Raw genomic sequence first — 112425 nt, 5'->3', positions numbered from 1 at the left:
GAAGGCGTCGGCCTCGTCGACGTCTCCGGTCAGTACGAGTGCGTGGGCGTAGAGGTCCTGCCAGGGCCAGAACCCCGGCTGATGGAAGTCGGCGCTCGTCGACAGATCGACCAGTGGCCGGCCGGTGCGGAGGACGGCGGCGTAGTCGGCGCGGGCGGCCGCGCACTGGATCTCCGCCATGGCCGAGGGGATCACCTGGATGGGGTACCCCTCCGGATTGGTCGACAGCTTCCGCAGGTGCGCCTCTGCGGCGACGTGGTTGCCGCGGAGCGTGTGGATCTGGGCTCCGGTCCAGTGCAGGAGCGGTGTGAGCAGGGTGAGGCCGTGCCCTTCGAACCGCAGGGACGCCCGGGCGACGACCTGTAGCGCCTCGTCCCATTCGCCGAGGACGAAATGGGTGCGGGCAAGCCATGCCTCCGCCCACAGGGAGATCCGTGCCGATCCCTCGCCGTCGCGCGTGGGGGATGCGTTCTCAAGGTGACGGCGGGCCGATATGGGGTCGTCCATTACGAGTGAGAGCCAACCGGCCGCCATTTCGAACCGCTGTGCCTGAGTGGGCGACAGCGTCCCGATGTCGGCGAGGAGGCGGTCGCGCGGTCCCGGCTCGGCTCCGTGCAGGATCGACTCACCGAGGGTCCCGATGGCCCGGGCCTCCACCACGGGGGCGCTGCCCGGTTCGCCGACCTCCGCGACCCGGTCGGCCCAGTGCGCCAGGCGACCGGGGTCCCAGGAGACGAGCGAGTGCAGGACGAGTCGCTGTCCGATGGCGGCGTAGCCGGCGGGATCGGATTCGGGATCACAGGTCGACTCGGCGCGTCGCAGGAGTGCCTCGGCCTCCCGGCGACGACCGCGATGGATGGCGAGGTAACCGAGCAGGGCGTCGCGCGCCGGGCTCACACGGACTCCCTCGACCAGCGGCGTGTAGAGCATGGCCGACGGGACGTCGGAGGCGCCGACGAGGGCGTCCACACCGGCGATGAGCAGGTCATCGCGCGTGGCGGGATCACCGGTGAGGTCGGCGGCCGTGAGAAACAGGCGCGCCGCCGTCGGCCAGGCCCCCTGACCTGCGCGTAGTCGACCCCGATCCGCGAGCGCGCGGGAGACGCCCTCGTCCGACCCGAACGACGCCGCTGCTCGCTGTGCCAGTGCGCCGTCGGGGTCCGCGTCGATGAGCGTCTCCGCCGCGCACAGGTGCAGCTCCCGTCGCGTGCCGGGCGGGATGCTCCGGTAGACGGCGGCGCGTGTGAGCGGTGAGGTGAACTCGACCGAGGCCCGCCCGGGCGCGCCGACCACCCGGATCAGGCCGAGGCGGGCGGCCTCGTCCAGGCCGGGGAGGGGGTCCTCACCTCCGAGGGATCCCCGGACGTCCTCGAACCGGACCGGCTCCTCAAGGACCGACACCAGCCGGACGGCGGCGAGCGCCGCCGGGGAGCATCGGGAGAGTTCCTTTCGCGCGGCGGCGACGACGGCGGCCGGCACGGGGAGCATCCGGGATTCGTTCTGCCAGGTCTCGGGCGAGGCTTCCTGGATGACCTGCAGGACCGACGAAGGGGAGCCTCCGGTGTGGGACCGCAGCAGGCGGGCCATGCCCGGGGACAGGTGCACGCCCGAGACCGTCTGTGCGAGGTTGCGGATCTCACTCGCGGTGAGCGCGTTCAAGGACAGGATGTGGTCGACGTGGTGGGCCCGGAAGTCGATGAAGCCGTCACCGGGTTCCACCTGTGCCCCGTCATCCGCGGCGAGGAGCACGAGCAGACGGCCGGCGCGCCCCCGGCGGACGGCCGTCGCCAACGCCCGGAGGGTTTCGATATCGGCCCACTGCGCGTCGTCGACCACCACCACGGTAAGCGTGTCCGGAACGTCCAGTGCGTCGACGAGCAGACGGGGGCCGTCGGACGGGTCGCCATCGGTGGCCCCGCACCCGTCGAGAATGTGGTGTGCGAGTCCGTAGGGCTCCCCGGCCTCCCAGGGCAGTGCCGCGGCCCGGATGGTCGCTGCGCCGCGGCACTGCGTGAGGAACCGGGAGAGGAGGACCGACTTCCCGGAGCCGTGCGACCCCTCGATGAGCGCGAGGAGCGAGTGGTCTTCGCGAACCACGTCGAGGAGTCCTTGGAGTGTCTCAAGGTCCCGCTGGTGGATGCTGGATATCACGATGCGCCTCAATCACGCGCTGCCGAAGGATGGAGGTGGGGGGCGGTGCGCCGCCGTCAGCCGAGATCACCGCCGGCCACGGGAAGCACCGTGCCGGTGATGTAGGAGGCCTCGTCCGAGGCGAGGAAGCAGATGGCGGCGGCCTGCTCGTCAAGGGTGCCGTACCGCTTCATGAGGGAGGAGCCGACCGTCTGCTCCACGATCTGCCGGTACCAGGCCCTCTCCTGGTCGGTGTCGGCGCCGGGGCCGCGGGGGATGCGTCGAGCCGGCGCTTCGGTGCCGCCCGGCGCGGTCGCCACGACACGGACCCCGTGGGGGGCGGCCTCCAGGGCGAGGGATGCGGTGATGGCGTTGACGCCGCCCTTCGAGGCCGCGTAGGGGACGCGGTTGATCCCGCGGGTCGCGACCGAGGAGACGTTGACGATGGTTCCGCCCCGCGCGTCGATCATATGGGGAAGGACCGCCCTGCAGGTCCACAGCGTCGGGAACAGCGACCGCTGCACCTCCGCCCGGATCTGGTCCGGCGTGTAGTGCTCGTAGGGCTTGGCCCAGATCGTGCCGCCGACGGTGTTGACGAGCACGTCGATCCGACCGTGCAGGGCGTGGGCCTCGTCGATCGACCGCTCGGCCCCCTCGAACTGTTCGAGGTCGGCGGTGAGGGCGTGCGCGGCGCCACCGGTGTCCCGGATCTCCTCCGCCACCTCGTGAACGAGGTCGGACCGGTCGATGAGGACCGCCTCGCCGTCCTCTGCGGCGACCCGGTGGGCCACCGTCCGGCCGATCCCCTGGGCGGCGCCGGTCAGGACCACGACTCGGCCGGAGAACCGACCGGGAGAGAGCACCGCGCTCATCGGGAGCCCTCCTTCCTGATGGCCGCGCGCATCGTGTCCTTCGCGTGCTGCGCGTGGTTCACGATGATGTCGTACGGGGCCGGTTCGGCCGCCCTTCCGGCGGCCTCGGCCACCGACTCGCCGGTCACCTCGCTCTCGGGCTCGGGCGGGACGTCCCTCACGCCCTCGGTCGGGGCTGCGGCGAGGTTGAACTTCTCGAAGTAGAAGTTCGCCGGTGTGATTCCCTCGGCGTTGAGGTGCTGACGCACCGCCTCGACCATCCCGGGAGGCCCGCAGAGGTAGACGTCGACGTCGCCGCCGTTGAGGTGCTCGGGGGCCATGAGGCTCATCACGTAGCCCTTGTCGGGCGCCGAGCTCGCCTCGTCGGAGACGCAGTAGGAGTAGGTGAAGCCCGGCAGCTCCGCCGCATACCGGTCCAGGGCCTCCAGCTCGACGAGATCGTCGTCGGTGGACACGCCGTAGATCATGTGGACGGGGTGCTCGGCGGGGGATTCCCTCATCTTCTCCAGGATCGACAGCAGCGGCGCGAGTCCCGTGCCGCCGGCGAGCAGGAGCGCCGGTCGGCTCTGCTCGCGGAGGAAGAAGCTCCCCATCGGCCCGGTGAACTCCAGCCGGTCGCCCTTCTGCGCGCGGTCGCGCAGGTACTCGGACATGAGCCCGCCTTCGGTGATGCGCACCAGGAAGGACACCTGTCGGATCGACGGACCCGAGCTGAAGGAGTAGGACCGGGTCGCGCCGATGCCCGGAACCGTGATGTTGACGTACTGGCCGGGGAGGAAGACCAGCTCGTCCCTGTTGTCGACCTCCATGGTGAAGCCGACCGCCGTGCCGGAATGGCGCCGGATCTCGGTGATCGTGCCCGTGTGGGAGCCGGCGGCGGTCTTGGCGACATCCGATGTGGTGGCGATCTGCAGGACGAGGTCGCTCTCCGGCGTCATCTGGCAGGGCAGGCAGTACCCGTTTTCGGCCTCGTCTTCGGTCAGGGCGTCCTCGATGTAGTCGCCGCCGTCGAAGTCGCCGCGCTCGCAGTACGCCTTGCACGTGCCGCAGGCGCCGTCTCGGCAGTCGAACGGGATGTTGATGCGTGCTCGGTAGGCGGCGTCGGCCACCGTCTCCATCGGGTTGCACTTGATGAAGCGGGTGACGCCGTCCTCGAAGCTCAGTGCTACTTGATGTGACATGGGCTTACTCGATTCGGGGGGCGCGGGGACCGGTCAAAGGAGGTAGATGTCCACCACGTGGTGCACGCAGTCGTTCTTCAGGACGATCTTCTTCTTGCGGATCAGCGGTCGATCCCCGGTGACGTCGAGCGTGACGAACGCCGTACCGAAGTAGGTGTCGGTCGTCTGGTAGCGGTAGTAGAGGGACAGCCAGTTGTAGCGGACGTCGACCTCGCCTTCGCGCCGCTCGAGCACCTCGACGTTGGTGATGTTGTGACCGGTGCGCGGCTCCGGGAGGGAGGTCGCGCTGGAGCGGTCCGTGCGGATGCGGAAGACGCGGTCCTCGATCCCGCCGCGGTTCGGGTAGTAGATGAGCGAGATCTCGCGCTGGGGGTCCTCGGTCAGCTCGTCGTTGTCGTCCCAGGCGGGCATCCAGTACTCGGAGTCCGGGTGGTAGCACTCGAGCCAGTCCTCGAACCGGCGGTCGTCGAGCAGCCGGGCCTCGCGGTAGAGGAACTGCTCGACCTCGTTTCGGGTGATCGCGGTTGCGGTTGCAGCGGTCATCGTGAAGGTCGCCTCCCTCAGCGGTGGTCGGGATCGCCGGCGAGCCCTTGGGCGGCCTCGGCCGCCAGAGCCCTGAGCATCTGGTCGCGCCAGTAGCCGTGCTGGATCGGGTACAGGCCCTCGTCCTCGGTCCTGGACCCGCTGGAGAGGACGTTGTCGAGACCGATGCCGCGCGCGGTCTCGTCCGGCCCGTTGAGCTGGTGAGCGGCGCCGCGGCTCAGGTCGTTCCACGGTGCGGTCGTGGCGTGGTAGGTCTTTTGGCAGGACCGGAACTCCTCCAGGTCGTCCGGTGTCGCCATGCCCGTGGCGTTGAAGAAGTCCTCGTACTGCCGGATGCGGTTCGCGCGCGACTCGGCGTTCTCGCCCTTCGGGGCGATGCAGTAGATCGTGACCTCCGTCTTGTCCACCGAGATCGGGCGGAAATGACGGATCTGGCTGGAGAACTGGTCCATGATGTAGACGTTGGGGTAAAGGCACAGATTGCGCGACGCGCCCACCATGAATTCGGCCTTCTTCTCGCCGAACTCCGCCGCCAGTTCTCTCCTGCGGGGGTAGAGCGGACGGTCCTGAGGGTTGCCCCACCACATCCACAGCAGCAGGTGGCCGTGGTCGAAGGAGTAGTAGCCGCCGCCCTGCTTGCCCCAGGTGCCGGCGTCCATCGCCTTGGTCTCGTTCGTGGACTCGCCGACGGTGCGGCGGGCCGTGGTGGCGGCGTAGTTCCAGTGCGTCGAGGAGACGTGGTAGCCGTCGGCGCCGTTCTCGGCTTGCAGCTTCCAGTTGCCGTCGTAGGTGTAGGTGGATGAGCCGCGCAGTACCTCAAGTCCCTCGGGGGACTGGTCGACGAGCATGTCCAGGATCTCGCGGGTGTCGCCGAGGTGCTCGGCCAGCGGTCCGACGTCCGGATTGAGGCTGCCGAAGAGGAATCCCCGGTAGCTCTCGAAACGGGCGACCCTCGTCAGGTCGTGCGAACCCTCCTTGTTGAACTGCTCCGGGTACCCACCCGTCCGCGCGTCCTTGACCTTGAGGAGTTTGCCGGCGTTGCTGAACGTCCAACCGTGGAAGGGGCACGTGAACGTGGTGCGGTTGTCGGTCTTGCGGCGGCAGAGCATCGCGCCCCGGTGGCTGCACGCGTTGATGAGCGCGTTGAGCCCGCCGTCCTTGCCGCGCGTGATGACGACCGGCTGGCGGCCGATATGGGTGGTGAAGTAGTCGCCGACGTCCGGGATCTGGCTGTCGTGGGCGAGATAGACCCAATTGCCCTCGAAGATGTACTTCATCTCCAGCTCGAAGATCTCCTCGTCGGTGAAGACCGATCGGCGGATCTGGTACCGACCGTTCTCCTCATCCTCGATGAGGGCGTCCGACAGGAGGCTGCGGACGCTGTCCAACGTCTCGGTCATCGGTTCCTCCAGTGCTGCGTGAACTCGCCGTGAACGGGCTGTATCGGCGAGATTGCCCACCACACTGGCAGGTGGTGCCCTGGGTCACACCAGGCAAATGCCTAGGACTGACCAGGACGTCGACAAGCCGGGCGCCGCCGGCGCCGACCGCGGACACACGCGATGGCGGCCCGGCTCCAAGAGCTGAGGGGCGTTTCCCCGGGCGGATCGGGACGGGCGCGATCAGGACCGGGGCACCTCCCGGAAGCCCATGTCGATGCTCAGCCGTCGGGCCGCTCGCGTGAGGAGCGGCTCCACCTCCGTGCGGAATTCGTCGAGCGTCGAGCGGCCCGTGGAGGTGGAGCTCGCCAGCACGCCGACGGCCCCGCCCGTCGCGTCTCGCACCGGAACGGCGAGGGAGATGAGACCTCGTTCGAGCTCTTCGGAGGTGATCGCGTAACCACGCCGGCGGATGTCGGCCAGTTCTGCGCGCAGCTCGTCGGGGTCCGTGACGGTGGCGGGGCCCAGCCGTTCAAACCGGGAGTTCTCGATCACCCAGGACACCCGGTCCTCCGGTGACCAGGCGAGGAGTGCGCGCCCCATGGAGGTGGCGTAGGCGGGCACCCGGGTGCCGACGGACACGTTGATGCTCATGATGCGGCGCACAGGGACGCGGGCGGCGTAGACGACCTCGGTGCCGTCGAGGACTCCGAGTGAGGCCGACTCCCCCGTCTCCTCGGCGATCCGCAGCAGATGAGGCTGAGCGGCCTCGGTCAGTGCGTGAGTGGCCGAGAAGTGCTGTCCGATGCTCAGGACCCGAGGGGTGAGGCTCCAGCGTCCATCGACCCCGTTCACGTATCCGAGTCGCTGCAGCGTCAGGAGGATTCGGCGGACCGCGGGACGAGAGAGGCCGGTCTCAGCGGCGATCTCGGCGAGCGTCGGATTCGGGTTGCGCTCGTCGAACGCGATGAGAACAGCGAACCCTCGCTCGATGCTCTGAATGAAGTCGCGGTCGGTGTTCGGCACGGCCCCTCCGTCGTCGATACGGCCTCTCACGGGCTCACGTTGACAGATCAGGTGGTCCAACGCACACTGGCGGCGTACGCAAAGCGGTCTGCCTGTACGCAGAGCGTACTACGAGAGAGGTGATCTCCGTGCCCGGGGACACCGCACCTCCTCCAGCTCAGCACCTCCCGTCCCGAGGAGAACTCCAATGACCACCGCCGAAGGCCCTACCGCCGCCAAATCGGGCAGCGCCGCCACGGACAAGTTCAAGTCGGAACGCGTCACCGCCGACACCTCGCCCGAGCGCCTCGCCGCCATCGCGAAGGACGCCTTGGACGCCCTCAACGAGGTGATCCTCAAGCACGAGGTCAGCTATCCCGAGTACCGGGTGTTCAAGCAGTGGCTCATCGACGTCGGCGAGGGCGGCGAGTGGCCGTTGTTCCTCGACGTGTTCGTCGAGCACTCCGTGGAGGAGGTGCTCGCCCGGTCGCGCAAGGGCACGAAGGGCAGTATCGAGGGCCCCTACTACGTACCCGGCGCCCCCGAACTCCCGGCGAGGTGCACCATGCCGATGCGCGAAGAGGACGAGAAGGCCACGCCCCTGGTGTTCTCCGGCCAGGTCACCGACCTGGACGGCAACGGCCTGGGCGGCGCCGAGATCGAGCTGTGGCACGCCGACGAGCAGGGCTACTACTCGCAGTTCGCCCCGCACCTGCCCGAATGGAACCTGCGCGGCACCATCATCACCGACGCGGAGGGCCGCTACGAGATCACCACCATCCAACCGGCGCCCTACAAGATCCCCACCGACGGACCGACGGGGCGGTTCATCGAGGCGCAGAACGGCCACCCGTGGCGTCCGGCACACCTGCACCTGCTGGTGTCGCACCCGGGCAAGGCGTCCATCACCACCCAGCTGTACTTCAAGGGCGGTGAATGGGTGGACGACGACGTCGCCTCAGCCACCAAGCCGGATCTGATCCTCGACCCGCACAAGGGTGAGGACGGCAGGAATCGCGTCGTCTACAACTTCGCCCTCGACCCCGAAGACTGACGCCCCAGTCCACCGGTCGGGCCCGTCGACGGCGGGGCCGACCGATCGCGTGCCCCGTCCCCGCCCCAGGAGCCGCCATGACCGACCTCACCGTCCGATCCGTGCACAGCGTGATCCTCGACGTCCCCCTCATCAGGCCGCACAAGTTCGCGACGACCACCGCCGAGGTGCAGCCGATCCTGCTCGTGTCGGTCACCACGGCGGCCGGCGCCGTCGGACACGGCGAAGGTGTCGTTCCCGGAGGGCCCTGGTGGGGTGGCGAGTCCGTCGAGACGATGAAGGTGCTCATCGACCGGTACATGACCCCGCTCGTCATCGGACGACGCGTCGACGAGATCCCCCGCATCATGGCCGACCTGGAACGGGTGGTCGCCAACGCGCGGTTCGCCAAGGCCGCGATCGACGTCGCCCTGCACGATGCCTGGGGGCGGGCGCTCGGCCTACCGGTCCACGACCTGCTCGGCGGGCGGTTCCGCGACGCGGTGGACGTCACCTGGGCACTCGGGGCGGCCCCCTCGGAAGAACTCCTCACCGAGATCGACGAGAAGATCGAGTCCCGCATGCACTTCAGCTTCAAGTTGAAGATGGGAGCCCTTTCCCCGGAAGAGGACACCCGCCGGGTGGTCGACGTGGCGCGGGCTCTGCGGGGACGGGCCGGCGTGCGCATCGACGTCAACGCCCGGTGGGACCGCCTCACCGCGCTGAAGTACCTACCGCGCCTGGTCGAGGGGGGCGTCGAGCTGATCGAGCAGCCGACCCCGGGGGAACAGCTCGAGGTGCTCGCGGAGATCACGCGCCGCGTCGGGGTCCCCGTCATGGCGGACGAGTCCGTGCAGACCCCCCACGACGCCCTTGAGGTCGCCCGGCGGGGCGCAGCCGACGTCATCGCCCTGAAGACCACCAAGGTCGGGGGGCTGCAGAAGAGCAAGGAGATCGCGAGCATCGCCAAGGCGGCGGGCATCGCCTGCCACGCGGCGACGTCGCTCGAAGGGCCGATCGGCACCGCGGCATCCTTGCATTTCGCCTGCTCAGAGCCTGGGATCAACCACGGATCCGAGCTCTTCGCGCCCCTGCTGCTCGCCGAGGAGCTGCTCACCCAGCCGCTGCGCTACGCGGATGGGCGACTACACCTACCCGGCGGGCCGGGCCTCGGTGTCGAACTCGACCCCGATGCCGTCAAACGGTTCACCCGAACGTGAACAGGAGACACACATGGCACTCTTTCACGTGCGAATGGATGTCCATATCCCCCGGGACCTGGAGGAGAAGGTCCGCGTCGACACGGTCGCCCGGGAGAAGGAGTACGCGCAGGAACTCCAGCGCGAGGGAAGATGGCTTCACCTGTGGCGGATCGTCGGGCAGTACTCCAACATCAGCATCTTCGATGTCGAGTCGGCGGACGAACTCCATGAACTGCTGTGGGGGCTTCCGCTCTTCCCCTACATGGACATCACGATCATGCCCTTGACCAGGCACGGCTCCGCAATCACGTAGTTCCGCCCCGACCTGCCGGACGGTTCCCGGGCACCCCGGCCGACATCCGGAGAAGCCGGTGCCCCCGCCAAGGGGGCGGGGGCACCGGCTTCCCGTTTCCGGAGGAAAGCGTCGGCAGAGGCGCCCAGAAGCCCTCGAAGACCACCGTGAGCCCCCGACCGACCGATGCCGTTCGGCGGATCTCGTTCCGATATGCCCAGTTCCTCGGCAGGCGCCCCTGATCGATGACCGCCCGGTGCTCACCGCGGCGGTGTACGTGCCATCGATGCCTGGACCGCCGCGGAGTCCGCCCCGGGCAGGCTCGTGGTGGCGCTCGACGGACTCGACGTCCTTGGACGCGGAGCAGACCGGAGCGGACGCGGAGCGGGGTGGGGTTGGACGCCGACGGCGCTGGGCAACGTCGGCGCGACGTGGCACGATATTGCAGGTGACCAGCAGACCCGCCGCAGCGCAGCACCTGCGCGACCTCGCGCGGCTGCGCCGCGTCCGCGACCGGATCGACCGGGAGTACGCGCAGCCGCTGGACGTCGAGGCGCTCGCCCGCGGCGTGAACATGTCGGCCGGGCACCTCAGCCGCCAGTTCCGGCTCGCCTACGGCGAGTCGCCGTACGGCTACCTGATGACGCGGCGCATCGAGCGCGCGATGGCGCTGCTGCGCCGTGGCGACCTCAGCGTCACCGAGGCCTGCTTCGCGGTCGGCTGCTCGTCGCTGGGCACCTTCAGCAGTCGCTTCACCGAGCTGGTCGGTGTGCCGCCCAGCGTCTATCGGCGCCATGCGGCACGCGCGACGGCGGGGATGCCGCCGTGCGTGGCGAAACAGGTGACCAGACCGATCAGGAATCGAGAAGCGCCGGCCCCCGAGCCGCATCTAGCGTGACTGCCATGGACATCACCATTCACGCGAGCTTCCTCCCGCACAACGACCCGGACGCCTCCCTGGCCTTCTACCGCGACACCCTCGGCTTCGAGGTCCGCGACGACGTCGGATACGGCGGGATGCGCTGGATCACGGTCGGGCCCGCCGGCCAGCCCCACACGTCCATCGTCCTGGAGCCGCCGGCTGTCGACGGCTGCGGCATCACCGACGACGAGCGCCGCACCATCGTCGAGATGATGGCCAAGGGCACCTACGCCGGCATCAACCTGGCCACCGCCGACCTCGACGGCACCTTCGAGCGGCTGCAGGCCGGCGACGCCGAGGTCGTCCAGGAGCCGACCGAGCAGCCGTACGGCGTTCGCGACTGCGCCGTCCGCGATCCCGCGGGCAACCTGATCCGCATCCAGGAGCTGCGCTGAGCCGTCCGGCGATCGCAGCCATGACCTGCACAGACGGCACCGTGAAGGAGTCAGCGCACGATGCCGGTGGCGGCCGCCTGGCGGCCACCGTCACCGCCCCCGATGGCAACGTCCCCGAGCTGCTTCACGACCGGTGAGCGCAGCCCCCCGCTCCCGCGCTCAGCGCCGTCGCGACACCGAGCACCGGCTCACCCACGACAAAGACGTCGGGGCGGCCAGTGCCTCGGCGGACGGCGCGCCGTACCCGGTACCGCTGTCCTTCGACCGGGACGGCGGGGCGCCGACCGGGCGCGCCGCGTGGCCGGGGCCCGGAGGCCCCACGGGCCGAAGCGAAGGAGAACCGGACGTACTGCTCGAAGCCGGTCGGATCGAGCCAGGCAACGCCGACGGAGACCGCGAAGGCGGCCCCGCGTAACAACTTACGGAGACACGATGAGCATGACCACGAGGACGGACACGCGGTCGCCTGCGCCGCACGCCGCCGACAGCCACGATCTGATCCGCCTGCATGGCGCGCGCGTGAACAACCTCAAGGACGTCAGCGTCGAGATCCCGAAGCGCCGGCTGACGGTGTTCACCGGCGTCTCCGGCTCGGGCAAGAGCTCACTGGTGTTCAGCACGATCGCCGCGGAGTCGCAGCGGATGATCAACGAGACATACAGCACCTTCGTGCAGGGCTTCATGCCGACGCTGGCGCGGCCCGAGGTCGACGTACTCGAAGGGCTGACGACCGCGATCATCGTCGACCAGCAGCGGATGGGCGCCGACCCCCGCTCCACGGTCGGCACCGCCACCGACGCCAACGCGATGCTGCGCATCCTCTTCAGCCGGCTCGGGCAGCCGCACATCGGTTCGCCCAGCGCGTTCGCCTTCAACGTCGCCTCGGTCCGGGCGAGCGGTGCGATCACGGTCGAACGCGGTGCCGGCAAGACCAAGGCCGTGAAACAGACTTTCACCCGCACCGGCGGCATGTGTCCGCGCTGCGAAGGCCGGGGCACGGTCTCCGATATCGACCTCACCCAGCTCTACGACGACTCCAAGTCGCTCGCCGAGGGCGCGTTCACCATCCCCGGCTGGAAGTCGGACAGCTTCTGGACGGTGCGGGTCTACGCCGAGTCGGGCTTCGTCGACCCGAACAAGCCGATCCGCAAGTACACCAAGAAGGAGCTCCGCGACTTCCTCTACGGGGAGCCGACCAAGGTGAAGGTCGACGGCGTCAACCTCACCTACGAGGGGCTGATCCCCAAGGTGCAGAAGTCGTTCCTCTCCAAGGATCCCGACGCGCTGCAGCCGCACATCCGGGCGTTCGTGGACCGGGCGGTCACCTTCACCGCCTGTCCCGAATGCGGTGGCACCAGGCTCAGCGAGGCGGCCCGCTCCTCGCGGATCGGCGGGATCAACATCGCCGACGCCTGCGCGATGCAGATCAGCGACCTCGCCGAATGGGTCCGCGGTCTCGGCGAGCCGTCGGTCGCACCGTTGCTCGCCGCACTGCTGCACACCCTCGACTCGTTCGTGGAGATCGGGCTGGGCTACCTCTCGCTCGAACGGCCGTCGGGCACGCTGTCGGGCGGTGAGGCGCAGCGCGTCAAGATGATCCGCCACCTCGGGTCGGCGCTCACCGACGTCACCTACGTCTTCGACGAGCCCACGATCGGGCTGCATCCGCACGACATCCAGCGGATGAACGACCTGCTGCTGCGGCTGCGGGACAAGGGCAACACGGTGCTCGTCGTGGAGCACAAGCCGGAGACGATCGCGATCGCCGACCATGTCGTCGACCTCGGCCCCGGCGCCGGTACGGCGGGCGGCACCGTCTGCTTCGAGGGCACCGTCGAGGGGCTGCGGGCCGGCGGCACCATCACCGGCCGCCATTTCGACGACCGAGCGTCGCTCAAGCCGACGGTGCGCACCCCCACCGGGAAGCTGGAGATCCGCGGCGCCACGTCCCACAACCTGCAGGGCGTCGACGTCGACATCCCGCTCGGTGTGCTCTGCCTGGTCACCGGCGTGGCGGGCTCCGGCAAGAGCTCACTGATCCACGGCTCCGTCCCCGCCTCGGCGGGCGTAGTGTCGATCGACCAGAGCGCGGTCCGCGGCTCGCGACGGAGCAATCCGGCGACGTACACCGGACTGCTCGACCCGATCCGCAAGGCGTTCGCGAAGGCCAACGGCGTGAAGCCGGCGCTGTTCAGCGCCAACTCCGAGGGCGCCTGCCCCGACTGCAACGGCGCCGGCGTCATCTACACCGACCTGGCGATGATGGCCGGCGTCGCCACCACCTGCGAGGAGTGCGAGGGGAAGCGGTTCCAGGCATCGGTGCTGGACCACCACCTCGGCGGCCGCGACATCAGCGAGGTGCTCGCGATGTCGGTGACCGAGGCCGAGGAGTTCTTCGGCGGCGGCGAGGCGCGCACGCCGGCCGCGCACGCCATCCTCGACCGGCTCGCCGACGTCGGGCTCGGCTACCTCAGCCTCGGACAGCCGCTCACTACGCTGTCCGGCGGCGAGCGGCAGCGGCTCAAGCTGGCCACCCACATGGCCGAGAAGGGCGGCGTCTACGTCCTCGACGAGCCGACCACCGGCCTCCACCTCGCCGACGTCGAGCAGCTGCTCGGCCTGCTCGACCGGCTCGTCGACTCCGGCAAGTCGGTCATCGTCATCGAGCACCATCAGGCGGTCATGGCGCACGCCGACTGGATCGTCGACCTCGGCCCCGGCGCCGGCCACGACGGCGGCCGGATCGTCTTCGAGGGCACACCCTCCGACCTCGTCGCCGCCCGCTCCACCCTCACCGGCGAGCACCTCGCGGCCTACGTCGGCACCTGACCGAGGCGATGGCCCTCGGCTGCCTCACCCAGTGCGCAAGGCCACGCAGCGGTGAACGGCCGCCCTGCCCGGCAAGGGCAGGGTCAGACCAGGACGAGGGCCCTCGTGCGCGGGAGGCCCCGCCGCCCCGATCCCCCTCGCGGGGGAGGCGACCGACCGGGCGCGGAGGCGACTGTGGGGCATGAACTCGCACAGCTCTCCGGCCCTGAGGGAAGGCGCTTCGCGCAGCACCGAGGCCGGCCGGTCCACCGCGGCCCGGTGCCCGCCCGAACGCGGTCCGTGCTCTGCCGCTGTGGGCGGCCGGGCCGGGCGACGTGGCCGTCGCGCAGTGGGCCGACGCGGGCCTGGGGCCGGTGATCGTCCTTCCCGCGGTCGCCTGCGCACCGCTCAGATACCGAGGAGGACCGATACGGGCAGCGGGACGTAGAGCACGCGGGTGAAGACGAAGAAGCAGAGCAGTACGAACCCGATCGCGACACCGGTGTCGACGAGGAGGCCGCGGACCGGTGTGAAGCCCCGCTTCACCAGGGCCGCCGTCGCCACGAAGGCGACGACGCCGCTCACCGCGAGGCCGAACAGGCCGAACGCCGCCCCCCAGCCCAGCAGCAGGAGGATCGCGGCGGTGATGACGCGCCGATCGACCGGTGCGTCCTCGCCGCCGTCCGCGCCACCGGAGCCGTCCCCGTGCACGGCCGGGGACGCGTCGGGGCCCACGACCGCGGCCCCGGCGCCCGGCACCCCCTCCGCGTCGGTCCGGGCCGGTGCCGCCGCCTGCGCGGTGCCCTCCCGGCCCCTGCGGCTCCGCAGCAGGGCCGCGGCACCGATGGCCACGCCCAGCACCGCCAGCACAACGAGCACGAACCGCGGCAGCACCGCGTCCACGGGGGTGGTGTAGTCCTGCTGGAACCAGAAGATCACGGCGAGGGCGAGCAGCAGCCCCGCGCACAGCAGATCGCGCCTCATGATTCGCCGCCTTCACCGGTCGATGCGGTCGTGTTCGGTGCCGCGCTGCCGGCTTGGCGGCGGCGCGCCCTCCACCGGGAGAGGAGCGGCCATAGCAGTGCCAGAAGCACCACGACGATGATGCCCGCGCTGATCGGCCGGGTGAAGAACGAAAGCCAGGGCCGGTCGTCCCCGCTGGCCGCCAGCAGGCCCTGCCCGAGCCCGGACTCGATGATCGGGCCGAGCACCACGCCGAGCACGATGGCGGGGGGCGGCAGTCCGAGGTGTCTGAGGCCGTAGCCGAGGACGCCGAGCCCCAGCATCAGCACGACGTCCACCGGGTTGTTGCGGACCGCGTAGGCGCCGATGATCGCAAGCAGGGCGATCGCCGGCACCAGCAGGTGCGTGGGCGTGCGCACCACGGTGCGCTGCAGCCCGCGCCCCGCCACCAGCCCGACCGGGGCCAGCAGCAGCGCCGCGATGGCCAACGCCAGAATGAACGTGAAGGTCAGCGGCCCCTGTTCGGTGAACAGGTCGGCGCCCGGCCGCAGTCCGTGCAGCATCAGGACGCCGAAGATCACCGCGTCGGCGGGGGCGCCGGGGATGCCGAGGGTGAGCAGCGGGATGAGTCCGCCGCCCACGACGGCGTTGTTGGCCGTCTCCGGCGCGACGACCCCGTCGAGCTCGCCCTTGCCGAACCTCTCAGGCGTCTTCGAGGCGCGTTTGGCCTCGTTGTAGGCGATGAGGTTCGCGACGTTGCCGCCGGCCCCGGGCAGCATGCCCACGAAGGCCCCGATGACCGCGGAGCGGAACAGGTTGATCGGTCGGGAGAGCACCCGGCGCACCGTGCGCGCCAGCATGCCGGGCTCGCGCTGCGCGCGCTCCTTGTGCATCGCGGCCGAGCGGTCGGCCGGATCGGCCATCAGGTCGATCATCGCCGGGACGGTGAAGAACCCGATGAGCGCCACGATGAGCGGCACGCCGCCCTGCATCTCGGTGAAGCCGAAGGTGAAGCGGACGTCGCCGCCGACCGGCGCGATGCCGATGGCGCTGATCAGCAGTCCGACGAAGCCGGCCGCGAAACCCTTGATCAGCGATTCCGTGGCGAGGCTCGCGATCATCGTGAGGCCGAAGATGCCGAGCCAGAAGTACTCCTGGGGGCCGAAGGCCAGGACCACGTCGGCCACCAGCGGACCCAGCAGGAGCAGTCCGGCGACCCCGATCAGACCGCCGAAGACCGACGCCGTGGTGACCGCGGTGATCGCCGTCTCGCTGCGGCCCTGCTTGGTCATGGGGTAGCCGTCGAAGGTGGTGGCGATCGACGACGGGGTGCCGGGCGCGTTCACCAGGATCGCGGTGAACGAGCCGCCGAAGATCGCGCCGGAGTAGAACGCTCCCATCAGGACGAGGCCGCTGGTGGGGTCGAGGGTGAACGTGACGGGGAGGAGCAGGGCCAAGCCGACGGTCGCGCTGAGGCCGGGGGTCGCTCCGACGGCCATGCCGCCGACGACGCCGATGAGGCACAGCAGCAGTGTGGGGGGCGACAGGACCTGGGCTAGAGCATCCTCGAATCCTGGGAACATCTGGGCTCCTGGGGGTGATGCCGGTTCGGGTGGGGCCGCCGGGCCGGTGGCGGGCGCGGCGGCGCGGACGGCGGCGGGACGGGCTACTCGTGCACCAGATCGAAGTCTTCGAGGAGCTCGCGGGCCGCCTGTGTGCGCTGCGCGGTGAAGTCGGCGGACTCGTCGGGGCCCATGTCCTCCAGGTGGAAGCCGAGGCGCTTCGACTGCTCGATCACCTCCGGGTCCTGGTTCACCTGGGCGAACGCGTCGGCCAGCGTCTCGACGACGGCGTCGGGGGTGTCCGGCGGGACGGCGATGCCGCGCCAGGCGCCTTCGACGATGTCGAATCCGCTCTCGACCAGGGTGGGAACATCCGGGAACTCGGGCAGCCGCTCCTCGGAGGCGACCGCCAGCACCCGCATCCCGTCGTCTCGCAGCTCCAGTGCCTCGGTGTTGTAGGTCATGAGCGCGTCGACCTGCCCGCCGAGCAGTGCGGGCGAGGCCGCCGCGGTGCCGCTGAACGGCACGTAGGTCAACTGCGCCCCCGCGTCCCGGGCGAGCGCGAGCGTGCCGATGTGGTTGGCGGTGTAGGAACCGCTCCCGCCGAGGGTGAGGGTCCGGTCCTGGGCGGCGTCCAGGAAGTCCTCGAGCGTTCCGTACCCCCTGTCCTCGGAGACCACCAGGGCGTTGGGCGTGCTCTGGAAGATGTAGGCCCAGTGGATGTCCGCGGTCTCGTAGCCCGCTTCACCTCGGGCCAGCGGCTGCAGGATCACGTGCGGGATGTTGGCGCCCATGATCGTGTAGCCGTCGGGCCGGGACTGGTTGGCCAGTTCCGACCAGCCCACCGCGCCGCCGCCTCCCGGACGGTTCGAGACCACGATCGGGGTCCCGAGGACGCGTTCCAGCGGCTTCTGCTGGAGGCGGGCGGTGATGTCGGACTCCCCGCCCGGGTCGAAGGGGAGCACGTACTGGATGGAGTGCGTGGGGTAGTCGGTTCCCCGGCCGCCTCCTGGTACGGCCCGGGTGGTGCAGCCGGACAGCGGCAGCGACAGGGCGGCCGCGCCGCAGGCGGTGAGGAATGCCCTTCGTGATGTGCTCAATTCGCCTCCTCGTCGTGCCGTGCCGGCACGGGGAGATGGAAAGGGGGCTGCACTCCCCGGACGAGGCCGCGGGGTGCGAGGTCCGGGCGGGGCCGGACGAGGGGTACCGCTCGCCCTATTCGGTTGTCTCCGGCCGTTCGGCTTTCGGCCGCGCCGCCGGCCGGTCGCGTACCGCGTACGTTCCCGGCCGGCGGGCACCGCTCACAGGCGCTCGCGCAGCAGGTTGTGCAGTGCCGGCTTGAGCTCGACGCCGATCCCCGGGGCCTCCGGCAGCCGCACGCGGCCGTCCTGCACCGGCGTGGAATCAGCGAACCCGCCGAACGGCTCGAAGACCTGCGGGTAGGATTCGCAGCCGCCCAGGCCGAAGGCGGCCGCCAGCGCCAGGTTGATCTGGTTCCCGCCGTGCGGGCAGAACCGCTCGGCCGACCACCCGCCCGCCTCCAGCTCGTCCAGCATGCCCGCGTACTCCGGGACCCCGTAGCTGAGCGAAGGGTCCATCTGCAGCACGTCGCGGTGCGGGCGCAGGCCGCCGTGGCGGCGCAGGTTGCGCACATCGGGCACGGAGAAGAGGTTCTCGCCCGTGGCGAGGGTGCCCTCGTACTCGTCGGCCAGCACGGCGTGCGTCCGGTAGTCGAGCGGGTCGCACGGCTCCTCGTACCACAGGAGGTGGTAGTCGGTCAGCGCACGTCCGTAGCGCAGCGCCTCCTCGACTCCGAAGCGGCCATTGGCGTCCACCGCCAGCCGGCTGCCCTCCGGGAGCAGCTCCAGCACGGTCTCGATCCGCTGGAGGTCCTCCTCCAGCGGGGCGCCGCCGATCTTGATCTTGACGTCGCGGTATCCGAGGTCGAGGTAGCCGCGGATCTCGTCGCGCAGCCCCTGCAACGGCTTCTCAGGGTGGTAGTAGCCGCCGGCGGCGTACACCCACACCGACGAGGCGGGCTCCGCGGTGCGGCCGAAGCGCTCGTGCAGCAGCCGGTGGAGCGGCAGCCCGGCGGCCTTGGCGGCCAGGTCCCACATCGCCATGTCGAGGGTGCCGACGGCCACGGCCCGGTCGCCGTGGCCGCCGGGCTTCTCGTTCTCCATGGCGACCCGCTGAACCCGGACCGGGTCGACGACGCCGGTCTCGGGGTCGAGCAGCCGCTCGGGCGGGGCCTCCTCGACCCTGGGCAGGATGCGGGTGGCCAGCAGGCCCGACTGCGCGTAGCGCCCATTGGAGTGGAACCCGTAGCCGACCAGGGGCTCACCGTCGACGACCAGGTCGCTGTGCACGGCGACGATCGACACCGTCATCCGGGAGAAGTCGATCACCGCGTTGCTGATCCGCGACGCGATGGGCGCCTCACTGTGGGTGATCTTGGTGATCCGCATTCTCGTGTCCTTTCCATGATGCGCGCGGTCGCCGGGCCGGCTCAGAGGTCGTCGATCACGGCGCGTGTGACGTCCCGCGTCGTCGCGCCGCCGAGGTCCGGTGCGGGGAGGAGACCCCGGCGCCCGGAGGGCCTCCACCGGTCCGGGCCGAGGCTCACAGGGCGTCGACGATGGCCGAGCCGAGGTCTTCGGTGCCCGCCCGGCCGCCGATATCGGGGGTCGAAGGCGCGCCGTCGGAACCGAGGACCGATTCGACGGCGCGCATCACGTGCGCTCCGGCCTCCGCTTCACCGAGGTGGTCGAGCATCATGGCGGCCGACCAGATCTGGCCGATCGGGTTGGCGATGCCCTTGCCGGCGATGTCCGGCGCGGACCCGTGCACGGGCTCGAACATCGACGGGTGGTCGCGCTCGGGGTTGATGTTGGCCGACGGGGCGACACCGATGGTCCCGGTGACTCCGGGGCCCAGGTCGGAGAGGATGTCGCCGAACAGGTTGCTGCCGACCACCACGTCGAAGTTCTGCGGTCGCATGACGAACTTGGCGCAGAGGATGTCGATGTGCTCCTTCTCGGTCTCCACGTCCGGGTACTCCGCGGAGATCTGCGCGAACCGCTCGTCCCAGTAGGGCATCGAGTGGTAGATGCCGTTCGACTTGGTGGCGAGCGTCAACCTGTTCCGGTTCAGCGTCCGCGAGAAGTCGAAGGCGTACCGGAGGATCCTGTCGGTCGCCCGCCGGGTGAAGGAGGACACCTGCAGCACCGTCTCGTGTTCGGTGCCCTCACCCTGCCGCCCGCCCAGCCGCGAGTATTCGCCCTCGGTGTTCTCCCGGACCACCCAGAAGTCGATGTCCCCCGGGGCGTGGCCGCGGACGGGGGGCGTCAGCCCCGGCAGCAGGCGGACCGGCCGCAGACTCACGTACTGGTCGAACTCCCTCCGGATGGGGATCAGCAGCCCCCACAGGGAGATGTGGTCGGGAACGCCGGGGAAGCCGACGGCGCCGAGCAGGATGGAGTCGTGGTCGCGCAGCCGCTCGATGCCGTCCGCGGGCATCATCCGCCCGGTCTTCCGGTAGGTCTCGCAGCTCCAGTCGAAGTGGTCGAAGCGCATCTCGAAGCCGTGCTCGGCGCCGACCCGGTCGAGCACCCGCAGCGCCTGGGGCATCACTTCGCGGCCGATGCCGTCACCGGGAACCACCGCGATCTCGTAACTGCGCACATGAACTCCTGGCTCGTTCCGGCCGCCGCCCGCGTGCGGACTCGGCGGCGCCGTGTCCGACAGGTGAACATCTAATTTCACGGCCGGGAGGGGTGTCCAACACCGATATCCGATCCGGGCGATAGGCAGCGCCTATGGCCGCACGGGTCGGCGGTGGGTGTTGTGCGCCGCAGCCAGGGCCACCCTGCGAAACGCGGCGGCCGCCGGTGTCAGCGGCGCACGGCGGGAGAGCAGCGAGATCCGGATCCACCGGGCGGGGTCGAGTTCGAGCACCTGGGCTCCGCTGCGGCGCGCCGTGCGAGTCCACGCCTCCGTCAGTACCGCCACCCCGGCGCCGTTGACGACGAGCGGGAGAATGGACTCGCGGTGGGCGACCTCCACCGCGATGGAGAGGTCCACGCCGTGCGCCCGGATCTGGTCGACGATGTGCCGCATCCGGCTGCCCTCGGGAGCCGCGACGACCCGGCGGCCGGAGAGCCCGTCCCAGGTGACGCGCCCGGTGTCGCCGATCGCCAGCCCGGGCGGCGCCGCCAGGATGAACCGCTGCTCCTCGATCATCTGCGCCAGTACCCCGGGCGGCCGGAGCTCCTCGCCGGAGCCGACGAGCGCCAGTTCGCAGCTGCCGTCGCGCACCACGTCGATGGATTCCTGGACGGTGAAGACGGCGCGCACCCTGACGACGATGCCGGGGTAGCGCTCGGTGAACCTGGTGATCATGGTGGTGAGGGGTTCGACGGCCTGCGACGGCATCGCCGCGATGTCGACCCTGCCCGACCGTGCCCCCTTGATGGACTCCACGGTCGCCCGTGTCGTCTCCAGGTCGCGCAGGACCTGCCGGGCCGGCTCGATCAGCGCCTCGCCCGCCTCGGTCGGCACGACCCGACGGCCGAGCCGGTGGAACAGGGGGACGCCGAGGTCGCGCTCCAGCGTCTGGATCGCCTGCGACAGCGACGGCTGGGCCACGTGCAGGCGGTCCGCGGCGCGGCTGAACCCGTTGTGGTCCACGATGGCGAGGAAGTACTCGAGCTGGCGGGCGTCCATACGCGATCCTGACCTGGAATGGAATCGACCGGCCCAACCTATCGATCGCGCCGGTCCTCACCGGGGGCGCCGCCTCCCGAACGGCCGGTGCACGCTCGGGAGCGCGGAGCCCGTCATCCGATCGGCGGCACGGCGCCGGACGTCGTGCTCTCGCCCGGTGCGGAGTCCAGCCGGACGCGACCGCCGTCCGGCTCCGCGGCCTCACCCGTTCACAAGCACCCCCTGGGCCTGTGACCCGGTCGGCCGGGCGGTCGGCGCCCGGGTGGCGGCGCGGTGGCGGGACCCCGGTGATGCTCCTCGGCGCTCAGACGGAATCGGTCCACGGGTCGACCGGGACGGTCTCGACGCAGCGTCCCAGGTCGTCGAGGACGCGTCCGTAGATCTTCTCGTATCTGAGGATGACCCGGCGGTCCTCCACCGATACGTCGGGGAACCTCTCCGCGATCCGGGACTGCACCTCCTCCAGTTCCGACAACTGGTGGAGGCCGATCACCAGGATGATGTTGGAGGCGCTGATGGCGTTGGCGCACAACCGGGTCTCGCGCCATCTCCCCAGCTCCGACGCAGCCTGCCCGACCGTCGTATCAGGGGCCTTGAGCTGGAGGTACACCCCGAGGGGGAGGTCGAACAGGGGGCGGGCGACATCGCACCTGAAGATGATCTCCTGGGAGGCGGACAGCTCGTTGAGTCGGCGCCGGACCCTGTGCTGGCTGAGTCCGAGTTCCGCGGCGATCTCCGTGGGCGTCGCCCGGCCCCTGCGGTTGAGGTGGCGGAAGAGGGCGCGGTCCTCGATCCCGAGCGGGCGGACGCGCGGCCGGTTCGGGGACGGGTCCGGTTCCATGATCCTGGACTCGCCGGGGGAGAGGACCCCCTGCCTCCAGTGGACGCCGCCGTAGAGCAGCCGGAAGATGTTGTGCCGTATCCGGACCGCCCCTTTGACCGGGGTGAACTTCCTCGCCAGGGTGCGCATGAGCTCCTGGAGGTCGGTGGCCAGGAGGATCGCGAACACCTGGAAGTCACCGGTCGTCGCCCCGACGGTGATGATGTTCGGGAAGCGGGCGAGGGCCCGTGCGACGTCCTCGGTGTCGCTGGGAGCGCACCTCACCTCGAGGACGGCCCCCATCGACCGCTCCGGCCCGATCGCCGCGTTGACCCACGCGAGCCCCTGCTCCTCCAGGCGGTTCCACCGGCGGGCGGCGGTCACGGCGGAGACCCCCAGCGCGGCGCCGACCTCCGCCCAGGTGGCGCGCGGATTGACCTGGAGGGCGTCGACCAGCTGGAGGTCGGTCTCGTGGACGCGGTATGTCATGGAGCCGCAATCTAGTCCCGAAAAACGTCAGGATCCATCGTTGTGCGAGGCCTGAATGGAATATCGAACACCTGGGCGCTCCGTTCGGTCACGCACCTACAGTGGTGCGCTATCGGTGTCCGGCCCATGACCGAGAGGAGATGCCGTGGTGGAGGCGTCCCGCACCCCGAAGGCCCGGGCGAGCCAGGCCGAAGAGGCGGCGGTCTACCGGAAGGTCGGGCGCCGCCTCCTGCCGTTCCTGCTGCTCTGCTACACCTTCGCCTACCTCGACCGGGTGAACATCGGCTTCGCCAAGCTGCACATGCAGGACGACATCGGGCTGTCCGAGGCGGCCTTCGGTCTCGGCGCGGGACTGTTCTTCCTGGCGTACGCCTTCCTGGAGATCCCGAGCAACCTCCTCATGGAGAAGATCGGGGCGAAGAGGACGATCACCCGCATCATGGTCCTCTGGGGGCTGGCATCGGCGGCCATGGCGTTCGTCCAGGACGAGACGTCGTTCTACGTCCTGCGGGTGCTCCTCGGCGTGTTCGAGGCCGGCTTCGCGCCGGGGATCATCCTGTACCTGACCTACTGGTACTCGGCCAAGCGCATGGCGGCCGCCATGGGCGTCTACATGCTGGCCGGCCCGATCGGCTCCATCCTCGGCTCGGGGTTCTCGGCCCTCATCATCAGCGGTTTCGACGGCATCGCCGGCCTGTCCGGATGGCAGTGGATGTTCCTCGTCGAGGGGATTCCCTGCGTGTTCCTGGGATACCTCTTCTGGAGGACCATGGCGGACCGCCCGCAGGAGGCGGACTGGCTCTCCGCCAGGGAGAAGGAGGTGATCGGCGAGGCGGTCTCCCGCAGCAGGTCGCAGACCACCCACAGTTTCGCGGCGGCCCTGAGGAACGCGCAGATCTACGTCATGTCCGTCGCGTACTTCGGCATGATGTGCGGCATCTACGCGATCAGCTTCTGGCTGCCGACGACCCTCCAGGAGAACGGCGTCGAGGGGACCCTCACCATCGGGTTCCTGACCGCCGTCCCCTACGTGTTCGCGATCGCGGCCATGGTCGTGCTGGGAAGGAGCTCCGACAGGTTCCAGGACCGCAGGTGGCACACCATCGTCCCGACCGTCGTGGCGGGAGCGGCCCTGCTCGTCTCCGCGATGGCCGGCCACGTCCTCGTCCTGTCCTTCGGTGCGATGATCATCGCCGTCGCGGCGGTCTGGGCGGCGTACACGGTGTTCTGGGCGGTCCCCGCCGAGCACTTCGGCGGCACCGCCGCCGCCGGCGGGATCGCCCTCATCAACACGGTCGGCATCCTCGGCGGATTCGCGAGCCCTTATCTCATCGGCCTGGTGAAGGAGGCCACGGGCAGCACGCAGATCGGCCTGCTGGTGATGGTGGGACTGCTGGCCGCGTCCACGGTCGCCCTTCTCCTCATCCGCCGCCCGACCACCGCTGATGCCGCTTAGCAGCCGAGAGGCGACGATGAGAGAGGCCGTGATGGCACCGAGGATCGTGATCGCCGGTTTCCTGCACGAGACGAACACCTTCGCCGCGACCCCCGCCGACTACGAGAACTTCGTCAACGGCGAGGGGTTCCCGCGGATGCGCCGCGGCGGGGACGTTCTGGGGCTGGCGGACGTCAACATCGCGGCCGGCGGGTTCATCAAGGAGGCCCGGGGATGGGAGGCCGACCTCCGGCCGGTGCTCTGGTGCGCGGCCTCGCCCTCGGCCCCGGTGACGGACCGGGCGTTCGAGAGGATCTGCGGGGAGGTCGTCGAGGCGTGCCGGGACCTGCGGCCGGACGCGGTGTACCTGGACCTCCACGGAGCCATGGTGACGCGGTCGCACGACGACGGCGACGGGGAGGTGCTGCGCCGGGTCCGCGAGGCGGTGGGCCCGCGGGTGCCCGTCGTCGTGAGCCTGGACCTGCACGCGAACATGACCCGGCGGATGTTCGACGAGGCGGACGCGATGGTCGCCTACCGGACCTACCCCCACGTGGACATGGCCGAGACGGGGCGGCGGGCGGCGTCGCTGCTGCGCCGCCTCCTGGACGGCGCGGCGCTCACCGGCCACCACCTCAGGATCCCGTTCCTGGTCCCGATCAATTCCGGCAGCACCCTCCTGGAACCCGCCGGGGAGGTCTACGATCACGTCCAGAGCGTCCCCGACGACGATGTGACGCTCACCTTCGCGGCCGGTTTCCCCGCGGCCGACTTCCCCGACTGCGGGCCGTCGGTGTTCGGGTACGGCGAGGACGCCGACGCGGTGGTCCGGGAGGTCGAGCGGCTCCGGGACCTCGTCGAGCGGCGGGAGGACGAGTTCGCCCTCGACGTCATGGACGCGGAGCAGGCCGTTGACACCGCCATCAGGACGGTGGAGTCGGGCGTGTCCCCGGTGGTCGTCGCCGACACCCAGGACAACCCGGGGGCCGGCGGGGACGCGAGGACCACGGGGCTGCTGCGGGTGCTGCTGGAGCGGGACCACCCCGGATCGGTACTGGCGGCGATGTGGGACGCCGACGTCGTCGCGCAGGCGGCCCGCGCCGGTGCGGGCGGGAGGATCGAGGCGGAGTTCCCGGGCTCGGGCGTCGACGGGGACGCCCCCCTCCGCAGGACCTTCGAGGTGGCCGCGCTGACCGACGGCAGGGTCGTCTTCGAGGGCCCGATGATGCGCGGGAACGAGCTCGCAGTGGGGCCGTCGTGCCTGCTGCGGTCGGGCAACGTGTCCGTCGTGGTCAGCTCCCGCAAAGCGCAGATCATGGACCGGAACCAGATCCGGGCGGCCGGGATCGAGCCCGAAGCGCAGAACATCGTCGTGGTGAAGAGCTCCGTCCACTTCCGCGGCGACTTCCAGCCGATGGCCGGCCGCGTCCTGGTCGGGGTGGCCCCCGGGCCGATGGCGGCGGACCCCACCACGCTCCCGTGGACCCGCCTCCGTTCCGGCATGCGCACGGGACCCGACGGTCCCGCCGCCCCCTGACGCCCCCTCGGAAGGCCGACGCCCGCGCCCGAAGCCCTCACGCGCTCTCGTCGCGGGTCCGAGGAACCCCATGAGAAAACGGAGGACGAAATGACGCGCGGATTCGGATTGGGAGTGGCCCAGGTCGGTGGAATCGGCCCCGCGGAGCCGAGGAGCTCGGTGGTCGCACGGCTGGTGGACCTGATGCGGCGGGCCAAGGACAAGGGGGCGTCCTTCGTGGTGTTCCCGGAACTGGCCCTCACCACGTTCTTTCCGCGGTACTGGCAGGAGTCGACCGATGCGATGGACCGGTACTTCGAGAGGTCGATGCCGAGCCGGGAGACCATCGCGCTCTTCGAGTGCGCACGCGATCTCCGCATCGGCTTCTCCCTCGGCTACGCCGAGCTGACGCCTGAGGGACGGCGCCACAACACCTCCGTCATCGTCGACGAAGCGGGGGAGATCCGCGGGAGGTACCGCAAGATCCACCTCCCGGGACACGCCGATCGCTGGGAGGGTGCGCCGTTCCAGCATCTTGAGAAGAGGTACTTCGAGGTCGGGGACCTGGGGCTCGGGGTCTTCCCCGCCGCCGGTACCCGGATCGGCATGTGCCTGTGCAACGACCGGCGGTGGCCGGAGGTGTACCGGGTCCTCGCGCTGCAGAGCGCGGAGCTGGTGGTCCTCGGCTACAACACCCCGACGGAGGTGCCGGGATGGCGGGAGGAGCCGCACGCCAAGATGTTCACCCACCTGCTGTCGCTGCAGGCGGGGGCCTACCAGAACTCCGTCTGGGTCGCCGCGGCGGGCAAGTCGGGGACCGAGGACGGGCAGCACCTCATCGGCGGGTCGGCGATCGTCGCCCCGTCCGGCGAGATCGTCGCCAAGGCCTCGACGGAGGGCGACGAGCTCGTCTACTGCGACATCGACCTGGACATGGCCGCACCGTACCGCAGCGGAGTCTTCGACTTCGAAGCCCACCGGCGGCCCGAGGAGTACACCCTGATCACGGAGCGGAAGGGGCGGGGAGAACCCCTTCCCCGGCCTGAGGGGAGCGCGGGCGGGCCGTAGTGGCTGCGCGCCGGCCCCCGATCGGATGAACCCGGCCCGCATCGGCCTGCGGCTGCTGGAGGACGCGCTGGCGCACCGCGACGCCACCACCGACGACGTCCGCGCCACGCTCGCCGACCACTGCTCCTTCCCGGACGGCATCTGCCGGCACATCGCCCCCGAAGCCGCCGCCGACGACCGGTTCCGCTCGGCGTACTCCATCGTCATGGACATCGACGAGCGGGAGCCGGCGATCGCCGGACACCATGGGCGCCGTGAATGCTCAGGGCTCCGACGACTGGGTCGTCATCGCGTTCTACGAGAACTTGCCCGGCTGCCCCCGTCCCATGGCGGCCGCGTGCGCTTGACCGCGTGACCGCGGCATCGACCGGGTGCCCGCGCCGACCGTTGCCCCGGCCGGCGGCGGAGCGTGATCGAGGACCGCCAGGGCGGAGTCGATCTGTCGGCGGAGGGTGAGAGCCTCGTCCGCGAGCGCGGTGAGCAGTACGGCGGGCCCGGTGAGCGGCATCAGGGCGGCGCCGGAAGCAGCGGCTCCCGAGGCGTCGACGCCGGCGCGAGGCAGCCGGTCCGCGATGGGTGGTGCCCCGTCGGGATCGACGAGGAGCAGGGAGCCCAGTGCCCGCCGGCCACCGGTGACGGCCGGGCCGTCCCAGCCCGGGGCGCGTGGCCCCAGATGGAGCTCCTGGTCATGCAGTGGCCCGTCTCCGACGGTGACCCGCAGCCGCTGGTGGACGGTACCCGGTTGCTCACCGTGCCGGCCGAGCAGCAACTCCTCTCGGAGCAGTAGACGCGCGCCCGGTTCCAGACTTATGCGGGTCGCGGCGCGGTGATCACAGCCGCGGGCGGCGATGACCGGTTCGGGCAGCCAGACCAGGGTCCCGCCGGCCGCGACCCTCGCGGCGACCTCGCTGGATGACGGGCGTCCGTGTGGCCCCGGCAGCAGCAGCGACGCGGCGACGGTGCGCAGGATCAGGGCCGCGCCCGGTCCGACCTCGATGTCGAGGCGCAGGTGGTCTCCGCCGATCGGCCCCGCCGCCCCGGCGGCGAGTGAGACCCGGGTGGTTCCCGGGCCTTGGATGTTCCAACGCTGCATCGGCTCCGGACGCACCGGGTTGGTGGGCCGTAGGATCAACGGCGCGTCCGAACGCAGCCGGCTGATCCGGGTCCGGCCGGTGGGACCGGAACGGCGTTCGACGGCCAGCCGTGCGGAGGCCCGCATCAGCCGGTGGGTACGGCGAGGCGGTCCCGCACCCACATGGCGACGTCCGTCGCGGCGGGATCCCGGGTCAGTGACGTGAACAGCACGGGCAGCCCGCCGCGTTTGGCGTAGGCGTCGCGCCGCATGACGTCGAGATCCGCGTTGACCTGTGACGCGAGGTCGGTCTTGTTGATGACCAGCAGGTCCGCCCCGGTGACGCCGGGACCGCCCTTGCGTGGCACCTTGTCGCCGCCGGCGACGTCGATGACGAAGATCTGGTGGTGGACGAGTCCGCGGCTGAACGTCGCCGTCAGGTTGTCCCCGCCGCTCTCGATGAGGATGAGGTCCAGCGGCGGCAGGCTGTCTTCGAGGTCCTCGACGGCCTCGAGATTGGCGGAGATGTCGTCCCGGATCGCCGTGTGGGGGCAGGCTCCGGTCTCGACCGCCCGCACCCGCTCGGCGGAGAGCACCCCGTTGCGCAGCAGGAAGTCGGCGTCCTCGGTGGTGTAGATGTCATTGGTCACCACGGCCAGTCCGAGCTTCGTGCTGAGGCTGCGGCACAGTGCTGCGACCAGCGCGGTCTTGCCGGATCCGACGGGGCCGCCGATGCCGACCCGCAGGGCGTGGTCGGCCGAACGCGGCAGAGTCCCCGCCGTATCGGCGTGGCTGTGGGACTGCTTGTCGTTGTGGACGTGGTCCATGTGTTCAGGACGCAAAGAGACGTACCTCCCAAGTGGCGTGGTGCTCGGCGGAAACATCGAGGAGCGGCCCGGCGCGGGCCGGCAGGTCCGCCGGTGCGGTTCCGGCGTACCGGGCGCCGTCGGCGGCGACCGCGTGCACCTGCGACCCCAGTCGCGCGAGCACGGCGTGCACGGTGAACGGGTTCAGCGAAAGCAGGCGCACGGCTGCCGTCGCGGGTCCGGTGACGGCGTCGTGGGCGGCTGCCAGCGCGGCGGCATCGGGCTGAAGTCGTGCCGCGGCGGCCACCGCGCCCAACGCGACCGGCTGGTGAGGACCGCGTCCGGGGGAGGACGCCGGCGCGTCGAGAACGGGGTGGGGCCAGGCCGCCCGCCCCGCTCGCAGCAGTTGCCTGCCCAACCGGCGCGAGGTGGTTCGCAGTACCGGCGATGGGCAGCGGGCATCGAACTCGAGGTCCAACTGTTCGATCGTGGTCCTCGTGTCCGCTGGACCGCTCTGCCGGCTGTCCCCGTCGAGGCCGGCGGTGGTGTCGGACCGGGAGACGGCCTCCCGGAACGCGGCGCAGGCCGCCGCGGCGAATGCCGCCGCGACCACGCCGACGGTGTCGAGCCGTCCGCGCAGGAACAGCTCCAGGGCCGCGATGCCGTGCACGCCCTCCATTCCGGCCGCGGCTTCGAGGCCGCCGGAATGGGCGTGGCCGCCGGAGGGGAATCGTCCGTCGGCGAGCAGCAGCAGCGCCGGCGGCGTGGGCTGTCCGCCGTCGATGGGACGGTCGTCGCTGCGGGCGGGATCGGGCGCCATCAGAACAGGAAGTAGCGCTGCGCCATGGGCAGCTCGGTGGCCGGATCGTGCTCGATCAGCTCGCCGTCCACGTGCACGCTGAAGGTGTCCGGGTCGACCTCGATGCGGGGCGTCGCCGTGTTCTCGGGCAGGTCCTCCTTGCCGCGCCCCCGGACGTCGGCCACCGCGACCAGCCTGCGGCGGGTCGCGAGCCGATCGGCCAGGCCGTCCTCGATGGCCGCGGGTGCGACGAAGGCGACGCTGGTGGATGCGGCGGTCGGGCTCGAGGCGTTGAATCCGAGCCGGGGGAACACGGGCTGTGGAGTGGGTATGGCGGCGTTCGGGTCACCGAGGGCGGCGACCGCGGCCATTCCGCCCTTGAACACCGTCATGGGCCGGATCCCGAACAGGCCCGGCTGCCACAGCACCAGGTCGGCCATCTTGCCAGGCTCGACCGAGCCGATCTCGTGCTCCAGGCCGTGGGCGATCGCCGGGCAGATGGTGTACTTCGCGACGTAGCGCCGGGCCCGGTGGTTGTCGGCCGGTCCGTCTCCCGGCAGAGAGCCGCGTACCAGCTTCATCTGGTGGGCGGTCTGCCAGGTCCGGAGCACGACCTCCCCGATCCGGCCCATCGCCTGCGCGTCCGAGGACATGATCGACAGTGCGCCGAGATCCTGCAGCACGTCCTCCGCCGCGATCGTGCCCGCGCGCACCCGGCTCTCCGCGAACGCCAGATCGTTGGGAACCTGCGGATTGAGGTGATGAGCGGTCATCACCATGTCCAGGTGTTCGGCGATCGTGTTGTGGGTGAACGGCCGCGTCGGATTGGTCGAGGCCGGCAGCACGTACCGCTCACCGGCGATCTTGATGATGTCGGGCGCGTGGCCGCCGCCGGCCCCCTCGGTGTGGTAGGCGTGGAAGGTCCGTCCTTTCACCGCCGCGAGCAGGGTCTCCACGAATCCGGCCTCATTGAGGGTGTCGCTGTGGATGGCCACCTGCACGCCGGACTCGTCGGCGACCGTCAGCGAGGCATCGACCACGGCAGGAGTGGCGCCCCAGTCCTCATGGACCTTGAGCCCGCCCGCGCCGCCGCGCAGCTGCTCCCAGAGGGCCTCGTGGGACACGGTGTTGCCGCGCCCCAGGAACAGCACATTGACCGGCCAGGGATCGAAGGACTCCAGCATCTGCCTCATCCACCATGCGCCCGGGGTGGCCAGCGTGGCCTTGGATCCCTCGGTCGGACCGGTGCCACCGCCCACCACAGTGGTCGTCCCCGTGCCGAGAGCGATCTCGAACATGTCCGGACTGACGAAGTGCACGTGGCTGTCGATCGCCCCGGCCGTGAGGATCAGTCCGTTTCCGGCCGCCACCTCCGTGGACGGTCCGATCACCAGATCGGGATGCACTCCGTCCATGGTCTCGGGGTTGCCGGCCTTGCCCAGCGCCGCGATCCGGCCGTCCCGGATCCCGACATCGGCTTTGATCACGCCCCAGTGGTCCAGCACCACGGCACCGGTGATCACCAGGTCCGGTGTGCCCTCCGCGCGGGTCGCGCGCGATTGGCCCATCGACTCGCGCACCGACTTCCCGCCGCCGAAGATCGCCTCGTCCCCACCGCCGCAGAGGTCGTCGGTGACCTGGATGAACAGATTGGTGTCCGCCAACCTGATCCGGTCCCCGGTGGTCGGGCCGAAAGAAGCGGCGTACTCCGCTCGGTTGATCTCAACCATCGAGGTTGCCTCCGCACAGCCCGCGCAATCCGGCCACGATCCGCCGACCGCCGATCGGGATCAGTTCGACCTGCTCGACGGCCCCGGGTTCGAAGCGCATCGACCCACCGGACAGCACGTTCAGCCGTCGGCCCCAAGCGGCGTCCCTGTCGAAGTCCAGGGCGGTGTTGACCTCGGCGAAGTGGAAGTGGGAGCCGATCTGGACCGGCCGGTCGGCCGTATTCTCCACACGCAGGGTGATGGCGTCCTTCCCCGAGTTGATCGCGACCGGATCGTCGCCGTAGAGGATCTCGCCGGGAATCAGCGGCTCCTCGAGGTAAGGCTCGTGACCGGTGTAGTGCCGCCGCTCCGCCTGCCGCTCCCCGGTCCCCGGACGCCGCGGCAGGCTCGGGTTGTTCGATCCACTGGCCGGGTGCTTGTCGAGCTCATGCCGTCGGGACCGCTTGCGACCCGGGTCGTCGCTGGGGTGCTCACTGCGGCGAGTCATGAGATCGGTGCCGTGACGGTGATCAGTTTGGTGCCGTCCGGAAATGTCGCTTCGACTTGGAGCAGCCCCAGCAGTTCCGGAACCCCTTCCATCACATCGTCGCGACCGAGCACGTCGCGACCGGCGTCCATGAGATCGGCGACCGTACGTCCGTCCCGTGCGCCCTCGAGCAGGAACGACGTGATCAGCGCCGTGGCCTCGGGAAGGTTGAGCTTGACACCGCGGTCCCTGCGTTCGGCGGCGAGCTTGGCCGCGGTATAGATCATCAACCGCTCGCGCTCATGCATTGTCAAAAGCATTGGACGCTCCTCACGACGAGGTCCCCACTTTTTGCAGTACACACCCGGCGTCACGCGCGGTCAACGATGGTGACCAGTACGAACCGGGCTCGTTCGCCCTGGTCGGACTGCCCGGAGGGGCTTTCCGCCCGCGCTGCTCCGGCGGATGGACGGGCGTGTCTGGACGGGCGCGGAAAGCCCCTTCTCCGCTGGAGGACGGTCCTTCAGCGGCGGTGAGGATGCGACGGCGCCCCTCGAAGTTCGGCGGGAAGGGGAATATCTCGTGGGGGACGTTGTTGTACCGAACGATCGTAGGTTTCTGTGTATGTGTTTGACGCTCGCGGAAGTCGACGCGGGCGGTTGTCTGGCCAGTGATGGTGGGACGCGCCGCAGTTCGAGTGCGATCGAGGGGCCCGCGACCGCGGGTCCGCACACCGTCAACCTGTCAGGAGACAGATATGGCTCAGGGAACCGTCAAGTGGTTCAACGGGGAGAAGGGCTTCGGCTTCATCAGTCAGGATGAGGGCGGCCCGGACGTCTTCGTGCACTACAGCAACATCGCCGGCTCCGGCTTCCGCAACCTCGACGAGAACCAGCGCGTCGAGTTCGACGTCACGCAGGGCCCCAAGGGTCCGCAGGCCGAGCAGGTCCGGGGACTGTAACCGGGACGCCGCGCGCCACGGCGCGACCGGCGGATCCGTAGCGATGCCGACACCGCCGCCCCCACCCCGCAACGGGGTGGGGGCGGCGCCGTTCTCACGGGGCCCTCTGACCTCTTCGACGCCGGAACCACTCACGGTTCCGGGATGTGAGAAGGCCGGGATCGGCGGAGAAGCGGATGGACCAGGCGGTCAGCGACCGGAGATCATCTGCGCGATTCGCGCGTAGGCCGAGGTCGCGGCCACGTGGTCGTTCTCCCGCCGGTCGGCGGTACGGAACAGGTGGTAGATGAGTTGCACGCCCGTCCAGCGCAGCGGCTCCGGCTCCCAGTTGCGGACCCGGCGGCCGACCCAGGGCAGCCGGGTGAGCTCCGTGTCCTCGCGCAGCACCAGATCGCGCAGCGTCCGCCCGGCCAGGTTCGTCGTGGTGACCCCGCTCCCGACGTAGCCGCCGGCCCAGCCGAGCCCCGACTCGTGGTCCACGTGCGTGGTCGAACACCAGTCGCGGGGAACGCCGAGCACACCGCACCAGGCGTGCTGGACCGGGGCCTGCGCCGCGGCCGGCATCAGGCGCGACAGGACCCGCCACAGGGAGGCGACCGTCTGCGGCTGTGTCCCGCCGCGCCGGTCGGTGGCCGAACCGAACCGGTAGGGCACTCCCCGGCCGCCGATGGCGATGCGGTCGTCGGAGGTGCGCTGCGCGTAAACGTAGGCGTGGGCCTCGTCGCCGAGCAGCTCGCGGCCCTCCCAGCCGATGTGCTTCCACACGTCGGCGCCGAGCGGTTCGGTGACGATCATCGAACTGTTCATCGGAAGCCACTGGCGTCGCTGACCGGCCAGCGACGCGGTGAAGCCCTCGGTCGCCCGGATGACGTAGTCGGCGCGCACGTCGCCCCGGTCGGTGACGGCCGTCGCGGGCCGCCCGCCCGTCCGCGGACGGATTTCGGAGACCGCGGTGCCCTCGAAGATGTCGACCCCGAGGCCGGCCACCGTACGTGCCAACCCGATCGCGAGCTTGGCCGGCTGGATGCGCGCGCAGTGCGGCGTGTAGGTCGCGGCCAGTGCCCCTGCTACGCGGATCCGGCCCTCCCATTCGTCCCGGTCGAGGTTCCGCAGGTCATCGGGGCCGAATCCCCACTGGCGCAGGTCCTCGGTCTCGGCGAGCAGCCGGGCTCGCTGCGCGGGGTTGGTCGCGACGTGGATGAGCCCGCCCTTGACGATGTCGGCGTCGATCCCTTCACGCGCGGCCACGTCGATGACCTCGTCGACACCGGCGAACATGGCCCGCTGCAGGTCCACCATCGCCTGACGGCCGCGGGACCGCGCGTGGCGCCGCCGGGATCCGGCGAACTCCGCCGACAGCCAGCCGCCGTTGCGCCCGGACGCACCGAATCCGGCGAATTCGCGTTCCACGACGGCGATTCGCAGGTCGGGACGCTCCTGCTTGAGGTAGTAGGCGGTCCACAGGCCGGTGTAACCGCCGCCGACGATGCAGACGTCGTAGGCCGCGGAGCCCGCCAGGGGAGCGCGCCGCTCGGGGATCCCCGTCTGCCGGTACCAGAAGGACACCCCGCCGTTGCGGAACTCCTTCGAACGGGGGACGGCACGCAGCTCGGCGGCGCCGGGTAGCAGGTTCACGTGTGCATCTCCTCAGATGTCGAATCGTCGGCGAGGAGCACGGCGTCCCGTGCGCTCCACGTCAGGGTCACCTCGTCACCGATGCCGGCGCCGCTGAGCCGGCCGGCCTGTTCGCGGGCCAGCGCGGACGTGCCGTCGGGCAGGCGCAGTTCGAGTTTGCGGCCGGATCCCAGGTAGATCACTCCGGTGACGGTGGCCGGGAGCGCGCAGTCGTGCGATCCCGTGGGGTCCTGGCCGGCTTCGCGCACCGTGATGCGTTCGGGCCGGATGACCAGTGCGGCGGTACGCGCGCCCTCCGGCAGCGTGCCCTCGCCCCTCAGGCGGCGACCGCAGCAGCCGATGAGGGGTCTGCCGCCGTCGTGCTCGACCGGGCCGCGCAGCACGGTCGACTCCCCGATGAATCGGGCGACGAACAGCGTCCGCGGGCGCTCGTACAGCTCCTCCGCGGTACCGAGCTGCTCGATGTCGCCGCGGTTGAACACGGCGATGCGGTCGGAGAGGACCAGCGCCTCGTCCTGGTCGTGGGTGACGTAGACGAAGGTCGTGCCCAGCTCGGCATGGATGCGCCTGATCTCCAGCTGGAGCCGGTCGCGCAGCTTCTTGTCGAGCGCGCCGAGCGGTTCGTCCATCAGCAGCACGCGGGGCCGGTAGACGATGGAGCGTGCGACCGCCACACGCTGCTGCTGCCCGCCGGAGAGCTCGCGCGGGTAGCGGTGCGCGAAATCGTTGAGCCGCACCGACTCCAGCGCGGCCTGCACCAGCGGAGCGCGTCGCGCTTTGGGGACGCGGCGCTGCTTCAAGGGGTAGGCGATGTTGGCCGCGACCGTCATGTGCGGGAACAGCGCGTAGTGCTGGAACACCATTCCGAGGTCGCGCTTGTGCGTGGGCAGCGATCCGATGACGGTCCCGTCGATCAGCAGCCGTCCGGCGTCGGCCTCGGTGAAGCCCGCGATGACGTTGAGCGTGGTCGTCTTGCCCGAGCCGCTGGGCCCCAGCAGCGTGATGAACTCGCCGGGACGGACATCCAGGGAGACGCCGTCGATGGCGGTGAAGTCCCCGAACCGCTTGGTGATGTTCTCCAGGCGGACACCGGCGCCCCGGCCGCTGAGGTCCACGGCCGCGCCGGTGTCCGCAGGGACGGTGGCGGAGGTGGCGAGGCGAAGGTCAGCTGGCACGGTTCCTCCTGGTCAGGATCAGAGCGGCGAGCACGGCGAGCACGGTCGTGGTGAGGATGATCAGGGTCGCGGCGGCGGCGATGGTGGGGTCGGTGTCCCGGGTGACGCTGCTGTACATCTGGACCGGCAGCGTCCGCAGGTAGGGGCTCTGGATGAACAGTGAGACGACGACCTCGTCGAAACTGATGACGAAGGCGAAGAGGGCCCCGGAGGCGATCCCCGGCGCGATGAGCGGCAGTGTCACCGTGCGGAAGGCGGTCAGCCGCCCCGCTCCGAGAACGGAGGCGGCCTGCTCGTAGCGGCGGTCGAACCCTCGCAGGCTCGCCGCCACGGGGATCACCACGAACGGCAGCGCCAGAATGGTGTGCGCCATGAGGAAGCCGAAGAACGTGCCGATGAGCCGGAGTTCGAGGAAGACCCCGTACAGGCCGATGGCGACCACGACACCGGGGACGATGATCGGTGTCAGCAGCGCCCCGTTGGCCAGGGAAAGCCCGCGCACACGGGCCCGGGTGAGGCCCAGGGCGGCCAGCGTCCCCAGGACGGTGGCCAGGACGGTGACCGCCGCGGCCACCTGGAGGGAGTCGAGCAGGGACCGGACCCACTGGGGGTCGGTGAAGAAGTTGGCGTACCAGCGCATGGACCAGCCGGTGGGAGGAAACGCCAGCGACGCCTTGTCGGTCAGCGAGAGCGGGACGACGATCAGCGCCGGGGCCACCAGCCACACGCCGATCAGGGCGCAGAACAGCCACAGGGGGAGAAGGCGCATACGTGTTCTCATCGGCCCCTCCGCCTTCCGCCGAATCGCAGTGTCAGTGCCCCCATCGCCAGCAGGGCGAGTGTCATGCCGAGCAGCACGACACCCATCGCGCCGCCTCTTCCCCACTCCAGCAGGCCGTTGACCTGGGTGAATATCTCCTGGGAGAGCAGCGAGTCCTGGGGTGACCCCAGGAGCGCCGGGGTCACGTAGAATCCCAGCGCGTTGATGAAGACGGTCAGCGCACCTGCTGCGACGCCCGGCAGCGACAGCGGCACGTACACCTGCCAGAAGGCCGTGATCGGGCGGGCGCCGAGGCTGCGCGCCGCCAGCAGGTGGCGGCGGTCGATACCGCTCATGACGGCGTACAGCGGCAGCACCATGAACGGCATGAGCATCTGGACCATCGCCACGACGACTCCGGACTGGGTCCGGATGAGGTGCAGCGGCCCGAGCCCCATGGCGCCCAGTGCCTGGTTGATCAGTCCGGTGTCCTGCATCAGGATCACCCAGGCGAAGGTCCGCACCATGAGGCTGGTCCAGAACGGGACGAGCACGAGCAGGGTCAGCACGGTCAGTCCCCGCCGCCCCGCCAGTGTCATGGCGTAGGCGTAGGGGTAGCCCAGCAGCAGGGCGAACAGGGTGACCCACGCGGCGGTGGAGAAGGTGCGTCCGAGCGCGTCCAGGTTGGCGGGGGTCTCGAAGAACCAGGCGAAATTCGCCAGGCCCGGCTGCGGGTCGGTGAAGGCGCGCCAGACGGTGCCGAACAGCGGGACGCCGAAGAACACCAGGAGGAGCAGCAGGGCGGGCAGGAGCAGGAGCGCGGGGCGCCGTTCTCCCGCGCCGGCGCGTGCCGGCGCCGTATCGGGGGTGCGGCCGGAGCCCGCGGTGCCCGGGGCGGAGTCGAGGAGTGTCATCGGGTCACCGCCCGGCCAGCCAGGTGGACCAGCCTTGGATCAGTTCCTCCTGGTGCTCGGCCCACCATTCGATGTCGACGGGGGCGGCCTTCTCCTTGACACCGGGCTGGGTGGTGAGGAAGGACCGCGCGGTCGGGTCGAGATCGGGTTCGGCCTCGGTGTTGATCGGGGAGTAGGACGTGAGTTCGGTGAGGTCCTCCTGCTGCCGCGCGCCGAGGTAGTAGTTGATGAGCGCCATGGACGAGCGGGGATTCCGGCTCCCCTTGACCACGCCCAGGGAGTCCATGACCGGCAGCCACTGGTCCCAGGTGACGGCGAAGGGAGCCCCGTTCCGCACCGCGGCGTAGCCGCGGCCGCTCCACACCATCGCCATGTCCACCTCTTCGGATTCCAGCAGTTGCTGCTGTTCGGCTCCGGTCTCCCAGAACACGAGATCGTCGCGGACGGTGTCGAGCCGCTCGTGCGCCCGGTCGACGTCGAGCGGATAGAGATCGTCCGGGCTGACGCCGTCGGCCAGGAGGGCGGCCTCGTATGGGCCGGGTGCCGCGTCGTTGGGGATGCCGGATATGGCGCGCCGTCCGGGGAAGGCCTCGGTGTCGAAGAAGTCCGCCCAGGAACCGGGGGGCCTTCCCCGGTATTTCTCGGTGTTGTAGACCAGCACCATGCCGTACTGCATGGCCGGAACCGTGCATTCGCCGGCGAGGCCCTCGGGGATCCTGCTCTTGTCGATGATCGAGTAGTCCAGGGGCATCAGCAGGTCGCCGCAGTGTGCACTGCCCCAGATCGCGTCGGTGTCGACGACGTCCCAGGTCACGACGCCCGCCTCGACCTGGGAGGCGATCTTGGCGTAGTCGGTGGGGCCGTCGGTGACCACCCGCGCTCCCGATTCCTCGGCGAACGGGTCGACCGCCGCCTCCTCCTGCCCCTTCTGGTAGGTGCCGCCATAGGAGACGAATGTCATGGCGGTGCCCTCCAGCGCGCCGGGACGCACGGTCCCCGCTTCGGGCGGGCCGGAGCCCAGGTCCAGGTCGGCCGGCTCGGCGGGCAAGGAGCAGGCGGTGGCCGACAGGGTCAGCAGGATCGCCGCGCGGCTCAGCAGGGGTCGCTGCGGCTGACATCGGGACGATTGCATTCGTCGCTCCATTCGGTTCGCCCACCGGGGTCCGGGCGATGTCCGGCCGCGGCCGGAGGGATCGCCGTTCACTCAATCGGGGGTGGGCGGGCTGATGATCCACAGCACCTCTGCGGCGCCCTCGCCGGCGTTGGCCGCGAGGTGCGGGGTCGAGCTGGGGTATTCGATGCTGTCGCCGGCGTGGAGGTCATGCTCCTGCTGGGCGCCCTCTGGGCCGAGCCAGAGCCGTACCCGTCCGTGCAGGACCATGAAGATCTCCTGGGCGTCCCCGTGGGAGTAGGGGGCGTCGCCGGTCCGCGCCGCCGGATCCAGCTCGGCCGAGTAGACCTCGACGTGGCGCAGGGGGCGCTGGGATATCAGCGATTTGTGGACGCCTTTGGCCCCTTCCAGCCGGGGTCGCCGGGCACGCCGCGTCACTCGGGGGCCCGCCGACCCCGAATCGTCGAACAGGTCCGCCATCGTGATCCCCAACGCCGTGGTGATCCGGCGCAGGGTGCCGATGCTGGCGTTGGTGCGGCCGCGCTCCAGCTGGCTGATGAAACTCGGGCTCGCCTGCGCCGCCTGGGCCAGGGATCGCACCGTCATCCTGCGCATCGTCCGGTACTCCCGGATCCGCGCACCCGGCCCCGCGCCGTTCTCTCCCATACCACCTACTGCATTGATCGTTCACTCTCACTGAACAGTTTGTTCAGCCTCATGGCAGTAGATATTCAGTGCCCGACGTCACATCTGGCAAGGGGCACCCGTATTAAGAATGGGTAACGCGGCGTGATGGACCGGATTCGGCCGGTGGAAGCACCGGGCCGGTGACCACCCGGCCGATCAGGTCTGCGACTCCGGCGCCGGGCAGGAGGCCGCTGCACGCAGCCTGGTGCGCAGGGCCGCCGCCAGAAGAATGAGTCCGCCCACGGCCAGCAGCGGCTGGAGTGGCGCGAACCACGTGAGCGCTCCCGACGTTCCCACGGCGAGGAGGACGAGCTTGTTGCACACGGGGCACCCGATGGCGAGCCAGGCCAGGATCCCGCCGCCGAGCCCTCTCGGCCCGGTCGGGTCCTTTCGGCGCGTCGGCGGCGTCGGCCCGGCGTAGGTGGCGAGCAGGAGGCCGCACAGGAGGGCGGTGGCCGCCCAGACGGGATAGGACCACCAGGTCGGTTCGATCTCCCTGGAGAACAGGCCGTTGGGGATCAGGACCGCGGGGATTCCCAGGAGCACCAGAGAGGCGGCCGTGCCCACGCCGGCGACGCCCCATTGCCTCATCGTCCACATTCGCATCGTTGGCCGGCGCTCCCTGCTGGTCGGGGGTTTCGCGGAAGAGGGGGCGGTGGACTCCCGCCACGCGTCCCTTCCGCTCTCTATGTTGCATAGAATCGCCTCTATCGTACATAGAAGAAGTGTGATCGGCTCGACAGGACGGTGTTCCATGTCCACTCGCCCAACAACAACGCGTGCCTCCTGGTGGCCTCTGGTCCTGGGAGGCGTGCTGTCCCTGGTCCTGGCCGGTGGCCTGGTCGTCGGCCTGGGCGACGGAGATGATGCGGCGCCGAACGAGTCCGGCACGCCTCAGACGGGCGGAGTCAGCGACGAGATGCGCGAGCTGGGCGCCTCCCTGGCGCGCCGCGACTCCGGCGACCCGATGGCCGTCGGGGACGCGGACGCGCCGGTGGTGCTGATCGCCTATTCGGACTACCAGTGCCCGTACTGCCAGAAGTGGGTGCAGGAGACCCAGCCCGAACTCGTCGAACGCTACGTCGAGGAGGGTGAGATGCGCATCGAGTGGCGTGAGTTCCCCTACATGGGCGAGGCGTCGCGGACCCTGGCCGTCGGGGCGCGGGCCGCCGCTGAGCAGGACATGTTCTGGGAGTACCACGGGACCGTGTACGAGGCGATGGAAGAGCTGAAGGGAGCCGGGCCCCAGCTGGAGGAGCGGGTGGCGGAGCTCGCCGCCGAGGCCGGCTTGGACCGCGACCGGTTCGCCGAGGATCTGGACCGCGAGGACCTGGCCGCAGAGGTGGACGCGGATTTCAGTGAAGGGCAGCAGATCGGGGTGAACGGCACGCCGGCTTTCCTGATCAACGGCGATCCGGTCATGGGCGCCCAGCCCCTGCCGACGTTCACCTCCAGTATCGACGACGCGCTCGCCGCGGCCGAGGAGGGCTGAGAGATGGACATCGGCTACCTGGCCGCCATCGCCGGCGGTCTACTCGCTCTGCTCAGTCCGTGCAGCGCCCTGCTGCTGCCGTCCTTCTTCGCCTACGCCTTCCGCGATCCGGCGCGCCTGCTGATGCGCACGGGCGTCTTCTACGCGGGCCTGTGCCTGACGCTGGTACCGCTGGGGGCGGGATCGGCGCTGGTGAGCAGCGTCTTCTACGGCCACAGGGAAACGCTGATCATTATCGCGGGATGGACCATCATCGCCCTGGGGGTGGCCCAACTGCTCGGCGTCGGCTTCACGTGGGGGCTTCCCACACGGCTGCAGGGCCGCTTCTCCGGCCGCAGGGGCGCCCTCCCGGTGTTCGGGCTCGGCGCGGTCTACGGTCTGGCGGGCTTCTGCTCCGGACCGATCCTGGGGGCGGTGCTGACCGTGGCCGCCACCGGCACGCCGGTGCGCGGAGCCCTCCTGCTCGCCTGCTACGCGCTGGGCATGGCGCTGCCGCTGTTCGTCCTGGCCCTGCTGTGGGACCGCTTCGACCTCGGACGCAGGACCTGGCTGCGCGGACGCGTCCTCACCATCGGCCGGCTGCGCCTGCACACCAACAGCACCGTCTCGGGGCTGCTGTTCATCGGCATCGGCGTGCTCTTCCTCGTCTACGACGGTACGGCGTCGATGACCGCGCTTCCCGGAATGGGGTGGCTGGAGGACGTCGCCTACCGCGTCCAGGAGCCGCTCTCCCAATTGGGGGTGCGCGCCGATCTGGTCTTCCTCGTGCTCCTTGCCCTGGTCCTGCTCGGCGTCGCGGGTCACCGCGCCCGGCGCTCCCGCTCCTCCCGCGGGCGGGACGCCATCGACGCATCGAAGGACGGGCATGGCTGACGCCCTCCGGCGGGCGCGGCCGCGCCTGGTCGTCGCCGCAGTGGCGGCCATCGTCCTCCTGGCCGCCTCCTGCGGCCGGCCGGAGATCAGGGAGCCGACCGACGCCGAACCCCGCAACGACCCGGCGGCCGCCCCGCCCGCCGTACCCGCTTCCTCGATCCCGCCCACCCTCGGCCCCCGGGCACTGTGGACGGCCCCGTTCTCCTCACTCCCCAAGGCGACGAACAGCGCATTCGTCGGCCCCGTCATCCCCGAGGAAGGCGGCGACCTGCTGTTCCTCGGAGTCGACGGCGAGGGTGTCACCCGCTGGTCCGCGCCCCGCAATCCCAGTTGCACGGCGTTCGCGGTGACGCGAGGGGAGGACGGGCGCGAGCTCGTGGTGCTGCTCGACAGCGATGCCGCCGCCGACCGCGGACTGGCGGCCACGCGCATCACCGCCGCCGCCTACGACCCCGTCGACGGCGCCAAGGTGTGGGGGCCGGTGGAGGTCCCCGGAACCATGGTCGGCCCCGGTCTGGTCTTCGCCGCCATCCCGCACACCGTCATGAGCGGCGAGAGCGGGCCCAAGGTCGCGCTGAGCGCCGCCACCGGTGAGGTCGTCGCCGATGAGAACGCCGGAGACGCCGTACTGCACGAGCACCATGGAACGCTGCTGGTGCGGCGCGAGGGGAAGCTGCGGGCCGTGGACACGGCCACGGACACGGAGCTGTGGAACAGCGACGCGTTGGCGGTGCCGGACGGTCCGGCATCCGGGTCGGCGGCACCGGTGGTCGGCTACGGGCCCCGGCCGGTCAGTGACTCCAGCGGCGTCATCGCCCTGGAATGGAGCACGGCCGGCGGGGACGAGAGCGTCTACACGATCAACGACCTGCGCACGGGAACGCGGTTGGCGGAGCTTCCGGGTGAACAGGAGCCCCGCATCGTGGGCGGCTCCGGCGGCGAGGCGTCCGTCAGCGCGGTGGCGGTCGGCGACGGGTCGGACGGCGGGCGGGGGAGCGTCATGGGGTTGACGACGCGGGAACCCCGGTTGCTGTGGAGCCGCCCGCAGGGTGACACCACCGCACGACCCGAACGCATCGTCGCCGGCGTGCTCTACGCCTCGGACGGCGAGACCGCCCACGCCCTCGACATGAGCACGGGAGAACCGGTGGGGGAGGGCCCGTGGCCGGCGCCGGTCGCGGCCACCGAGAGCGGACCCGCGCTCCTTCCGGTGGAGGGCGGGGAGGGTGAGGAGGTGTTCGCTGCCGTGCCGACCGAGGACTGAGCCGTACCGCGCAGGGTGGGCAATCTTCTATGCTGCTTAGAAATAGACGTGCGGAGCCGATGAGCGATGGATGAGGCGAGATCGGGGCTGGGCCCCTTGGAGACGACGGTGCTGGACGCTCTGTGGGCCTCCGGCACCCCGATGAGCGTGCGCGAGGTCATCCGGTCGCTGGGAGAGAGGAGGCCCGCCTACACGACGATCTCCACGGTGCTGGAGAACCTGCGCCGCAAAGGCTGGGTCGACCGTGAACAGATCGGCCGCCTGTGGTTCTACCGGCCGATCCGCGACCGCGCCTCCCATGCGGCCCAGCGCATGCACGGCGCCCTGACCGACAGCGGCAATCCGCACGCCACCCTGCTGCGGTTCGTCGACGACATGGCGCCCGAGGACGTCGACGTCCTGCGCGGCCTGCTCGCCGACGTCCCGAGGGACGGCGAGTCGTGACCCTGCTCGTCCTCGCCCTGAGCACGGCGGTCCTGCTCAGCGTCGGCGGGCCGGCGCTGCTGCGCGGCCTCGGCCGCGCGTGCCGCCCGAGCACGCGCAGCACGCTGGCGCTGTGGGTCCTGTCTCCCCTCATGTGGCTGCTCACCTGGGGCGCACTGGTTCTCATGCTGGTGGCGCAGGTGATGGGACCGGGGGTCAAAGGGGTCATCGCCGCCTGCCTCACCCTTATCCAGGCGCTGCACCGCAACGGCGCCGAAGCCGGGGTCTCCCTCGCTCTGGTCGCGAGCATGGTCGCCCTCGCCAGACTGCTGTGGGTCGCACTGCGCCAGAGCCGTGCGGCCATCCGCTGGCGTCGCGACCACCAACGCGACCTGGCCGCCTGCGCGACGAGCCGGGTCATCCACCGGCGGCGCGTCTGGCTCGTGGAAAGCGGGGAGCCCAGCGTCTACTGCGTTCCGGGCGGACGGTTCGGCATCGTCATCACCCGCGGCGCCGTCGACGCGCTCACCCCGCGCGAAATGCGCGCGGTCATGGCGCACGAGCACGCGCACCTGCGCGGACGCCATCACCTCCTGGTCGCCTGGGTGCGCCTGCTCGACGCCGCGTTCCCCCGCGTCCCCCTGTTGCGCGCGGCCGCGCAGGAGGTTCCGGTACTGGTGGAGTGGGCGGCCGACGACCGAGCGGCCCGCTTGGTCGGTGTCCCGCCGCTGGTGCACGCCTTGGGCGCCATGGCCACCTCACGTTCCGCGGACGGCGCCGCGGCGCTGGCGATCTCGGGCGCGTGCACGGTCCAGCGTGTCCGCCGCCTGCTGAACCCCTCCTCCGCCTGTGCGGGAGTGCGGAGTTTCCTGCTCATCGGCGCGGCGCTGGCCGCACTCGCCGCTCCACCGGCGCTGACGGTGGCCTCGACCGTGGTCAGCGTGGCGGCCTCGCACTGCGCGTGCACCGTATGAGCATGAGAGGACCGGGACGTGTCCGAGCGCCCGGTGTGGCCGAAGAAGGAGCCGAAGGTATGGACGCGAGCGACTGGGATCGCCGTTACCGATCCGCGGACCTGGTGTGGGGCGCGGCACCGAACCGCTTCGTGGCGGAGGAGACGGCCGGGCTGCCGGCCGGTCGGGCCTTGGACGTCGCCGCCGGTGAGGGGCGCAACGCCATATGGCTCGCCGAGCACGGATGGGACGTCACCGCCACCGAGTTCTCGACCGTGGCCATCGACCGGGGCAGGCGCATCGCCGCCGAACGCGGGACCGAACTCCACTGGGTGCACGCCGACGCCCGCGAGCACGTCCCCGATCCGAGCGGCTTCGACCTGGTGGTCCTGGCCTACCTGCACCTGCCCGCCGAGGAGTGGCGGGGCGTGCTCGGGCGGGCGGTGCGGGCGCTGGCGCCCGGAGGCCGGCTGGTGAGCATCGGCCACGACCGCGGCAACCTCGTCCACGGTGTGGGCGGACCGCAGGACGCCGATGTCCTGCACGACGCGGACGAGATCACCGCGGCCGTGGCCGCGGCGGCCGAGACCGCCGATATCCGGCTGTCGGTGCGGCGGGCGGGCACCGTGGAGCGCGCGGTGGAGGTCGAGGGCCGTGAACGGACGGCCGTCGACACCCTCGTCGTCGCCGACCGCGCCGGGGAGCCGGCATGACCGCCGGCGACCCGGGGCAGGACGGCGGGGGCCGTGGACATCGGGTGCCGCGCCCCGGGCGCGGCACCGCCATCGTGGCCGCGGCGCTGCTGCTGATCGCGGTCGCGGCCCTGGTGCGCGTCCAGACCGCGCCCGAGCCCGCCCCTGCGCCCCGCTCCGACGCCTCCACGACCCCGTCGCCGTCCTCCTCGCCGTCCCCACCGGTGGTGGCGGGACCGCGGCCGCCCGCCGTCGCCCCGGCGCTGATGCGCGGTTCGCGGGACGCGCCGGTGACCATGGTCGTCTTCGGCGACTACCGGTGCCCCTACTGCGCGGCCTTCGCCCGCGATCAGCAGCCGGAACTGGTGCGGGAATACGTCGAGACGGGGCGGCTCCGGCTGGCCTGGCGCGACTACCCCTACCGCGGCGAAGTCTCCGAGCAGGCGGCCGTCGCGGCACGGGCCGCCGCCCGCCAGGACGCGTTCTGGGAGTACGGCGACGCCCTGTACGCCGATCCCGATGCGTGGACGAGCGGAACGGGGGAGGAGTTCACCCGGATCGCCGCAGATCTCGGGCTCGACACCGACCGGTTCCGCGAAGACGTCGACGACCCGGAACTGCGCAGCGCGGTGGAGGACGACATGGACTTCGCTCTCGGGCTCGGTGTGCCGGGCACTCCGGCCTTCCTCATCAATGGCGAGGCGTTCTTCGGCGCCCAGCCGATCGAAGAGTTCGAGGAGCGGATCGAGGCGGCGGAAACCGGCTGATCCTCCCCGCTCGTCGCCCTGTGACCAAGGCGACGTTCTCGCTCCCGCCCCCGCGAGACCGGACGTGCTACGGTGGGTACCGGTTGCAGTTGTGGTTCCCATAGACCTTTGTGTGCGTCTGCCGGTTCTGAGCCTTCAGACGCACTTTTTGTTTCCGGTGTCCTCTTCCGGTCAGGTGATCATCTCGGTGACACGGAGTCCGCAGCGTGCGGGTCTCCGGTACGGCCCCGTGGGAGACCGACATGAGTACCGGCACCGTGAAGCGGTTCGACAGCACCAGGGGGTTCGGCGCCACCGCGCAGGATGACGGTGCCGACCTCTTCGCCCGCCATCCCGACACCGGGCCACGGGCCTTCCGTGAACCGGCCGAGGGCCGGGAGACGGGGTCCGACGGCCTGCAGAGCCCGCAGGGCGAGAGAGCCGCACTTGTCCGTCCCCGGTGACGCGGACCACGCCGCACGGCTCGGGCCCCCTCGGGCCCCGGCGACGGCGGGTTCCGAACCGCCGCCCGTCCGCGGCGGCGCACATCCACGGTTCGGCTTCTCGACCGCCGTCACCGGCAGGCGCCGAACGTTTCGAAGCCCACCGCACGGCCAACCCGTCCACGCTTCGTGTCCATTTTTCTTCGGTTCGTTCTTGTGGTTCTCTGCGCGGCACACCGCCGCCGGACCTCCTCGACACGTGCCGTCGCGAGGAAGGTTCCAGATGAATCGCACCCCCCGCTCCAACGAGCGCTTCTCCCGGCAGGGCCAAGGCCGCGGCGGCCGTCGTCCCCACGGCCAGACCCCGAACCGCCGCGGGTCGACCGCCGCCCCGCAGGGCGAGTTCGCGCTGCCGACCGGCACCACCCCCGCGCTCGCGCCGGCCGAGTCGTTCGCCGAGCTGGGCATGCCCGCTCCTCTGCTGTCCGCACTCAGCCGCAACGGCGTGACCGCCCCGTTCCCGATCCAGGCGGCCACGCTGCCGAACTCCCTGGCCGGCCGCGACGTCCTGGGCCGCGGCCGCACCGGCTCCGGCAAGACCCTCGCCTTCGGCCTGGCCCTGCTCACCCGCACCACTGGACGGCGCGCTGAGCCGCACCAGCCGCTGGCGCTGGTGCTCGTGCCCACTCGTGAGCTGGCCCAGCAGGTCACCGACGCCCTCGTCCCCTACGCCCAGGCGGTGCGCCTGCGACTGGCCACCGTGGTCGGCGGCATGTCCATCTCGCGGCAGGCCAACGCACTGCGCAACGGCGCCGAGGTGGTCGTGGCCACTCCCGGACGGCTCAAGGACCTGATCGCCCGCGGTGACTGCCGTCTCGACCGGGTTCGCACCACCGTGCTGGACGAGGCCGACCAGATGACCGACATGGGCTTCATGCCGCAGGTGACCGCCCTGCTCCAGCAGGTGCGGCCGGACGGCCAGCGGATGCTGTTCTCCGCCACCCTGGACCGCAACGTCGACAAGTTGGTGCGCCGGTTCCTGTCCGACCCGGTGGTCCACTCGGTCGACCCGTCGGCCGGGGCCGTGACGACGATGGAGCACCACGTGCTGCACGTCTCGGACGCGGACAAGCGCACCGCCGCCACGCACATCGCGGCCCGTGACGGCCGGGTGCTCATGTTCATGGACACCAAGCACGCCGTCGACAAGATGGCCCGGCATCTGCTGTCCAGCGGGGTACGAGCCTCCGCGCTGCACGGGGGCAAATCGCAACCGCAGCGCAACCGCACCCTGGAGCAGTTCAAGAACGGGCACGTCACCGTCCTGGTCGCCACCAACGTGGCCGCCCGAGGCATCCACGTCGACGGCCTGGACCTGGTCGTCAACATCGATCCGCCCAGCGACCACAAGGACTACCTGCACCGCGGCGGACGCACCGCCCGTGCGGGCGAGTCCGGCAGCGTCGTCACCCTCGTACTGCCGAACCAGCGGCGCGAGGTCGACCGCCTGATGGCCACCGCCGGCATCACGGCCCGAACCGTCCAGGTGCGGTCCGGCGACGCCGAACTCGTACGCATCACCGGCGCCCGGACGCCCTCAGGCGTACCGGTCACCATCACCGCGCCTGCTCCCGCGCATCCCCGGCGCAGCGACCCCTCGACCCGCGGCCGTCGCGGCCGCTCCGCTCAGCCGCGCCGCGGCTCCGCCGCGCGGGCCGCCCTCTCGGAGAGGCCGGACCCCCGCAGAAGGGCCGCGTAGCCGGGTCTGCCGAGTCGATGGACGCACGTCCGCGTGTTCCGAGCCAGTGGGCTGTAGACGAGATTTCCGAACGCGGGTGCGCCCGCGGAGTCCGAAGAACCGGACGCCTCATTCCTTCCGGGTGGTCCTGAAGCAACGGAGAATAAGTAGACCCGGACCGCGCAGCCGCGCGGTCCGCGCATCACCCGCCATCGCGTAGGAGACAGCCAGATGCCTGAAGGAACCGTGAAGTGGTTCGACCCGAGCAAGGGCGCCGGCTTCATCACCCCCGATGACGGGACGGTCGATGTCTTCGTCCACCACTCGGCGAGCGGGCCCGGCGTCACCGGCCCCCTCCAGAAGGGCCAGAGGGTGCTGTACAGCGTCGGCCGGGGCTCCAATGGGCCGCAGGCCGACGAGGTCCGCGCTCTGCGAGCGGACGCCGTGACCGCAGGAGCCGCGGGCCGAGGCGAGAAGTCCCGCCGCGCGGATCCGCCGGCCGCCCGCAGGGGCAGCGACTACGCCGTGTTGTCCCGCGAAGTGCGGCGCGCCGGGCTGCTGAACCGGCGGCCGACCTACTACGCGGTCAGGATCGGCGTGAACCTGCTCCTGCTGGCCGCCGGATGGGCCGCGTTCGCGCTGATCGGCCCGTCATGGTGGCAGATGCTGATCGCCGCGTTCCTCGCGGTGATGTTCACCCAGACCGCCTTCATCGGGCACGACGCCGGCCATCAGCAGATATCCGATTCCAAACGCGTCAACAACCTGGTCGGACGCCTGCACGGCAACCTGCTGGTCGGGCTCAGCTACGACTGGTGGATCTCCAAGCACAACCGGCACCACGCCCACCCCAACCAGGTCGACCGCGACCCCGATATCGGCGGCAACGCGATCGCCTTCACCGAAGACCAAGCCCGCGCCCGCAGCGGAATGGGCGTCCGGTTGGCCCGCCACCAGGCGTGGCTGTTCTTCCCCATGCTGCTCCTGGAAGGGTTCCACCTGCACGTCGCCGGCGTACGGGCCCTGTTCGGCCGCACCACCCCGCGCGCGACCAGGTTCGCCGATGCGGGTCTGCTGCTGGCCCACTTCGGCGGCTACCTCGCCGCCGTCTTCCTCGTGCTTCCCCCGCTGCAGGCCGTGTGCTTCATCGCCGTCCAGCAGGGCCTGTTCGGCCTGTACATGGGATGCTCCTTCGCGCCCAACCACAAGGGCATGCCGGTCTTCGCCAAGGACGACAAGGTCGACTACCTGCGCCGCCAGGTCCTGACCTCGCGCAACATCCGCGGCGGCCGCCTCACCGACCTGGCCCTGGGCGGGCTGAACTACCAGGTCGAGCACCACCTGTTCCCCTCCATGCCCCGCCCCAACCTGCGCCGGGTCCAAACGCTCGTGCGCGCCTTCTGCGCCCAGCACGGCATCGCCTACTGCGAGACCGGCCTGCTGACCTCCTACGCCCAGGTGCTGCGGCACCTCCACGCCGTCGGCGGGCCCCTGCGCCCCGAACTCGAATACTGACACCCCGCCCCGCGGACACGCCGCTGACGCCGCAGGGGTCGGCAAGAGGGAGCAGGGGAGGACCTCCCGGAGAAGGATGTGGTCGCGCGGCTCCCGATCACCGACCTGAGGGCGGCGGACCCATTCCCCACCCGGTGCCGTCGCGTGACGCCGGGTCGGGCGTGTTCAGTGCCCGCTGTCCGGTGGCGTGTCGCTTGCGGTCCCTGGCGGTCCGCCGGGTGCGGGCGTCGGCGGGCCCGGTGGTGTCGGCGCCTCGTCCAGGATCGCCAGGGACGGCTCCTCGGTGATCTGGTGCAGGCTCAGGCGTTCGACGTCGGCGATGTGGCTCACCATGGCCTCGTAGGCGGCCCGGCCGTCGCCCCTTTCGATGGCGGTGAGGATGCGGCGATGCCCTTCGAAGGAGCGCCGCGGCCCGTTGGGAGCGCGCAAGGAGCGCTCCCTGCTCTCGCGCAGCAGTTCATGGATCCCCTCGACCATCTTGACGATGAGGGGGTTCTGCGTGGCCTGGGCGATCGCGAGGTGGAAGGTGCTGTCCTCGTCGACGAAGGATTCTCCGGTGCTGACCTTGGATTCCTGCCGAGCGATGGATTGCCGCAGGTAGTCGAAGTCCATTCCGTGCGCGTGTTCGGCGGCTTCGCGGGCGACCTGGGGTTCGATGAGGCGGCGCAGGCCGAGCTGGTCCCCGAGTGTTCCCGGCACCATCCGGAACGCCTCGACCAGGGCCGTCACGCCCGTGCCGACCGCGTCGCGGCGGACGAACGTGCCGTCACCGACGCGGCTCTCGATCAGTCCGGCGCTGTTCAGCGCTGAAAGAGCCTGCCGCAGGGTCGCGCGGCTCACCCCGAACCGCTCGGCCATCTCGCGCTCGGGCGGGAGGCGGCTGCCTGGACGGATGACCCCGTTCGCCAGTTGGTCGCGCAGTTGGCGAACGACCTCTTCATGGGCCCGTGCGCGGGGAATCCGGCGGATTCCCAGCTCGGGGGTTCGGTCTGACCGGTCGGGCACGTTCCCAGTGTACGTGCCCCCTGTATCGCGGTCCCTGTCGGCGGTCCGGTTGGGCAGAAACCGTTGACGGATCTATTGACGTGACCTTGGCCACTTGTTAAATACAGTATACCGGACAGACCGGTATAGAGGTCAGACCAATAGGGGATCGTGTATGGAACACACGACTCGTCCAGTCGCGCTGGCTCGGCGCGGCATGGTCGCATCGCCGCACTACCTGGCATCACTCTCCGGACTACGCACACTCCAACAAGGCGGAACGGCCGTCGACGCGGCGATCGCCGTGAACGCCACCCTCGGTGTCGTCTACCCCCACATGACCGGTCCCGGCGGGGACGCGTTCTGGCTGATCCACGACGCCGCCACAGGCCAGGTCCACGCCTTGAACGGGAGCGGGTGTTCGGGGGAGCGCGTGACACGGGAGGCCTTCCACGGCCACGCCGCCATCCCGGCCCGCGGCCCGCTGGCCGCGGTCACCGTCCCCGGCGCGGTCGACAGCTGGTGCGCCGCACACCGGCGATTCGGCGGGCTGCCGCTGTCGGAGATCCTGGAGCCCGCCATCGGCTATGCCCGCGACGGCTTCGCGGTGTGCGCGAGCCACGCCGCCTGCGTCCATGAAATCGCCGAAACGCTCAGCGAGCACCCGCACACCCGCGACACGCACCTGCCGCTGGGACGACCTCCTCTCATGGGCGAGGTCATCGCGCTGCCCAGGCTGGCCGACACCCTGGAGACGGTGGCGGAGAAGGGGCGCGCCGGATTCTACGAAGGACCGGTGGCCGCGGAGATCGTCGCATCACTGCAGCGCGCCGGCGGGCTGCTCACCACATCGGACTTCGCGGCGCACCACGCCACCTGGGAGGCCCCCGTATCCACGACCTACCGCGGATTCGAGTGCTATCAGCACCCGCCGAACTCCCAGGGGTTCGCCCACCTGATGATCCTGAACATCATCGAGGCGTTCGACGTGGGGGCGATGCGCGACGGCAGCGCGGAATACCTGCACATGGTGGTGGAAGCGACCAAGCTGGCCTTCGCCGACCGCGACCGCTACCTCACCGACCCGAACTTCGCCGACATCCCGCTCGACCACCTGCTGTCCAAGGACTACGCCGCCGAACTGCGGACCCGCATCGATATGCGGGCCGCCCGGAGCACACCGGCGGCCCGGCCCGCCGGCAGCGACACCACGTGCAGCGTCGTGGTGGACGGCCAAGGCAACGCCGTCTCCGTGATTCAGAGCCTCTACCACGAGTTCGGCTCCGGCTTCGTGGCCGGCGACACCGGCGTCCTGCTGCAGAACCGCGGTTCGTTCTTCTCCCTCGACCCCGACCACCCCAACCGGCTGGAACCGGGCAAGCGGACGTTCCACACCCTCATGCCCGGCATGCTGCTGCGCGAAGGGCGCCCCCATCTGGTCTACGGCACCATGGGCGGCGAGGGCCAACCGCAGACCTCCACCGCCCTGGTCAACCGGGTGGTCGACTTCGGCTATGACGTGCAGACCGCCATTGACGCCCCTCGCTGGCTGCACGGCCGCAGGTGGGGCGATGCCCGCCAGGACCTGCGCGTGGAGGGCCGGTTCCCGGCCGGGGTCCGGGACGGGCTGCGGGCGCTCGGCCATCCGCTCCGCGCCGTCCGCGACTACGACGACACCATGGGCCACGCCCAGGCGATCCAGGTCACCGACGAACTGCTGATGGGCGGAGCAGACCCGCGTGGCGAAGGGCTGGCACTGGGATGGTGAGACGCCTCGTGCCGAATCCCGGCGGAAGGTGCGCGACATGACTCTCGACCTGTGGTCGTGGCTGCTGGCGCTGTCGCCCCTGGCGCTGCTACTGGTCCTGATGATCGTCCGGAACTGGGGCGCCGCCGAAGCCGGTGCGCTGTCATGGCTGGCCACGGCCTCCATAGCGGCCCTCGCCTTCGGCATGTCCCTGCGCGACATCGGCATGCAGAGCGTCAAGGGAGCCATGGACGCGCTGACCATCGTCTACATCATCTGGCCCGCCATCCTCATCTACGAGATCACCCGCGAAGCGGACGCCTTCCGGCCGCTCCAGCGCGGCATCACCCGGCTCCTGCCCCATCCGCTCCTCCAGGTGATGGCGTTCGGCTGGGTGTTCGCGTCCTTCCTCCAGGGGATCACCGGGTTCGGAGTGCCGATCGCCGTCTGCGCTCCGCTGCTGGTGAGCATCGGAGTGCGTCCCGTCCACGCGGTGTTCATCGCGCTGATCGGGCACGCCTGGAACAACACCTTCGGCACCCTCGCGGCGGCATGGGTGGGGCTGAAGCAGGTCACCGACCTGTCCCCCGGGGAGGAGGCCTTGACCGCCCTGCAGGCATCGGTTCTGCTCTGGATCGTCAACATCGCGGCCGGTCTGGTCATCTGCTGGATGTACGGGCGCGCTCGGGGCGTATCGGAAGGGCTGACGGCGGTCGCCCTCATCTCGCTGGCCCACGGCGGTCTCGGCCTGGTCCTGTCCCAGTGGGACGACACGCTGAACGGCTTCCTCGCGGCTCTGGCCGGGTTCGTCCTCATCTTCGGCCTGGGGCGGCTGCCGATGTACCGCCGGAGTTCGGCCGTGCGCGCGAGCCCGATGTTCGCCGGTTCCGCACCGTCCTCCGGCAGAGCCGGCGGCACCGGTAGCGGCGAGGACGCGGCGACGGGGACCCCGTCGTCCGGTGGCCGGCGGGCCGCCCCGGCCACCGGCGTCGGCCTCACCGGCGGGAGGGAGGCCGAGGCCTCGACCACCGCCAGGGAGATGCCGTTGGGAACCGCCTTCCTCCCCTACACCGCGTTGCTCGGCATCACGCTGGTCATCCTGCTCATTCCACCGATCGAGAGGACATTGGGCGGCATATCGGTGGGACTCGGCTTCCCGCCGTTCACCACCGGCCTGGGATACGCCACTCCGGCCGAGACCTCGGAGATGGCGGTCTTCACCCATGCCGGCACCTTCCTGCTGGCGGCGGCCGTCGTCACCTATCTCTGCTACGCGAGGATGCGCTATCTGGCGAAGGGCGCCTGGAAACGGGCACTGGCCCGTACGGCGGACAAGGCCATCGGCGCCACCATCGCCGTGCTCGCCCTGGTGTCGATGGCGGCGGTCATGCAGGGGTCCGGACAGGCCAGCACCCTCGCCCAAGGCGTGGCCGACTGGACGGGAGGGGTCTACATCCTCCTCGCACCCTTCATCGGGCTGTTCGGCACCTTCATCACCGGATCGAACCTCTCGGGAAACCTGCTTTTCGGTCCGTTGCAGCAGACCACGGCGACGGCGGCCGGGCTGAGCGGCCCGGCCGTGCTCAGCGGCCAGACGGCCGGGGGCGCTCTCGGCGCGATCATCTCACCGAGCAAGGTCCTGCTCGGCACCACGACCGCGGGAGTGAGCGGGCGCGAAGGCGAGGTGCTGCGCATGGCGCTTCCCGTGACACTGCTGCTCACCGCGGTCATCGGCGCGGTCGTCTTCTTTTTCGCGTGAGTACCCCCGGCTGCCTTGGAGGCCACCGTGAACCCCACCAACCGAATCCAGGCCGTGGCCACGCTGGTGACCGTCGCCGCACTGCCGTTCCTCTACATCGGCGGACGCACCGACACGGCCGCCCTCACCGCGATCGGAATGGCCGTCTTCGCCCTCGGCATGCTCGTCTGCCCCGTTCTCCAGCACCCGCCGCGCATCCTGCGGCGCCGCCCGCACCGCACAGCCGCGGCGCCGTCGCAGCACCCCGCCCGCAACCGATAAGCCGACAGCGCCGATCCCGGCGATGAAGCGGTGAACGGACCGGCCTCGGTTCCACCGGAGCCGGCCCGTTCATCCGGAGAGACCGCCCGGTTCTGCCGGTTGGCGGTGTCAGCGGCCTTTCCACATCGGGCGCCGCTTCTCGGCGAACGCGCTGGCGCCCTCCCGCGCGTCGTCGGATGCGAAGACGGGGTCGATGACCTCCTTCTGCCGGTCCCAGCCCTCGGCCCGGGTCCAGTCCGCGCCGGAGCGGACGATCCGCTTGGTGGCGGCGACCGCGAGAGGGCCGTTCTCCGCGATTTTCGCGGCCAGCTCCAGGGCCGCCGCGAGCGCTTCCCCCTCCGGCGCCAGGCGGTTGACGAGGCCCACCTCGGCGGCGCGGTCGGCGGTGATCGGCTCCCCGGTGATCAGCATCTCCATCGCGATCGCCTGGGGAATGCGCCGAGGAAGCAGCAGGGCTCCGCCGGCAGCGGCCACAAGGGACCGGCGCACCTCGGGAACCCCGAACTTCGCGGTCTTTGCGGCGACCACGAGGTCGCAGGCCAGGAGCAGTTCGAAGCCGCCGGCGAGGGCCCAGCCCTCGACCGCTCCGATCAGCGGCTTCGCCGGCGGAGTGACCGTGATCCCCGCCAGACCCCGGCCGGGGATGTCCGGGCTCTCACCGCGGAGAAAGGCCTTGAGGTCCATGCCGGCCGAGAACGTCCCGCCCGCACCGGTGAGCACCCCGACTCTCAGGTCCTCCGAGGCGTCCAACTCGTCCACCGCGTCGGCGACCGCGCGGGCCGCCGTCGCGTTCAGGGCGTTCTTCGCTTCGGGCCGGTTGATCGTGATCACCTGGACGCCGTCGCGGCGCTCCACGAGCACGTCGTCGGTGGCGTTGCGCTCTTTCGCGTCGTGCATGGTCTCCGCCTCGTGATTCTTGTCGCGTGGAAGAACTGATTTACTGAATCTGATGTTAGTATCAGTTCAGGGTGCGTCGGTACCCTTGGCGCCCTCCGGCCCGGTCCGCGTGCGAGCAGAAAGACGCAGGGCACCTCAGTCGGCGACCGAGTACACCGCGGGAGGAAGACGAGATGGACGGATGCTGTGGACCGCGGCGGGTCGAGGTGCTGTCCTCGGGGGGTGACGCCTCGAAGACATCGCCGAACGAGCCGACCGGCGGGACGGACGCGATCGGGACCGAGGGGATGGTCCGGCTTCCCTGCGGGACCTTCCGGATGGGCGACGGTACGGGCAGGGGCTTCACCGCTGACGGCGAGGGACCGGTACGTGAGGTCACCCTCGACGCCTTCCTGATTGACGCGACCGTTGTCACCAACGCCGCGTTCGCGGCATTCGTCGACGCCACCGGCCATGTCACCGAGGCGGAGCGGTTCGGTTGGTCGTTCGTCTTCGCTGCGTTCGTCACCGGCGAGGCCGCCCGTCACGTGATGGCGGGATCCGTGCCCGGAGCGCCGTGGTGGCGGGGTGTCCGGGGCGCCACGTGGACGGCGCCCACCGGCCCCGGGTCATCGGTCGAGGGAATCGAGGACCACCCCGTCGTGCACGTCTCGTGGAACGACGCCCTGTCCTACGCCCGGTGGGCGGGCAAGAGGCTGCCCACCGAGGCCGAGTGGGAGCACGCCGCCCGCGGCGGACTGGACCAGGCGATCTTTCCGTGGGGCGACGAACTCGAACCGGGCGGTGAACACCGCTGCAACATCTGGCAGGGCGACTTCCCCACGCGGAACCTGGGAACCGACGGCTATGTGGGGACGGCCCCGGCCGACGCCTTCGCGCCCAACGGCCACGGCCTGTACAACACCGCGGGCAACGTGTGGGAGTGGTGCGCGGATTGGTGGAGTCCGGATCGGCACATCGAGGAGCGCGCCGAGACCCGGGTGAACCCGAGCGGGCCGCCCACCGGTGCGGCACGGGTGGTCCGGGGAGGCTCCTACCTGTGCCACCGGTCCTACTGCACCCGCTACCGGGTCGCGGCGCGGACATCGAATACCGCGGACAGCACGACCGGGCACATGGGTTTCCGCTGCGCCGCGGACATCCCCGCCCGGCACGGCTGATCCGCTGCCGCAGGAGTGCCGGGCGCAGCCGCGGAATCGACGTCGCCCCCTGCCGCACCGGCGTTCGCAGCGCGACCGCCGCGCACGAACACACCCGAATCACCGAGTCTCGTCGCCCGACACACCGAGCGAAGGAAGCAGCATGGGCCGCAAGATCCTTTTCATCACCACGGACCAGCAACGGTACGACGCGTACGGATGCAACGGCGGACGGGTCGCCCGTACGCCCGTCGCCGACGGGCTCGCCGAGGAGGGAGTCCGGTTCGAACGGGCGTACTGCCAGAACGTCGTCTGCAGCCCGGCGCGGTCGAGCATGTTGACCGGGCAGTACCCCAGCACACACGGTGTCATCGCCAACGGGGTGCCCCTGCCGCCCGACGCCCCCAGTGTCGCGGAGGTCCTGCGCGACGCCGGATACCGGACCGCCCTGATCGGGAAGGTCCACTTCGAGCCCATCGCGGACCCCACCGGCCACTGGGAGCAGAACAGGCTCGCCCTCACCGGTGAGCACGGTCCCTACCGGGGTTTCGACCACGTCGAGTTCGCCGGGCACGGTCCCCTGGGCGCCTCGCATTACGCGAACTGGCTGCGCGAGAACCACCCGGACGAGGCCGAGGGGTTCCTGCGGATCTTCTCGGCCGCCCCCGGCGGTGACACCGGTGCGCCGGGGGCGATGGACAACCCGGTGGCACGCGGGCACTACCACACCGACTGGGTCGCCGACCGGGTCATCGAGTGGCTCGACAGCCTCGACGGGGACGAGGACTGGTTCTGCTGGATGAGTTTCCCCGACCCGCACCACCCGTGGGACCCGCCGGTCTCCGAGCGCCATCGGGTGGACTGGCGCGAACTGGACCTGCCCGATGGGCATCCCGGCTCGGACGAGCGCATTCGGGAGATCCTCGCCCAGCGCCCCGCCCACTGGCTCGCGTGGTACGACGGATCGGTGCCCAACATCGACGGCGCACCGGCCGACTTCGTCCCCGCTGAGCTGACGCACGACCAGATCCGCGAGATCAACGCCCTGGTGCACATCAAGAACGAACTGCTCGACGAAGCGTTCGGCCGCGTCCTGGCCAAGGTCGAAGAGCGCGGATGGGGCGATGACACCGACGTCGTCCTGACGACCGACCACGGTGAGTTCCAGGGCGACCTCGGCCTTCTCTTCAAGGGCCCCTACCATGTCGACGCACTGATGCGCCTGCCGATGGTGTGGCGCCCGGCCCGATCGGCCGAGACGGCCCCGGCGGTCGTCCCGGAGCCGGTCGGCCAGATCGATCTCGCTCCGACGTTCTGCAGGATCGCGGATGTGCCGGTGCCGGACTGGATGCAGGGGGAGCCGCTGCCCTGCGCACCCGGCTCGGGGCGCGAGCGGGCGATCATCGAGTGGGACAGCCAACTCGACACCGGCTACCGGCTCCGCACCATCGTTCGCGACGGCTGGATCTGCACCGTGTACGAACCGACCGACCGGGAGTACGGCATGCCCAAGGCCGAGCGCTACGCCAGCTTCGGGCTCGAACCGCCTGCCACGGAAATCGTCTACGACGGAACCGAGGGCGAGCTCTACCACCTGGCGGAGGACCCGCATCAGTGGGTGAACCGGTGGGACGACCCGGCCGTCGCCAGTGTGCGGGAGAAGCTCGTCAAGGACCTCTACGACCACCTTCCGCCGGCCCGCGAGCCCCGGCTCAGGCCGGCGGCCATGGGCTGAGACGCTCCCACTCAGCCGTTGGCCGCCGACAGCATGGGGACCGCGGACAGCAGGCGGCGCGTGTACTCGTGCGTGGCGCCTTCGGCGGTCAGGTCCTCGGCGGGGCACTCTTCGACGACCTGCCCCCGGCGCATCACCAGCACCCGGCTGCAGACCACCCGGATCACGCTGATGTCGTGGCTGATGAGGAGGTAGGTGAGGCCGGTGTCGCGTTTGAGCTCCAGCAGCAGTTCGAGGATCTGCGCCTGAACCGAGACGTCCAACGCGGACACGGACTCGTCCAGCACGATCACTTCGGGGGAGACCGCGAGCGCTCGTGCGATGGACGCCCGCTGGCGCTGCCCCCCGGACAGGCCGCCCGCCCGGCGGCGGGCGGCCGTCGCGGAGAGGCCGACCCGGTCAAGGATCTCCCCCGCACGCCGACGCGCCACCGGCGCCGCCACGCCATGCCACAGCCGCAGGGGCTCGGCGACGATCTCCTCGATGGTCATGGACGGGTTCAACGAGGTGTAGGGGTCTTGGAACACCATCTGGACACTCCGCCACACGGTCCGGTCGAATCGGCGCCCGGCATGGATCTCCCGGCCCTTCACCCGGACCCGTCCGGAATCCGGCTTCGTCAGGCCGCAGATCACGCCGGCCAGCGTCGACTTGCCCGAGCCGGATTCCCCCACGATGCCCAGCGACTCGCCGGCGACCACCTGGAAGGACACGTCGTCGACGGCGACGGTGGGCTCCCCGCGGCGGGGCCAACTCCCCGTCGGGAACGCCTTGCGGACCGACTCCACCTCGACGAGTGGTTCAGACATCTCTGCCTCCTGCCATCACGACTCGATCACCGGCGCGGACGCAGCGCACGCCGCGGCCCGGCCGTACCTCTTCAAGCGGCGGGTGCGCCGACACGCAGGCGTCGACCCGCAGCCCGCACCGGGGGGCGAACCGGCAGCCGGCCGGCATGTCGCCGGGGGCGGGCACCCCGCCCGGCAGTGAGCGGAGTTCCCCCAGTCGCAGGGCGACTTCGGGGATGCACCGCATCAGGCCGTCGACATACGGGTGGAGCGGCCGGTCCAGAACGGTCCTGGCGTCCCCGGACTCCACGATCTCCCCGGCGTACATCACGAGCAGGCGGTCGCACCGCTCGCTGACCACGGCCAGGTCGTGCGAGATGAGGAGGACCGCCAGCCCCAGTTCGGCGCGCAGCCGGTCGATCAGGTCCATCACGCCCTGCTGGACCGTGACGTCCAGGGCCGTGGTGGGCTCGTCGGCGATGAGGACCTTGGGGTTGGTGGCGATGGCGATCGCGATCATGACGCGCTGGCGCATGCCGCCGGAGAACTCGAAGGGGTACTGGCGCATCCGCTCCTCGGCGCGGGGAATCTCGACCCGCTCCAGGACGGCCAGCGCCTCCTTCCCGGCCTCGCGCTTCGGGATCTTCGGCCGGTTGAGTCTGACCGCCTCCATGACCTGGTCGCCGATCCGGACCGAAGGGTTGAGGCTGGTCATCGGGTTCTGGAAGACCATCGCGAGGTCGCTGCGGGAGCGGCGGGGCACCCCCTCGCCTTCGGCGAGCCCGCCCGCGAGTTCGATCTCCCCGCTGAGGCGCCGGACCCCCCTGGGCAGGAGCCCGGCGACGGCGGAACCGGTGAGGGTCTTGCCCGAACCGGACTCGCCCACGAGCCCGAGCATCTCGCCGGGGCGGACCTCGAACGACACGTTCGACACCAGGGGGAGAGGGGCGCGGTCGCGGGAGGTCCCCAGGGTCAGCCCGCTCACTCGGACGGCGGCCTCACGGTGTCCCGTCTCACTCATATTCGGACTCCTTTGTCGCGGCGTCGCCGAGGAGGTTCAGGCTCAGGATCAGCGCGGTCAGCACGGCGGCGGGGATGAGGACCACCCGGGGCTCGCTTGAGAGCATCGCCGCCGCGCCGGTCAGGAGCGTGCCGAGGCTGGCGTCGGGGGGACGCACCCCGATCCCCAGGAAGCTGATCCCCGCCTCGATCACGAGGGAGAGGCCGAGCAGGTAGCTCACCTGGACCATCGCCTGGGCCCGGACGCCGGGCAGCAGATAGCGCCAGACGATGCGCAGGTGGGAGCAGCCGGACATGCGTCCGGCGACCATGAACGGCTGGTGCGCCAATCCGACCGTCTCGGCCCGCACGATCCGGTGGACCCGGGGGGCGAGGATGACGCCCAGGGTCACCATTTGGCCCTGGATCCCGGTCTGCAGCGCGGTCTGCACCATGAGCAGCAGGATCAGGGCGGGGACGGTCAGGAACATGTCGGCGACGCGTCCGGTGACGGCGTCGACCCAGCCCCGGAAGTAGCCCGCGACCAGTCCCAGGGGGACGCCGATGGCCGCGGCGACCGCCACCGCGGTGAACGCCGCGAGCATCGACGTCCGCGTCCCCCAGAGCAGGCGGCTGAGGAGGTCGCGTCCCAGCTGGTCGGTTCCGAGCCGGTTCTCGGCCGAAGGGGGAACCAGCGCGCGGCCGATGTCCTGAGCGTTGGGGTCGGCCAGTGGCAGGGAGGGGACCAGCACGGACGTCACCGCGCAGATCCCCACGAACCCCAGAGCGAGCAGGCCGCCCAGGCCCGGTGAGAACGAGCGGCGGAGCCGCCGCACCTTCTCGGCCGCTTGTGTACGGGGGGTGTCGTTCATCGTGGTATCACTCATGCTTTCGCCCTCGCCGCCGGGTCGAGCCAGAGGACGACCAGGTCGGCCACGAGGTTCGCCGCCATCACCACGGCCGCGAACAGCGCGACGAGCCCCTGGACGACCGGGAAGTCCTGGCCGCGGACGGACTCCAGTGTCAGCGTGCCGATTCCGGGGATCGCGAAGACCGCCTCCACCAGCAGGGCGCCGGTGATCAGGACCCCGATCTCAAGGCCGATCACCGTGACCAGCGGCCCCGAAGCGTTCCGGCTCACGTGTCCGAAGAAGACGCTCCGCTCGGACGCGCCCTTCATCCGCGCGGTCCGGACGTAGTCGGCCCGGTACTCCCTGACCAGCGAGGCGCGGAAGGTCCGCATCTGCTGGCACATCAGCGAGATCCCCAGAGCGATCGCCGGGAGCACCAGGTAGGACAGCATCGGCCCGACCCCGACCTCCGCCGGCGTGCGGTAGCCGCCGGCCGGGAACCACGGGAGCCAGATCGCGAAGGCCAGGACCAGTAGCAGGCCCACGAGGAAGTTCGGCACCGCGATCCCCAGGAGGGAGAGGCCGCGGAGGCCGCGGTCCACGAGGCCGTCGGGACGCATCCCCACGGCGGTGCCCATCGCGACCGCTGACACCGTGGCCAGGAGCAGCGCCAGGAGGGAGAGCAGCAGCGTCGGAGGCATGTGCTGGGCCAGGAGGGCGGTGACCGCCCCCTTGTGGTGCAGCGACTCCCCGAGGTTCCCTTGCAGCACGTTGCCCAGCCAGGCGAGGTACTGCAGGACGATCGGCCGGTCGAGGCCGAGCCGCTGCCGGACCTCCTCCACCTGTTCGGGCGTGGCGCCCTCTCCGGCGACCACCGACGCAGGGTCCCCGATCGCGAAGAGCATCACGTACGTGCCGAACGTGACGGCGAGCAGGATCGGGATCGCCGAGAGGGCGCGGAGCCCGATCTTTCTCAGAATCAAGGGACCCATTGGTGCGCCTTTCCGGTCAGTCGCTCACGCCGCGGAAGGAGGGGAAGGAGGGAGCCCACGGGGCCTCCCAGCCCTCCACCCCGGGTGCGATGACGTAGCTGCTCTCGGGGGTCAGGACCGGGACGACGAGCATCGATTCGGCGTACATCCCCGAGATCTCCCGGTAGATCCGCGAGCGCTCCTCCTGGTCGGTCTCCAGAAGCGCCTCCTTCGCCAGCTCCTCGACCTCGGGATCCTCCAGGCCACCGGGGTTGTAGAGGCCGCCGACGAGTCCGTAGCGCTGCAGGGTGACCGACGGGTCGAAGGCGTTGCCCGTCGCGCCGAAGGCCATCGCCACGTTCTTCTCCGCGGTGAAGCGGCTGACGACCTGGGGAGGCGCGACCGGCGACACCGCCGCGTCGAGTCCGATCTCGGTGAGCTGGGCCTGGACGATGGTGGCGAGCTGCTCGAACACCTGGTTCCCCGCCACGGTCACGATCTCGACCTCGGCGCCCTGGGCTCCGGCCTCCTTGACGAGCTTCTTCGCCTTCTCCAGGTCGAAGGGGAACCGCTCCAGGCCGAGGTCGGGGTCGTAGGCGTTGGTGCCCGCGCCGAAGAACTGCCCCGTCGGCTCACACTCGCCTTCGAGCAGGCTGTCGCAGACGGCCTGCTGGTCGAGGGCGAGGCTCACTGCCTCGCGGACGCGGACGTCGTCGAAGGGCTCCATCTCGGTGTTGAAGGAGAACGTGTAGTTCTCGGCCCCGAGGCTGCGCTCGATCTCGTAGCCGGAGTCCTCGGCGGTCTGGACCATCTGCTGCGGCAGGAGTGCGATGTCGAGGTCGCCCGAGCGGATCGCGTTCAGCTTGGCGTCGTCGGCCAGGTAGTGGATTTCGAGGGTTTCCGCCGCGGCGGCGCCCTCGTCCCGGTAGCCGTCGTTCGCCTTGTAGACGACCCGGTTCGGCTGGACGGTGTCGAGGGTGAAGGAGCCGATGCCGGCCGACTGCTCCGTCAGGTCCGTGCCGGTCTCGATGGCCTCGTCCGAGATCATCATGCCGGCGGGGCCGGCCAGGATCCGGGGGAGCGCGCCCACGCCCTGCTCGCTGCGGAAGCGGACCCGGTGGGTGTCGGTCGCCTCGACGGTGACGCCGGTGAAGTCGACGGCGTTGGTGCTGCCCTCCAGTTCCTGGGAGCGATCTATGTTGGCGATCACGGTCTCGGAGGTGAAGGGCGTCCCGTCGGGGAAGGACAGCCCGTCCCGCAGGGTCATGTCCAGGTACGGGCCGTCGCCGTCCTCGCCGGACTCCCATTCGGTGGCCAGCAGCGGCTCGACGCTCTCGTCCGGGGAGAGCAGGGTCAGCGTGTCGTACAGCGGGGTGAGGTAGGGGGACATCTGGGCGACCGGCAGCAGGTCCGGGTCCAGGGTGCTGTGCGCGAGTACCGCCCCGAACTTCAGTAAGCCGTCGCCGGTCCTGACATCGGAGGAGCCTCCTCCGCAGGCGGCCGTCAGTCCGAGAGTCAGTGCGGCAGTGGCCGCACCAATCTTCTTCATACGGAAAACCCCCGGTCTCGTCCTTGCGTGGGGATGATGTGGCAGAGGCCACATAAGAAACTGAAGCTGATGTTAGTCTCAGTTTTACTGTGAAGGCAAGAGTGGAAATGTGACCATCGGCCACGGCCGCTCTTTTCGTCACAGCGAGGTGATCTGCGGGAACAGTGCACCGCAGAGGATGCCGCGCTGGGCACCCACCCGGGTACGGGCCAGGCGCCCGAAAACGGCCCCGAGCCGCTCACATCGGGACGGGGAACCCCCCGGCGTGCCGGACCAGGGCGGGGAGCGGCCGCCCCAGCACGCCCTCCAGCCATCCGCCGGCGTCGAGCAGCTCCGGCAGGCTGAGCCCCGTCCCGACGCCGCTGCGGTCGAGCGCGTACACCAGATCCTCGGTGGCCACGTTGCCGGTGGCCCCGGGCGCGAAGGGACAGCCCCCGATCCCGCCGAGGCTGCTGTCCAGGATGGCGACTCCGGCCTCGACCGCGGCCAGGGCGTTCGCCGTCCCGGTGCTCCTGGTGTTGTGGAAGTGGGCGCGCGGCACCACCCCCTCCGGCAGCAACGGGGAGACCGCTGCGAACCGGGCGCGCACGTCGGCGGGGACCGCGACGCCGATGGTGTCGGCCAGGGACAGAGTCTCCGGTGGGGAGGCCAGGACCGCCTCGGCGATCTCGGCCACCCGTTCCACGGGGACCTCGCCCTCGAAGGGGCAGCCGAAGGCCACCGCCAGGGTCGCACTCGCGCGCACTCCCGCCGCGCGGGCCCCGGCGGCCGCCTCGTGCCAGATCCCGATACCGTCGGCGACGTCCACCCCCTGGTTGCGCAGGCTGAACGCGTCGGTGCAATGGACGACGACGTTGACCTCGCCGATCCCCGCGTCGACCGCCCTTCGCAGTCCTCTCATGTTGAGGACGAGGGCGCTGTAGGACACCCCGTCGTCGCGGGGCAGACCCGCGGCGACGGCCTCGGCGTCGGCCATGGCCGGGACCTTCCCCGGATGCACGAAACCGGTGACCTCGACGTTGCGGGCGCCGCAGCGCACGGCGCGCGCGATCAACTCCAGCTTCTGCCCGGTGGTGAAGTCGACGGCCTCGTTCTGCAGTCCGTCCCTCGGCGCGACCTCGACGATCGTCACGGGACCGGTGGTACTGGCCACGGTGCTTCCTCGTTCCTGCTGATCCGTCGGGGAAGGACTACTTCGGAGGCAGGCGCACGCCGGCGTCCACGCGCACGACCTCGCCGTTGACGTAGTCGTTGGTCAGCAGCTCCAGTGCCATGGAGGCGAACTCGTCCGGCAGCCCGAGACGGCGCGGGAACACCACGTCCTTGGCGAGGTTCGCCTTGAACTCCTCGGCCTCGGGGCCGCTGCCGTAGATGGGGGTCTCGATGAGGCCGGGAGCGATGGTGTTGACCCGGACGCCGACGACCGCGAGGTCGCGGGCCAGCGGCAGGGTCACGCCGACGATCCCGCCCTTGGAGGCGCTGTAGGCGACCTGGCCGACCTGGCCCTCGAAGGCGGCGACCGACGTGGTGTTGAGGATCGCGCCGCGGGAGCCGTTCGCGTCGGGCTCGTTCGTGGACATGGCGGTGGCGGCCAGGCGCACCACGTTGAACGAGCCGATCAGGTTGACCTCCACGACCTTGCGGAACGCGTCGAGGTCGTGCGCGGACTCGTAAGCGCCGTCGCGGCCGATCGTGCGCGACAGGCTCGGGATGCCCGCACAGTTGACGACCGCGCGCAGCGGAGCAGCGGCGGTCGACGCCTCGACCGCCTCGATCACCGCGGCGGGGTCGGCGACGTCGGCCTTGACGAACCGGCCGCCCAGTTCCCCGGCGACGCGCTTGCCGCCCTCCTCGTTCAGGTCGACGACCGTCACCGAGACGCCGCGTCCGGCCAGCGCCCCGGCGGTGGCCTCGCCCAGACCGGAACCGCCTCCGGTCACGATGGCGCTACTGCCCTGAAGTTCCATGTCCCTGGTTCCCGCTCTTTCTCTCTGAAGGTGCTCTGCTGTCGCTAGGCGCCGGACACGGCTGCGCGGTGCCCGAGCCGAAGGAGGTGATGCCCTCGCGGGCGGCGTCGGTGGCGATGACCCGGACCTGGTTCTCGGTCTCGGCGCGCAGCGCTGCGGCGAGGCTGTTCTCCCAGGACCGGTTGAGCATCCGCTTGGTCCCGGCCAGCGCGGGGGAGGAGAAGCCCGCCAGCGTGCGGGCCAGCTCCTCGACCCGGGTGTCCAGCCGCTGGGAGTCCACCAGTTCGGTGAGCATGCCCATCGCCATGGCATCGGCGGCCTCCACGGTCGAACCGAGAAGGCACAGATGTCGGGCGCGGCGTTCCCCCACCAGCCTCGGCAGCAGCCAGCTCGCCCCGCTGTCCAGGGACAGACCCCGGTGGATGAACAGTTGGGCGAAGCGCGCCCGCGCGCCGGCGATCACGAAATCGCAAGCCAGGGCGAGGTTGGCGCCGGACCCGGCGGCCACGCCGTCGACCTTGGCGATCGTGGGGATCGCCAGCTCCCGCATGGCCAGGACGCAGCGGTTGGACACGTCGATTCGGCTCGGCAGCGACTCGAGATCGTCCAGTAGCCCACCGACGTCGGAGCCGCCGCAGAACGCGCCGCCCGCCCCGGTCACGACCAGGACGCGGTCGCGGCCGCCCGGTTCGATCTCGCTGAGGATCTCGTCGAGTCGGGACCACATCGCGTCGGTCATCGCGTTGCGCTTGGCGGGGCGGTCGAGGGTGATCTCGACGATCCCGTTCCGCCGCGCCACGTCGACGGTCACCGGGAACCCTCCCCGTAGGCGGCCTCAAGGCCGCGCCCGATGATCTCGCGCATGATCTCGTTGGTGCCGCCGAAGATGGTCTGGATGCGCGCGTCGAGGTAGGCGCGGGCGATGGGGAACTCCCGGATGAACCCGTAGCCGCCGTGCAGTTGCAGCCCTTCGTTGACGGCCTGCTGCTGCAGTTCGGTGGTGTACAGCTTTGCTTTCGCGGCGTCTTCGGAAGTCAGCTCTCCGCGTCCGTGCGCCTCGATGAGCCGGTCCACGAACACCTGGCCGATCTCGATCCGCGTGGCCAGGTCGGCGAGCGTGAAGCGGGTGTTCTGCATGTCCAGCACCCGCCGGCCGAACGCGGTCCGCTGCGCGCAATAGCGGACCGTCCAGGTCAGGGCGGCGCGTGCCGCCGAGATCGCCGACACGGTCAGCCCCAGGCGCTCCTGGGCGAGGTTGCGCATGAGGATGTGGAATCCCCGCCCCTCCTCGCCGATCAGGTTGGCGGCCGGAACCCGTACCTCGTCGAAGAACAGTTCGGCGGTGTCCTGGCTGTGCAGGCCGATCTTGTCGAGGTGGCGCCCCCGGCCGAAGCCGGGGGTGCCGTCCTCGACCGCGATCAGGCTGATGCCCCGGTGGCGTTCGCCGGGGCCGGTGCGCACCGCTACCACGTATAGATCGGCGTTGAGGCCGTTGGTGACGAAGGTCTTGGCGCCGTTGACCACGTAGGCGTCGCCCTCCCGGCGTGCCGTGGTGCGCAGGGCCGCCAGGTCGGATCCGGTCTCGGGCTCGGTCATGGCGATCGCGCCCATGATGTCGCCGCTCACCACACCGGGCAGCCAGCGGCGGCGCTGCTCCTCGGTGGTGAAGTCCAACAGGTAGGGCAGGACGACGTCGTTGTGCAGCGTGATGCACATGCCGGAGCCGATGACGCCGGCGCGCTGCAGCTCCTCGCCGATGATGGCGTTGAAGCGGAAGTCGTCCTGGCCCAGCCCGCCGTACTCCTCGGGGACGGCCGTCGCCAGGTAGCCCGCCTCGCCGGCGGCCTTGAACATGGTGTGGTCGACGCGTCCCTGTCGCTCCCACTCGTCGTGGTGGGGGAGGATCTCGGCTTCGACGAACGCCCGGAAGCCGGCCCGGAAGTCGTCGTGCACCTCGGTGAACAGGGTTCTCTTCATTGGGTCTTCTCTCCCGGGGTCAACGGGCGGTCCAGCCGCCGTCGACGGCGATGGTCTGGCCGGTGATGAAGCCGCTCGCGTCGTCGACGAGCAGCAGCAGCGCGCCGTCGAGCTCCTCCAGGCGCCCCACCCGGCGCATCGGGGTGTTGCGGCGGAGCCAGCGGATGGAGTCCTCCCGGGCGAGCATCTCCTCGGTCTGCTCGCTGGGGAACCAGCCGGGGGCGATGGCGTTGACCCGGACGTCCTTTTCGGCCCACTCCGCGCCGAGCTGCCGGGTGAGGTTGACGACGCCGCCCTTGGCCGCGCAGTAGGCGGCCTGGGTGACCGGCCAGGAGCCGACCAGGCCCAGGATCGAGGCGATGTTGACGATGGAGCCGCCTCGCCCGTCCATCGCACGGGCGGCCAGGACGCTCATTTCGAAGGTGGCGGTCAGGTCCACGTCCAGGGTGCGCCGGAACTCCTCGACCGGGTGCTCCAGAGCGGGAACGGCGTCGCCGAAGCCGGCCGCGTTGACCAGGATGTGCGGTCCGCCCAGCTCCGCGGCGCGGTCGACGACCCGCTCGCAGTCGTCGGTCACCGTCACGTCGCACGTCTCGGGGATGATCCGACCGTCGGGGCGCCGCAGTCCGGCCAGCCGCTCGGTGCGGCGGGCGGCGGCCACGACGGTCGCCCCGGAGTCGGCCAGCAGGCCGCAGAAGTGCCGGCCTATGCCGCTGGACGCCCCCGTGACAACGGCGACTCTGCCGGTGAGGTCCGCACTGAGGGCCATCACAGCCTCTCGATGATGGTCGCGTTGGCCATGCCGCCGCCTTCGCACATGGTCTGCAGGCCGTAGCGGCCGCCGGTGCGCTCCAGCTCGTGCAGGAGGGTGACCGTCAACTTGGCGCCCGAGGCGCCCAGCGGGTGGCCCAGGGAGATGCCGCCGCCGTTGACGTTGACCCGCTCCCCGTCGGCGCCGAGCTCGTGCTGCCAGGCCACCACGACCGGTGCGAACGCCTCGTTGACCTCGAACAGGTCGATGTCGTCGACGGTCATCTCCGCCCGCTTCAGGACAGTGCGGGTGGCGGGGACGGGCGCGGACAGCATCAGCACGGGGTCGTCGCCGACCACGGTCATGTGGCGGACCGCGGCGCGCGGGCGCAGGCCCAGGCGCTCGGCGACGTGGTCGGCCATGAGGAGCACGGCGGCGGACCCGTCGACGATCTGCGAGGAGTTGCCGGCGGTGACGCGGCCCTCGGGGACGAAGGACGGCTTGAGCCCGGCCAGCGCCTCCGCGGAGGTGGTGTCGCGGATGGACTCGTCGTGGACGAGGGACTCGTCCACGACGGTGACCTCACCGGTCTCGCGGTCGCGGATCCTCTTGGCCACCGGGATGATCTCGCGCTCGAAGCGGCCCTCGTCGCGGGCTGCGGCGGCGCGGCGCTGGCTGCGCAGCGCGTAGGCGTCGATGTCCTCGCGGGTCAGGCCCCAGCGGTCGACGATCATCTCCGCGGAGACGCCCTGCGGGACGAGCCCGGGCAGGCCGTAGTTCTCCTGGTCGGCGAAGCGGCCCTGGAGGTCTTCGCCGTAGACGGCGCGGATGTCGCCGCCGGGGGCGTTGGAGAACATGGGGACGGTACTCATGCACTCAACGCCCGCGGCGATGACGACGTCCATGGCGCCCGAGGCGATGGCCTGGGCGGCGAAGTGGATCGCCTGCTGGGAGGAGCCGCACTGGCGGTCGACGGTGGTGCCGGGGACGGTGGTGGGCAGTCCCGCGGCCAGGGCGGCGTTGCGGCCGATGTTGGTGCTCTGCGGACCGACCTGGCTGACGCAGCCCATGATGACGTCGTCGATCAGCTCGGGGGCGATGCCGGAGCGCTTCACCAGGTTCTTCAGGGTCTCGGCTGCCAGCTCGACGGGGTGCCAGCCGGAGAGGGAGCCGCCCCGCTTGCCGGCCGGTGTGCGCACGGCCTCGATGATGACGGGAACAGTCATAGGACGTCCCTTTCTTGTGATCATTCGATAATGGGATGTTGAGAGAGGGAGTGGCGCGGGACCGCGTCCCGCGCCACTCCGTCAGGTCGTCGCGGGCCGGATCAGGTTCAGGCAGCCGTCCTCGACGGCCTGGTGCCGCAGCCGGGCCGACGTGCCGCCGAGCACGGCGGTGGAACGCGCCTTCCTGAAGAACAGGTGCGCGTCGTGTTCCCAGGTGAAGCCGATGCCGCCGCACACCTGGACGAGACCGTCGGCCGCCTCCTGGAACACGTCCGAGGCCTCGGCCTTGGCCAGAAGCCCCAACATGCGCGCGGAATCCTCGTCGTCGTCGACGGCGCGCGCCGCCGCCGACACCAAGGCCTTGGCGGAGGCCACCGCGACGGCCGTCCGCGCGCAGCGGTGCTGGACCGCCTGGTAGCCGCCGATGAGCCGCCCGAACTGGGTGCGCACCAGGGCGTAGGAGACGCTCTCGCGCAGGCAGCCCTCGGCACCGCCGACCTGTTCCGCGGCCAGCAGGATCCGGGCCGCGGTGTCGAACCGAGCCACGGCGGCCGTGTCACCGGGCTCGGTGAGCGCGGTGGCGGGCACCCCGCCCAACTCCAGCTCGCCGGTGACCCCGGCGAAGTCGACACCCCGGCTCAAGGCGCGCCGCACGCCGCCGGCGCCCAGGTCGGCGACGACCACACGGGGACCGTCCGGGGCCCCGGCGACGGCCAGCAGCAGGTCTGCGGCGGTGGCGTGGGTGACCCCGCGGACCCGGCCGCGGAGCAGGCCGTCGGCGGACAGCTCCAGGCTGTCGCGTCCGGCCCCCTCGAACTGGGCGAAGGCGGGGACGGCGGCCCCCTCCACGAGGCGGGTGACCGCCTCGCCGAGACGGTCGCTCCGGTCGGCGGTCAGCCCCGAAGACCATGCCAGGAGCGCGGCGGCGCGGGCGGGTCCCGGGTACAGGGTCGTCCCGCACTCCTCGAGGGCGGCGACGAGGTGCTCCAGCCCCAGACCGAGGCCGTCGGCCTCGGCCGGGGCGCCCATAGCGGCCAGGCCGACCTCGCCGGCCAGGTCGCTCCACCGGGCGCGGTCGAAGCCCGCCTCCGCCACGGCGTGGTCGCCGTCGCGCAGGCGGCGGGTCTCCGCCAGGCCCGGATGGTCTGAGAAGTAGTCGCGCAGGGCGGCGCGCACCTCGTCGGGCGCCAGGACGTCGGTGCTCACCCGGCCGCCTCCTCCGCGGTCTCCGCGATCAGCCGCTTGCGGATGAGCTTGCCGTTGGCGGTGCGAGGCAGCTCCGGCACCATGCGCACGAGTTTGGGCACCTTGTAGCCGGCCAGCACCGTGCGGCAGTGCTCGATCACGGCCTCCTCGGTGAGGTCGGGACCGCGGGGCACCACCGCAGCGCACACCTTCCTCCCCCACCGCTCGTCGAGCACCCCGTACACGGCGCACTCGGCCACCTGCGGCAGTTGCGCGATGGCGTTCTCGATCTCACCGGGATGCACGTTCTCGCCGCCGGAGACGATCATGTCGTCGGAGCGGCCCTCCACGTAGACGAAGCCGTCCTCGTCGAGGTGGCCGACATCGCGGGTGTTGAGCCAGCCGTCGACGAACACCGCCCGGGTCTCCCTCTCCCTGCCGATGTAGCCCTGGGCCATGAACGGCGAGCGCACCCACAGTCCGCCGGAGGCCCCCGTGGGCAGCACCTCGCCGGTGGCCAGGTCGCGGACCTGGAGCTGCACGGTGGGGGCCGGGCGTCCGGCCGACGTGAGGCGGGCCGGCTTCCCCTCGTTCAGGTGCTCCTCGTTGCGCAGGAAGCTCGCCGTGCCGCCGATCTCGGTCATCCCGAACACCTGGCAGAACTCGCAGTCGAGGAACTCCAGCGCCTCGCGGATCAGGGACTGGGTGATGGGGGCCGCGCCGTAGGCGAGGTGGCGGAACGACGGGAGCGCCACGGGTTCGGCCCGCAACTGGTCGACGACGGCGCGGATCAGGGTCGGAACGAACACCGCGTGGGTGATCTCGTACCGGTTGAGGGCGTCGACGATGCCCTTGGGCGACGCGTCGGCGATGTACACCTGGGTCGTCCCGTAGAGCAGGCCGTACTGCGCCCACATCGCGCCGGCGAGGTGGAACACCGGCGGGACGATGAGCTGGCGCGTTCCCGCGTGGATGCCGTGGCCGTTGGGGTTGGCCACGGTCAGCTCGTTGGCGCGGCGCGTCAGCGGCACCGACTTGGGCGTTCCGGTGGACCCGGAGGTGAAGAAGACCATGGCGGTGTCGCCGGGCTCCGGTTCCAGGACCGTTTCGGGCTCGGGCTCGATGTCGGGCCACAGCGGCGCACTCTGGTCGACGACGGTCAGCCCGCACAGGCCCTCGGCGATCCGCTCGGCCCGGTCGGTGAGGTCCGCGCCGGAGACCAGATGGGTCAGTGAGATCTCCTGGGCCAGGGAGCGCTGGTCGTGGTCGGGCAGCCGCCAGTTCACCCCGACCAGTCCGGCGCGGCGCCGCCAGGTCGCCAGCAGCACCACCGGGTAGCCGACGTCGTTGGCCCCGAACCAGCCCACGAGGGACCCGGGGCCCACACCGTTCTCGGCGAGGACGCGGGCGGCGCGGTCCGCGGCCTCGTCGAGCTGCCGCCAGGTCAGCGGCTGGTGGAGGCCGATGACGGCGATGTCGTCGGGCCGGTTGCGGGCGCGCTCGCGCACCGTCGAGTCGATGGTGCGCGTCGGCATCCGCCGCTCATCCGGCGCGGTCACAGGGATCCCGCCCATCCTCGCTCTCCCATCCACTCGGTGACGACGGAGACGGCTTCGGCCAACTTAAGCTTCTGACCTGGGCCGGAGTAGTAGTGGGTGGCCCCCTCGACGACATGCAGGGTCTTGTCGGGGTGGCCGACCGCCTCATAAAGGCGGTCGGTGTGGCTGGGGGTGCAGGCGTTGTCGGCGGAGTTGCCGATGACGAGCGTGGGCACCTCCAGTTCGGCGGCGCAGCGCGGGCCGTCTCCGTTGGCGTCGTCGTAGCTCCACTGCGAGAGCCAGCTGCGCAGGGTGCTGAACCGGGCCAGGGCGACGGGACCGTTGTTGACGACACGGGGGTCGCCCAGGTAGCAGCCGGGAGCCCGGTCGTTGGAGTCCAGGGACAGGTCGAGCCAGCGAGGGTCGGCCATGGTGCCGTGGGTGACGAACCCGCGCTCCTCCAGGGGGCGGCCCTGGGAGCGCAGGTCCTCCAGGGTCTCCTTCACCCAGGCGGTGATCCGGCGGTTGCGTGCGATCTGCGCTTCCCGGTACCGGGCCACGAACTCCTCGGTGTAGGGCGGCTGGTCGGGGTTGTCGGGGTCGTACAGGTCGAGTCCGGGGTCCCGCTTGGACGGGTCGCTCTCGTCGAGGATGGAGGCGTCCATCCACTCGGTGAGCGTGCCGTGCCGGGAGACGTGCGCGGCGAGCAGCATGACGCCGTTCGCGGGCTGCAGCCCCAGCGCGGTCAGGTCGAACGGGTCCCCGGCCGGGGTGTGGGTGACGGTGGGGTGCTGCGCCTGCTGCTGGTAGTACAGCGACAGGGAGCCGCCGCCGCTCCAGCCGGCGAGGACGATGTTGGTGTAGCCCCAGCGTTCGCGGGCGTCGCGTACGCACGCGCCCAGGTCCTGGACGACCTTCTCCATGATCAGCGCGCTGTCGACGCCCCGGTAGCGGCTGTTGCAGTAGATGACGTGGTGGCCCGCGCGCGGCAGCGCGTTGCTCATCGGCAGGTAGGCGCCGCCGCCGATGGGGTGCATGAAGACGACGGCGGTGTCGGAGGGCACGTTCTTGGGGCGCAGCAGGAAGCTCTCCAGCGCCACGTTCTCGCTGACGCCGCCGTAGGTGTCGCGGTAGGCCGAGTCGTCCTCGAAGAGGATGAGGTAGGGGATGCGGTCGTACTCGAACCGCGTGAGTTCCTTGGCCATGGTCACACCTGCACCTCTTCGGGGACCTCGACCTGGACGGCGGCCAGCATCTCGGGGCTGGGGGTGAGGCGGTGGCGGGTGTCGACGGCGATCACCTTCCACTCGACCTGTTCGTCGACGTCGAAGCGGCGCCGGGCACGCTCGCGGGCGCGCTCGGGGATGCCGTGATGCACGCCCTGCGGGGCGTGGGAGATGAGCGCCGGGGGCATGGGCACTCCGAAGACGTTCCCGCCGTGGTAGAAGGCGATCTCGTCGAAGTCGACGTTGCGGTGGTACCACGGGATCCGCTCCGCCCCGGGGGCGCCCTCGACGGGGCGGGGCAGGAAGTTCATCACGTATACGCCGGTGGCCTGCATGAACAGGTGGACCGTCGGGGGGAGGTGGACCGTGTCGGAGACGATCACGTCGTAGTCGTCGATGTTGAAGGTGAAGGCGAAGTTGTCGCCCTTCCAGCCCTCCACGTCGAGCGGGTTGAACCCGTAGAACAGGGAGGTGTGCTCGCCGCTGTGGCGTAGCCGGACCTCGTACTCCTCGCGCCCGTCCTCGGCGAACACCTCGGCCTCGGGGACGGTCACCAGGGACGGGTCGTAGGGGAAGAAACGGCCCAGTGCACCGGCCTCGGGGACGCGGAACTCCTCGGTGGCCTCGATGAGGAGAATGTGGGAGCGCTCCGCGGGCACCTGGCGGTAGGTGGTGGACTTGGGGATGTAGACGTAGTCGCCGGGCCGGTAGGGCAGGCGGCCGAACTCGGTCTCGAATTCGCCGGTGCCCTCGTGCACGAAGAGCAGTTCGTCGCCGTCGACGTTGCGGGTGTGGAACGGCGCGGCCTCGGCGCGGCGGCTCAGCGAGATCCGGCAGTCGGCGTTGCTGAACAACAGCATCGGCTCGCCCGCGGGGTCGCCGTGGTCGGTGGGGCGCAGGTCCGAGGTCTGCACGTCGACCCCTGAGAGCGGACCCTCGGCGCGGAAGGCGGTGGGGTCGTTGCGCCGGTACAGGTGGGCGGTGCGACCGGTGAACCCGTAGCGGCCCATCTCGTCGTCCTTGAGCCCGTTGAGATCGCGGTGGATCCTGCGGGGCGTGGTGCCCTTGCGTAGCTGGATGAAAGACTCCATTGTCCGTCCTTCTGGTGGTGGATTCCGGCTGGCCGGATGTCAGGTGTTCTTGGGCGGTCGGGGAAGGCCGAGTCCGCGCTGGGCGATGACGTTGAGCTGGATCTCGTCGGTGCCCCCCGCGATGTGCAGGGCCGGGGCCCCGAGGACGAACTCGGACCAGGCGTAGGTGTCCCATTCGCCGGAGTCGAAGTAGATCCGTTCGCCCAGGACGCTCTGAGCGAGGCGGCCGATCTCATCGACGGCGCGGACCATGAGCATCTTCAGCACCGACCCCGAGATCGGGGCCAGCGTGTGCGACCACGACTTCTCGGTCAGCTCCTCGGCGGCCCGCAGCGCGGCAACCGCGGTGACGGTACGGGCGACCTGTTCGTGGTGCACCGGCCCGGCCTCCGCGGCCAGTCGGCCGGTGAGGCCGTGCAGGCGGTCCAGCACGTGCGGGGTGACCGGCCCGGTGCTGCCGCTCATGGAGCTGCGCTCGCTGCCGAGGCTGGTGGCGGCCACCCGCCAGCCCTCGCCGGCCCCCCCGATGCGGTTGGCGTCGGGGACCCGGACCTCGTCGAGGAACACCTCGTTGAATGCGGCGCCGCCGGTGATCTGGCGGATGGGGCGCACTGTCACTCCGGGGGAGTCCATGTCGATGATGAACATGGTCAGTCCGGCGTGCTTGGGCGCGTCCGGATCGGTGCGCACGAGCGCCTCGCCGAGGTCGGCGAGGTGGGCCATGGAGGTCCATACCTTCTGCCCGGTGATGATCCAGTCGTTCCCGTCGCGCACCGCCCGGGCGGACACGCCCGCGAGGTCGGATCCCGCTCCCGGCTCGGAGAACAGCTGACAGCCGATCGCGTCACCCCGGTAGAGGGCGGGCAGCACACGGGCGCGCAGCTCGTCGCCGCCGTGGTGACGGACGGCGGGGGCCACGATGTTCAATCCGACGAACAGCGCTTCGCGGGAGGGGAAGCCCATCTCGTTCATGAGACGCTCCACCTCCAGGTCGTGTTCGGCGGACAGGCCGCGGCCGCCGTGGTCGGTGGGTCCGCTGGGCCACGCGTAGCCCGCGTCGTACAGCGCGGCCTGGAGCCGGCGCACCAGGCGGACCCGGTCCTCGTGCCCCTCACGGAGCTCCTCGACGGAGGCGATCCGGTCGCAGCCCTGGTGCTCGTCGCTCAGCCGCGCACCGGCGCCGAAGTCGTCGGCGATCCTCCTCAGGAAGGCCCGGAGCCCGTCGCGGAAGTCGGTCAGGTCGGTCTGCCGTTCTTGCGTGATGGTCATATCGGCGGGCTCAGCCCTTCGGGCCGTTCACGACCTCCAGCGCGAGCGCCTTGGCCTTGTCCATGTCGTAGTGCTTGCGCGAGACGAGCCGCTGGGCGTAGAGGCCGCCGCCCGACTGGATCATGGTGACCAGCTGCCAGCCGCCGAAGGCGTCCGCGGTGTAGTCGCGGATCGCGTGGAACAGTCGGGTCCGGTACTCCCCGTCCACGCCGTCCACCGTGTGCATGTACTTCTTGATCTGCTCGCCGACCTCTTCGTTCTCCAGGTCCGCGATGGAGGGCGCGGTCACGATGGAGCCGCCCCCAATGTCGTGCAGGTGCCGGACCATGTGACTGAACTCGGCGGCGCCGAAATGCTTGGCGGCGTTGGTGAACAGCTCGCTGGGGAAGTACCAGCCCTCCGGGCTGGGCTCGGCGTTGGCGATCGCCGCCTCCAGGCCCGCGCGGACCAGGGTCGCGTAGATGACCATCTCGGCGATCTTCTCCCGGATGTGGGAGATGCGCTGGGTCCCGTTGGACTCGGCGATCAGTTGCGCCAGGCCGACCAGGGTGTCGCCGATCTCGACCAGGTGCGCGGTTCCGCCCAGGCGCTCCCACAGGCCGAGGGAGTGGGCGAACGTGGCGGAGTGGTCCGTCTCCCCGGCCAGGAAGACGCGCTCGTTCGGCACGAAGACGTCGTCGAGCAGGACGAAGCCCTCCGGCATGTTGTGGCGGGAGCTGTGCGGAAAGTCCTCATGTCGGTCGCGCGGCGCGTAGTTGGTGTTGACGATCCGGACGCCGGGCGCGTTGACGGGGATGGCGCAGGCGACGGCCCAGTCCTCCTCGCCGGGCTTCATCTTCTTCGTCGGCATGACGACCAGTTCATGGCTGATCGAGGCCGAGGAGATGTGCAGTTTGGCGCCGCGCACCACGATGCCGTCGGAACGGCGCTCGACGATGCGGGTGTAGACGTCCGGGTCCTCCTGCTTGCCCGGCGCCACCGTGCGGTCGCCCTTGGCGTCGGTGATCGCCTGCACGCAGCGCAGGTCGTTGTCCTTGCAGTGGTCGAAGTAGTCCTCGATGCGCTTGGCGTACTCGGGGTGGGCCGACCGCATCCGGGCGGCCGCGGTGAGCAGCGCGAGCAGGCCCTGCGAAGTGGTCACGGTCACCATGTCCCAACCGAGCAGCGTTTCGAGGAGCTCCTTCAGCTCCTCCCGGCTGTGCGGAATCGAGAAGTACGGTCCGCACGCGCCGCGGCCCGGTCGGTGATGCCTGTCGTATCCGTCGCCGACGAGCTCCAGAGAGGTGGCGAACTGCGGGTGGGTGGTGAGGTCCTTGATCTCCTCCCCGTCGGCGAAGATCCGTCGGCCGTCGTTGAGCGAGGCCAGGTACTCGGCCTTCGTCATCATCACCATGAAGGCGTCTCCTCGGGGGGCTGGTGGGATCGGGTGCTTTGCCGCGCCATATTTCTGATGCTAAGTTCAGTTTCAGGAAATGACAAGCGTCGATGGGAGACGACATGCGGCGGCGGCGACACTCGCTGTATTTAGACTCGGACGACGATATGCGGCGCGCTCTGGAAGGCGCGCTTGAGGAATCGGGGGTTGGACACGGTGGCGGCCACACCGAAAGGGCAGCGAACCGAAGCCGCGTTCCTGGGAGCGGCGCGGCAGGTGTTCGCGGAGAAGGGGTATTTCAACGCGAAGATCTCAGACATCGCGGAAGTGGCCGGGCGCTCGCCGGGCTCCTTCTACAACTACTACGAGAACAAGGAGGAGATCCTCGAAGCCCTGCTGGACCAGTTCTCGACCGAGGTGCTCGAAGCCTCCCTGAAGAGCAGGACCGGCGATCCGCTCGAAGGCATCAGAGGGGCGGTCCGTGCTTACTGGCTCACGTACCGCAAGTACCTGCCGGAGATGATCGGCGTGTTCCAGATGTCCATGACCGATCCGGAGTTCGCCGCCCGCTGGCAGGCGAACCGTGCCGCCGGGATCCGCGGCGTGCTCGCCGGGATCAGGAGCGCGGAGCGGACCGGCCATCGGGTCGACCTGGACCATGGCACCCTCGCCTCGGCCCTGGTGTCGATGCTGGAGTCGTTCTGCTGGACATGGATGGCGATGGGCGGTGATCCGGATGTGGACGTACCCGACGACGAAACCGCGATCGACACGCTCAGCGCCCTTTGGTACCGCACCGTCTTCCATCCCGTCCCCGGATGTGCGTGCGGGTGCAACCGGACGTAGGAGCCGCTGCTTCACCCGGGCAGACGCAGGAGGTGGCCGATGACGAACGGGCCCTTGGACGGAATCACCGTCGTTGAGATCGGAGGCTTCATCGCCGGACCGTTCGCCGGCCAGCTCCTGGGTGACTACGGGGCACGGGTGATCAAGATCGAACCCCCCGATGGCGACCCCATACGGAGCTGGGGCGTCCTCGAGAACGGCCAGAGCCTGTGGTGGCCCTCGCTGGCCCGCAACAAGGAGTCGATCGTGCTCGACCTCAGGCAGGAGGGGGACCGTGCGCTCGCCGCTGACCTCTTCCGGCAGGTCGACGTCGTCATCGAGAACTTCGCGCCGGGACGGCTCGCCTCCTGGGGGCTGGACTACGAATCCGTGGCCGAGGACAATCCGCGCCTCGTCATGGTCCACGTCTCGGGCTTCGGGCAGACCGGGCCGCGCGCCGCCGACCGGGGGTTCGGGAGCGTCGCGGAGGCCATGAGCGGGCTCCGCGCACTCGCCGGCTATCCGGACAGGCCCCCGGTCCGGGCCGGAGTCAGCCTCGGCGACGAACTCGCCGGCCTCTTCGCGGTCAACGGCACGCTCGCCGCCCTGTACGAGCGCGACCGCAGCGGACACGGCCAGGAAGTCGACGTAGCCCTGTACGAGAGCGCCTTCGCGCTCACCGAATCACTCATATCCGACTGGGAACTCGGCGGTGTCACCCGAACACGGACCGGCAGCACCCTGCCTGGTGTCGCGCCGTCGAACGTCTACACCAGCGCGGACGGACACGAGGTGCTCATCGCGGCTAACAGCGACGGCCTCTACCGTCGCCTCTGCGAGGCCATGGAGCGCGAGGAGCTGAAGTCGGACGACCGCTTCAGCACCCATCAGGCGCGCGGCAGGAACGCCGCGGAACTCGACGAGATCATTCAGCGGTGGGCGAGCGCGCTGGCAGTCGAGCGTCTCGAAGCGCGGCTCGACGAGTACAGGATCCCGCGCGGCCGGATCTACACCCCGGAGGACATCGTCGGCGATGAGCAGTACGCCGCACGCGACATGATCGTCCGGATGCCCGTGCCCGGCTACACCGAACCCGTCCCCATGCCGAACGTGGTGCCCAAGTTCAGCAGGAGTCCCGGCGCCGTCCGCAGCCCGGGCGTGGAACTCGGCCGCCACACCGAGGCGGTCCGCCGGGAGTTCGCGAGGGAGTTCCGGCAAGCCGATTGAGAACGGGCACTCCGGACGGTGGAGGGCAGAGCGCCCCATTCGCGGTGCCCGGCCGGGGTGCGCAGGCCGCCGCCGAGGTCGTTGCCGGTGCCGAGTCGCCCGAGCCCGGCGGCCGGCGCCGCGGCCGAGCCGCCGACGCTGCCGCGAGCGGGAAGCCCGGAAGCGATAGCGGGCCAGGACGCGGTGCACGGTGGAGGCGGCCATGTCGAGCCGGTCGGCGATGGGGGGCGGCCCCACCGGCGGGCGCAGGCGCAGATCAAGGGCCGCACCCGCCGAAGAGGCAGGAGGATCAGGATCGCAGTACGAACGGATCACCCGTGGGTTCCTCGCTCGTGTTGACCCACACGCTCTTGATGCGGGTGTACTCCTTCACCACCTCGGTCCCGTGCTCGACCCCGAGACCGCTGCTTCCGAAGCCCTCGCGCGGCGACATCGGCGACATGGAACGGTAGGTGTTGATCCACACCGTTCCCGCCTCGAGGTTGGCGGCCATACGGTGGGCGCGGTTGAGGTCCCGCGTCCACACGCCTGCGGCCAGACCGTACTCGGTGGCGTTCGCCAAGGCCGTGACCTCCTCTTCGGAGTCGAAGGGCATGATCACGACGACGGGGCCGAAGATCTCCTCCCGGCAGATCCGGGCGTCGTTGGCGGTGTCGACGAAGATCGTCGGCTCGAAGTAGAACCCGTCCCCTTGGACTTGCGGCCGCTTGCCGCCGTAAAGGAGCGTCGCACCTTCCTCGACGCCGATGCGCACGTATTCCTCGACCTTGTCGCGCTGGTCCGCCGTCGCGAGCGGGCCGAGTTCGGTGGCGGCGTCAAGGGGGTCGCCGACGCGGATCGCCGCCGCCCGATCGCGCACCTTGGAGACGACCTCGTCGTAGACCTCGCGCTGCACGAAGACACGGCTGCCGGCGACGCAGGTCTGTCCGGCCGCCGCGAAGATGCCGGCGACGATTCCCATGGCGGCACTGGCGAGGTCGGCATCGGCGAAGACGATGTTGGGCGACTTGCCGCCCAGTTCGAGAGTCGCCCGAACCAGCCGGCTCCCGCAGGTCTGAGCGATCGCGGCGCCGGTGGCGCTGCTTCCGGTGAAGCTCACCTTCGCCACGTCGGGGTGTTCGACCAGGGCGGCGCCCGCCTTTGCCCCGTCGCCGGTCACGACGTTGACGACCCCCGGAGGAAACCCGGCCTGCTCGAACAGGGGAGCCAGCGTCAGGAGGGAGGCGGAGGTGTGCTCGGAGGGCTTGACGACGATGGTGTTGCCCGCGGCCAGCGCGGGAGCGAGCTTCGTGGCGGTGAGAAGGAGCGGCGAGTTCCAGGGCGTGATCGCCCCGACCACACCGACCGGCTCGCGGACCGTGTAGTTGAGCAGGCTGGGCTGCGCCGCCGGGATCACCTGGCCGTGGATCTTGTCGGCCAATCCGGCGTAATAGTAGAAGTACTCCGGCAGCCCGGCGAGCTGGGCGCGCATCTCCCGCAGAAGCTTGCCGTTGTCACGGCTCTCCTCCAACGCGAGGCGTTCGGCGTTCTCGCCGATCAGATCACCCATGCGTCGCAGCAGCGCGCCGCGGCGGGTCTGGCTCAAGTCACGCCATGCGGGGTCCCTGAACGCCGCCTGCGCCGCCGCGACGGCCCGCTCGACATCGGTCTTCGTTCCTTCGGCCGCCTCGTAGTGCACCGCTCCGGAAGAGGGGTCGATGCTGGGGAAGTACCCTCCTTCGGCGGGCGGAGTCCAGCATCCGCCGATGTAGTGCTCATGCCGTGTCGGTACCGGTGTCGAGGTGCTCACGGTCGACGCTCCCTACGTGGTCGAGAATCAAGCGGACAAGGTCATCGGGACGTTCCAACGGCAGGAGGTGGCGCGTCTCGGGCACCACGGCGCTGCGGGCGCCGGGGATGGCGGCGGCCAGGTCGCGGGCCATTCGCGGCGTGGATCCCGGATCCTGTGCGCCGGTGACCGCGAGCGTGGGTGCGGTGATCGCACCCAACCGGGGCCACAAGGACGCGTCCGCCGTGGCGAAGACGCGGTAGCAGCGCAGATACTGCTCGCGGTCGTTGGCCAGCAGGGTCGACCGCGTCCGCTGGGCGAGCGCCGGCTCCCTTCGCCGCCACGACTCGTCGAACCACCGCAGTACCGCCGCCTCCACGGTCGCCTCGAAATCGGTCGCAGCGAGTTCGAGGCGACCGAGGACATCGCCGCGTTCCTTTTGCGTGCGCGCGGCGACCGAGCTGACGAGAGTGAGCGAGCGGACCAGGCTCGGAGCGCGCAGGGCGAGCTCCTGAGCGATCAGCGCGCCCAGCGAGAACCCGACGAGGTGCACCGGTTCCGGCAGCTCCTGCTGCACGGCGTCTGCGATGTCACCGGCGGTGACCCCCTCAGGAACCTCCCCGGAGCGCCCGTGCCCGGGGAGGTCGAGCGCGCGGACGCGGTGCAGCTCGGCCAGGTCGGGCAGGCAGCGGTCCCACATGCTGCGGTCCAGCCCGACACCGTGCAGGAGCACCAGATCACTGCCCTCGCCGGTGATCTGTGCGCTGATCAACGGTCGGCGGACAGCGGCGCGAGACGAGCGTGCGGCCGTCCCTGCGCGGCTGCGGCAAGGCCGATGACGATCTCGTCGGGGCGGGGCGCATCGGGAACGCGCGCCTCCACCGTCTGGTGGTGGGACCGGGTGGTGGCGTCGGTGATGTGCTTGAGCGGAATGTCGAAGACCGTGCCCGCAGGGGCGCGCTTCTCCACTGCGGGCAGCAGCGTGGTCGCCTTGGCGGCGTTGCGGAAGTGGTCGCCGAACTTCAGGGTGTGGATCAGGCCGGAGCCGTGCTCGATCTCTCCGTCGAGTCCGACGATGGCGGCTTTGCCGTAGGCTTCGGCGGGCTTGCCGAGCGCCTCGAGCACGCGCGGCGCGAGCAGGGCGCCCAGGCGGGGGGCGACCTCTTCGATTCGGGGTCCGAGGTCCTCGACGAATCCCTGTCCGGCCCAGGGGTTGTCGATGACGGCGAGGACCACGGCCACCTCGGCATGCGGTGTGACCTCGCGCCCTCCCTCGATGAGCAGTTCCTCGACGGTCGTCGTGATCCTGCGGACGTTCACAGTGCGTGCTCCATGTCTTTCAGGCCGATGCGCGCATCGGTGGTGCGGTCTCCGATCCGCGGGTGCGGCCGAGGGCCGGCCGCTCCCGCGGCGATGATGATCAGTTCGTCCGGGCGCGGTGCGTCAGCGATCTTCACCTGCACCGTCTGGTAGTGCGATCGGGTGGCGGCCTCGGTCTTGTGCCACATGGGCACGGTCAGCGGGGCGCCCGGGGCGGATCGTTCGTCGGCGAAGGCGATGATCGACGTCCCCTGCACCAGTTCGCGGAACAGGTTCCCGAAATAGGGGGTGTGGATGAGAGCGGCCCCGTGCTCGATCTCTCCGTCGACTCCGACGACGGCGCCTTTGCCGAAAGCCTGGAGACCGGTCGGGCCTCCGAGGGGGGCGAGGAGCCGTTCCGTGAGGCACACCGCCAGCCGGGCCGCCGCCTCGGCGGAGTCCGTTCCCAGATCGGCCCCGACGGGCAGTCCGGCCCACGGGTTGGTGAGAACGGCCGCCGCCGCGACTCTACGCGTGGGCGTGATCGACGGCCCACCCGGTTCACTCAGCAGCTCATCGGTGAGGGTGACGATCTTGCGGATCCGGGGCACCTTCACCCCTCCCCGCCGTTGGCGAAGCGGGGCATGACCTTCTCGGTGAACAGCTCCAGGCTGCGCATCGCCTTGGCGTGTTCCAGGCCGGGGTGGGTGGTCCACAGCAGGAGATGCTCGAGATTCAGTTCGGTGCGCAGCTCGTGGATCTTCTCGGCGACGTATTCGGGGGTTCCCACCAGCAGGTTGCGCGGGTGCAGGAAGTCGAAGGACAGCCGGTGGTCGGGGGTCGGTTCCTCCCCCTCCTCCATCAGGTTGCTCAGCCCTCGCCAGTGAGTCACCCACTTGTAGGTGGTCAGCAGCGATTCCTCGAAATCGCGGCGTGCCTGCTCCATGGTGTCGGCGACGTAGACGTCGCGGACCAGGCCGATGCCCTCACCCAGCGCGAACTCTCGGCCCGCGGCCTCGCTCGCCCGGTCGCGGTACAGCTCGAACCGGCTCTTGAGGGCCGAGACCGGCGGCAGCCAGAAGAGTCCCTGGATGCCGCTTTCGGCCGCTGAGGCGATCGACCGGGGACTGTCGATGACCTGCCACAGCGGCGGGTGGGGGCGCTGCAGGGTGCGGGGGACCACGGCGAGGCGGCTGATCTCGCCATCGGCCATGAACTCCTCGCTCGGAGGAGACAGGGGGTGCTCCCACTTCACGCCCGGCGCGGGAAACTCATAGAACCGACCCTTGTGGTCGAAGAAGTCGCCCTTCCACGCCTTGGTCATGATCTCCAGGCCCTCGTCGAACAGAGCCCGGTTCTGCTCCTGGTCGCGCGGGTCGGCGGCGCTGTTCAGGTTCAGCGCCTCGCGCCCGTACAGGCCCCGGCCGACGCCGACCTCGACGCGGCCCCCGGAGAGCTGGTCCAGTAGTGCGATGTCCTCGGCCAGCCGCAACGGGTGCCAGAAGGTGGAGATCGCGGCGGCCTGCCCGATGCGGATGTTCCGGGTGCGCGCGGCGATGTCGGCGCCCATGAGCACGGGGTTGGGGGTGATCTCGTACCCCTCGTGGCCGAAGTGGTGCTCGGTGTACCACACCGACCAGTAGCCGGCCGCATCCGCGGCGCAGGCGAACTCCCGGGCCTCGTCCATGACCGCGGCGTACTCGCCCAGCCGGCCGGGGGCGCCCAGTGCGTGGAAGATGGAGAATCGCATCAAGTGTCCTTTCTTTCGTCGTCCTCGCCGGGCCCGCCCGGCGCCGGGTCGGCCATGACCCCGCGCTCGCTGGCCCGGACGTGGTCGCGCATGGCCAGCTCGGCGCCGAAACCGTCCTTCTCCGCGATCCGCTCGACCACGGTCCGGTGCTCACCGAGGGAGGCGCCGGGGCGCCCGGGGCGCCGCAGCGAGCTGATGACGAGCCGGTGGTAGGCGAGCTGGTTCATCAGCTGCCGGTAGTGCGCCAGCAGCCTGGTGTTGTCGGCGCCCTGCAGGATGAGGTCGTGGAACTCGTGCACCAGGTGTGCGTAGCGGTCGGCGTCGCCCGAAGCCACCGCGGCCTCGGATGCGGCGATGTTGTGCCGGAGCAGATCGAGCTCGGGAACACTCCCGCGGCGCGCGAGCAGGCGGGCCCCCAGTCCTTCGAGCATCTCCTTGATCTGGAACAGCTCCACGACCTCGCGCCGGGAGGGCTGCCGCACGAAGGTGCCGACCCGGGCGCGGATCTCGACGAGCCCTTCGACCTGGAGCTGCTTCAGCGCCTCGCGGACGGGGGTGCGGCTCGCACCGTAGGCCTCGGCCAGCGCGCCCTCCGAGAGCGGGGTGCCCGGCGGGTGCGCGCCGCTGATGATCGCGTTGCGCAGGTCCTCCAGGACACGAGCCCGCGTTCCTGAGGGCCGGTCGGCCGGAGCGGACGTCGACCTGTCCGAAATCTCTTGCATGGCACAGAAGCTAGGCGAGAGATGTGGAGGTCGTCAAGGCGGTGACGGAACTACGGATCTACCTCCGAAAATCGAGTTAGATGGAAAATTAACCTGCCCTCTTGACGGAGCGACACGCAGAATTTAGCGTCATGTGCCATGCAACGTACTGTGCCGTCCATCACTGAGCCCCCTGACCCCTGTCGCGCTCAAGGGGGATCGAGATGAGGAGCGCGCCGCCGCAACGACACGGACTCGGCGCGGTGTTCTGGGTGTCGATCGGGGTGTCCGCGCTGTTCGTGGCGTGGGGAGTCCTCGCGCCGGACAACCAGAACGCGCTGATGAGCGCCGCGCTCGACCGGATCACGGGCGGATTCGGGTGGGTCTATCTCACCCTTCCGCTTCTGCTCCTGATCGGCCTGGTCGCACTGGCGTGCAGCCGCTACGGCCGCATCCGCCTCGGACGGGACGAGGACCGGCCCGAGTTCAAGACCTACACGTGGATCGCCATGATCCTGTGTGCCGTCATGGGGATCGGACTGGTCTCCTACGGGGTCGCCGAACCGATCTCCCACTTCAGCGAACCGCCCCACGGCCTCGCCGAGCCCCAGACCCCGCAGGCGGCCGTGCTCGCCCTGCAGTACTCGTTCTACGACTGGGGCCTGCACGCATGGGCGATCTTTGCGACCTTCGGCTTGGCCCTCGGCTACTCGATGTACCGAAAGCAGCGTCCAGGGCTGGTCAGCGCCATGTTCACCCCGCTGTTGGGCCGCCGGGCGTCCGGCCCGCTCGGCTCGGCGATCGACGTCTTCGCGGTCTTCGCGACCCTGTTCGGCACCACGACGTCGCTGGGGCTGGGCGCCATGCAGATCGACAACGGCCTCAACCGGCTCATCGGCACCCCGACCGGAACGCTCACCCAGATCATCGTCATCATCGTGGTGACGGCGCTGTTCAGCCTGTCCGCCGCCTCCGGGGTACAGCGGGGTATCCGCTTCACCAGTGAAGCCAACCTCTCCTTGGCCTCGCTCCTGCTGCTGTTCGTCCTGGCCCTGGGCCCCACGGCCTTCCTGATCAGCCTGTTCTTCGAGTCGCTCGGCCGGTACGTGAACGACTTCGTCCTGATGAGCCTGCGCGGGCCGGCCTTCGGAGACGTCGGCTGGATGCAGAGCTGGACCTTCTTCATGATGGCGTGGTGGATCTCCTGGGGCGCCTTCGTCGGCGTGTTCCTGGCGCGCATCTCCCGCGGCAGGACGATCCGCCAGTTCGTCGGCGTCGTGCTGGGAGCGCCCAGCCTGGCCTTCTTCGCTTGGTTCTCGGTCTTCGGAGGCTCGGCCATCGAACTCGACCTCAACCACGCCACGGACATCGCCGGCAAGACCGCCCAGGACATCAACAACGCCTTCTTCGCGACTCTCGCCGAATTCCCGCTGCCCGCCCTCACCGCCGGCATCGTGGTCCTGCTCGCCCTGCTTTTCTTCATCTCCGGGGCGGACGCCAACACCTATGTACTGGGCATGCTCACCACCAAGGGCTCGGTGCAGCCCCGAATCCCGGTTCTGCTGCTCTGGGGCGCCATGACCGGCGCGCTGGCGACCATCCTGCTGCTCTCCGGCGGCCTGCAGGCGCTGCAGCAGACGGTGATCGTCTCCTCGGCCCCCTTCATCGTCGTCATCGTCGGCGTGGCGGTCGCGTTCTGGAGAGACCTGCGGACCGACCCGCTGATCACCACGGAAACCCCGCCCGCCGCTCTTCCGGCGGAGGAAAGGAGTGAAAGAGCATGACCACCGGCCTCCTGACGGCGGACGAGGTCCGAGACGCCTGGCACGCCGCATGGAACACCGGCCAGGTCGACGCCCTCGATGCGATCCTGGCGCCGCAGTACCTGCGGTACACGGCGAGCAACCGCGAAGGCCAGGGCCTTGCAGCCTTCAAAGAGTCCATCGCGCTCTGTCGGGCCGCCTTCCCCGACCTGTCGACAGCCATCGTTGATCTGGTGAGAGAGGGCGACCGGATCGCCATTCGCTGGGAGAGCGCGGGAACGCACAGCGGCTCCATGCTCGGCGTCCCGCCGACGGGTCGTTCCGTGGCCGTCTCGGGAGCCACGTTCGCCCACCTCGACTCCGGATTGATCCATGCCGAACACGTCACCTGGGACCCTCGGGCCCTGCTCACCGCTCTCGGCATCATCAGCCTCGAGTCCGGTGCCTGATCAATCGACCACTGCGAATGGAGGAACCATGCCCCTCACGTCTGAGGCCGTCGACATCGAGACACTCAAGCAGGTCCATCGGTCCTTCGTCTCCGGCGTCACCATCGTCACCACCAACGTCGAGGGCCGTCCCCGGGGCCTGGCGGTCAACGCGTTCTCCAGCGTATCCCTCGACCCTCCGCTGGTCCTGGTCTGCGTGCAGAAGACGTCTTCGACCTATCCCTCGCTCTTCGCCTCCACACACTTCGGCGTGAACATCCTCGCGGCCGACCAGGCCGACATCGTCGCGCGCTTCGCATCCAAGTCCGGTGACAAGTTCTCCGGAGTCGCCTGGCGGCCGGCGACGGCCGAGACCCCGATCATCGAAGGCACCTCCGCGAGCCTGGTCGCGCGGATCGGCGAGCGGCTGCAGACGAACACGCACACCGTCTTCATGGGACGCGTGGTCGAGGCCGAGTACAGTTCGGCGCCGCCCATGGTCTACAGCGGCGGTCGGTTCTACGACGGTGGCCGGCTCATCCCGGCCCCGGAGGCCGACCGGTAGCCGCCCAAGCGGACGGCGTCGTGACCCTCGTCGAGTTCCTGCAGGCCCGGTTGGACGAGGACGAGCGGGTGGCGCGTCAAGCCGCTGCGGAGCGATGGCGGGCAGCGGATACGCGGCTGGAGAACGGCGGACACGCCGCGACCGTCGCCGACAGCACCGAGTCGGGGACGGTGAACACCCTGTTCCCGGCGATCGTCGCCCAGCTCCGGCCCGACAACGGCCATCTCGGCGCCTCTTGACCGCGCGGGCGGGCCGGTCGGCGCCCCCGACCGGCCCGCCCGCGCGGTCACATGTGCAGGATGGTGCGCAGGCCGCGGCCGTTGCGCAGGTCGTCCAGGGCGTCGTCGGCCTCCTCCAGCCGGGCGCTGCGGCCGATCATCCGGTCCAGTGGCAGCCGCCCCGACAGATACATCCGGGCCAGCCGGGGGGAGTCGACCGAGGGAACGCTGGAGCCGTAGTTGCAGCCCAGGACGGCGCCGCTCCCCGGACCGATCACATCAGGCCCTCCCCGGCGCGCCGCTTCCCGTTCGGCCGGACCCCGTCCTACGCTGCGATGCAGTGCGGGGGGAACCGCTGACCGGCGGTGCGGCCGCTTTCGCGCGGCGCCGTCGCGCCGGGTGCGCCTTCCACGCACGCACGGCGGCGCGGGGCCCATCCGCCCGCCGCGTTCGCGGCATCCCGTCACGAGGCGGCGCCGGGACGACCGCGCGGGGCTTTTCGGGGGTGAGGGAACGGATGGAGATCGGTTACAAGCTGGCGTCGGAGGCCTTCGGGCCGGACGAACTGGTCCGGCAGGCGGTACTGGCCGAACAGGCCGGGTTCGACTTCGTGGAGATGAGCGACCACTTCCACCCGTGGCTGGACGTCCAGGGGCACTCGTCGTTCAGCTGGACGGTGTTCGGCGCCATCACGGCGCGGACCGAGCGTATCGGGCTGGTGAGCGGCGTGACCTGTCCGACCGTGCGCTACCATCCGGCGATCATCGCCCAGGCCGCCGCGACGCTCGCCCTGCTCTCCGGCGGCCGGTTCGTCCTCGGCGTCGGATCGGGGGAGCGGCTCAACGAGCACGTCGTGGGCCGCGGGTTCCCCGACTCGGTCCGGGTGCGCCACGAGATGCTGCGCGAGGCGCTGGAGATCATCCGGCTGCTGTGGCGCGGCGGGTACCGTTCCTACGAGGGCCGGCACCTGCGGCTGGAGGACGCCCGGGTGTTCGATCTTCCCGAGGAGCCGCCGCTGATCGCGGTGGCGGCCAGCGGGGAGGCCGCGGCGCGGATCGCCGCCGAGCTCGGAGACGGACTGTTCGCGAACGAGGCGAAGCCGGAGATCGTCCGGTACTACCACGACGCCGGCGGCACCGGTCCCGGCTACGCCGAGGTACCCGTGGCCTGGGCCGCCGACGAGCACACCGCGGCGCGGGCCGTCCTGGACACCTCGCGGTGGGCCCTGACCGGGTGGAAGGTGATGAGCGAGCTGCCCAACCCGGTCAACTTCGCCGCGGCGACCACCACCGTCCGCGAGGAGGACGTCCGGACGCTGTTCGCCTGCGGACCGGATCCGGACCGCCACATCGAGACCGCCCGGCAGTTCGTCGACGCCGGCTTCGACCGGCTGGTCATGCAGAACGCCGGCCCCGACTCCGACGGGTTCATCGACTTCTACCGGCGCGAGCTGAACGAACCGATCCGCCGGCTCACCCCGCGCCGGACGCGGTAGCCGGACCGGGCCCGGATCCGAGGGCACCCCGTCCAGGCCTCCGACCGCGGTGCCGGCCGTTCCCCTGGACGTCCAGGGGAACGGCCGGCACCGCGGTGGCGCATTCTCGAGCAGCGCGAGGACGTCTCAGCCGATGGTGTGGTCACAGGTTCCGCGAAACGCCGCGCAACGCGTCCGCCAGACCGCCTGGCGGACCGTCCTGGCGGCCGCGACCGCGGCACTGGCCTGGTGGCTCGCCCAACTCGTCCTCGGCGAACCCACCCCGATCTTCGCTCCGATCGCCGCGATGGTCAGCCTGCTCGACGCGCCGGGGACGCGGGGCCGACGCGCGTTCCGCGTCATCGGCGGCGTCGTGGTGGGGGTCGTCGTCGGCGAGGTCCTGGTGCGCCATCTGGGAACGGGGGCCTGGGAGATCGGGGCGGCCGCGGGGATCGCCGTCCTCCTGGCGTCGATGTTCAGCACGAACCCGCTGACCGTCATACAGGCCGGTATCGCGGCGTTGCTGGTGGTCGCCATGCACACTCCGGAAGCCGGATCCGACCGCCTGCTCAGCGCGCTGATCGGCGGGCTCCTGGCGCTCGTGGTCAGCCAGGTGCTGGCGACCCCCGGTCCACCGGCCATGCTCGGGCGCGCCGCGCGTGCGGCGTTGACCCCGGCGGTCCAGGGTCTGCGCGGCGTCGGCCGGGCTCTCACCGGCTCCGATCCCGCGGCGGCGCACGACGCCCTGGAGACCCTTCGCGCCGGATACCGGGAACTGGTCGCGCTGCACGCGGCCCGGGAGACCGGCCGCGAGATCGTCCGCTGGACGCTGCGCGGGCGCGGACAACGGCGCAGCGTGCGCGAACTCGACGACCGCCTCGCTCGCCTGGACTCCCTCTACACCGATGCCCTCCTCGTCGCGCACGCCGCCCACGAGCTCGTCGACCGACGGTGCGCGGTCCCCGAGCGGGTGGTCCGCGCGGTCGGCGACCTCGCCCGGGCGGTGGAGGTGCTCGCCGAAGACATCCGCTCCGCGGAACGCCGCCGTCACGCCCGCGAGCTGGCCGAGCCGCTGACCCGGCTCGCCGCCGCCGACGACGCGCCCCATTCCCTCGCCACGCTCGTCGCCGAGGTGCGCCTGGCCGCCCTCGACCTCACCGACCTCGCACGGTGAACCCCGGGAGCTCGCCGGAGGCATGAGACCGCTCGCCCGCGAGAGCGGTGTGCTCGACGTTAAATTCGGTTTTTGCACAGGCGGCCCGGTCTCTTTCCGTCATTGCCGCACACGGACCGTAGCCTTGTTGGGGACTTCGTCCACGGGAGGCCGCCATGCCCCAGCCGCAGCAGCAGTCCCCGCCCGGCCGCACCGACGCCATGGACCCGAGGCCCGACCACGGCGAGGCGTCGTATCGGGGGTCGGGGCGGCTCGCCGGCAAGGCGACCGTCATCACCGGTGCCGACAGCGGCATCGGGCGGGCGGTGGCCATCGCGTTCGCCCGCGAGGGCGCCGACGTGCTCGTCGGCTACCTGGACGAGCATGACGACGCCCATGAGACCGCGAGGTGGGTGGAGGAGGCCGGCCGCACGGCCGCGCTCGTGCCGGGCGACCTCGCCGACCCGGCGCACTGCCGGGCGGTGGCCGCCAAGGCGGTGGAGGAGTTCGGCCGGATCGACGTGCTGGTCAGCAACGCGGCGTTCCAGATGACCCGCGCGTCGCTGGAGGAGATCCCCGACGAGGAGTGGGACCACACGCTCGCGACCAACCTCAGTGCGTTCTTCCACCTGGCCAAGGCCGCGGTCCCGCACATGCGGCCGGGCTCGTCCATCATCGCCTCGACGTCGGTCAACTCCGACATGCCGCCGCCGACGCTGCTGCCCTACAACGTCACCAAGGCCGGCATCGCCAACATGGCGGGGACCCTGTCGCAGCTGCTGGGAGAGAAGGGCATCCGGGTCAACAGCGTGGCGCCCGGCCCGATCTGGACGCCGCTGATCCCGGCGACGATGCCGCCGGAGCAGGTCGAGAGCTTCGGCTCCCAGGTTCCGCTGAAGCGTCCCGGTCAGCCCGCCGAAGTGGCGCCCGTGTACGTCATGCTCGCCTCCGACGAGGCCGGGTACGTCTCCGGCGCCCGCATCGCGGTCACCGGCGGCCAGCCGATCCTGTGAGCCGGAAGGGTCCCGTGGACCGGTATCCACTGAGGTTGACGGCGCCGACCAGGCCGGTGGTCTTCGGCGGGCGGGCCATCGCCCGCCGGTTGGGCCGGAAGGGCCTGCCGGACTGGCCCATCGGGGAGGCGTGGGAGGTCAGCGACGTCGAGGGAGCAGGTGCCGAGGTGATGGACGGCCCCCTCGCCGGCCGTTCCCTGCGCTCGCTGGTGGAGGATCACCCCGAGGAGCTGATGGGCCGCGGGTGGAGGGGCGCGCACTTCCCGGTGCTCACGAAGTTCATCGACGCCAGCGGCATGCTGCCCGTGCACCTGCACGCCGACGACGAGACCGCCCGGCGCCTGGAGGGCGCGGCGAACGGCAAGACCGAGGCCTGGCACGTCCTGCACGCCGCGCCGGGAGCCACCGCCCTGTGCGGCGTGCGGGAGGGGGTCGACCGCGAACGGCTCCACCGGGCGCTGCTGGCGCAGGACTTCGACTCGGTGATGCGCCGCCTGCCGGTGCGCCCCGGTGAGACGATCTACGTGCCGGGCGGAACGCTGCACAGCTTCGGCCCCGACACGCTGATCTATGAGATCGAGCAGACCTCGGACGTGCAGCAGCACGCGATGCGCTGGCGGATGGAGGACGGCTCCCCGATCGACGACGAGCAGTGGCACGCCAACCTGGAGGCGCTGCTGGAGGAGTGGAGACCCGGGGCCAGGCCCGACTTCGGCCCGGGGCTGCGGATCGGCGTCGACGACGGCGTCGAGCGTGTGTTCCTGTGCGCCGGGCCCCACTTCGCCCTCGAACGGTGGCGGGCGGGGACCGCTGCGCCCATGCGGCACGCCTTCTCGACGGCGGTGGTCCTCAGCAACGTCGGGACTCCGGTCACCGTGGTGTGCGGCGAGGTGACGCAGGAACTCGGGCGGGCCGAGTCCCTGCTCCTGCCGGCCGCCGTCGGCCGGATGGAGATCGCTGGTCCGGCGGACGTGCTGCTCGGCTACCTGCCCGACCTCGACCGGGACGTTCGGGAGCCGTTGACGGCTGCCGGATACGGCCCCGAGTCGATCGCCCAACTGGGCGAGGTCTGACGGGACGTTCGGGAGCCGTTGACGGCTGCCGGATACGGCCCCGAGTCGATCGCCCAACTGGGCGAGGTCTGACCGGCCGGCGGCCGCACACGGTGGAAGGAGGCGGGGGGAGGGGGTTCCCGCCGCCCCGGCCGGTGAGCGATGCCGGCGGCTGAGCGGAGAGCGCGGTAGACGCCGGCCGTTCAGGGCAGAGGACCGCCCCAGAACCGGTGTCGGAAGAGCGAGGAGCGTGGACACCATGTCGAGCGATCGGCCCATTCGGGGCGACCACCGCTATGAGCAGCACGTCGACTCCCCGGATCAGCACGAGGAGCGCGCGGGGAAGAGCCTGATCACCACCGACCACGACGTGATCCGGCAGTGGGCCGAAGAACGCGGAGCGAGCCCCGCCACCGTGCCCGGAAGCGAGTACGACGGCCGCCCCGGCCGCCTGCTGTTCGACTTCCCGGGCTACGGCGGTGAAGAGCTCGTACACATCACCTGGGAGGAGTGGTTCGACGCCTTCGACGAACGCCGACTGAACTTCATCTACCAGGAACACAAGAAGGACGGGCAGACCAGCAACTTCTTCCAGCTCGAAAACCCCGGACGCGATTCCTGACGGCCCGGCGGCGGGGCGGGCGCCCGCCGTGGCCGCGGCGCTCCGCCCGCCTCCGGCCGGGGAAGCGCCGAGCGGCGCTTCCCCGGCCGCGGCCGGTCAGCTCTCCCTGTTCTCGCCGAGCTCCTCCTCGATGGGGGAGGGCGGCGTGTCCGTCATGTGCTCGGCCAGGCCGGGCCTGGTCCTGGTGCGCTCACGGCTCTGGCGCGCCCGCTCGGCCCTCGTCCGCTCCTCCGGGGCGGCCGGATCGACGGGGAGCGACCGCAGGACCTCGGCCTCGTTGGCGTAGTCGCCGAGAGGAAGCGTCCGCAGGGCGCGCAGCGCCTCCTCCGAAGCGGCGTTGCGTTCGGCGCACGCCACGACCCGCTCCTTGTCGGCCGGGTAGTCCAGATCGGACAGCGCCCTCTTGACCTCGTTGACGTCGTGCAGGACCGCCATTGCTCCTCCTCAAGGGATCGGGTTGGCTGATCTCGGTCGCGGGCACGGGCTCATCCGCCCGATCCGACCTCCGCGACCGCCTGGTCGATGCGTTCGGCGAGCTCGATGTCGAGGGTGGTCACCGCCCCCACCGACACGGTCCGCACCGTGAACGCGATCCCGTCGTCGGTGATCTCATGGTGCGCGGAGTGGTCCAGATCGCGGCCGATCCGGTCGACGCGGGCCAGCAGCGGCGGAATCCGGTCGCTCGGCAGCAGCACCGATCTGGTCAGTCCGCGGGTGTCGCCCTCCCAGTCGGGCAGCCGCGTCTGAGCGGCGCGCAGGGTCTCCTCGTCGATGCGGCCCGGTGCGCCGGAGGCCCCCGTGTCGGATCGTCCGGCCGCCCCGATCGGATCACGCGTCCACTGCGCGAGCTCCTCCGGCAGTGAACCGGCCAGGCCATCGGTCAGGTCGGGCTCGGACAGGGCGACCTCCGACAGCACCGTCCGGACCAGGTGCAGACCGCGCTCGGGCGGACAGTCGAGCTCCCGGCCGACGTTCCGGGCCAGGTCGCCGGAGTCCGCCGCCGGATCGGTGCGCGCGCCGCCGGTGTCGCTCCACAGCGACGCCGGCATCCGCTGCCGCAGTGCGTCCCGTGCTTCGGGGCCGAGCTGCCGGGCCAGTGCGGCCACGACGGCCCGGATCGCGCGGCGGGCCTCCTCCGCGTCGGCGACGCCGTCGTGCGCGGCCACGCGGTCCACGAGTTCCTGGTGGGCGACCATCGGCCTTCCTCCTCCTGACGACTCCGGGGATCGGTTCGCGGCGGGGCGGGCCGGGGACGCGATGCCGGTGCTCGCCGTCGGCGGGGTGAGCGGTCCGGGTTCGTCCGCGTCCGGCCCGTCGGCCGCGGTCAGCCCGTGCTGCCCGCGGCGGTCAGTTGGCGCAGGTCATCGGGCAGGCTCTGGCGGATCCTGTCCATGATGCCGCCGGTGGTCGCCTCGTCCATGACCTCGAACAGCACCCGGATCAGGTACGCGGACTTCGGGTCGTCGGTGTGCGCCCGCTCGGTCACCCGGGAGATGAACTCGTCCTGGCCGAACCGCTGCGCCGGGATGACGTCCGCGGCGGAGGTGACCCGGCGCAGGTGCTCCCCGATCTCCACGGGAAGCTGCGCGGCGAGATCGTCGGCGAGGTCCGGGTTGATCCGCTCCGCCAGCGTCTCCAGGGTCGCCCGGGTGGCCGCCTCGGCGGCTCCGCGGCTGTCCAGGTGCGCACGCGCCTGGACCTGCCCGATGAATTCGTCGTGCTTCATCTTCTTCTTCCCCTGCTCCGTATCGGCGGAGGAGCGCGGCTCCTCCGCCCTTCCGAGGTACGGGCGCCCCTGTTGACGCGGACGGTCCGTGCCGGGACTGGAAATCTCCACGGGCGGCGGAGTGGGCGCCGCCCCACTCCAGCGGTGCCGCGGCGCCCGCTCCCGCGAGGCGCATCCACGTGCCCGTGCGGTCGGCCCCTACCAAAAGACCAGGTGATTATGCTCAGGCGGCGAGCGGTGATGGAGGACGCACCTCGTGCGGACGCGGTCGGGGACCGCTGTCCCACCGCCGGGCGGCGGCGGGCGAGGTCCGGCGGGGCGACGCAGCCGCACACGGGCGAGGACCGTCCGTGCGGGCCGGGGAGTCGGGTTCCGCTGCCCGGAGAAGGCCTGAGGACTCCGGGGAGTGGGGGGCGCGTCAGCCGGTGTAGGCCTCGACCAGGGCGCGCAGCATCGGGGAGCAGCCCGCCTCGACGGTGAGCGTCGCGATCCCGTCGGCCCGGGTCGCGCCCCGGTTGAGGATCGCCACCGGCTTGCCCTGGTCGGCGGCGCGCTTGACGAACCGCCGCCCCGACAGCACGGTCAGCGAGGAGCCCGCCACCAGCAGGGCGGCCGCCTCGTCGACGAGCCGGTACCCGTCCAGCACGCGGTCCTTGGGCACGTTCTCACCGAAGTACACGATGTCGGGTTTGAGTATCCCGCCACAGGTCTCGCAGTCGGCCACCCGGAACCCCCGGGTCGAGGCCAGGACCGCATCGGCGTCGGGGGCGATCTCCACGTCGGCGACCCCGCCGGTGAAGCCCGGGTTCAGCGCCGTGAGGCGTTCGGCCAGGCGCGACCGGGAGACCGCCCGCGAGCAGGAGAGGCAGACGACCCGGTCGTAGCGGCCGTGCAGGTCGATGACCCGCCTGCTGCCCGCTATCTCGTGCAGGGTGTCCACGTTCTGGGTGATGATGCCGGAGAGGACGCCGAGCGCCTCCAGCCCGGCCAGCGCGCGGTGGCCGTCGTTGGGCCGTGTCCGGTGGACGTGGCGCCAACCGACGTGGTTGCGGGCCCAGTAGTGGCGCCGGAACGCGGCGTCGCCGACGAACTGCTGGTACGTCATCGGCTTCCGCGGAGGCGAGTCCGGTCCCCGGTAGTCCGGGATCCCCGAGTCGGTGGAGACGCCCGCCCCGGTCAGCGCGAGGACCGGCCCCCGCCCGAGGACCTCGCGTATCCGGGCGGCCCCGGCCTTCAGGTCGTCGACGTCGAGCGCGTTGGTCACGGTACGAGGGTAAGCGCCGCCGCGCACACCCCGGCTCCGGCCGTGCGCCGTTGCCCTTGGGGCCGGAACGGGTGCCGGTGGGCGAAGAGCCACGGGCGCTGCGGCCTCCCGCGGCCGCAGCCCCTCGGGGAGCGGATGGACCGGGTCCGCCTCGACGCGCCGTCCTCGACCGGGAGGGGGTTCGACGCCACCGGATATCGGGGGTCGGGCGACCTGGCGCGGAAAGGGCTCGCGCTGCTGGAGAACGCGCCGACCGAGCGCAGGGCCCTATCGTGTGGGCCCTGCGCGAGGGCACGCACCGAGCGTGGTGTTCCCGATTCCAAGGCGCCGGAGCGTTCGTGGCAGGAGGCCCGTCACCATCACCGCCGCTCCACCGCCCGGACGAGGTCGTTGGTGGCCGCCGCGATGATTCCCGGATGGTCTTCGGGGGTGAAGTGCCGCCCTCCGGGGATGCGCAGCAGCGGCGCTTCCAAATCGGCGGCGAGCCGCTCGCCGTAGTGGAGTTTCTGGAACCGGTCAGCGGTTCCCCACACCACGCGGGCGGGCACCCGCAAACGGGCCAGGTCGCCGCACACGGCCAGGGTGTCGCCCACGTCGAGGGCGCGGACCTGGCGGGCCAGCGCCGCGGCCCCGTCGTGGGCCGCGTACTGGCGCCGGTGCACCCGGTAGGAGCGTCGCGCCGCAGCCAGGTCATCGTGGCCGCGCAGGATGAGGGAGGCGAGCAGTGGCCGCAGGGCGGCCGGCGGCAGACGTTCCAGGAGCCCCGCCGATCCCTGGAGCGCCTTCACCGACGGGATCGGCCAGGAGTCGTAACCGATGGCGTTGGTGAGCAGCAGGCCCGCACAGCTCTCCGGGCGCCGTACCGCCGCGATCTGCGCCACTCCGCCCCCCAGGTCGTGGCCGACGAACACGGCGCGTTCAACGCCGATCGCCTCCAGCCATCCCAGGAGGTAGTCGGCCTGGCGGGCCACGGAGATGTCACGGCCTCGACCGGCGGGGACGCTCTCACCGTAGCCAACCATCTCGAAGGCGAGGCAGCGTGCCGCCTTGACGTGCGAAAGCACATCGCGCCACAGGCCGGGCGAGGTGGGGATGCCGTGGATGAACACCACCGCAGTCGCGGTACCGGGTCCCGTCTCCTCCCAGCGCACGGGTACACCGTCCACTGAAACCGTGTGTGATTCCACCATCACGGGCCTCTGCCCGTACTCCTCCGCCTTAACCCGGTGGAACCGGCCTCCGCGGTTCCAGCCGGACACGGCCGGGGCGACTGTGTCGTGTCGCTGACGAAGTCTCCTCCCCGGGTCGGCGCATGTGCTGCGGTGGGTGGTGAGTCCGCTGCGGCATACGGTGCCGCAGCGGTTGCCCCGGCCGTCCTCGCGGATCTGCGGGCACGGCCGGCAGCACTCGACGACTTCGAGTAAGACGGAAACGGGCCGGAAAGGCGCGGCTTCCGCGCTCCGAGGGACCGATGCGGAAGGGGATTCTCATGGCACGCATCCCGGTGCACACCATCGACGACGCGCCCGAAGCGGCTCGCGAGACCCTGGAGGCGCTGCGGCGCAAGCAGGGCAAGCTGCTCAACATCCATGCCGAGATGGCGCACGCTCCCGTGGTGCTGGCCGCCTACCACGGCATGCAGCAGGCCATCGCCGAGCACGGAAGCTTCGACGCCAGGACCCGCGAAGCCATCGCGCTCGCCGTGGGAGCCGTGGACGGATGCGACTACTGCCAGTCCGCGCACACCCTGGGGGCCAAGGCAGCGGGCATGACACTCGACCAGACCGTCGAAGTCCGCTCCGGCGAGGTCGCCTTCGACCCCGAGCTCGCCGCGCTCGTCACGCTCGCCCGCCAGATCACCGCCGACCGGGGCGACGTCGATGACTCCGCGTGGAAGGCCGCCCGGCAGGCCGGATGGAGCGATACCGAACTCACCGAGCTCTTCGCGCACGTCGCTGTGAACCTCTACACCAACTTCTTCAACCACTACGCCGAAACAGAGCTCGACGTCCCACCCGCCCCCGGCCTGCGGCACTGACTCCCCGGCCGCCGCGACGGAGTGCGGCGTCCCCGGGTATGCGTGCAGAGGCGACGCGGCCGGGCACCGTGGGTAGGGCCGGGTCCGGTCGGCCCCGTCAGAGAACCGGAGAGAGTGATCACCGATGATCCGCGCCGTGTGGAACGACACCGTGCCGACCGAGGCCGAATACAGCGCCGTGGTCGGGGAGACCACTGCTTTCCGCCGGCTGACGCCGTGGTCGGGAACGTTCGCGTGAGCCATGATCTGCTGGTGATCGGCGGCGGCGCGGCCGGGCTCGCCGCCGTCCGGACCGCGGTCGCCCGAGGCGCGCGCCCGCTGCTGGTCACCGATGGCCCGCCCGGGGGCGACTGCACGTTCACCGGCTGCGTCCCCTCCAAGACGCTGATCGAGGCGGCCGAGCGCGGGGAGGGCTTCGACTCCGCCGTGCGGCGGATGCGCGATGCGGTGGCGCGGATCGCGGCAGGCGAGGACGAGGCGGCGCTCGCCGCTGAGGGCGTCGACGTGCTGCGCGGACGCGCGGTGTTCCGGTCCCCGGGGGAGGTTGAAGTGGAGGGGCGCGTGGTCTCGGCCGAGCGGGTCGTGATCGCGACCGGCAGCGAGCCGCTGATCCCGCCGGTGCCCGGACTGGACGGCCTCGACCACCTCACCAACGAGACCGTGTTCGATCTGGCCGAACCGCCCCGCAGCCTGGTGGTTCTCGGCGGCGGCCCGATCGGCTGCGAACTCGCCCAGGCGTTCGCCCGCTTCGGCGCCGACGTCACCGTGGTCGAGGCCGGGGAGCGGCTGCTGTCCCACGAGGACCCCGAGGCCTCGCGGGTGGTCGCCGACCGGTTCACGGCGGAGGGCGTCGCCGTGCGCACCGGTGCGGCGGTGGCGCGGGCGCGGCCGGTGCCGGGAGGGAGCCGGCTGGAGTTCGACACCGGAGCGTCGGTGGTCGCGGACCGGGTGCTGGTCGCGGTCGGGCGCAGTCCGGTCACGGCCGGGCTGGGACTGGACGCGGCCGGAGTCGCGACCGACGAGCACGGCGCGATCCGCACCGACCCCCGCATGGCCACGACGTCCCGGCGGGGCAGCTATGCCGCGGGCGACGTGACCGGGCGGCCGGCGTTCACCCACGCCGCCGACGCCATGGGCCGGATCGCCGCCGCGAACGCGCTGCGCCGGGGCCGGGGCCGGGCGCGCTTCGACGACGCGGAGGTGCCCCGCGTCACCTTCACGTCTCCGGAGGTGGCGCAGGTCGGACTCACCGAGGCCGAGGCCGCGCGGACCCATTCCGACGCGCGGGTGGCCTACCTGCCGATGTCGGAGGTCGACCGCGCGGTCACCGCTGGGAGGACGGACGGGTTCGTGAAGATCATCGCGGTTCGGCGGACCTGGACGGGGAACCTCGGGGGCGGCCGGGTGCTGGGCGCGACCATCGTCGGCGAGCGCGCAGGGGAGCTGGTCCACGAGATCGCGCTCGCCCTGCGGATCGGGATGTTCACCGGCCGCCTCGCACAGACGATGCACGCCTACCCCACGCACGCGATCGCGGTGCAGCAAGCCGCGGCCCAGTTCTTCGGCGGCTACGGCGGACGCCGCGCGCGCACGGTCCGGGCACCGGGCGACCCGGACACCGGAACGGATCGGTGAGAGGCACCGCACGAGGCGCGGACAGCAGGACGTATCCGTTGGAGCGGCCCTCGCTGTCGTTGCCTTTCCGGCCAGGGCCGTCCGTCACTCCTTCGGCTCCTCGCCGCGGAGGCGGGTGCCGACGTCGAGCGTCGCCCGCTCCTCGGCCAGCAGGCGCAGCGCCTCGTCGCCGGAGATGCGCCGCCTGGGGGTGAGCAGGCTGACCAGCACCCCCGCCGCGAGGGCCGTCAGCAGGGACGGGATGACCGGATTTCCCCAGAAACCGGACCAGGACGCGATGTTCTCGACGGCCAGCGCCATCGCCGAGCCGCCGATCATGGCGGCGAGGCCGCCCTGCCACGTGGCGCGCGGCCAGAACTTGCCGAGCACGGAGGCGACCAGCAGTCCGGTGAGTACGGTCGAGATCATCAGCGTGATGTAGTCGATGATGGTGTCGGCCGTCAGCGCTCCGGCCAGCGCCAGCCCGAGCACGCCGACCAGCGCGAACCGGGAGTTGCGGACCATGTGCTCGGCCCGCGGGAGCCTTCCGGTGACGAGCTGGACGACGTCGCGCAGCAGGATCGTGACCCCGGCCACCGCGTCGGAGTCGCCCGAGGACATGGTGGCCGACAGGCCGGCGATGAGCAGGAAGGCCCCCAGCCACACCGGGAACAGCGTGGTGGCCAGGTACGGGAAGGCCAGGTCGGGGTTGTCCAGACCGGGCTCCAGCGTGCGGGCCGCGAGGCCCGCGACGGCCGGCAGCACCGCGAACACGGCGAACAGCAGTCCGACCCAGGCGAAGCTGCGCCGCACGGTCCGCACGTTCGCCGCGGAGTAGATCCGCTGCCGGTAGGACGGCGTGGCCAGAACGCCCACGGCGATGACCAGGGCCAGCGACACCGCCGGCAGCACCCCCAGCGCCTCCACGCCCAGCATCGAGGTGGCCGCGGAGGGCGCGCCCTCCGCGATGCCGTCGAGTCCGCCGATCCGCACCAGGGCGACGACCGCGAGGACGGAGAAGCCGACGAACAGGATCGTGCCCTGCACCGCGTCGGTGATCACGACCGCGAGGTAGCCGCCGACGACCGTGTACAGCCCGAAGCCGAAGGCGACGACGATCTTGGCCGCGGCCGGGTCCATGCCGGTGAGGTAGGACAGGTAGAGCGCGCCGCCGAGGATGTGCGCGCCCAGCCACCCCACCGAGGCGAGCAGCAGGATGACGGAGACGACCCCTTTGATCAGGCGGCTGGCCCCGTAGTAGTAGCTCATCTCCTCGGAGAAGGTCATGAACCCGTGCCGGCGCACGTCGGAGAACAGCCAGAGCAGGGCGAAGACGCCGAAGGCCCCGCCGATGCCGTACAGCGTGCCGGCCCAGCCGTTCTCGTAGGCGAAGCCCACGGCGCCGAGGCTGGAGCCGGTGCCCACCAGGGTGGCCAGCGTGGTCCCCATGAGCAGGGGAGTGTTCAGCCTGCGCCCGGCCATCAGGAAGTCCTCCCCGCTGCCGGTGCGCCGGGCGACCCACACGCCGATGCCGAGCATCACCGCGAGTGCGCCCAGGAAGGCCAGGAGGTAGACCAGGTTGTCATCGATCATGAGAGCCTCTCCAGTGACCGGAGGTCCGGCCCGATGGGCGTCGGAGGGGGAGGGGACGCGTCGGCCCCGGCGCGGCGCGGGGGCGGACCGCTAGCCGGTCGGCCGGTACAGCACCGCGTCGATCTCGATGGCGAAGCCGGGCAGGTCGGCCTGCAGGGTGGTGCGGGCGGGCGGCTCCGCGCCGAAGTACTCCCCGAACAACTCGTTCATCTCCGCGAAGTCGCCGAGGTCGCGCAGGTAGACGCCGACCCGGACCGCGTCGGCCAGGCTCGCCCCCGCGGCCTCGGCGACCGCCGCGAGGTTGTCGAAGGTGGCTCGGGCCTGCTCGGCGAACGTCCCCTCGACGAGGGAGCGGTCCGTGCGGTGCGGGGTCGCTCCGGCGAGGTGGACGAAGTCGCCGGCGACGACCGCCTGCGAGTACGGACCTCCGGGCGGTGCGGCGTTGGACGTGCGGATCACTCGTTTGGCCATGGAAATGCTCCTCTCATGAGCGGTGGTGCGGGGAGGCCGGTGCGCGGAGCGCTTTCAGAAGAGGGTGCGGACGGCGTCCACGACCCTGTCCTGCGCGTCCAGCACCGGGATCAGCGGCCACTTGTCGAACACGGTGCACGGATGGGACAGCCCCAGCTCCACGACGTCGCCGACCTCGGGTACCGCGATGCCGGAGAGGTCGCCGACGTCGAGGAAGCCGTGGTGGTCGTTGAGTTCGGTGACGCGGGCCCGGCCCTCCAGCGGCGTGCGCAGCCCGCCGCGCAGGACGGCGCGCGGGACGGGCAGGTCGATGTCGAAGGAGACGTCGCGCTTGCCGACGCCGAGCAGCGCCCGGCCCGGTTCCGGGCGCGACAGCACCCGTGCGTAGCAGGACAGCGCCGGCCGCAGAGGGCTGTCGTCGGCCCCGCTGCGCAGCGGCGAGGCGCGCTCCATGAACAGGTCGTCGTGGGTCAGGTAGCACCCGGAACGGATGACCCGCCGCGTCGGGCGGGACAGCTCCGGTGTCGCGGCGAGCGCGTCGGCGGCCAGGTCGGGATAGCTGCTGCCGCCCGCGGTCACGATCACCTCGGCCGCGTCGGCGAACAGCCCTTCGGCGTCGGCGCGCCGCGCGAGCCCGGCGATGCCGTCGAGCCATGCGCGGGCGCGGGCGGGGGCGTCGCCGTCGCGGCGCTGCGGGAACACCCCCTCGAAGCCCTCGACGCCGACCAGCGTGAGGCGGGGGCTGCGGGCCACGCGCCGCGCGAGGGCGAGCGCCTCATCGGGATCGCGCACGCCGGTGCGCCGCCCGGGCACGCCCAGCTCCACCAGCACCGGCAGCGCGCGCGGCGCCGCGGCGAGCCCCTGCTCCATCAGCTCCACCCCGGCCGAGGAGTCGACCAGGCACAGCGGCTCGAAACCGTCGTCGGCGAGGGCGCCGGCCAGCCAGGCGAGCTGCCCGGATTCGACCACCTCGTTGGCGATCAGCACCCGGCGCGCGCCGAACCGCCGCAGCACGCGGGCCTGGGCCACCGTGGCGGCGGTGAGTCCCCAGGCGCCGCGGTCCAGTTGGGCCGACCAGAGGTGGGGCGACATCGTCGTCTTGGCGTGCGGCGCCAGGTCCGCACCGCGCTCGGCGCACCAGCGGGCGAAGCGGTCGAGGTTGTGCCGCAGCGCGTCGTCGCGCAGCACCACCGCGGGCAGCCACAGGTCGCTCAGCCGCAATCCGGCGGCCCGGACCTCGGCCGGGGCCGCGGGGCTGTCCGGCAGGCAGCGGGCCTCGACCGGATCGGCGTCGAGCCCGGCCAGGGCGGCGGCGGGCAGCCCGGCTCCGGCGATCGGGGACGGGGGCGTGGGCGGGGATGCTTCGGTCATGATGGCGCCTCGGGACGGGGAAAGGGTTCGTCGAAGTCCTCGGGCCGGGTCAGCCGCTGCACGGCCGACCGGGTCCGCTCGTGCCGGACGTCCTCGGCGCGCCGCTGGGCGGGGCTGAGCGGCACCCATACCGGGGGCGGCTCGGCCGCGCACGGCGGAAGCGGCCGGCCGGCGAGGTAGGTGGCGGTGTTGGTCAGCCGCATCGATGCCTCGCGCGCTCCGCCGTGCACGTCGAGGACCGGGAAGGCGCCCCGCTCCATGCGGAACACGGCGATGTCGGCCGGTGCGCCGCGCGCCAGGGTCCCCGCGTCGAGGCCGAGCGCACGCGCCGGGCGGACGGTGGCGGCCTCGACGGCCTCCGGCAGCTCCATGCCGACGGCGAGCATCTTGGTCAGCACGGTCGGCAGGTCGAAGGCGGGGCCGTGCACCGAACGGGCGTGCAGGTCGGAGGAGACGACCGGGCGGACGCCGGCGGCCAGCTCGGTCTCCAGCACGTCGAAGGCGAGGGCGCCGGACCCGTGGCCGAGGTCGAAGACCACACCGGTGTCCAGGGCCCGCTTGGTCGCGTCGGTGAGGCGGCCGTCGCGGACCAGGTCGGCGGGGCAGCCCGAGGCGCAGTGGGTGAGGATGTCGCCCTCGGTGAGGAACGGCACGATCTCGGCGATGGTGGGCGGTCCGTAGCCGACGTGCACCATCAGCGGGCGCTCCAGCCGCCGCGCCAGCGCGGCCGCGCGGCGCAGCGGCTCCAGCCCGTGCCGGCCGACGGTGCGGGCGTCGATGCGCGCCTTCACGCCCCGTACCAGTTCACCGTGGCGCGCGGCCACCGCGGCGGCGGTGTCGACGTCGAGGTTGTCGAGCACGTGGTGCTCCCCGGTCTCCGCGACCAGCCCGAGACCGGACACGTTGATCAGGGCGTGAACGCGGACGCGCGCCGGCCCGGCGACGAAGCGGTGCAGGCCGTCCATGCCGTAGGCGCCGGCGGAGCCGGCGTCCACCCAGGTGGTCACCCCCGTGCGCCAGGCGATCGGATCGGGGTCCAGCCCCCAGTAGGTGGCGCCGTGCCACAGGTGGGTGTGCATGTCGACGAGCCCCGGTGTCACCAGGGCGCCGCGGACGTCGACGACCTCGGCGGCGGTGTCGGCGGCGCCGGTCGGCGGCGCGGGCCGCACCTCGGCGATCCTGCCGTTGTGCACGGCGATGTCGGCGGTCCCGTCCTGTCCCGAGGCGGGATCGACGACCCGGCCGCCGCGCAGCAGCAGATCCCACATGCCGGATACCCCCGATCGGATACTGACCGAATGCTGCGTCATGCGCAGCACTGTTGCGTATTCTTCAGCAAAGTGAATAGCATCCGTCCGTGATGGAGGTCAACACCCCATGTGTCCGGGGTCACCGCCGGGGAGGTCGCGGGTGAGCAGCGAGCACGGGCGCGCCGCCGCTTCCGCCTCCGCTTCCGCCGTCGACGCGGCGTGCGTCGGCGAGACGATGGCGCTGCTGCTGCCCGACCCCGCGGACCTCCGCGGTCCCGCGGCCCTCGGCGGGGCGACACTGCGCCTCGACATCGGCGGCGCCGAGTCCAACGTCGCCGTGTACCTGGCACGGACCGGGCACCGGGTGGCGTGGCACAGCGCCGTGGGCGACGACGCGTTCGGGCGCCATGTGGTCGGACGGCTCACCGCCGAGGGCGTGCACTGCGTGGTCCGCACGGATCCCGAGCGCCCCACGGGGCTCTACGCCAAGGAGTCCGGCCCCGAGGGCACCCGCGTGCGCTACTACCGCCGAGGCTCCGCCGCCTCGGCGCTGAACCGGCGCGACGCCGCACGGATCTGGGCCGACCGCCCCCGGCTGGTGCACACCACCGGGATCACCGCCGCGATCTCCGACACCGGCCGTGGCCTGGTGGAGGAGCTGCTGACCGGCGCGCCCCCCGGCACGCTGCGCAGCTTCGACGTCAACCACCGCCCGGCCCTGCACGGCGCCTCCGATGCGGAGGTCCTGCTCTCCGCGGCCCGCCGGGCCGATGTCGTCTTCTGCGGCCTCGACGAGGCCCGGGCGCTGTGGGGCGCGACGACCGTCGAGGAGGCCCGCGCGTTGCTGTCGGGCCCCGAACTGGTCGTCATCAAGCAGGGGCCGCAGGGCGCCACCGCCTTCCGCGGCGACCGGCGGTGGTACCGGCCCGCGCCGGAGGTCGACGTGGTGGAGCCCGTGGGCGCCGGCGACGCGTTCGCCGCCGGGGTGCTGCGCGGGCTGCTCTCGAAGGCCCCGATCGGGAACTGCCTGACCGAGGGCGCCCGGCTGGCCGGTACCGTGCTGCGGGTGCGCGGCGACATCCCCCCGCGGGCCGGGACCGAGCCGGAGCGGCCCGGGGCCGCCCCGGGCCGGGAGCGGTGCGAGACCACCGGTGTGCGCTCGGCACACCCGGACGACTGAGGGAGGGAACCGGTGCCCAGCAGCCTCGAACGCGCGCTTCGCATCCTGGTCGAACTGGCCTCGGGCCCCGCGACCATCAGCGAGCTGGGCCGGCGCCTCGGCGTGCACCGCACCACCTCGCTGCGCCTGCTGCGGACGCTGGAGGAGGAGCGGTTCGTGCGTCGCACGGAGGACGGCCGCTACCGGATCGGCCCGCGCATGGCCACGCTCGCACACGCCGCGCTGGAGGGCGTCGATCTCCGTGCGGCGGCGACCGGCCACCTGCGCGCGCTCGGCGCGGCGTGCGGCCACACCGTGCACCTCGCGGCGCTCGAAGGCGACAGCGTGGTCTACCTCGACAAGGTGGAGTCGCGCCACGCCGTACGGATGTACTCCCGCATCGGCGCGTCGGCCCCGCTGCACGCGACCGGGGTCGGCAAGGCGATCCTCGCGCACCTGTCCGAGGAAGAGCGCGACGAGCTGCTCGGCCCGCCCCCCTTCGGCCGCTGCACTCCCAACACCCGCACGACCCGGACGGAGCTCGACGAGGACCTCGCGGCCGTCGCCGAGCGGGGGTGGGCGCTCGACGACTTCGAGCACGAGGAGTTCATCCAGTGCGTGGCCGCGCCGATCCGCGACGCCTCCGGGCGCGTCTCCGCGGCGGTGTCGGTCTCCGCCCCCGGCATGGTCCTGGACCGCGCGGGACTGCTCGCGCTGGCCCCCGACCTCACCGCGACCGCCGGCGCCATCAGCGAGGAGATCGGATGGAGCGCCCGCGCCTGACCGGGCGGCTCCCTCGCCGATCTTGATCTTGGGTTTCAACCTCGACCACAGGGGGTTTTGAAGGCCCGCCCCAGGAGGGAGGGCGTGCGGGTGGGCGATTCTCTCGCGTGGCCGAAGGCCCGTGGACGCAAAATCGCCCTCCCGCGCGCGAAGCGCACGCCGGCGCCGTGGGCGCGGGACGGCACCGCGGTTTCGGCCTGGTGGCCGGGGCGGGTGAGGGTGGTGGCCCGTTTCTTCACTGCGCGCCGAAACCGCGGTCGCGTCCTGGCAGGCACGGTGGCGGCGTGGGTGGCGCGGCGCCGGGGCGATCCCTGTGGGGGCCTTCGGCCACGCGAGAGGATCGCCCGGTCACCGCGGATCCCTCCTGGGGCTGAGGTCAAAGACCCCCAGTGGCCAAGGTTAAAACTCAAGTTGATGTTGTGGGGTTATCGCAACGTTTTCAGGCCCCACAAGGTCAGGATCGGCGAGAAGGGGGCCGGACGCGTGCTGCATCGGCGCCCGGCCGTTGTGCATTACACAATCTTGCCCGCATCCTCTTCAGCCGGTCGGCGCTCCCTGCCTAAGTTCGGTGACCATCAAGCGGTCCAATCCGGTCTAGACCGGAACAAGCCCCGCTTTCCCGTCATCTCCGATCCGGCGAAGGAAATCAGATGCGAATCCCCCGCCCGGCCCGTGCCGGTGCCCTTCTCGGGCTCGCGGCGCTGCTGGCCGCCTGCGCCCCCGCCCAGACCGACACCCCCGGTTCCGGTGCCGACGAGATGGAGGGCACCCTCCGCGTGTGGCTGTTCTCCGAAGTCGACCAGGAGCCCAAGGAGCAGGTGGTCGACGAAGCCGTCGCGGAGTTCGAGGCCGACCACGAGGGCGTCACCGTGGACGTCCAGTACATCCCGATCGACACCCGCGCCGAGCGCTTCCAGGGAGCCTTCAACGACCCCTCCTCGGCCCCCGACGTCGCCGAGTACGGAAACACCGACCTCGCCGGCTACGTCGAGGCCGGCGGCTTCGCCGACATCGGCGCGGAACTCGCCGAGTGGGAGGACCACGGCGACATCTCCGACGACGTCGCCGCCACCGCCCAGGTCGACGGCGGCACCTACGGCGTGCCCTGGTTCCTGGGGGTGCGCGCCCTCTACTACCGCACCGACGTCTTCGACGACCTGGGCATCGACATCCCCGAGACCCTGGAGGAGGTGGTCGAGGCGGGCCGCGCGGTGCGCGAGGACGACCCCGACATGCTCGGGATCTCCACCGGCGGCGCCTACACCTACGGCTTCCTGCCCTTCGTCTGGGCCAACGGCGGCGACATCGCCGAGGCCGACGGCGAATCCCACACCGCCGCCATCGACTCCGAGGACGCCAAGGCCGGCCTCGAGCTCTACGCCGAGATCCTCTCCGAGGACGTCTGCCCGCCGCAGACGTGCGCCCAGATGACCGGCAACGAGAGCGTGCAGAACTTCATCGCCGGCGAGGCCGCCATGACCATCGGCGGCAACTTCAACCTCAACGCCGTGCAGGACAGCGACGTCGCCGAGGACACAGCGGTCGTCCCGCTGCCCGGCGCCGAACCCGACTCGATCGCCCCCGCCTTCGCCGGAGGCAACAACCTGGGAGTGCTGGCCGGAACCGACCACCGCACCCTGTCGGTGGAGTTCGTGAAGCTGCTGTCCGGCAAGAAGTACCAGCAGCAGATGTACGAGGCCATGGGCAACCTGCCCACCCTCAGCAGCGTGCAGAGCGACGTCGCCGCCACCGACGAGGAGGTGGCGCCGTTCATCGAGACGCTGGACGCCGGAACCCGGTTCGTCCCCGTCACCGGCGCCTGGGCCGGCATCGACGCCGAGGGCGTGCTCCCCACCATGGTGCAGCGCGTCGCCACCGGGGACGCCTCGGTCGACCAGGCGGCCCAGGAGGCCGCGGCCTCCCTCGACGACGCCTTCACCGGGGAGTGACCGGCGCGCATGGGCATGTCCGCACCATCGCTCCGGCTCCCCGGGGGCGCCACCTCCCGGCGGCGCCGGAGCGGCCGCATCGAACCGTGGATGTACCTGCTGCCCGCCCTGGTGGTGCTGGGCGTGATGCTGGCCTATCCGCTCTACCAACTGGCCCTGGTCTCCTTCTACGACTACCGGCAGCCGCAGGTCACCGGCGCCGAGCCGCTGCGGTTCACCGGCCTGGAGAACTACCGGGCCCTGCTGGGCGACCCCCAGTTCTGGGAGGTGCTGCTCAACACCGTCGTCTTCGCGGGCGCCTGCGTCCTCGGCACGCTCGCGGTCGGCGGGTGCCTGGCGGTGCTGGCCACCCGGCTGGCGCCCTGGGTGCGCATCCTGCTGTTCCTGGCCGCGCTGGGCGCTTGGGCCACCCCGGCGGTCACCGGCAGCGCGGTGTGGCTGTTCCTGTTCGACCCCTCCCTGGGACCGGTCAACCAGGCACTGGCCGGCCTGGGGCTGACCGAGTTCGAGGGGCACTCCTGGACCTACACCAAGTGGTCGGCCTTCGGGCTGGTGCTGAGCCAGGTGGTGTGGTGCTCGTTCCCGTTCGTCATGGTCACGCTGTACGCGGGCATCCGCGCGATCCCGCACGAGGTGATCGAGGCGGCGCGGCTGGACGGCGCCTCGACCGGCCGGATCGCGTGGAGCGTCATGCTGCCGATGCTGCGCCCGGTGATGACGATCGTGACGATCCAGTCCATCATCTGGGACTTCAAGATCTTCACGCAGATCTACATCATGACCGGCGGCGGCGGGATCGCCGGGCAGAACCTGGTGCTCAACGTCTACGCCTACCAGCAGGCGTTCGCCTCCGGCCAGTACGGGCTCGGTTCGGCGATCGGGGTGATCACCACCCTGCTGCTGCTCGTGATCTCCCTCGTCTACCTGCGTGCGCTGCGTCGCCAAGGGGAGGTGCTGTGATGCTCCGCGGACTGCGCGTCAACACGGTCGGTCTGCTGATCGCCCTGGCCGTGGCGTTCCCGCTGTACTGGATGGTGCTGTCGGCGCTCAAGCCCCGCACCGCGCTGGAGGCGGGCGATCCCACCCCCTTCACGCTCTCGCCCACCCTGGACTCGTTCCGCAGGGTGCTGCTGGTCGAGGACTTCGGGCGGTACCTGCTCAACAGCGCCACGGTGGCGGCCGCGGTGGTGGTGTTCTCGACGCTGTGCGCGTTCCTGGCCGCGGTGGCTCTGACCCGCTACCGCTTCCGGTCGCGCGTTACGCTGCTGGTCATGGTGCTCATCGCGCAGATGGTGCCGGTGGAGGCCCTGACGATTCCGCTGTTCTTCCTGATGCGCGGCATCGGGCAGACGGTTCCGCAGCTCGGGCTCAACCACCTGGGGTCGCTCATGCTGGTGCATACGGCGTTCGCGATCCCGCTGGCGATCTGGATGCTGCGCGGGTTCGTCGCGGCGGTCCCCCGGGAGCTGGAGGAGGCCGCCCGGCTGGACGGGGCCGGCAGCCTCACCTTCGTCTGGCGGGTGCTGTTCCCGCTGGTCGCTCCAGGGGTGGTCGCGACGAGCATCTTCTCGTTCATCATGACCTGGAACGACTTTCTGTTCGCGACGACCTTCATCATCTCCGCCCAGGAGAAGCAGACGCTGCCCGTCGTGCTGCTGTCCTTCTTCCGCCCCGACCAGAACGACTGGGGCGCCATCATGGCCGGGTCGGTGCTGATGACCGTTCCGGTGCTGGTGTTCTTCCTGTTCGTGCAGCGCCGACTGGCCTCGGGCCTGGGAGGTGCGGTCAAGGGATGAACGCCGACACCGCGCCGCGGCGCAACGCCTCGGTGTCACTGCGCCGGGCGCTGGCCATCCTGGAGTTCGTGCGCTGCCGACCGCCCGGCAGCGGCGGTGCGACCCTCACCGAACTCGCCGATGCGGTGGGGATCAACAAGAGTTCGGTGCTGCGGCTGACGGCCCCGCTCGTGGAAGCACGGCTGCTCGACCGCGACAGCGGGGCCGGCCGGTTCCGGCTGGGACCGGCGGCCCTGTCGCTGTGGCAGGCCTACCTGGACCAGATGGACCTGCGGTCGGTCGCCTCCGACCACTTGCGCGGGCTGATGCGCCGCACCGGCCACACCTGCCATCTCGTGCTGCCCGACGGCCACGACGTCGTCTACGCGGACAAGGTCGAGAACACCACGATCGTCCGGATGGCCTCGCGCATCGGCGCGCGGATGCCCGCCTACCGGACCGCCGTGGGCAAGGCGATCCTCGCCTTCAGCCCGCCCGACCTGGTGGCCGATGTGCTGGCCGACGGGCTGCCGTCCGTGACCGAGCACACCATCACCGACCCCGCGGTGTTCCACGAGGAACTGCGGCGGGTGCGCGTGCGCGGCTACGCCATCGACGACCGGGAGAACGAGCCGGAGGTGCGCTGCGTGGCGGCCCCGGTGTTCGACCACGGCCGCGACCCCATCGCGGCCATCAGCGTCTCGTCGCTGGTCAGTCGGCTCCCTGTGGCGCGGGTGCGGGAGATGGGGCCGCAGGTGGCCGAGGTCGCCGCCCGGATCTCCGCCGAACTGGGCGCCCCGCCCTCCGGCGAGGAGTCGGGGCGCCCCGGTCCGTAGGGCGCCCTTCCCCCGGGCGGTCTCCCGTCAACGCTCTAGCGCGCGAGCGGTCCGCTCGTTCCCCGGTCCGCCAGCACCCCGCGCAGCACCTCGGCGAACTCCTCGGGTTGGCCGATGAAACCGCCGTGGTCGCCGGGGAACTCGGTCGGCGGCGTGCCGAGCAGCTTGGCCAGCGCCGTGGAGGTCCGGTGGGTGACCAGGCCGCCCGAGTCGGCGCCGATGCCGACGACGACGCGGGTCGGGCCGGTGCTCAACGCGGCGGCGTCGGGCACGTAGCGCGTGGTGCCCCGCAGTTCGTGGCCGAAGAAGCGGGCGCTGTCGGCGATGTCCTGCTCCGAGGGCTCCCCGGGCGGAGCAGCGGGGGCGCCGTCGCCGTCGCCGTCGTCGAATCCGGCGTCGGCCATGAACTTCTTCCACGCCGCCTCCAGGCCCTCCCGGTGGAAGGTCGCGATCATGTCCTCGACTCCGGCGCGCCGCTCGGCGGCGTCGGGCAGCAGCTCCAGCAGGGGAGGCTCGTGCGCGACGAGCGTGCGCACCCGCCCGGGGTGCCGCTCGGCCAGTGCGAGTCCGGTCACCGCGCCGCCGCTGCTGCCGAACACGTCGGCGGACTCGGCTCCGAGGGCGTCCAGGAGGGCGGCGGCGTCGTCGGCCCGCAGTTCGGGGGTGGAGTCCTGCTCGGGGTCGTCGAGGAGGCTGCCCGAGATGCCCCGCGGGTCGTGGGTGACGACGGTGCGGTCGCCCGCGAGCGCCTCGGCCAGCGGCGCGAAGGCCGCCGCGGCCATCGGCGATCCCATGACCAGAAACAGCGGTCCCGCGCCGCGGACCTCGTAGTGCAGGCGCGCGCCCGGGACGTCAAGGGTGTGGGTGGTGGACATGGCGAGTCGTCCTTTCTCAGTGGTCGTCCGCGATCGCGGTGACACGGATAGGACTCCGGTCGGCGGGGAAAATCGTCGCCGCCTGAGTGATTTCCCGACCATCGCACCGGCCCGGCGCCTCGTCGGCCGACTCTCCCGCCGGCGGGATCCGCGACGCGGGGACGCCCTGGTCGAGCAGGCTCCGGTAGACGGCCACCACGTCCTCGACGGCCGCGGCGTCACGCCGGCCCGGTGCCGAGCGCGTTCAGCAGCGGCACGAGCTGCTCCTCCTCGTAGTCGAGGTGGGCCTCCAGTTCCGCCGTGAGCCGTTCCACCTCGCCCAGCGCCGACACGGTGTCCGCGCCGTCGGAGACGTGCTTCTGCAGCTCCTTCAGCAACCGCTCGACCTTCTCGTGCTCGCCGCTGAGGCGGTCCACGACCGGCGCCAGCTCGGGGTGCCCGGCCCTCAGGGCGGGGAAGAGCCCGCCGTCCTCGGCGGTGTGGTGGTGGTGCACCCCCTGGCACATGGTCAGGCAGTTGATCCGCAGTTGCGCGCCCAGGGCCCCGGGACCGGCGGCGGTGATCTCGGCCCGGATCAGTCCCAGTTCGCGGCGGATGCCGTCGTGGACGGCCTTGAGGGCGTCTCCCGGAGGCAGGTCCGGCGGCCCGCCGTCGATCGGCTCCAGCGCGATGACGGGCAGCGTCCGGGCGGTCTTGGCCTGGTACTCGCCCCAGCCGGGGTCGGACTCGACGGCGCGGGCGAAGAGCCGGTCGCGCTCCTCGCCTTCGGTGACGACCGCGTTGGCGCTGTAGGTGAAGACGCCGTCCTCGACGGTGACCCGCGGATCGGCGAGGATGTTGTGGTACCAGGCCGGATGCGCGGGCGCCCCCGCGGCCGAGGCGATGACGAGCCTGCGGCCGGCCTCGTCGTCGGGCAGGTAGCCGACCGGGGTGGTGCGGGGCAGGCCCGTCCTGGCGCCGGTGGTGGTCAGCAGCAGGAGCCGCCCTCCTTCGAACATGCCCCCGACGCGGCCCCGGTTGGCGCGGAACTCGTCGATGACCTGCTGATTGAAATCAATGGCGATGGCGTTTTCTCGCTTTCTCGTAGACGTGCGGATATGCGGGCGCACGCCAATGGGGAAATGGCGGTGAAAGCACTGCGGCATCGGTCGGCCGAATGGCGCACGGATGCGTTTTCGGGCATGACGAAACGGCGTGGATGCAAAGAGCCGCAGAGAGGTGACGGTCGCTGAGCGGACCGTGAAGAGCATGCGGGGTCAGGCGGAACGGCGGTGCCGGGCACGCTGCCGGACGCGGAGGCCGCGCGGGCGCGAAGGCGCTAGACGATTCCCATGAGGTGCGTCATGACGGCATCATCTCCTTGGGGTCGGGTGCCGCCCACTCGCCACCGGTCTCCCTGGTGACGCCACGCGGCACGGGAAAATTCAAACCGCTTTCCACTGCGTTGTCAAGCCGGTATTTCGCCGGGCTGTTTCAGTGGGCCTTTTCGCCCTGAAGATGCCGGCCGCGGCCCGGTTCCGGTCCGGTGGCGGGCCTTTGCGCACGGGGACCTCCGGTGGACGGGGCGTCGGCTGAGAGCGACGCGCCCACCGGAGTCCGCACGTGCCGCCCTGCAGCCCGAGGTCCCGGCCGACGGCTACCCGACGACGCGCAGCCAGATGCTCGTCGCCCCAGGCGCCTGGGTCAGGCTGAGGCGTTCGAGTCTGATGTTGGTCCCGCCCGGCCGGTCGAACAGCCGGACGCCGTCGCCGAGCAGGACGGGCACGATGAACACGAGGATCTCGTCGAGCACGCCCGCGTCGAGGCACTGCCGAGCGATGCTCGCGCCGAGGACGTTGACGTACTTGTCCCCTGCGGCGGCCTTGGCCGCGGCGACCGCGCTGTCGAGGTCGCCGACGAAGGTGACCCCCGGCACCGGGGTCTCCGGGGCGTGGTGGGTGAGCACGAACTGGGGTCCGCTCCATCCGCCGCCGAACGGCTCGC

At 71.0% G+C, this 112425-nt stretch carries 109 protein-coding genes (2 of these 109 only partly in view); 45 read left to right on the top strand and 64 right to left on the bottom strand.

Translation table 11 applies throughout. The features are described 5' to 3' along the window. The 6 genes from HDA32_RS31815 to HDA32_RS14980 form a co-directional block, all read right to left on the bottom strand. A protein-coding gene (locus tag HDA32_RS31815; RefSeq protein WP_344731596.1) for a helix-turn-helix transcriptional regulator crosses the window boundary here: on the bottom strand, positions 1–2151 show its 5' portion. The gene continues 534 nt to the left of window position 1, outside the view; 2151 of the gene's 2685 nt are visible here — the first part of the coding sequence; it begins with the start codon at positions 2149–2151; its stop codon lies beyond the left edge, outside the window. A gap of 56 nt (positions 2152–2207) precedes the next feature. Then, positions 2208–3002 carry a 1,6-dihydroxycyclohexa-2,4-diene-1-carboxylate dehydrogenase gene (locus HDA32_RS15000; RefSeq protein ID WP_179643782.1) on the bottom strand — a complete coding sequence of 265 codons (795 nt, stop codon included), beginning with the start codon at positions 3000–3002 and terminating at the stop codon, positions 2208–2210. Next, the gene (benC, locus tag HDA32_RS14995) at positions 2999–4183 is read right to left on the bottom strand and encodes a benzoate 1,2-dioxygenase electron transfer component BenC (RefSeq protein ID WP_179643781.1); all 1185 of its coding nucleotides are present in this window, start codon (positions 4181–4183) and stop codon (positions 2999–3001) included. The genes HDA32_RS15000 and benC overlap by 4 nt, the downstream gene beginning before the upstream one ends. A gap of 33 nt (positions 4184–4216) precedes the next feature. Next, the gene (gene benB, locus HDA32_RS14990; RefSeq protein ID WP_179643780.1) at positions 4217–4726 is read right to left on the bottom strand and encodes a benzoate 1,2-dioxygenase small subunit; all 510 of its coding nucleotides are present in this window, start codon (positions 4724–4726) and stop codon (positions 4217–4219) included. 17 nt (positions 4727–4743) lie between these two features. Beyond that, positions 4744–6126: a benzoate 1,2-dioxygenase large subunit gene (benA, locus tag HDA32_RS14985; RefSeq protein WP_179643779.1), complete on the bottom strand. Its 1383-nt coding sequence runs from the start codon at positions 6124–6126 to the stop codon at positions 4744–4746. A 222-nt stretch (positions 6127–6348) separates the two neighbouring features. After that, positions 6349–7131, bottom strand: a complete 783-nt coding sequence (locus HDA32_RS14980) for an IclR family transcriptional regulator domain-containing protein (RefSeq protein ID WP_179643778.1) — start codon at positions 7129–7131, stop codon at positions 6349–6351. 187 nt (positions 7132–7318) lie between these two features. Here HDA32_RS14980 and catA point away from each other — a divergent pair, with 187 nt between their 5' ends. The 6 genes from catA to HDA32_RS14945 all read left to right on the top strand — a co-directional run bounded on the left by catA (position 7319) and on the right by HDA32_RS14945 (position 13783). After that, positions 7319–8164: a catechol 1,2-dioxygenase gene (gene catA, locus HDA32_RS14975; RefSeq protein WP_179643777.1), complete on the top strand. Its 846-nt coding sequence runs from the start codon at positions 7319–7321 to the stop codon at positions 8162–8164. Positions 8165–8241: 77 nt separating this feature from the next. Continuing rightward, entirely contained in the window at positions 8242–9363 is a 1122-nt protein-coding gene (locus tag HDA32_RS14970) for a muconate/chloromuconate family cycloisomerase (RefSeq protein WP_179643776.1), read from the top strand. After that, the gene (gene catC / locus HDA32_RS14965; RefSeq protein WP_312863196.1) at positions 9335–9658 is read left to right on the top strand and encodes a muconolactone Delta-isomerase; all 324 of its coding nucleotides are present in this window, start codon (positions 9335–9337) and stop codon (positions 9656–9658) included. Before HDA32_RS14970 ends, catC begins: the two co-directional genes overlap by 29 nt. A gap of 427 nt (positions 9659–10085) precedes the next feature. After that, complete coding sequence (locus HDA32_RS14960; RefSeq protein WP_179643774.1) at positions 10086–10535, top strand: helix-turn-helix transcriptional regulator; 450 nt, start codon at positions 10086–10088, stop codon at positions 10533–10535. A 5-nt stretch (positions 10536–10540) separates the two neighbouring features. Next, positions 10541–10954 carry a VOC family protein gene (locus tag HDA32_RS14955; protein ID WP_179643773.1) on the top strand — a complete coding sequence of 138 codons (414 nt, stop codon included), beginning with the start codon at positions 10541–10543 and terminating at the stop codon, positions 10952–10954. Positions 10955–11386: 432 nt separating this feature from the next. Next, positions 11387–13783: an ATP-binding cassette domain-containing protein gene (locus HDA32_RS14945; RefSeq protein WP_179643772.1), complete on the top strand. Its 2397-nt coding sequence runs from the start codon at positions 11387–11389 to the stop codon at positions 13781–13783. Positions 13784–14170: 387 nt separating this feature from the next. On the opposite strand, the gene HDA32_RS14940 is transcribed toward HDA32_RS14945, so the two are convergent. From HDA32_RS14940 to HDA32_RS14910, 7 genes are all read right to left on the bottom strand, one after another. Then, the gene (locus HDA32_RS14940; protein ID WP_179643771.1) at positions 14171–14746 is read right to left on the bottom strand and encodes a tripartite tricarboxylate transporter TctB family protein; all 576 of its coding nucleotides are present in this window, start codon (positions 14744–14746) and stop codon (positions 14171–14173) included. Beyond that, on the bottom strand, positions 14743–16308 hold the full coding sequence (locus HDA32_RS14935; RefSeq protein WP_179643770.1) for a tripartite tricarboxylate transporter permease: 1566 nt from the start codon (positions 16306–16308) through the stop codon (positions 14743–14745). Before HDA32_RS14935 ends, HDA32_RS14940 begins: the two co-directional genes overlap by 4 nt. An 83-nt stretch (positions 16309–16391) precedes the next feature. After that, positions 16392–17387 (bottom strand): Bug family tripartite tricarboxylate transporter substrate binding protein, encoded by a 996-nt coding sequence (locus HDA32_RS14930; RefSeq protein ID WP_179643769.1) that lies wholly within the window; start codon positions 17385–17387, stop codon positions 16392–16394. Between the two features lie 201 nt (positions 17388–17588). Next, entirely contained in the window at positions 17589–18755 is a 1167-nt protein-coding gene (locus HDA32_RS14925) for an enolase C-terminal domain-like protein (protein ID WP_179643768.1), read from the bottom strand. A 154-nt stretch (positions 18756–18909) separates the two neighbouring features. Further along, positions 18910–19971 carry a tartrate dehydrogenase gene (locus HDA32_RS14920; protein ID WP_179643767.1) on the bottom strand — a complete coding sequence of 354 codons (1062 nt, stop codon included), beginning with the start codon at positions 19969–19971 and terminating at the stop codon, positions 18910–18912. 132 nt (positions 19972–20103) lie between these two features. Then, positions 20104–21012, bottom strand: a complete 909-nt coding sequence (locus HDA32_RS14915; RefSeq protein ID WP_179643766.1) for a LysR family transcriptional regulator — start codon at positions 21010–21012, stop codon at positions 20104–20106. Positions 21013–21316: 304 nt separating this feature from the next. Beyond that, a complete protein-coding gene (locus tag HDA32_RS14910) occupies positions 21317–22321 on the bottom strand; it encodes an Lrp/AsnC family transcriptional regulator (RefSeq protein WP_179643765.1) in 1005 nt (334 codons plus the stop codon). A 145-nt stretch (positions 22322–22466) separates the two neighbouring features. Between HDA32_RS14910 and HDA32_RS14905 the strand changes: the two genes are divergently transcribed. From HDA32_RS14905 to HDA32_RS14890, 4 genes are all read left to right on the top strand, one after another. Further along, positions 22467–23777, top strand: a complete 1311-nt coding sequence (locus HDA32_RS14905; RefSeq protein ID WP_179643764.1) for an MFS transporter — start codon at positions 22467–22469, stop codon at positions 23775–23777. 31 nt (positions 23778–23808) lie between these two features. Further along, entirely contained in the window at positions 23809–25293 is a 1485-nt protein-coding gene (locus HDA32_RS14900) for a M81 family metallopeptidase (RefSeq protein WP_179643763.1), read from the top strand. Between the two features lie 90 nt (positions 25294–25383). After that, the gene (locus HDA32_RS14895) at positions 25384–26340 is read left to right on the top strand and encodes an N-carbamoyl-D-amino-acid hydrolase (RefSeq protein WP_179643762.1); all 957 of its coding nucleotides are present in this window, start codon (positions 25384–25386) and stop codon (positions 26338–26340) included. 25 nt (positions 26341–26365) lie between these two features. Further along, complete coding sequence (locus HDA32_RS14890) at positions 26366–26695, top strand: hypothetical protein (protein WP_179643761.1); 330 nt, start codon at positions 26366–26368, stop codon at positions 26693–26695. Here HDA32_RS14890 and HDA32_RS14885 read toward each other — a convergent pair. From HDA32_RS14885 to HDA32_RS14860, 6 genes are read right to left on the bottom strand one after another with little or no spacing between them, the layout of a single operon-like run. Continuing rightward, positions 26636–27559: an urease accessory protein UreD gene (locus HDA32_RS14885; protein ID WP_179643760.1), complete on the bottom strand. Its 924-nt coding sequence runs from the start codon at positions 27557–27559 to the stop codon at positions 26636–26638. The two genes, HDA32_RS14890 and HDA32_RS14885, sit on opposite strands and share 60 nt — an antisense overlap. Next, positions 27559–28239 carry an urease accessory protein UreG gene (gene ureG, locus HDA32_RS14880; protein WP_179643759.1) on the bottom strand — a complete coding sequence of 227 codons (681 nt, stop codon included), beginning with the start codon at positions 28237–28239 and terminating at the stop codon, positions 27559–27561. The genes HDA32_RS14885 and ureG overlap by 1 nt, the downstream gene beginning before the upstream one ends. A gap of 4 nt (positions 28240–28243) precedes the next feature. Next, positions 28244–29038 carry an urease accessory protein UreF gene (locus tag HDA32_RS14875; RefSeq protein WP_179643758.1) on the bottom strand — a complete coding sequence of 265 codons (795 nt, stop codon included), beginning with the start codon at positions 29036–29038 and terminating at the stop codon, positions 28244–28246. Then, positions 29038–30747, bottom strand: coding sequence for an urease subunit alpha (locus HDA32_RS14870; RefSeq protein WP_179643757.1), 1710 nt, complete (start codon positions 30745–30747; stop codon positions 29038–29040). Before HDA32_RS14870 ends, HDA32_RS14875 begins: the two co-directional genes overlap by 1 nt. Further along, a complete protein-coding gene (locus HDA32_RS30720; RefSeq protein ID WP_179643756.1) occupies positions 30740–31234 on the bottom strand; it encodes an urease subunit beta in 495 nt (164 codons plus the stop codon). The genes HDA32_RS14870 and HDA32_RS30720 overlap by 8 nt, the downstream gene beginning before the upstream one ends. Continuing rightward, positions 31231–31533 (bottom strand): urease subunit gamma, encoded by a 303-nt coding sequence (locus HDA32_RS14860; protein ID WP_179643755.1) that lies wholly within the window; start codon positions 31531–31533, stop codon positions 31231–31233. Before HDA32_RS14860 ends, HDA32_RS30720 begins: the two co-directional genes overlap by 4 nt. A 437-nt stretch (positions 31534–31970) precedes the next feature. Between HDA32_RS14860 and HDA32_RS14855 the strand changes: the two genes are divergently transcribed. Next, positions 31971–32174 (top strand): cold-shock protein, encoded by a 204-nt coding sequence (locus HDA32_RS14855; RefSeq protein ID WP_179643754.1) that lies wholly within the window; start codon positions 31971–31973, stop codon positions 32172–32174. A 189-nt stretch (positions 32175–32363) separates the two neighbouring features. Here HDA32_RS14855 and HDA32_RS14850 read toward each other — a convergent pair whose 3' ends face one another. From HDA32_RS14850 to HDA32_RS14820, 7 genes are all read right to left on the bottom strand, one after another. Beyond that, entirely contained in the window at positions 32364–33809 is a 1446-nt protein-coding gene (locus HDA32_RS14850) for an NAD(P)/FAD-dependent oxidoreductase (protein WP_312863195.1), read from the bottom strand. Continuing rightward, positions 33806–34984 (bottom strand): ABC transporter ATP-binding protein, encoded by a 1179-nt coding sequence (locus tag HDA32_RS14845; protein WP_218882463.1) that lies wholly within the window; start codon positions 34982–34984, stop codon positions 33806–33808. The genes HDA32_RS14850 and HDA32_RS14845 overlap by 4 nt, the downstream gene beginning before the upstream one ends. Next, complete coding sequence (locus tag HDA32_RS14840) at positions 34974–35753, bottom strand: ABC transporter permease (RefSeq protein WP_218882462.1); 780 nt, start codon at positions 35751–35753, stop codon at positions 34974–34976. Before HDA32_RS14840 ends, HDA32_RS14845 begins: the two co-directional genes overlap by 11 nt. Positions 35754–35761: 8 nt before the next feature. Continuing rightward, on the bottom strand, positions 35762–36658 hold the full coding sequence (locus HDA32_RS14835; RefSeq protein WP_179643752.1) for an ABC transporter permease: 897 nt from the start codon (positions 36656–36658) through the stop codon (positions 35762–35764). A gap of 4 nt (positions 36659–36662) precedes the next feature. After that, on the bottom strand, positions 36663–37790 hold the full coding sequence (locus tag HDA32_RS14830) for an ABC transporter substrate-binding protein (RefSeq protein ID WP_179643751.1): 1128 nt from the start codon (positions 37788–37790) through the stop codon (positions 36663–36665). Positions 37791–37862: 72 nt separating this feature from the next. Next, positions 37863–38435 (bottom strand): helix-turn-helix domain-containing protein, encoded by a 573-nt coding sequence (locus HDA32_RS14825; protein ID WP_179643750.1) that lies wholly within the window; start codon positions 38433–38435, stop codon positions 37863–37865. A 177-nt stretch (positions 38436–38612) separates the two neighbouring features. Beyond that, on the bottom strand, positions 38613–39062 hold the full coding sequence (locus HDA32_RS14820) for a hypothetical protein (protein WP_179643749.1): 450 nt from the start codon (positions 39060–39062) through the stop codon (positions 38613–38615). A gap of 148 nt (positions 39063–39210) precedes the next feature. On the opposite strand from HDA32_RS14820, the gene HDA32_RS14815 reads away from it, so the two are divergent. The 10 genes from HDA32_RS14815 (at position 39211) to HDA32_RS14765 (ending at position 48595) form a co-directional block, all read left to right on the top strand. After that, a complete protein-coding gene (locus tag HDA32_RS14815; protein ID WP_179643748.1) occupies positions 39211–39948 on the top strand; it encodes a DsbA family protein in 738 nt (245 codons plus the stop codon). A gap of 3 nt (positions 39949–39951) precedes the next feature. Continuing rightward, positions 39952–40821, top strand: coding sequence for a cytochrome c biogenesis CcdA family protein (locus HDA32_RS14810; protein WP_179643747.1), 870 nt, complete (start codon positions 39952–39954; stop codon positions 40819–40821). Continuing rightward, entirely contained in the window at positions 40814–42085 is a 1272-nt protein-coding gene (locus HDA32_RS14805; protein WP_179643746.1) for a PQQ-binding-like beta-propeller repeat protein, read from the top strand. The genes HDA32_RS14810 and HDA32_RS14805 overlap by 8 nt, the downstream gene beginning before the upstream one ends. A gap of 66 nt (positions 42086–42151) precedes the next feature. Then, positions 42152–42529 carry a BlaI/MecI/CopY family transcriptional regulator gene (locus HDA32_RS14800; protein WP_179643745.1) on the top strand — a complete coding sequence of 126 codons (378 nt, stop codon included), beginning with the start codon at positions 42152–42154 and terminating at the stop codon, positions 42527–42529. Next, positions 42526–43482, top strand: a complete 957-nt coding sequence (locus HDA32_RS14795; protein WP_179643744.1) for a M56 family metallopeptidase — start codon at positions 42526–42528, stop codon at positions 43480–43482. The genes HDA32_RS14800 and HDA32_RS14795 overlap by 4 nt, the downstream gene beginning before the upstream one ends. A 59-nt stretch (positions 43483–43541) precedes the next feature. Next, entirely contained in the window at positions 43542–44174 is a 633-nt protein-coding gene (locus HDA32_RS14790; protein ID WP_179643743.1) for a class I SAM-dependent methyltransferase, read from the top strand. Then, positions 44171–44920: a DsbA family protein gene (locus HDA32_RS14785; RefSeq protein WP_179643742.1), complete on the top strand. Its 750-nt coding sequence runs from the start codon at positions 44171–44173 to the stop codon at positions 44918–44920. The genes HDA32_RS14790 and HDA32_RS14785 overlap by 4 nt, the downstream gene beginning before the upstream one ends. A 242-nt stretch (positions 44921–45162) precedes the next feature. Beyond that, positions 45163–45363: a cold-shock protein gene (locus tag HDA32_RS14780; protein WP_179643741.1), complete on the top strand. Its 201-nt coding sequence runs from the start codon at positions 45163–45165 to the stop codon at positions 45361–45363. A 262-nt stretch (positions 45364–45625) separates the two neighbouring features. Continuing rightward, the gene (locus HDA32_RS14775) at positions 45626–47101 is read left to right on the top strand and encodes a DEAD/DEAH box helicase (RefSeq protein ID WP_179643740.1); all 1476 of its coding nucleotides are present in this window, start codon (positions 45626–45628) and stop codon (positions 47099–47101) included. A gap of 210 nt (positions 47102–47311) precedes the next feature. Further along, entirely contained in the window at positions 47312–48595 is a 1284-nt protein-coding gene (locus HDA32_RS14765) for a fatty acid desaturase (RefSeq protein WP_312863194.1), read from the top strand. A gap of 165 nt (positions 48596–48760) precedes the next feature. Here the strand turns inward: HDA32_RS14765 and HDA32_RS14760 are convergent, their stop codons facing one another. Beyond that, positions 48761–49600, bottom strand: coding sequence for a FadR/GntR family transcriptional regulator (locus HDA32_RS14760; protein WP_179643739.1), 840 nt, complete (start codon positions 49598–49600; stop codon positions 48761–48763). 154 nt (positions 49601–49754) lie between these two features. Between HDA32_RS14760 and ggt the strand changes: the two genes are divergently transcribed. Genes ggt through HDA32_RS14745 form a run of 3 tightly spaced genes read left to right on the top strand, consistent with a single transcriptional unit; the run spans position 49755 to position 53346 of the window. Then, the gene (gene ggt / locus HDA32_RS14755) at positions 49755–51347 is read left to right on the top strand and encodes a gamma-glutamyltransferase (protein WP_179643738.1); all 1593 of its coding nucleotides are present in this window, start codon (positions 49755–49757) and stop codon (positions 51345–51347) included. A gap of 37 nt (positions 51348–51384) precedes the next feature. Beyond that, the gene (locus tag HDA32_RS14750; protein ID WP_179643737.1) at positions 51385–53085 is read left to right on the top strand and encodes an L-lactate permease; all 1701 of its coding nucleotides are present in this window, start codon (positions 51385–51387) and stop codon (positions 53083–53085) included. A 27-nt stretch (positions 53086–53112) separates the two neighbouring features. Continuing rightward, positions 53113–53346, top strand: a complete 234-nt coding sequence (locus HDA32_RS14745; RefSeq protein ID WP_179643736.1) for a hypothetical protein — start codon at positions 53113–53115, stop codon at positions 53344–53346. A 108-nt stretch (positions 53347–53454) separates the two neighbouring features. On the opposite strand, the gene HDA32_RS14740 is transcribed toward HDA32_RS14745, so the two are convergent. Continuing rightward, the gene (locus HDA32_RS14740) at positions 53455–54243 is read right to left on the bottom strand and encodes a crotonase/enoyl-CoA hydratase family protein (protein WP_179643735.1); all 789 of its coding nucleotides are present in this window, start codon (positions 54241–54243) and stop codon (positions 53455–53457) included. A 173-nt stretch (positions 54244–54416) separates the two neighbouring features. Here HDA32_RS14740 and HDA32_RS14735 point away from each other — a divergent pair, with 173 nt between their 5' ends. Together HDA32_RS14735 and HDA32_RS14730 are read left to right on the top strand one after the other, a co-directional pair. Continuing rightward, entirely contained in the window at positions 54417–55403 is a 987-nt protein-coding gene (locus HDA32_RS14735; RefSeq protein WP_179643734.1) for a formylglycine-generating enzyme family protein, read from the top strand. Between the two features lie 142 nt (positions 55404–55545). Then, positions 55546–57117 carry a sulfatase family protein gene (locus HDA32_RS14730; protein WP_179643733.1) on the top strand — a complete coding sequence of 524 codons (1572 nt, stop codon included), beginning with the start codon at positions 55546–55548 and terminating at the stop codon, positions 57115–57117. An 11-nt stretch (positions 57118–57128) separates the two neighbouring features. Here the strand turns inward: HDA32_RS14730 and HDA32_RS14725 are convergent, their stop codons facing one another. The 17 genes from HDA32_RS14725 to HDA32_RS14645 all read right to left on the bottom strand — a co-directional run bounded on the left by HDA32_RS14725 (position 57129) and on the right by HDA32_RS14645 (position 75898). Further along, entirely contained in the window at positions 57129–57926 is a 798-nt protein-coding gene (locus HDA32_RS14725; protein ID WP_179643732.1) for an ABC transporter ATP-binding protein, read from the bottom strand. Then, complete coding sequence (locus HDA32_RS14720; protein WP_179643731.1) at positions 57919–58926, bottom strand: ABC transporter ATP-binding protein; 1008 nt, start codon at positions 58924–58926, stop codon at positions 57919–57921. Before HDA32_RS14720 ends, HDA32_RS14725 begins: the two co-directional genes overlap by 8 nt. Continuing rightward, on the bottom strand, positions 58919–59791 hold the full coding sequence (locus HDA32_RS14715; protein WP_179643730.1) for an ABC transporter permease: 873 nt from the start codon (positions 59789–59791) through the stop codon (positions 58919–58921). The genes HDA32_RS14720 and HDA32_RS14715 overlap by 8 nt, the downstream gene beginning before the upstream one ends. Next, positions 59788–60747: an ABC transporter permease gene (locus HDA32_RS14710; protein ID WP_179643729.1), complete on the bottom strand. Its 960-nt coding sequence runs from the start codon at positions 60745–60747 to the stop codon at positions 59788–59790. The genes HDA32_RS14715 and HDA32_RS14710 overlap by 4 nt, the downstream gene beginning before the upstream one ends. A gap of 16 nt (positions 60748–60763) precedes the next feature. Then, entirely contained in the window at positions 60764–62275 is a 1512-nt protein-coding gene (locus HDA32_RS14705; RefSeq protein WP_179643728.1) for an ABC transporter substrate-binding protein, read from the bottom strand. 238 nt (positions 62276–62513) lie between these two features. Next, positions 62514–63428 (bottom strand): hydroxymethylglutaryl-CoA lyase, encoded by a 915-nt coding sequence (locus tag HDA32_RS14700; protein WP_179643727.1) that lies wholly within the window; start codon positions 63426–63428, stop codon positions 62514–62516. A 37-nt stretch (positions 63429–63465) separates the two neighbouring features. Continuing rightward, positions 63466–64242 (bottom strand): SDR family NAD(P)-dependent oxidoreductase, encoded by a 777-nt coding sequence (locus HDA32_RS14695; protein ID WP_179643726.1) that lies wholly within the window; start codon positions 64240–64242, stop codon positions 63466–63468. Continuing rightward, positions 64223–65053, bottom strand: a complete 831-nt coding sequence (locus HDA32_RS14690; RefSeq protein WP_179643725.1) for an enoyl-CoA hydratase/isomerase family protein — start codon at positions 65051–65053, stop codon at positions 64223–64225. The genes HDA32_RS14695 and HDA32_RS14690 overlap by 20 nt, the downstream gene beginning before the upstream one ends. Then, a complete protein-coding gene (locus HDA32_RS14685) occupies positions 65050–66219 on the bottom strand; it encodes an acyl-CoA dehydrogenase family protein (RefSeq protein ID WP_179643724.1) in 1170 nt (389 codons plus the stop codon). The genes HDA32_RS14690 and HDA32_RS14685 overlap by 4 nt, the downstream gene beginning before the upstream one ends. Before the next feature lie 19 nt (positions 66220–66238). Then, a complete protein-coding gene (locus HDA32_RS14680) occupies positions 66239–66988 on the bottom strand; it encodes an SDR family NAD(P)-dependent oxidoreductase (protein WP_179643723.1) in 750 nt (249 codons plus the stop codon). After that, positions 66988–68196 (bottom strand): thiolase family protein, encoded by a 1209-nt coding sequence (locus tag HDA32_RS14675; protein ID WP_179643722.1) that lies wholly within the window; start codon positions 68194–68196, stop codon positions 66988–66990. The genes HDA32_RS14680 and HDA32_RS14675 overlap by 1 nt, the downstream gene beginning before the upstream one ends. Positions 68197–68277: 81 nt before the next feature. After that, on the bottom strand, positions 68278–69402 hold the full coding sequence (locus tag HDA32_RS14670; protein WP_179643721.1) for an acyl-CoA dehydrogenase family protein: 1125 nt from the start codon (positions 69400–69402) through the stop codon (positions 68278–68280). Then, positions 69399–70916 carry a class I adenylate-forming enzyme family protein gene (locus tag HDA32_RS14665; RefSeq protein WP_218882461.1) on the bottom strand — a complete coding sequence of 506 codons (1518 nt, stop codon included), beginning with the start codon at positions 70914–70916 and terminating at the stop codon, positions 69399–69401. The genes HDA32_RS14670 and HDA32_RS14665 overlap by 4 nt, the downstream gene beginning before the upstream one ends. A gap of 20 nt (positions 70917–70936) precedes the next feature. Next, positions 70937–72124 carry an alpha/beta hydrolase gene (locus HDA32_RS14660; protein WP_179646706.1) on the bottom strand — a complete coding sequence of 396 codons (1188 nt, stop codon included), beginning with the start codon at positions 72122–72124 and terminating at the stop codon, positions 70937–70939. 2 nt (positions 72125–72126) lie between these two features. Then, a complete protein-coding gene (locus HDA32_RS14655; protein ID WP_179643719.1) occupies positions 72127–73236 on the bottom strand; it encodes a homogentisate 1,2-dioxygenase in 1110 nt (369 codons plus the stop codon). A 39-nt stretch (positions 73237–73275) separates the two neighbouring features. Next, a complete protein-coding gene (locus HDA32_RS14650; RefSeq protein ID WP_179643718.1) occupies positions 73276–74505 on the bottom strand; it encodes an acyl-CoA dehydrogenase family protein in 1230 nt (409 codons plus the stop codon). A 10-nt stretch (positions 74506–74515) separates the two neighbouring features. Next, on the bottom strand, positions 74516–75898 hold the full coding sequence (locus tag HDA32_RS14645) for a 4-hydroxyphenylacetate 3-hydroxylase N-terminal domain-containing protein (RefSeq protein ID WP_179643717.1): 1383 nt from the start codon (positions 75896–75898) through the stop codon (positions 74516–74518). Between the two features lie 198 nt (positions 75899–76096). Between HDA32_RS14645 and HDA32_RS14640 the strand changes: the two genes are divergently transcribed. Continuing rightward, positions 76097–76726, top strand: coding sequence for a TetR/AcrR family transcriptional regulator (locus HDA32_RS14640; protein WP_179646705.1), 630 nt, complete (start codon positions 76097–76099; stop codon positions 76724–76726). A 39-nt stretch (positions 76727–76765) separates the two neighbouring features. Then, a complete protein-coding gene (locus HDA32_RS14635; protein ID WP_179643716.1) occupies positions 76766–77932 on the top strand; it encodes a CaiB/BaiF CoA transferase family protein in 1167 nt (388 codons plus the stop codon). A 289-nt stretch (positions 77933–78221) separates the two neighbouring features. Here HDA32_RS14635 and HDA32_RS14630 read toward each other — a convergent pair whose 3' ends face one another. From HDA32_RS14630 to HDA32_RS14605, 6 genes are read right to left on the bottom strand one after another with little or no spacing between them, the layout of a single operon-like run. Then, positions 78222–79721, bottom strand: coding sequence for an aldehyde dehydrogenase (locus HDA32_RS14630; protein WP_179643715.1), 1500 nt, complete (start codon positions 79719–79721; stop codon positions 78222–78224). Then, positions 79687–80472, bottom strand: a complete 786-nt coding sequence (locus tag HDA32_RS14625; protein WP_246334350.1) for an alpha/beta fold hydrolase — start codon at positions 80470–80472, stop codon at positions 79687–79689. The genes HDA32_RS14630 and HDA32_RS14625 overlap by 35 nt, the downstream gene beginning before the upstream one ends. Next, complete coding sequence (locus HDA32_RS14620; RefSeq protein ID WP_179643714.1) at positions 80469–81020, bottom strand: amino acid synthesis family protein; 552 nt, start codon at positions 81018–81020, stop codon at positions 80469–80471. Before HDA32_RS14620 ends, HDA32_RS14625 begins: the two co-directional genes overlap by 4 nt. Then, the gene (locus HDA32_RS14615; protein WP_312863193.1) at positions 81017–81610 is read right to left on the bottom strand and encodes an amino acid synthesis family protein; all 594 of its coding nucleotides are present in this window, start codon (positions 81608–81610) and stop codon (positions 81017–81019) included. Before HDA32_RS14615 ends, HDA32_RS14620 begins: the two co-directional genes overlap by 4 nt. Positions 81611–81612: 2 nt before the next feature. Next, a complete protein-coding gene (locus HDA32_RS14610; RefSeq protein WP_179643712.1) occupies positions 81613–82749 on the bottom strand; it encodes an LLM class flavin-dependent oxidoreductase in 1137 nt (378 codons plus the stop codon). Next, a complete protein-coding gene (locus HDA32_RS14605; protein ID WP_179643711.1) occupies positions 82749–83471 on the bottom strand; it encodes a GntR family transcriptional regulator in 723 nt (240 codons plus the stop codon). Before HDA32_RS14605 ends, HDA32_RS14610 begins: the two co-directional genes overlap by 1 nt. 203 nt (positions 83472–83674) lie before the next feature. Here HDA32_RS14605 and HDA32_RS14600 point away from each other — a divergent pair, with 203 nt between their 5' ends. The 4 genes from HDA32_RS14600 to HDA32_RS14585 are packed head-to-tail and all read left to right on the top strand — an operon-like array spanning position 83675 to position 86445. Next, entirely contained in the window at positions 83675–85234 is a 1560-nt protein-coding gene (locus HDA32_RS14600) for a BCCT family transporter (RefSeq protein WP_179643710.1), read from the top strand. After that, positions 85231–85662, top strand: coding sequence for an ester cyclase (locus tag HDA32_RS14595; RefSeq protein WP_179643709.1), 432 nt, complete (start codon positions 85231–85233; stop codon positions 85660–85662). Before HDA32_RS14600 ends, HDA32_RS14595 begins: the two co-directional genes overlap by 4 nt. A gap of 28 nt (positions 85663–85690) precedes the next feature. Next, complete coding sequence (locus HDA32_RS14590) at positions 85691–86206, top strand: flavin reductase family protein (protein ID WP_179643708.1); 516 nt, start codon at positions 85691–85693, stop codon at positions 86204–86206. A gap of 20 nt (positions 86207–86226) precedes the next feature. Beyond that, positions 86227–86445, top strand: coding sequence for a DUF6221 family protein (locus tag HDA32_RS14585; protein WP_179643707.1), 219 nt, complete (start codon positions 86227–86229; stop codon positions 86443–86445). A gap of 47 nt (positions 86446–86492) precedes the next feature. On the opposite strand, the gene HDA32_RS14580 is transcribed toward HDA32_RS14585, so the two are convergent. Continuing rightward, positions 86493–86702: a hypothetical protein gene (locus tag HDA32_RS14580; RefSeq protein WP_179643706.1), complete on the bottom strand. Its 210-nt coding sequence runs from the start codon at positions 86700–86702 to the stop codon at positions 86493–86495. 239 nt (positions 86703–86941) lie between these two features. On the opposite strand from HDA32_RS14580, the gene HDA32_RS14575 reads away from it, so the two are divergent. The 5 genes from HDA32_RS14575 to HDA32_RS14555 all read left to right on the top strand — a co-directional run bounded on the left by HDA32_RS14575 (position 86942) and on the right by HDA32_RS14555 (position 91738). Continuing rightward, on the top strand, positions 86942–87919 hold the full coding sequence (locus HDA32_RS14575; protein WP_179643705.1) for a TIGR03557 family F420-dependent LLM class oxidoreductase: 978 nt from the start codon (positions 86942–86944) through the stop codon (positions 87917–87919). Positions 87920–88052: 133 nt separating this feature from the next. Then, the gene (locus HDA32_RS14570) at positions 88053–89072 is read left to right on the top strand and encodes an FUSC family protein (RefSeq protein WP_179643704.1); all 1020 of its coding nucleotides are present in this window, start codon (positions 88053–88055) and stop codon (positions 89070–89072) included. Between the two features lie 155 nt (positions 89073–89227). Further along, entirely contained in the window at positions 89228–90064 is an 837-nt protein-coding gene (locus HDA32_RS14565; RefSeq protein ID WP_179643703.1) for an SDR family oxidoreductase, read from the top strand. A gap of 35 nt (positions 90065–90099) precedes the next feature. Then, complete coding sequence (locus HDA32_RS14560) at positions 90100–91137, top strand: class I mannose-6-phosphate isomerase (protein ID WP_218882459.1); 1038 nt, start codon at positions 90100–90102, stop codon at positions 91135–91137. A 238-nt stretch (positions 91138–91375) separates the two neighbouring features. Further along, the gene (locus tag HDA32_RS14555; RefSeq protein WP_179643701.1) at positions 91376–91738 is read left to right on the top strand and encodes a hypothetical protein; all 363 of its coding nucleotides are present in this window, start codon (positions 91376–91378) and stop codon (positions 91736–91738) included. A 96-nt stretch (positions 91739–91834) separates the two neighbouring features. Here the strand turns inward: HDA32_RS14555 and HDA32_RS14550 are convergent, their stop codons facing one another. From HDA32_RS14550 to HDA32_RS14530, 5 genes are all read right to left on the bottom strand, one after another. Continuing rightward, entirely contained in the window at positions 91835–92173 is a 339-nt protein-coding gene (locus tag HDA32_RS14550; protein WP_179643700.1) for a DUF2795 domain-containing protein, read from the bottom strand. Between the two features lie 50 nt (positions 92174–92223). Beyond that, entirely contained in the window at positions 92224–92934 is a 711-nt protein-coding gene (locus tag HDA32_RS14545) for a DUF2267 domain-containing protein (protein WP_179643699.1), read from the bottom strand. A 128-nt stretch (positions 92935–93062) separates the two neighbouring features. Beyond that, complete coding sequence (locus tag HDA32_RS14540; protein ID WP_179643698.1) at positions 93063–93464, bottom strand: DUF2267 domain-containing protein; 402 nt, start codon at positions 93462–93464, stop codon at positions 93063–93065. A gap of 418 nt (positions 93465–93882) precedes the next feature. Further along, positions 93883–94728 carry an NAD-dependent protein deacetylase gene (locus HDA32_RS14535; RefSeq protein WP_179643697.1) on the bottom strand — a complete coding sequence of 282 codons (846 nt, stop codon included), beginning with the start codon at positions 94726–94728 and terminating at the stop codon, positions 93883–93885. 359 nt (positions 94729–95087) lie between these two features. Then, positions 95088–95894 carry an alpha/beta fold hydrolase gene (locus HDA32_RS14530; RefSeq protein WP_218882458.1) on the bottom strand — a complete coding sequence of 269 codons (807 nt, stop codon included), beginning with the start codon at positions 95892–95894 and terminating at the stop codon, positions 95088–95090. Positions 95895–96217: 323 nt separating this feature from the next. On the opposite strand from HDA32_RS14530, the gene HDA32_RS14525 reads away from it, so the two are divergent. Then, complete coding sequence (locus HDA32_RS14525) at positions 96218–96766, top strand: carboxymuconolactone decarboxylase family protein (RefSeq protein WP_179643696.1); 549 nt, start codon at positions 96218–96220, stop codon at positions 96764–96766. A gap of 234 nt (positions 96767–97000) precedes the next feature. Further along, positions 97001–98401: a dihydrolipoyl dehydrogenase family protein gene (locus HDA32_RS14520; RefSeq protein WP_179643695.1), complete on the top strand. Its 1401-nt coding sequence runs from the start codon at positions 97001–97003 to the stop codon at positions 98399–98401. An 84-nt stretch (positions 98402–98485) separates the two neighbouring features. On the opposite strand, the gene HDA32_RS14515 is transcribed toward HDA32_RS14520, so the two are convergent. The 4 genes from HDA32_RS14515 to HDA32_RS14500 all read right to left on the bottom strand — a co-directional run bounded on the left by HDA32_RS14515 (position 98486) and on the right by HDA32_RS14500 (position 103083). After that, positions 98486–99973 (bottom strand): sodium:solute symporter family protein, encoded by a 1488-nt coding sequence (locus tag HDA32_RS14515; protein WP_179643694.1) that lies wholly within the window; start codon positions 99971–99973, stop codon positions 98486–98488. A gap of 90 nt (positions 99974–100063) precedes the next feature. Continuing rightward, positions 100064–100444 carry a RidA family protein gene (locus HDA32_RS14510; protein WP_179643693.1) on the bottom strand — a complete coding sequence of 127 codons (381 nt, stop codon included), beginning with the start codon at positions 100442–100444 and terminating at the stop codon, positions 100064–100066. A gap of 54 nt (positions 100445–100498) precedes the next feature. Then, complete coding sequence (locus HDA32_RS14505) at positions 100499–101815, bottom strand: alanine racemase (protein WP_179643692.1); 1317 nt, start codon at positions 101813–101815, stop codon at positions 100499–100501. After that, complete coding sequence (locus HDA32_RS14500; protein WP_179646702.1) at positions 101812–103083, bottom strand: amidohydrolase/deacetylase family metallohydrolase; 1272 nt, start codon at positions 103081–103083, stop codon at positions 101812–101814. Before HDA32_RS14500 ends, HDA32_RS14505 begins: the two co-directional genes overlap by 4 nt. 217 nt (positions 103084–103300) lie before the next feature. On the opposite strand from HDA32_RS14500, the gene HDA32_RS14495 reads away from it, so the two are divergent. From HDA32_RS14495 to HDA32_RS14470, 6 genes are all read left to right on the top strand, one after another. Next, a complete protein-coding gene (locus HDA32_RS14495; RefSeq protein ID WP_246334968.1) occupies positions 103301–104245 on the top strand; it encodes a sugar kinase in 945 nt (314 codons plus the stop codon). A gap of 12 nt (positions 104246–104257) precedes the next feature. Continuing rightward, positions 104258–105007: an IclR family transcriptional regulator gene (locus HDA32_RS31810; protein ID WP_179643690.1), complete on the top strand. Its 750-nt coding sequence runs from the start codon at positions 104258–104260 to the stop codon at positions 105005–105007. A gap of 650 nt (positions 105008–105657) precedes the next feature. Continuing rightward, the gene (locus HDA32_RS14485) at positions 105658–106956 is read left to right on the top strand and encodes an extracellular solute-binding protein (protein ID WP_179643689.1); all 1299 of its coding nucleotides are present in this window, start codon (positions 105658–105660) and stop codon (positions 106954–106956) included. Positions 106957–106965: 9 nt separating this feature from the next. Beyond that, the gene (locus HDA32_RS14480; RefSeq protein ID WP_179643688.1) at positions 106966–107916 is read left to right on the top strand and encodes a carbohydrate ABC transporter permease; all 951 of its coding nucleotides are present in this window, start codon (positions 106966–106968) and stop codon (positions 107914–107916) included. Beyond that, complete coding sequence (locus tag HDA32_RS14475) at positions 107916–108752, top strand: carbohydrate ABC transporter permease (protein ID WP_179643687.1); 837 nt, start codon at positions 107916–107918, stop codon at positions 108750–108752. The genes HDA32_RS14480 and HDA32_RS14475 overlap by 1 nt, the downstream gene beginning before the upstream one ends. After that, positions 108749–109567: an IclR family transcriptional regulator gene (locus HDA32_RS14470; protein ID WP_179643686.1), complete on the top strand. Its 819-nt coding sequence runs from the start codon at positions 108749–108751 to the stop codon at positions 109565–109567. The genes HDA32_RS14475 and HDA32_RS14470 overlap by 4 nt, the downstream gene beginning before the upstream one ends. A 35-nt stretch (positions 109568–109602) precedes the next feature. Here HDA32_RS14470 and HDA32_RS14465 read toward each other — a convergent pair whose 3' ends face one another. The 3 genes from HDA32_RS14465 to HDA32_RS14455 form a co-directional block, all read right to left on the bottom strand. Continuing rightward, positions 109603–110442: an alpha/beta fold hydrolase gene (locus HDA32_RS14465; protein WP_179643685.1), complete on the bottom strand. Its 840-nt coding sequence runs from the start codon at positions 110440–110442 to the stop codon at positions 109603–109605. A gap of 218 nt (positions 110443–110660) precedes the next feature. Next, positions 110661–111587, bottom strand: coding sequence for a nitroreductase/quinone reductase family protein (locus HDA32_RS14460; RefSeq protein ID WP_218882457.1), 927 nt, complete (start codon positions 111585–111587; stop codon positions 110661–110663). 491 nt (positions 111588–112078) lie between these two features. Beyond that, positions 112079–112425, bottom strand: partial view of a dihydrofolate reductase family protein gene (locus tag HDA32_RS14455; protein WP_179643684.1) — the 3' portion only. The gene runs 196 nt beyond the window's last position; only the last 347 of its 543 coding nucleotides appear in the window; its start codon lies beyond the right edge, outside the window — the gene reads right to left on this strand; it ends in the stop codon at positions 112079–112081.

This window comes from Spinactinospora alkalitolerans (assembly GCF_013408795.1).
In the GTDB taxonomy this organism is placed as follows: Bacteria; Actinomycetota; Actinomycetes; order Streptosporangiales; family Streptosporangiaceae; genus Spinactinospora; species Spinactinospora alkalitolerans.
The sequence above is the reverse complement of the archived record's forward strand: the minus strand, read 5'-3'. Positions and strand labels throughout refer to the sequence as shown.

What these genes read in the sequence shown, in the direction of transcription:
- HDA32_RS15000 (WP_179643782.1), bottom strand. Translation starts at nt 3,002, where the DNA reads ATGAGCGCGGTGCTCTCTCCCGGTCGGTTCTCCGGCCGAGTCGTGGTC.
- benC (WP_179643781.1), bottom strand. Translation starts at nt 4,183, where the DNA reads ATGTCACATCAAGTAGCACTGAGCTTCGAGGACGGCGTCACCCGCTTC.
- benB (WP_179643780.1), bottom strand. Translation starts at nt 4,726, where the DNA reads ATGACCGCTGCAACCGCAACCGCGATCACCCGAAACGAGGTCGAGCAG.
- benA (WP_179643779.1), bottom strand. Translation starts at nt 6,126, where the DNA reads ATGACCGAGACGTTGGACAGCGTCCGCAGCCTCCTGTCGGACGCCCTC.
- catA (WP_179643777.1), top strand. Translation starts at nt 7,319, where the DNA reads ATGACCACCGCCGAAGGCCCTACCGCCGCCAAATCGGGCAGCGCCGCC.
- HDA32_RS14970 (WP_179643776.1), top strand. Translation starts at nt 8,242, where the DNA reads ATGACCGACCTCACCGTCCGATCCGTGCACAGCGTGATCCTCGACGTC.
- catC (WP_312863196.1), top strand. Translation starts at nt 9,335, where the DNA reads ATGCCGTCAAACGGTTCACCCGAACGTGAACAGGAGACACACATGGCA.
- HDA32_RS14955 (WP_179643773.1), top strand. Translation starts at nt 10,541, where the DNA reads ATGGACATCACCATTCACGCGAGCTTCCTCCCGCACAACGACCCGGAC.
- HDA32_RS14945 (WP_179643772.1), top strand. Translation starts at nt 11,387, where the DNA reads ATGAGCATGACCACGAGGACGGACACGCGGTCGCCTGCGCCGCACGCC.
- HDA32_RS14940 (WP_179643771.1), bottom strand. Translation starts at nt 14,746, where the DNA reads ATGAGGCGCGATCTGCTGTGCGCGGGGCTGCTGCTCGCCCTCGCCGTG.
- HDA32_RS14935 (WP_179643770.1), bottom strand. Translation starts at nt 16,308, where the DNA reads ATGTTCCCAGGATTCGAGGATGCTCTAGCCCAGGTCCTGTCGCCCCCC.
- HDA32_RS14925 (WP_179643768.1), bottom strand. Translation starts at nt 18,755, where the DNA reads ATGCGGATCACCAAGATCACCCACAGTGAGGCGCCCATCGCGTCGCGG.
- HDA32_RS14915 (WP_179643766.1), bottom strand. Translation starts at nt 21,012, where the DNA reads ATGGACGCCCGCCAGCTCGAGTACTTCCTCGCCATCGTGGACCACAAC.
- HDA32_RS14910 (WP_179643765.1), bottom strand. Translation starts at nt 22,321, where the DNA reads ATGACATACCGCGTCCACGAGACCGACCTCCAGCTGGTCGACGCCCTC.
- HDA32_RS14900 (WP_179643763.1), top strand. Translation starts at nt 23,809, where the DNA reads ATGGCACCGAGGATCGTGATCGCCGGTTTCCTGCACGAGACGAACACC.
- HDA32_RS14895 (WP_179643762.1), top strand. Translation starts at nt 25,384, where the DNA reads ATGACGCGCGGATTCGGATTGGGAGTGGCCCAGGTCGGTGGAATCGGC.
- HDA32_RS14890 (WP_179643761.1), top strand. Translation starts at nt 26,366, where the DNA reads ATGAACCCGGCCCGCATCGGCCTGCGGCTGCTGGAGGACGCGCTGGCG.
- HDA32_RS14885 (WP_179643760.1), bottom strand. Translation starts at nt 27,559, where the DNA reads ATGCGGGCCTCCGCACGGCTGGCCGTCGAACGCCGTTCCGGTCCCACC.
- ureG (WP_179643759.1), bottom strand. Translation starts at nt 28,239, where the DNA reads ATGGACCACGTCCACAACGACAAGCAGTCCCACAGCCACGCCGATACG.
- HDA32_RS14875 (WP_179643758.1), bottom strand. Translation starts at nt 29,038, where the DNA reads ATGGCGCCCGATCCCGCCCGCAGCGACGACCGTCCCATCGACGGCGGA.
- HDA32_RS14870 (WP_179643757.1), bottom strand. Translation starts at nt 30,747, where the DNA reads ATGGTTGAGATCAACCGAGCGGAGTACGCCGCTTCTTTCGGCCCGACC.
- HDA32_RS30720 (WP_179643756.1), bottom strand. Translation starts at nt 31,234, where the DNA reads ATGACTCGCCGCAGTGAGCACCCCAGCGACGACCCGGGTCGCAAGCGG.
- HDA32_RS14860 (WP_179643755.1), bottom strand. Translation starts at nt 31,533, where the DNA reads ATGCTTTTGACAATGCATGAGCGCGAGCGGTTGATGATCTATACCGCG.
- HDA32_RS14855 (WP_179643754.1), top strand. Translation starts at nt 31,971, where the DNA reads ATGGCTCAGGGAACCGTCAAGTGGTTCAACGGGGAGAAGGGCTTCGGC.
- HDA32_RS14840 (WP_218882462.1), bottom strand. Translation starts at nt 35,753, where the DNA reads ATGCGCCTTCTCCCCCTGTGGCTGTTCTGCGCCCTGATCGGCGTGTGG.
- HDA32_RS14835 (WP_179643752.1), bottom strand. Translation starts at nt 36,658, where the DNA reads ATGACACTCCTCGACTCCGCCCCGGGCACCGCGGGCTCCGGCCGCACC.
- HDA32_RS14830 (WP_179643751.1), bottom strand. Translation starts at nt 37,790, where the DNA reads ATGCAATCGTCCCGATGTCAGCCGCAGCGACCCCTGCTGAGCCGCGCG.
- HDA32_RS14825 (WP_179643750.1), bottom strand. Translation starts at nt 38,435, where the DNA reads ATGGGAGAGAACGGCGCGGGGCCGGGTGCGCGGATCCGGGAGTACCGG.
- HDA32_RS14820 (WP_179643749.1), bottom strand. Translation starts at nt 39,062, where the DNA reads ATGCGAATGTGGACGATGAGGCAATGGGGCGTCGCCGGCGTGGGCACG.
- HDA32_RS14815 (WP_179643748.1), top strand. Translation starts at nt 39,211, where the DNA reads ATGTCCACTCGCCCAACAACAACGCGTGCCTCCTGGTGGCCTCTGGTC.
- HDA32_RS14810 (WP_179643747.1), top strand. Translation starts at nt 39,952, where the DNA reads ATGGACATCGGCTACCTGGCCGCCATCGCCGGCGGTCTACTCGCTCTG.
- HDA32_RS14805 (WP_179643746.1), top strand. Translation starts at nt 40,814, where the DNA reads ATGGCTGACGCCCTCCGGCGGGCGCGGCCGCGCCTGGTCGTCGCCGCA.
- HDA32_RS14800 (WP_179643745.1), top strand. Translation starts at nt 42,152, where the DNA reads ATGGATGAGGCGAGATCGGGGCTGGGCCCCTTGGAGACGACGGTGCTG.
- HDA32_RS14790 (WP_179643743.1), top strand. Translation starts at nt 43,542, where the DNA reads ATGGACGCGAGCGACTGGGATCGCCGTTACCGATCCGCGGACCTGGTG.
- HDA32_RS14785 (WP_179643742.1), top strand. Translation starts at nt 44,171, where the DNA reads ATGACCGCCGGCGACCCGGGGCAGGACGGCGGGGGCCGTGGACATCGG.
- HDA32_RS14780 (WP_179643741.1), top strand. Translation starts at nt 45,163, where the DNA reads ATGAGTACCGGCACCGTGAAGCGGTTCGACAGCACCAGGGGGTTCGGC.
- HDA32_RS14775 (WP_179643740.1), top strand. Translation starts at nt 45,626, where the DNA reads ATGAATCGCACCCCCCGCTCCAACGAGCGCTTCTCCCGGCAGGGCCAA.
- HDA32_RS14765 (WP_312863194.1), top strand. Translation starts at nt 47,312, where the DNA reads ATGCCTGAAGGAACCGTGAAGTGGTTCGACCCGAGCAAGGGCGCCGGC.
- ggt (WP_179643738.1), top strand. Translation starts at nt 49,755, where the DNA reads ATGGAACACACGACTCGTCCAGTCGCGCTGGCTCGGCGCGGCATGGTC.
- HDA32_RS14750 (WP_179643737.1), top strand. Translation starts at nt 51,385, where the DNA reads ATGACTCTCGACCTGTGGTCGTGGCTGCTGGCGCTGTCGCCCCTGGCG.
- HDA32_RS14740 (WP_179643735.1), bottom strand. Translation starts at nt 54,243, where the DNA reads ATGCACGACGCGAAAGAGCGCAACGCCACCGACGACGTGCTCGTGGAG.
- HDA32_RS14735 (WP_179643734.1), top strand. Translation starts at nt 54,417, where the DNA reads ATGGACGGATGCTGTGGACCGCGGCGGGTCGAGGTGCTGTCCTCGGGG.
- HDA32_RS14730 (WP_179643733.1), top strand. Translation starts at nt 55,546, where the DNA reads ATGGGCCGCAAGATCCTTTTCATCACCACGGACCAGCAACGGTACGAC.
- HDA32_RS14725 (WP_179643732.1), bottom strand. Translation starts at nt 57,926, where the DNA reads ATGTCTGAACCACTCGTCGAGGTGGAGTCGGTCCGCAAGGCGTTCCCG.
- HDA32_RS14720 (WP_179643731.1), bottom strand. Translation starts at nt 58,926, where the DNA reads ATGAGTGAGACGGGACACCGTGAGGCCGCCGTCCGAGTGAGCGGGCTG.
- HDA32_RS14715 (WP_179643730.1), bottom strand. Translation starts at nt 59,791, where the DNA reads ATGAGTGATACCACGATGAACGACACCCCCCGTACACAAGCGGCCGAG.
- HDA32_RS14710 (WP_179643729.1), bottom strand. Translation starts at nt 60,747, where the DNA reads ATGGGTCCCTTGATTCTGAGAAAGATCGGGCTCCGCGCCCTCTCGGCG.
- HDA32_RS14705 (WP_179643728.1), bottom strand. Translation starts at nt 62,275, where the DNA reads ATGAAGAAGATTGGTGCGGCCACTGCCGCACTGACTCTCGGACTGACG.
- HDA32_RS14695 (WP_179643726.1), bottom strand. Translation starts at nt 64,242, where the DNA reads ATGGAACTTCAGGGCAGTAGCGCCATCGTGACCGGAGGCGGTTCCGGT.
- HDA32_RS14685 (WP_179643724.1), bottom strand. Translation starts at nt 66,219, where the DNA reads ATGAAGAGAACCCTGTTCACCGAGGTGCACGACGACTTCCGGGCCGGC.
- HDA32_RS14680 (WP_179643723.1), bottom strand. Translation starts at nt 66,988, where the DNA reads ATGGCCCTCAGTGCGGACCTCACCGGCAGAGTCGCCGTTGTCACGGGG.
- HDA32_RS14675 (WP_179643722.1), bottom strand. Translation starts at nt 68,196, where the DNA reads ATGACTGTTCCCGTCATCATCGAGGCCGTGCGCACACCGGCCGGCAAG.
- HDA32_RS14665 (WP_218882461.1), bottom strand. Translation starts at nt 70,916, where the DNA reads ATGCCGACGCGCACCATCGACTCGACGGTGCGCGAGCGCGCCCGCAAC.
- HDA32_RS14660 (WP_179646706.1), bottom strand. Translation starts at nt 72,124, where the DNA reads ATGGCCAAGGAACTCACGCGGTTCGAGTACGACCGCATCCCCTACCTC.
- HDA32_RS14655 (WP_179643719.1), bottom strand. Translation starts at nt 73,236, where the DNA reads ATGGAGTCTTTCATCCAGCTACGCAAGGGCACCACGCCCCGCAGGATC.
- HDA32_RS14650 (WP_179643718.1), bottom strand. Translation starts at nt 74,505, where the DNA reads ATGACCATCACGCAAGAACGGCAGACCGACCTGACCGACTTCCGCGAC.
- HDA32_RS14645 (WP_179643717.1), bottom strand. Translation starts at nt 75,898, where the DNA reads ATGGTGATGATGACGAAGGCCGAGTACCTGGCCTCGCTCAACGACGGC.
- HDA32_RS14635 (WP_179643716.1), top strand. Translation starts at nt 76,766, where the DNA reads ATGACGAACGGGCCCTTGGACGGAATCACCGTCGTTGAGATCGGAGGC.
- HDA32_RS14610 (WP_179643712.1), bottom strand. Translation starts at nt 82,749, where the DNA reads ATGCGATTCTCCATCTTCCACGCACTGGGCGCCCCCGGCCGGCTGGGC.
- HDA32_RS14605 (WP_179643711.1), bottom strand. Translation starts at nt 83,471, where the DNA reads ATGCAAGAGATTTCGGACAGGTCGACGTCCGCTCCGGCCGACCGGCCC.
- HDA32_RS14600 (WP_179643710.1), top strand. Translation starts at nt 83,675, where the DNA reads ATGAGGAGCGCGCCGCCGCAACGACACGGACTCGGCGCGGTGTTCTGG.
- HDA32_RS14595 (WP_179643709.1), top strand. Translation starts at nt 85,231, where the DNA reads ATGACCACCGGCCTCCTGACGGCGGACGAGGTCCGAGACGCCTGGCAC.
- HDA32_RS14590 (WP_179643708.1), top strand. Translation starts at nt 85,691, where the DNA reads ATGCCCCTCACGTCTGAGGCCGTCGACATCGAGACACTCAAGCAGGTC.
- HDA32_RS14575 (WP_179643705.1), top strand. Translation starts at nt 86,942, where the DNA reads ATGGAGATCGGTTACAAGCTGGCGTCGGAGGCCTTCGGGCCGGACGAA.
- HDA32_RS14570 (WP_179643704.1), top strand. Translation starts at nt 88,053, where the DNA reads ATGGTGTGGTCACAGGTTCCGCGAAACGCCGCGCAACGCGTCCGCCAG.
- HDA32_RS14565 (WP_179643703.1), top strand. Translation starts at nt 89,228, where the DNA reads ATGCCCCAGCCGCAGCAGCAGTCCCCGCCCGGCCGCACCGACGCCATG.
- HDA32_RS14555 (WP_179643701.1), top strand. Translation starts at nt 91,376, where the DNA reads ATGTCGAGCGATCGGCCCATTCGGGGCGACCACCGCTATGAGCAGCAC.
- HDA32_RS14550 (WP_179643700.1), bottom strand. Translation starts at nt 92,173, where the DNA reads ATGGCGGTCCTGCACGACGTCAACGAGGTCAAGAGGGCGCTGTCCGAT.
- HDA32_RS14545 (WP_179643699.1), bottom strand. Translation starts at nt 92,934, where the DNA reads ATGGTCGCCCACCAGGAACTCGTGGACCGCGTGGCCGCGCACGACGGC.
- HDA32_RS14540 (WP_179643698.1), bottom strand. Translation starts at nt 93,464, where the DNA reads ATGAAGCACGACGAATTCATCGGGCAGGTCCAGGCGCGTGCGCACCTG.
- HDA32_RS14525 (WP_179643696.1), top strand. Translation starts at nt 96,218, where the DNA reads ATGGCACGCATCCCGGTGCACACCATCGACGACGCGCCCGAAGCGGCT.
- HDA32_RS14515 (WP_179643694.1), bottom strand. Translation starts at nt 99,973, where the DNA reads ATGATCGATGACAACCTGGTCTACCTCCTGGCCTTCCTGGGCGCACTC.
- HDA32_RS14510 (WP_179643693.1), bottom strand. Translation starts at nt 100,444, where the DNA reads ATGGCCAAACGAGTGATCCGCACGTCCAACGCCGCACCGCCCGGAGGT.
- HDA32_RS14505 (WP_179643692.1), bottom strand. Translation starts at nt 101,815, where the DNA reads ATGACCGAAGCATCCCCGCCCACGCCCCCGTCCCCGATCGCCGGAGCC.
- HDA32_RS14500 (WP_179646702.1), bottom strand. Translation starts at nt 103,083, where the DNA reads ATGTGGGATCTGCTGCTGCGCGGCGGCCGGGTCGTCGATCCCGCCTCG.
- HDA32_RS14495 (WP_246334968.1), top strand. Translation starts at nt 103,301, where the DNA reads ATGGCGCTGCTGCTGCCCGACCCCGCGGACCTCCGCGGTCCCGCGGCC.
- HDA32_RS14485 (WP_179643689.1), top strand. Translation starts at nt 105,658, where the DNA reads ATGCGAATCCCCCGCCCGGCCCGTGCCGGTGCCCTTCTCGGGCTCGCG.
- HDA32_RS14480 (WP_179643688.1), top strand. Translation starts at nt 106,966, where the DNA reads ATGGGCATGTCCGCACCATCGCTCCGGCTCCCCGGGGGCGCCACCTCC.
- HDA32_RS14475 (WP_179643687.1), top strand. Translation starts at nt 107,916, where the DNA reads ATGCTCCGCGGACTGCGCGTCAACACGGTCGGTCTGCTGATCGCCCTG.
- HDA32_RS14470 (WP_179643686.1), top strand. Translation starts at nt 108,749, where the DNA reads ATGAACGCCGACACCGCGCCGCGGCGCAACGCCTCGGTGTCACTGCGC.
- HDA32_RS14465 (WP_179643685.1), bottom strand. Translation starts at nt 110,442, where the DNA reads ATGTCCACCACCCACACCCTTGACGTCCCGGGCGCGCGCCTGCACTAC.
- HDA32_RS14460 (WP_218882457.1), bottom strand. Translation starts at nt 111,587, where the DNA reads ATGCCGCAGTGCTTTCACCGCCATTTCCCCATTGGCGTGCGCCCGCAT.